Below are 111766 nucleotides of genomic sequence, written 5' to 3'. Positions count from 1 at the left end.
CACGTGGAACTGCAGCGGAAGCTTCATCGACACGGCCGTGTGGATCCCGTGGGCCAGGAGCGTCACATCGTTGAGCTTCGGGTTGGTGCCGGCGTGCGCGTTCTCCTGCCAGCGGCCGGCCGCTTCGACAACCGCGGCCGGTGTGGGCCGGCTGAGGTCCCGGTCGAATCCTGCGCGGTAGGCCAGAACAGTCTTGACGCCCACGGCGCTGCGGGTGAGCCCGTGAAGCCGCTGGCCGAACGCTTCGACGTAATCCGCCGGGTTGGCGATCTCCTGGATCAGCGACTCTGCGACCAGTTCCAGCCGGACGATCTCGTGCGTCCGCCCGCCGGAGACCTCGGCCATGCCGGCCTTGCCGAGGTAGTCAGGGGAATCCAGGCCGGTGTCGATCAGCCAGTCGCTCACGCCGGCGGCGCGGGTCATGCGGCGGCTGACCTCGAGTTCGCCAAGCCCGGAGCGCCGGCTCCAGTAGTCCGCAGGTGAGGGGTGCATGGGCAGGTCAAGAATGCCGCTGCACCAGCGCCGGATCGCAAGCCCGATTTGGGTGTTGTAGGCGTCCCCGGGGTGGGCCAGTGGGCCGGTGTTTCCCTCGTTGAGCGAGTTCTGGAAGCGGGCCTCATCGCCGTCGGCGTGAAACGCGCCGTGCACGTGGTGATCAATCAGGCTGACTTGCTCGACGAAGTCGGGGAAGGAACCGCCCGCCATCAGATCGACCAGGCGAGCCGGAAGCGTCCGGCAAGCTCGTCCGGCGGGAGTCCCGCGGAGATCCGCTGTTCCCAGCGCCGGACGGCCACGGTGGCATCGACGATGGCGTCGCCGAGAAGCCCGCGGGCAAGGCGTGACCTGTCCAGCGTGTCGATGATGGCGGTGGGGGAGTCCGGGAGCAGCCGGATGTTGGCCGATTGCCGTCCGCGTTCGGAAAGCCGTCCGGGGTCACCGGGAATCTCTGCCGGCAGGCTGCGCCCGCCGCCAATGCCGTCAAGGGCGAGTGCGAGGATGGCTGCGGACGCCAGATACACGTTCGACGACGGGTCGATGATTTTCACCTCGACGTTGGCTCCGTGCGGGTTGCTCTGGCCCTCGTTCAGGAAGCGCACTGAGGCCTCCCGGTTTTCCAGGCCCCAGCACAGGTAGGCGCCGGACCACGTGCCGGGCGCCAGACGGCGTCCGGACAAGACTGATCCCGTGAGGAAACCTTGGATCTCGGGGAGTCCTGCGATGATTCCTCCGATGGCCGCGCCTCCCTCGTCGCGGATGCCATGCGGTCCGCCGCCGCCGGAGAACAGCGGCAAGCCGTTTTTGTGGAGCGAAAAGTGCTGGTGGGCGCCGTTTCCGACGGTGCCGGTAAACGGCAGCGGGGAGAACGAGGCCTGCATGCCGTGGGCCCGGGCGCTGATGCCAACCATGATCTTGGAAAGGACCACCGTGTCCGCGGCCTGAACCGGCGGAACAGGGGGAAGGGAAAACTCGAACTGGTTTCTGCCGTACTCGGCGTGGATCTGCTCCACCGGAAGGCCGGCGTCGTTCAGCGCTGACAGCAGGCCCTCGAGGAATTCCGACCGGTCCAGAAGACCGGTTGCCCCGTATGGGACCCAGGGGGCGTTCTCCAGCGCCGAACCGTCCGGGGCGACGAGGAAGAATTCAAGTTCGTGGCCCACGAGTGCCTGGTATCCGGCCCCGTCGAGGCGGTCGCCGACGTCGGCCAGCAGTCCGCGGGCACAGGCCGGAGACGCGGCTCCGTCTTGTTCGAAAAGGCTGCCCGGTGCCCAGGCCCTGCCGCCCGGCAGGACACGGAGTCCCGAGATGTCGATCTTCAGGCGCATATCGCCAACGGTGGTGATGGTGTCCGTGAACGCTATCCCGCCGTCGATGGTGAAGACATGCCAGACGGGGGCGGCGCCCATCCCGGACTGGTGGAAGGCCGTGAGCCGGGCCAGCGGAACGCTCTTGGCCAGCGTGATGCCCGAAGCATTCACCACCGTGCCGATGACGGTGCGGACGCCGGCCTCCTGGAGCTCGTGCTGAGCCGTGGCAACAGCGGATTCGTCGGCCGATGCGATGTTCGCCATGCGCCCATCATGCGACGCCTCCCGGCCCAATGAAAGGGTCGAAAGATGCGCCGCATTGGCTTGCCTAGGGTTCGACGAGCGTCAGGATTGTTTCGGGCCGGACGCCGTCGAATTTCATCGCTTCGGCTGTCTCGTCGGACTCCATAATCCGCTGGAAAGTTTCCATGTCGGGGACTTGGACGATCAGCCCAACGCGGTTGCTCTTGGCCGGGTCGATGAACGTTCGGACCGTGATGCCCAGCGGCCCGAATACCTCTTCCCTCTTGGGCGAGCTGAGCCAGTGCGCAACGTCGTCGACTTCGTGGAAAATCATGAGTGTTGGCATGATTGCCTCTGCTTTCTGGGGTTGCGCCAGGAGCCGGGCTGGATAGGAGCCGCGTGGGACATCCTGATCACGCTGAACGTACCACGGCCCCGCATGCGGCGGTAGCAGTGAAAATTGACCGGCCTGCCCCCACCGCGTCTGCCTTCGCTGTCTCAGGCGGACGTGGGCACGATGTTGTGGTTGAGGCGGAAAAGGTTGTCCGGGTCGAAACGGTTCTTTAGCGCCACCAGCCGGTCATAAGTCTCCGGCCCGTAGGCCTGACGGGCGGCCTCGATCGCGTCTTGTCCGGTTTCCGCGCCGAGGAAGTTGACGTATTCGCCGTGCTCGCTGAACGGCTGCATCAGGGTGTGGGCCTTCCGGGCGAAGGCGCTCAGCCGCTCGTCGTCCGCGGGGTCATGCCAGAAGCCGTAGATGTTCAGCAAGTACTTCGCCGAGCGGTTGGGAAATGCTGTGGCCTCCTCCGGCACACGCCCGAAGGCCCCCTCCATGTGGTGGACATCGATCCCGGTCCCCATCCAGGTGACCTCGGAGGCGAAGCCGACCAGAACGTCGACGGCGGCGTCGTCCAGCCGGGAGAACGACAAGTTCTTCCAGTACCCCCGGGAGCCTTTGGGGAAGACGCTGTCCATGGCGGACTGCCACTCCAGCCAGGCGGTCGGCGCGACTTCCTCCTCGTCCGGCGGCGCGGCGGCGCGTAGCTGCTCGATCAGCTCAATCCCGGGCTGGTGGTCCTCCGACGCCCAGGCAAAGCCGACGACCATCCACGGTTCATCCCCCATCTCGAACTCGGGCGGGAACACCAGGAAGGAGATGATCGGGTTCATCTCCTCGGGAAGATCCTGCGTCCACCGGCCGAACGCGCCCAGCGCGTCCTTCCAGCGGGGCGGGCGGTAGAAGTAGTTTCCACCCAGTACTGCAGCCGGCAGCGGCCGGGCGCGGAACGTGAACGACGAGACCACCCCGAAGTTCCCGCCCCCGCCGCGCAACCCCCAGAACAGCTCGGGGTTCTCCTGTTCGCTGGCGTGCAGGTGCTCTCCGGTGGCGGTGACGACGTCGGCGGAGGACAGGTTGTCCAGGCTCAGCCCGTTGGACCGGGTCAACCAGCCCACTCCTCCGCCGAGGGTCAGTCCCGCGACCCCGGTGGCACTGATCACCCCAAGCGGCACGGCCAGGCCGTGGACGGTGGTGGCCCGGTCCACGTCTGCCAGGGTCGCCCCGGGTTCGACTGTCACGAGCCGGTTTTCCGCATCGACCTCCACACCGCGGAGCTGGCCGAGATCCAGCACGAGGCCGCCTTCGACAGTGCCGTGGCCGGCAATGTTGTGCCCGCCCCCGCGGACGGCCAGCGGCAGGCCGGTGCGCCGGGCCGTGTGCAGGACGTGGTCAATGTCCCCGACGGCTCCGGCCCGGATGACCGCCCGCGGACGCACGTCGATCATGCCGTTCCATACCGCCCGGGCCTCCTCGTAGCCAGGATCCTGCGGTTCAATCAGCGACCCGGCCAAGCGCCCGCGCAATTCATCCAGGGCGCGGTCCTCCTCGCCGCCCGGCTCTCCCTGATGCAATGTGCTCATCGGTCTGCTTCTTCCGTGCCATGGGGTTGGCGCCCCTGGTCCAATAGTGGAATTGATCTCGCCGGATTCGGCGCTGCAGGGTGATACTTCCAGCCGCCAAGGCACTGGAACGGTTCGCGGTGACCACAGTATAGATTCGCCCACGACGCCGGACAACGGACTGCGCGCGTGCGCCGGCGACACAAGGAGGGCCAGGATACCGACGCCGTATCCGCGTCAGCCGTCAGCCCATCAAACTGGCGTCTCTGGGGGTCCCGGCCCAGTCCACCTAGATGTCCGCAAGCGTCAGGGCCGGCGGCGAACTTCCGTCGATGTCCAGTACGCCGAACTCCTTCGCAACCGCGGCGGCGACGAGCACTTGTCCGGTCCGGGCCATCAGGTTCGGATCGTGGAATAGCGTGCTGATCACGCGGCCGATGAACTCGGGGCTCTCGCTGGTCGAGAGATCGAACGCGCCGCCCTCAGCCGCGGCCATGACCGCCTCGGTCCGCACCAGGCCGGGGTAGAGCGAGATAACCGCAACGTCGAACGGTTTCAGCTCGACGGCCATGTCGGACGTCATCTTGTCCGTCGCTGCTTTGGCGATGCCGTAGATCGTGTTGCCGAGGTGACGCTGAGCGGCCCAGAAGCTGATGTTGACGATCAGCCCGCTGTGCTGCGGCGTCATGAGGCGCGCCGCGTGCGCCGAACAAACAAAGGCCGCGCGCACGCCGGCGTCGATCATGCCGGTCCAGCGGTGCATCGGCTGCTCCCAAAACGGCGCAGGCCACGTGAACGCGCCGCCTTCGACCATCTTCTCGTAGCCGCCCCAGGCGCAATTGACGAGGAGATCCAGCCGGCCCTTCTCGGACCGGATCACTTCAAACACATGCGCCGTCTCGTCGTCGTTGAGATGGTCGCAGCGAAGGCGCCGGATCTCCCGCGGCAGATCCGCCTGGTCGATTGAGCGGCCCGTGCCGTACACCTGAAACCCCGCGGCCAGGAGGCCAATCGCGATGCCCCGGCCTACCCCTCGGCTCGCGCCGGTCACGAGCGCAACGGTTTCCGTTGGCGCCCCGTCGTGTCCGCCCACCGGGTTCATTCCTGGGCGCTGGGGTTCCAGCGGACCTGGATGGCCCCGGTAATTGGGCCAGCGGCGACGTTGGCGGTTTCAGAGTCCATGATGACCTCCCCGGTGATGGAAGAGACGTTCCCCATCAGCTTAGGCCTGCTGATCCGTGCCGTCGCCCGCTCACGTTGGCTGCAAAGTTTTGAAAGCGTCGGGGCCGCGGCAGAGCACTGCAGACGCCGACGTCGACTGACAAGTTGAAACCGCGGGACAGTTCTTCCATACTGCAGTCATGCGTCTTACTGAGCGAGACACCCAATCGTCGATGATTGCCAGAATTTCAGCGGTCGTCGGCGCCTTTCGGCCTGAAGAGCCCGAGCTATCCGCCTCCGAAATAGCCCGGCGCGTGGGCCTGCCGAAAGCGTCCATCGCACGCATCGTCCGGGATCTGGTGGACTTCGATTTTCTCGAGCGGACCCCGGGCGGGTACCGGGTCGGCATCAAGTGCTTCGAGCTGGGCCAGTTGGCGCAAAAGCCCAAGGATCTTCGGCGGATGGCGCTGGCCACTATGGCCGATCTGCGCCAGGCCACGGGGCTAACCGTACAACTGGGGGTGCTCGACGGGTCGGACGTCGTGTACATCGAAATCCTCCGCGGGAAGCATGCCGATCTGGTCATTCCCTCGAGGGTCGGCGGCAGGGTGGCTTCATACGCCACGGCTGGAGGCAAGGCTCTCCTGGCTTTCTCCGGCGAAGCCGTGCTTGAGCGGGCCCTCGCGGGCGGCATGCGGAAAATCGGCCCCAACACACTGGCTACCGAAGATGCGCTCCGCGCCGAACTCGCAACAGTGCGCGACCAGGGAATCGCTTACGAGCAGGAAGAATCCAGCCCGGGCCTGGCCTGCGCCGCGAGCCCGCTGCTCCGCGGCGACTCCTCGCCGATCGCCGCAATTTCCATCACAGCACCCGTGGGGACGATCGACATGAGGCTGGTTGGCCCGGCCGTCCAGGCGGCCACGCTGGGACTGAACCGGCAGCTGCGCGCCAGCACGTTCCTCGGCCAGCTCTGACGGCCGGTAACCCGTTCCGCGCAGCGGGGGCCAGATTGGGCGTCTCGGTGAGCGAGACGGTGTTTTGACGCCTCATGGTCTGCCCGCCCATAGTTTCGGGGACAGCCCCGAATGACGCGGATCACAACCGCTGTCCTGACGGGTTCCGACTATGAAGGAGTCACGGTGAAAGCTGCGGTAATGCATGCCCCCAATGAGCCGCTGAGCGTGGTGGAACTTGCTCTTGCCGCCCCAGGCCCGGGCGAGGTGCGGGTGAGGATCGAGGCGGCCGGCGTGTGCCACAGCGATCTGCATTACACGAACGGCGACCTCGCATGCCGGACCCCGATCGTGCTTGGCCATGAAGGCGCCGGCATCGTCGAAGAAGTCGGTCCGGGAGTCAGCTCCGTCCAACCAGGGGACAAGGTCGTGCTGACGTGGCGTCCGCGTTGCGGGCAGTGTGAGTTTTGTTCGAGTGGCAAACCGGCGCTCTGCGTTCAAGGGCGAGTGCATGGGGAGTCCAACGGCCTCCTTCGAGGAGGCACCCGCCTATCGCTCGACGATGAGCCGGTGCACCACCTGATGGGCGTCTCCTGTTTCGCCGAGGCATGCGTGGTGTCGCAGGAATCAATCATCAAGATCCCCAATGACATCCCCTCGGAGATCGCGGCCATCGTCGGCTGCGCGGTCATCACCGGCATGGGTGTTGTCCTGAACCGGATGACGGGCGCCGCCGGCCAGGCAGTGCTGATCATCGGCGCTGGCGGGGTCGGGCTTTCGGCCGTGATCGGCGCGGAACTCGTGGGCGCCTCACCTATCATCGTGGCCGACATCGCGGACGACAAGCTCGATAAGGCCCTCGAACTCGGCGCCACCCACGCGATCAATTCCAGCGCAGAAGATCTGGTCGCAGCGGTGAAGGCCATTACGGGCGACGGCGTCCAGTGGGTCATCGAAGCCATCGGGAAACAGGCCACCATCGAGCAGGCCATGGCCAGCCTGCGCACCGGAGGAACCACGTTCGCCGTGGGGCTCGGTAATCCCAACGATGTGGTCAATGTGCCGCTGAACAACCTGGTGCAGTCCGAAAAGTCATTGCAGGGCAGCCTGTACGGCTCTTCCAACACTGGGGTGCAGGTTCCGCAAATTCTGGAGCTGTACCGCTCCGGCAGGCTCCCGCTGGACAAGCTTCTCGGCGATACGTACCGGCTGGACCAGGTCCAGGAAGCGCTCGTTGACCTCACTGCGGGGTCCGTCGGCCGCTCGGTCATCGTTCCGAACTAGCCGTCGTCTTCAACTCGCGGCTCTCTTTTTGATATTCAACAGTGGCGTTGGAATAGGAAAATCATCTTGGAAACTCAAACTCAACTCGCACAGGCCCTTACCGTAACGAAGAAGGACAGGAGCAGGGCCCTGTGGGGCAGTGCGGTCGGCAGCACGATCGAATGGTACGACTATTTCCTGTACGGGACTATGTCCGGCATCGTCTTCGGCCCCCTTTTCTTTCCCTCCGCAGACGGCACAGTCAGCCAGCTTCTCTCGCTCGCAACTTTCGCCCTCGCCTTCCTGGTCCGCCCAATTGGCGGGGTGATCTTCAGCCACATTGGTGACCGCATCGGGCGCAAGCAGACCCTCGTCGTCACGCTGACCCTCATGGGCGTGGCCACGGTGGCCATGGGTCTGCTGCCGACGTACGCTGCCATCGGCGTGTGGGCTCCCATCCTCTTGACCGTCCTGCGCCTGATGCAAGGACTCGCACTGGGCGGCGAATGGGGTGGTGGCCTGCTCCTTGCGGTTGAATACTCGCCCAAGGAAAAGCGCGGGTTCTACGGCGCCGTTCCCCAGACCGGCGCCCTCCTGGGCCTAGCCTTGGGCAACATCGCAACCGTCTTTGCAGACAGCATCTTCCCGAAAGAGCAGTTCCTGACTTTCGGCTGGCGCATCCCGTTCCTTCTGTCTGCTGTCCTGCTCGGTGTCGGCCTGTGGATCCGCCACCGTGTCGACGAGACGCCGTCGTTCCGCAAGGTCAAGGCAGAGGGCAACGAAAAGCGCGTCCCCCTCGTCGAGACGCTCCGGCACCACTGGCGGGCGGTCCTGATTGCCATGGGGGCGAAGGTTATCGAGACCTCCACGTTCTTCATCTTCGCCACGTTCACGGTTTCCTACGCCGTGTCGCTCGGCTATGAGCGCAGCCAAGTCCTTACCACGCTCCTCATCACGGCGGTTCTCGGAGTTCCGTCGATGCTGGCCGCTGGGGCGCTGTCCGACCGGATAGGGCGCAAGAAGGTGTTCCTGGCAGGCACAGTGGCCGTAATGGTGTTCATCCTGCCGTACCTCTGGCTGATCAATCAGCAGTCCGTCCTGCACCTTGCCATCGCATGCTTCTTCGGGTTCACGATCATTTGGCCCACCTACGGGTCCATTCTCGGGACGCTGATCGCCGAGAGCTTCACTCCGGACGTGCGGTACACCGGGGCCTCCCTGGGCTACCAGTTCGGCGCAGCCATCGCCGGAGGCCCGGCACCTCTGATCGCCACTGCCCTTATGGCCGCCTACAGCGGGAGCTTTGTTCCGGTGGGAATCTTCGTGATCGTCTGCGGCTGCATCTCGCTTGTGGCAGTCTCGTTCTCGAAGGACCGGCACAACCAGGAACTGGACTAGCCCCCTCCGGGGCGGAGCCGTCGACGGCTCCGCCCCGGAGTGACGCTTCCAAAACCGCACAGCCAGGACCCACCCGATCGGTCACCGGACGACACCAGCACCGGCGCCTCCCAGAGAAGAGTAGATCCCGTGACAGCAACCACCCACCCCGCAGCCGAGGCAATCAGGCGTGCCAAGGACAAACAGCCGACCTTCGGATTCTGGTCCGTCCTGGATGCGCCGGCATCCAACGAACGGATCGCCCGGCTCGGATATGACTACGTATGCCTGGACGCCCAGCACGGCCTGATGGGATATGCAGGCATCCTGCAGAATCTGATGGCCATCGACGCCGGCCATGGGGCGGCCGGAGTCGTTCGTGTGGGGGCGAATGACTCCGCCGCCATTGGCAGGGCCCTGGATTCCGGCGCCCGCGGAATTATCGTCCCGCTGGTCAACAATGCCGAGGAGGCCAGAGCCGCCGTCGCGGCAACCCGCTATCCCCGCGCGGCCGGAACCGGGCAGCGCTCCTACGGCCCGATGCGCTCCGGGCTTCGGATTGGTCCGACGCCGGCCGAGGCGGACGACGCCGTGCTGGTGCTGGTCATGGTGGAGACGGCAGAGGCGCTCGCCAACCTAGACGCCATCTGCGCTGTGGAGGACCTTGACGGCATCTACGTGGGACCCTACGATCTTTCGCTGGCTCTCGGCGGAAGGTACCCACTGGACCCCGACATCCTGGACTCACTGGAGGACGGGCTGAAGCGCGCGCTCGCAGCCGCCGAGGCCGCCGGGAAAATCGCCGGCATCCACACCCTGGACGCGGCAACGGCCCGGCGTCGTGCGCAGCAGGGCTTCACCTTCGTCACCGTCGCCACCGACCTCGTGGAACTGGAAAACGCCGCCGCCAGCCAGCTGGCTGAGGCAAAGGCCTAGCCGCTCGCGCGAAGAGCGCCACCAAGCACGAACCAGGCCATGCGTCGCCACACAACCAGACGGCCTGCTTAATCAAGACCCTGAATTGGAGCAATACCCATGGCCTTCCCGCAAACTACAGCAGTAGAACTCGAAAAGATCCTGGCCTCATCGGCTGCCGCCTCGGATGCATGGGGCGCGACGTCGCCCTCCGCCCGCGCCAAGGCCCTGACGGCAATCGCCGACGCGCTGGACGAGGCAGCCCCGGACCTGATCCCGACCGCCCAGCGCGAAACTCACCTCGCGGAAGCACGGCTCCAGTCCGAGCTCAAGCGGACGACGTTCCAGTTGAGGCTCTTCGCAGAAGTCCTCGACGAGGGTTCCTACCTCGACTCGCGGATCGATCCGGCCGACGCGCAGTGGCCCATGGGCGCCCTGCGCCCCGATCTGCGGCGCGTCCTCATACCGCTGGGCCCGGTGGTTGTCTTCGCGGCGAGCAATTTTCCCTTCGCTTTCAGCACCGCGGGCGGAGACACCGCATCGGCCCTGGCAGCCGGGTGCTCAGTGGTCCTCAAGGTTCATTCCGGCCACCCCGACCTGTCGGAAGCCACGGGCCGTGTCATCACCGGCGCCCTAGCGGCGGCCGGCGCACCCTCCGGCCTCTTTTCCCTGGTTTTCGGGACCGATGCCGGCAGGATCGCCCTCACTGATGCGCGCGTGAAGGCAGGGTCATTCACCGGGTCGATTTCGGCCGGCCGGACGCTGCTGGACCTGGCAAACTCCCGTCCGGAGCCCATCCCGTTTTTCGCCGAGATGGGCAGCGTCAACCCCGTCTTCGTCACGCGCTCCGCTGCGGCGAACCGAGGGGAGGAGATAGCCCAGGGGTTCATCGGCTCGGTCGCCTCCAGCGCCGGCCAGCTCTGCACGAAGCCAGGCGTGCTGCTGGTGCCCGAGGAGTCCGACATCTTGGCCCACCTCAGCTCGCAGTCCTTGCCGGCTCCGGGCCCGCTCCTCAATGAACGTATCTTGACAGGCTTCATGGAGTCCCTAAAGCAAATGACGGCCCACCCAGGCGTGAAAGTCCTCGCTGAAACGGCCGGTACAGCCGACCAACTGCCGACGTCGGCAATTCTCGTTACAACTGTCGAGGACCTCCTCCAGGACCCTGACACGCTGCTAGCCGAGTGCTTTGGCCCCGCATCCCTCGTGGTCACCTACCAGGATGAGGCTCAGCTCACCGCTGTGGCCCGTGTCCTGGAAGGGCAGCTGACGGCGACTGTTCACGGCGAGGCCGACGACGATGTGCAGGACCTCGTGCAGCTGCTGGCCAAACGGGCTGGACGCCTGCTGTGGAACCAGTGGCCCACCGGAGTATCCGTCACCTACGCCCAGCAGCACGGCGGCCCGTACCCGGCGACCTCGGCTTCCCACAGCACGTCCGTAGGGACCGCCGCCATTACCCGATTCCTACGCCCGGTGGCATACCAGGGGTTCCCCCAGAACCTGCTGCCGGACGCCATCCGGGACGAGAACCCGCTGGGCGTCCCCCATCGAATCAACGGCAGACTCGGCGGCGAATAGTCCTCCATCGGGCCCGTGGCGGAGCGATGCGTACGACGGCGGGACCTCCTGCCGTCGTACGGCCGCCCTCCGGCCCCTCCTGCCGTCATCCCAACAGGTCGTCCTGATAGCACCAACGCCAGTCTTCGCCCGGCTCGATGCTCCGCATGACCGGGTGCCCGGTCGCCTCGAAGTGCCTGGAGGCGTGGCTTCCGGGTGAGGAATCACAGCACCCCACTTTTCCGCACGCCAGGCACATCCGCAGGTGCACCGTCGTCGTGCCTTCCCTCCGGCAGTTCGCGCAGAAGGGATCCGCGGGTATCTCCGGAGACCGCGCCGACTCAAGGTGGGCGCATACTCCGCCCGGCCTCGCGATCCCTTCTCCGCCGCCCTCGCCGGACGTGTCCACCTCGTCCAGGGCCAAGTCCAACATGGATTCCTCAACATCCAGCCGGTCCAGCACATCACTGAGGACCTCCTGCGCGTACTCGCCGCCTCGCCTCAGTTCCAGTACCTTGGCCCGCTCCGCGTCCAGCATGGCCAGCCGCAGCCAGGCATACCGCGCGCTGGGGGTCGCCGTTTCCGCCGACGGGCGGCCGAGCCGTTCCCAAGCAGCCAACCCGCGCTCCTGGGTGCGCCGTTTCAGCATGGCCACCACCTCTGGCGGATCATTCTCCGTGCGCAGTTCCTGCAGGCGTGCCACGCCCGCAGCGGTGGCCAGCTGCATCAGCGAAGCCTGGTTCAGCGCGTCTTCGCGCTGGTCTGGGCCCTGGACCCCCAGGAGACGGACCAGCCCCGGAAGAGTGAACCCCTGCAGCGTCAGCGTGCCGCCCACCACCACCAGGGCGGCCAGAATCAGCACCGAGCGGTGCTCCAGATCTGCGGGCAGCACCAGCACCGCGGCCAGGGTGACCACTCCCCGCATCCCGGCCCAGGAGACAATCGCCGCGAACTGCCACGGCGGCGCCGGGTCATTCCGCCGCACGGCCGGAATCAGGCGGGGCAGGTACGTGGCCGGGAAAACCCACACGGGACGGAGCACCAGCACCGCCAGCAGGATCAAGGCGCAGCCGGCCCAAATCCGCCCGGCGCCCAGGGAGTCGTCCTGAACGCCGTCGATGATGGTCCGCACTTGCAGCCCGATCAGCAGGAAGACCGCGTTTTCCAGCAGAAACTGCACAGTGTTCCAATTGCTGCGCTGGCTCAGCCGGGCGGCGCCGTTGGGCATGGACGGCGCCTTGGTGCCCATCACCAGCCCGGTTACGACGACGGCGAGGACGCCGGACGCGTGAATCGCTTCCGCGGGAAGGTACGCGACGAGCGGGGCAATCAACGACGTCGACGTGTTAATGGCGACGTTCCGGGTCCGCTTACGGAGCTCGGTCAGCACGTAGGCGGCTGCCATGCCCACCACCACCCCGCCCCCGGCCGCGAGCAGGAAGTCCCCGGCGATCCCCGTCAAGGACACCGACCCCGAGATGGCGGCGATGGCGGCGCGAAGGCAGATCAGGGCGGTGGCGTCGTTGACCAAGGATTCACCCTCCAGGATGGTGACGATCCTGCGCGGCATCCTCACCTTCCTCGCGATGGCGGTCGCCGCCACAGCATCCGGTGGCGCCACGACCGCGCCGAGAGCGATAGCGGCAGCCAGGGGGATCTCCGGGAACAACCACCAGACCACAAAGCCCACGGCGAAGGTTCCGAAGATGACATAGCCCACCGAGAGGAGTCCGATGGCGCGGCGGTTGGAGCTGAAATCGAAGAGCGAAGTCCGCAGCGCCGCGGCGTACAGCAGCGGCGGCAACAGCCCCACAAGAACCACTTCAGGGTTCAGCTCAATGTGCGGAACGAAGGGGAGGAAGGAGCCTGCCACGCCGGTCGCCACCAGCAGCAGTGGCACCGAAATGTTGAGCTTACGGCCCAGCGCGCTGCCGGCACAGACCACCGCGACGAGAACCAGGAGTCCCAGCGCGATATCCATTGGGACATTCTCTCAGGTGGACGAAAGGTGTCTGGTCCGCGAGGGCCAGGGCGCCAGCTGAACGCTGAGAATCCGGCTGTCCTCGTCAACGCAGGTGTTAGTCGGCCAGAATCTGGTAAAGCGCGCGGCGGGTTTCGTCGATTTTTTCCATCGCTGCCTTGCGCTGCTCCTCGGTAGCCGAGAAGCGGAACTGGTGGATAACGCCCATGAGCTTCCCCACGCTCTGATGAAACGCCGGGCCCGATCCTTGAGGGTCGGTTTTCCAGGCGTTCGCGAGCTCTTCTGCGTGATCGGCCACATAGGCCCTGCCCGCGTCGGTGAGGGTGAACTCGGTGCGCCGGCCGTCACTTGCGGGCGCGATGAGTTCCTCATCCACGAGCTGCTGCAGCGTCGGGTACACAGAGCCCGGACTCGGACGCCAGGCGCCGGAAGTCCTCTCGGCTATGGCCTTGATCAGGCCGTAGCCGTTGGACGGTGATTCGTCCAAAAGGGAGAGGATCGCCGATCGAACATCGCCCCTGTTGGCCCGGCGCGAACCGCCCGGACCAAACCCGGGACCGAAGCCCGGGCCGAACCCTGGCCCAAACCCGCGGCCGGGCCCGAATCCGCCGTGTCCGTGGGGTCCGCGGCGTCCTCTGCCGCGACCGAAGCGTCCCGGGGCGGAGCCGCTTTCCGGGAATTTGTCGTCATATATGCCTTTCATAGCGGCATCGTCCTTCCTCGGGGGTGATTCTTGTTCAAGTCGCCGAACCTATCGGCGATAGTTAACGATATATCGGTAAACATCGGTATTCAATAGTCAATGCTGCGTGTTTGCCAGCAGGTCCGGGACTAATTCGGCGGATGGTGCAGTTATGCAGTCGGAACAGGAGCCGGCTTTGCCGGCAACGCGCTTTGGACGCCGAAGGGAATGGGATCACGTGTCGACAACGCATGCTGACGGAGTGGGCTTCCGGTCCAAACGCGGACCGGTCCTCATTGCCCTGATGCTCTCCACGGGGCTGGTGGCGATCGATGCCACGGTCGTGGCCACAGCGGTGCCGTCGATCGTGGACGACATCGGCGGGTTTACGTCGTTCCCGTGGCTGTTCTCCGCCTACCTGCTGGCGCAGGCCGTGTCGGTCCCGGTCTACGCGAAGCTGTCCGACACCATCGGCCGCAAACCCATCATGCTCATCGGAATCGGCCTGTTCCTGCTCGGCTCCATCCTCTGCGGAGTTGCCTGGAGCATGCCGGCGCTCATCGCATTCCGGGTGGTGCAGGGCCTTGGCGCCGGAGCTGTCCAGCCGATGGCCATCACCATCGCCGGCGACATCTACACGCTGGCAGAGCGGTCAAAAGTGCAGGGCTACCTTGCGAGCGTCTGGGCGGTCTCCTCGGTCGTCGGTCCAACGCTCGGGGGAGTGTTTGCCTCACTCGGCATCTGGCGCGGCATCTTCCTCGTGAACATCCCGCTGTGCCTCGTGGCCGGGTGGATGCTGGTCCGGTCGTTCCACGAGAACATCGAGCGGGTAAAACACCGGGTCGACTATCTGGGGGCGGGGCTGCTCACGGTCTCCCTCACATTGCTCATCCTCGGGGCCCTTGAGGGCGGCCAGGCGTGGGCGTGGAACTCCACCGCCAGCTATGCAGTGTTCGCAGCCGGTGCGGTCTTGTTCGCCGCGTTCATCTTCGTCGAGCGGAGGGCAGCGGAACCGGTCCTGCCGCCGTGGGTTGCGTCCCGCCGGCTGCTGGCGACGACGGCGATGATTTCCTTCGGCGTCGGAGCCGTCATGCTTGGCCTCACTTCCTACGTTCCCACGTTCCTCGAAGGTGCGCTCTCCACCTCCCCGATCCTGGCCGGGCTCGCCCTGGCGGCGCTCACAATCGGCTGGCCGATCAGTGCATCCCAGTCGGGCCGCTTGTACCTTCGAATCGGGTTCCGCAGGACCGCCCTGATCGGCGTCACGGTCACGGTCATCGGTACGGCACTCCTTGCCCTGACTGCCTTTTCGCCGAACATAGCGATGGTCGCGGCCAGTTGCTTCATCGTTGGGCTGGGACTGGGGCTCGTGGCGACCCCGACCCTCATTGCCGCCCAGTCGAGCGTCGAATGGAACGAGCGCGGCGTGGTCACCGGCACCAACCTTTTCGCCCGGTCGATCGGCAGTGCCATCGGCGTCGCCGTCTTTGGGGCGATAGCCAACGCCGTCTACGCCGGCACGCCGCACGGCGATTCGGACCCCCACACGATCGTGGCGGCCTCCGCCGCAGTATTCCTGGCCGTCATGATCGGTGCCGTCCTCACGGTCGCCGCCGTTATCGCGATGCCCGGCACAAAAAGCGTCCAACAGGTCCGCGCGGCCACGCGGGCGTAATCACCAAAATCCTGCCAGGGCTGCGCGAAAAAAGGTGTCGGCACGCAGCTTCCTGCGTGCCAGAATCCTCACATGACCAAGGAACGCAGTGAACTGAAGAGCATCGGCTATGAGATCTTCATCGGTATCCTCTCGATTTTGTCGATCGTCAATCTGGGGCTCTTGTATGCCGCGCAGGAGAAGTCGCTCGATACGGTGCTGACGGTGATGAACGCCCTCTTCAGCGTCATCTTCGTCGTCGACTTCCTCTACCGGATTGTCACCGCGCCATCGGCGGGCGCCTATTTCTTCAGGCATTTCGGCTGGGCGGACCTGTTGGCCAGCGTGCCGTTGGCGCAGTTCAAGGTCCTGCGCGTCTTCCGCCTGATCCGGGTGTACCGGTTGCTCCGCGATGTCGGCATCCGCACGGTCGGCCGGGCCCTGGTCAAGGACCGGGCCGGCAGCTCCCTGTACATACTGCTGATCATGGGCATCCTCGTGCTGGAATTCGGAAGCCTCTCGATGCTCACCGTCGAGGAAGGCGCCCCGGGGAGCAACATCGAGACCGCCTCGGACGCCATCTGGTTCACGATCGTCACGATCTCGACCGTCGGATACGGTGACCAATATCCGGTCACCGATGCGGGCCGCATGATCGGGGCGGGCATCATCGTCGTCGGTGTCGGCATCTTCGGCACCTTCACCGGCTACCTGGCCAATTTCTTCCTCTCTCCCAAGAAGAAGGACTCCGCACCGCCCGTCGATGCGACGGACACGAGTGCCTCAACGGTCGAAAAGCTACGCCTGAGCCTCGAAGAGTCCGAAACAAAGCTCGCTGAGATCAGAAAGCTGCTTGCCGGGCCAACCCAGTGAAGATTGCGGGCTCGCTGCGGCTCCCGGCCCCGCGACGTTCTTGCTCTGTGACGACGGCGCCGACTTCAGTGGTGGCCACCCACACGTCCGACGGCGGCTGGTTCAGTCCTGGGCGCTGAGGTTCCAGTGGACGCGGATGGCCTCGGCAATCGGGCCGGCGGCGACGTCGACCCGGAACGCAACGGGGGCGGTTCCGGTCTCCTCGATGACCGAGTCACGGTACACGCGGCCGCAGGAGGGGCACAGGGTGTAGAGATCCTCATCCACGGGCCATTCCGCCAGCCCGGCAGGGACCGGGGTGTTGTCGACGTTGTAGACGGGGACGCCTTGTGAGTTGGCCTGGATCAACCCGTCCTTGCTGACGGTGTTGCCGCATACGCAGGTGATGGTGGTGACGTCGTGACCGATGACATCGGCGGATTCAGTGTCCATGGTGACCTCCCCGGTGATGGAAGCGACGTACTGGTATCAGCTTATGCCTGCTGGTCCGTCCCGTCGCCCGTCGCGGCAGAAGCCGGCGCCGACGCCGGCGGCTGTAAATCCTCATTGTGGCGGCCGCCTGACTGGGCCACCATGATCGTATGAACGCTGAAACACCGAAGGCGGCGGGGCTCAACCTGCCCCAGGCCTTCCTCCTTCTCGCAACGAACGACCAGGACGGCAAACCCAAGGTGCCGATGTACGCACTCAGGACCACTTTGGCCGGGGCGATCCTGGCCGAGCTGGAGTTGATCGGTGCCATCGGGCTGGAGGGGAAGCATGTCAGGGCCACCGGCACCGCCCCGCAAACGGACCTCCAGCACGAGCTGGAGCTCATCCGCGGCAAATCCCGGCCCCACACTCCCAAGCGGTGGGTCTCGATGTTGGAGGGCCGGGCCGAAGTGCAGCGTGTCTACGAAGGGATGGCGGCGCTGGGCATCGTGGAACATGTGGGCGAGAAACACCTGGGCGTGTTCAAGTCGACGCGGTACCCGGAGAAGGACCACACCCCGGAGGCGGCGCTCCTGGAAACGATCCAGACGGCACTCGGCGGTGCGCCGTCGGAACCCGGGGCGGCTCCCGCCGCTGCACCTGATGCCGGCACGCCCGCTACCAAGAGCGCCGATGCGGGGACGCCCGCTGCCGCCAAGCCTGAGGCCGAGGCACCCGATGCCAGGACCACGGCGCTGATCGCCCTGCTTCAGGCTGCCGGGCTGCTGGGCAAGCTCGTACCGTCAGCAGACAAAGTCCGGGCAAGCGAGCTGGCGAAGGAGTATTGGCCCTCCCACGCGGTGGAAGACGAACTGCGCATGATCAGGCTTGCGGAGGAAGAAGAGCCGGGCATATAGGCCGGTGTCATTGGGGTGACTGACGCTTGATGGAAGCTGAAATTCGATCCTCCATCGCCCGAACGCCGCCTACCGCCGCCGGACCCATCTGCTGTCTTGCACGGTTCACGGCGTCGCGGACTTCGCGACGCACCACACGTTCATTCTGACTCGACGACTTTTCTCTGGTTTCTCGTGCCAAATCGAGCAGGGCCTGCGGCGCGTAGTGATTGACGCTCATGTCTGTGAGCAGGGGCAACTGCACTCGCAGATCCTGCTCGATGGCAGTGCGGAGGGGGCCCAACCGGAGCAATTGAGTGAGGAAATCCGGGCTCAGGACGGGCGACGGCGGCGCATGAGGGCCGAGGCGTTCCCGGAGGTGGTCCTTCATTTTCATTGCGGTCCCATCGAACGTCAGCCACCATGCCAGGTAGCCCATGGGGGATGGTCCAATCGTGCGCCGGTACTCGATGACGCCGACTGAATTTTCAACGTCGTGGGCAACCAGGCGGGACCGCGTTCCTTGGTCGGCTCCGTAGTCGCCTCTTTGGCGCCTTCGCTCGTGAGTCTGATTCCATAGTTCCTGAACGGCGCCCCGGAGTTCGATCGATGCGGCATCGGAGTACTCCAGGAGGTTCCTGGTCTGGATCGAGAATTCGTCGGCGAGGTAGTCGCTGACGTCCTGCAACGGCTGTTCGCGTCCGCAGATGTCCCTTTGCCAGTCCAAGAATTCAGTCTCTGGCCGACCCGAGAGCACGAAGGCCGAGTAGAGGAACGGGACCCTTCCCGTCCACGTCGACGTCCTGTTGTGACCATAGGCAACGGCCAGGTTCAGGTGTCTTTCAACTTCTTCCACGACCCCTTCCGTTACGAACAGAAGCAACCCGGCGTCGACCGCTGCCCGCATCAGGATCGTAAAGTGGCGCTCTTCCGGATCGTCCACCAGGCTCTCCCCGATAAGCGGCAGGATCGCGGTGGTGTCCATCCATATGTCGCCCTCACTGAAGACGTTGAGCATGACTTTCTGGACGTCCGGGGTCTGTTTCAGGAAAGCGAAAAGCGTGTAGGCGTCAGCCAGCCGCCGAAGGTGGGACTGTGTTTGGGGCGAAGGCTGCTCCAGTACATGCATTATGGCCGCGGCCGCGGCATCAGAACCGAGCTCATTGATGCCCCCACCTGCGGTGATTTTGTCCGCTATGGCTACGGGGCTGAGCTGGAACGGCTCTCCTGTTTCCACGGCTTCGGCAAAAGACTCACCTCGTTCGAGGAGTGTTTCGTCCAAGGCAGTTCGCAACTCGCGGGAGATCTCCGTCAACTGGGCCTCGCTCAGTTCCTTCGGCACTTCGACGGCGCGAACGGCCGCAACGAGTTCTGCATCCAAAACAGCTTCGTCAAGGAGGAATTTGGCTGTCTGATCATTGATCTTTTTGGCCTCATCGAAACTGAGATGGAAGGTGTCCCCGGACCCTGAAGCTGATTTGTGCTGTTTAATGGGCCCCTTCCGGGACAGGCGGTTCAAAGCGCTCAGGGTCAGGGCATCGATTTGCCCTCGCTTCCCCACGGGCATGCGGAGGGCGACGCCGTCTTGGATCTCGCTCAGGCTGAGCCTGTTGTCTCCGCTCGAATCGTGAAGTGCCGCCAATACCAATGAATCGAAGCAGCTCTTGGTAAGACTCTCATCCGTCGCCTGATCTTCGTCGTCGAGTGCCAAGTGCAGCACCGCGACCTTGCTTTCGTCCGCCGTCAACGTCGATATTCTGTCGATGACCCCTCGTTTGGACAGGAGCGGGTCGACGAATCTCTTTGCCAGCTCTTCACTTGCCACTCGTCGTTGAGGATAGGACACCTCACGGTCCACAAACCACGACCGGTCTCGGATATCTACGGTTATATTCCGATCACGTCGGGACTCTTCCCTTAGTTCATCGGCAGCCGGCCCAATCATCTGGTTGGTCAGGTAGACCATGGTGCTGACCGAAGGAAAATTCTCCCTGAGGGTGCCCAGCGTGCTCGTAATTTTCGTCTTCCAGCTCGGCGTGACCGAATACTGAAATGCGACCTTTGGCACGCCGTCAATCGTGAATATCTCCGCGTCCCTGCCCTTGTCTCCGTTCGGAGCTGCCATCGTCCGCAGGGCCGGATATTCGACGGCTAAGAACTCCGACGCGAACTTCTCGAATATCTCCCAGTCTCCAGGGCCAATACGTTCCAGGGCGAGGGACAATCGCGGGTTCGGCATGACCGCATCATAACCACCACAATCCTTCTTTGAACATCGCTTCAGGAATCTGTAATCGACCCGTGTTTGGGGAGCTGCGGCCCGGTTTCAGCGCTGAGGCCCGCGATAGTCCGCCGGCAATCTTTACTTATACAAGGCGCTGCAAATCGATAACGAGCGCTTTCGCTCTCGCGGCTGAAAGCTGGCCGCGTGGTCAAGACTCCCGCGCTGAATCAACCGTCAGCAGTCGCCGTTGACTTTCGGGTCTCCTGCGAGGACGATGACGAGTTAAGTCGATGATTGGGGGGATAAATCAGAGTCTGACTTGCCAAAAACTTATGCATGTGTGCCGATTATTCCCGCGCTGAATCTTGACGCTGCAGGGGGACATCGCCGATTGTGAAGCTCATGCTTCCTCATTTGTTAAACAACTCCGAAGCTTGGGGATCAACGGAGAGAAAATGACTAAGATTTCGTTTAAGCCGGTTGCACACGCGCCCGGTGTGTTTGCTGCAATACCTGTAAAATCCCGCCAGGGAGACCGAACTCGTGCGATGACGCACAGTCGAAAAGCACTAATAACAGCCGAAGGCAATACGCCAGCTCTCGTGGTTTCCACGACAGCGAACCCTGGGTTGGACGTAACGGCGTTCAGTCAGTCGAGTATATGGGACGCGGCCAACGACCTAGCCGGTCGCGCTTGGGACGCAAGAAACGCAGTTCTGACTGATGAGGGCGGTGGTGGTGGCAGCGGCGGCGGTGCTCGCAGGCAGCGGGCGCGGACGAAGCCGAAATCGTCATCACGACTCCGGTGCCGGCACTGTTGAGACCGCGATTCTAAACACCCGGTTCGGTTGCGTTTGAACGTAGGGAAATGGGACCAAGTGCAGACCATTAGCTATGGCCTGCACTTGGCCAACCTGGGACGACCCCGACTCCAACCCAGTTGTGCTGGCGTAGTTCTAAACGGCGTGGTCAAGTCCTCCTGCCATACGCCGCTCTTATTGGATGCGCGCCCAGTCAGACTGCCGTGGCCCATGACGTGCCATACGTTCGCGTCAGTTCACGTATCTCCGGGTCGGTCAGCAAACGGGTGGGTCGATCCTGCAGCAGGAGGACGAGTTTGGCGGCCTCCTCAATTTCGATAATCGCATCCACGGCCTGCTGAACCGACGTTCCCGCAGTGAGCGGGCCGTGGTTTTGAAGCAAGATCGCCCTGAAGTCCAAGTCGAGCCCATCGATATGCTCGCCTTGGGAGACGTTGCCCGGTGCAGCGTAGGGAATGAGCGGGACCTGTCCGACGCGCATGACCAGATACGGGGTGATCGGCGGCAGCGCGCTGTGCGCCGCCCAAGGTTCCGTGCAGGAGAGGGCGGCGGCGTGGGGCGAATGCAGATGCACCACGGAAACCGCGGAAGGATCCCGGGCGTACATCGCCTGATGGAGCGGGAATTCCTTGGAAGCCTTGGGCCCATCCAGGAATTCCCCGGCAAGGGTGAGCCGGGAGAGCTTGTCGGCCTCAAGCGACGCCAGGTCCGCTCCTGTGGGCGACATGACAATGGTGTCCCCGATGCGCACACTAAGGTTGCCGCTGGAACCCGGGCTCAATCCCAAAGCGGCCAGATGCGCCCCTGCCTGGACGAGTTCAATGCAGAGCGGGTGAACGAGGTCTAGCTCCGTGGTGCTCATGTTAGTTTCTCCCAGCCGGCTGTAAACATGTCTTCTTCCGCGAAGTTTCCGGATTTCAGTGCGAGAAGGAGCCCGGTTCCGTCGGCGGTTGTGCCAGCGCCCCAAGCAACGCCGGCGGCGATTGCCGGGCCGATCGTCAGGCTGGGAATTTGAAGGGTCGTAACAACCTGTCCCGAGGTTTCCCCGCCGGCAACGATCAGCTGCCTGGCGCCGAGCTGGACCAGCTTTCGAGCTATTTCCGCCAACGCGCCTTCGACGACTTCGCTGGCCGGCTGTTCGTCCGAACCAGTGTCAGAAGGGTGGATATCCTCCAGCGAATCCACCGAGTAGATCAGGACTGGACGAATCGGGTCCTCAGCCCACATGCCGCTCGCCCACGCCGCGATCTGACTGGTCGCTTCCTCAAATCGTTCCCTTAGCTCCGACAGATCGAGCTTGACGGACGGAAGCTTCGCCCGCCCGTGGGCTACTTGAGCCCGGGTTGTTGCCGAGGCACTCCCGCTGAGAACGGCGCGGAACCCGTCGGCCGACGGAAGTGCACGAACGTCTGCGGACGCCAGCGTGTCCTTGCCGTTGGTTAGACCCAATGCCAGCCCCGAGCCGCCCGTGATGACCTTGAGGTCGGCTGAGGCGGCTGCGATGATCTCCAGATCGGATTCGTCCACGGCGTCAATCACCACGAGCGTGGCGGCCTTGTCTGATTCCTTCATCCGCTTTGCCTTGATCGTGCGGGCGAGCTCCTCCGCCCCTTGGCGCACCTTGTCCAGGGGCACGTGCGCCACAGTGTTTGAGCTTTGCGGCCGCAGCAGCCGCTCGACGCTGGCGTCAAGCATTGGCGTGAGCGGATGATGCCGCATGGAGCTTTCGTGCAGCAGTTGGCCGTTGACGTAAAGGTTCCCGTCGCGCACCGTCCGTCCCCCGGCAGGAAATGACGGAACGACGATCGTGGTATCTTCTCCGAGTTGCCCAAGAACGGCATCGATGACGGGGCCGATGTTGCCTTCAGCTGTGGAATCAAAGGTCGAACAATATTTCACATAGATCTTCTCGGCGCCGAGCTCCTCGAGGAAGTCCAAAGCCTTCAGGCTGCTGCTCGTGGCGGCCTCGACGGGAGCCGTGCGCGTCTTCAGTGCCACCACCACCGCATCGGCGTTGCGCATCTCCTCGGTAGCGGCCTGGTGGCCGAAAACGACAATGGTCCGCAGCCCGCGCGAGACGAGGTTGGTCGCGAGGTCAGTGGCCCCAGTGAAATCGTCGGCGATGCACCCTAATAGAGGCATTTCTTCTCCATCCCGCGTGGAACATCTCCGTCCCACCTCGACAGTTGTGAATAATTGTTCTGTTGGTTGACTCAGGTGTGAATCGAGTATAGCTTATGTGAGGCGGGGCACATCGTCAGTTGTTCGCCCGCTCCCGCATCAACCCCGAGTCCCATGAACACCCCAAAGGAGCGGTGACGATTTGTCGAACACCACTGAAGAACTGCGGCCGCTTCCGGCCCCAACCGCGCATGTCCTAAGACAACGACGCCGGGCCCAACTCGGCTCGCTGATCGGTACCACCATCGAGTGGTACGAGTACTACATCTACGGGGCCACTGCCGCCCTCGTCTTCCCGGCCCTTTTCTTTCCTTCTGACAACCAACTGGTGTCCGTAATCTCTTCTTTTGCCTCGTTCGGCTTGGCCTTCGTGATCCGTCCCGTGGGTGCGGCCGTCTTCGGCCACTTCGGAGACCGTATCGGACGCAAGACCACTTTGATTGTCAGCCTGATCATGACCGGTTTGGCGACGTTTGCCATGGGTTTCCTGCCCACCTACCAGCAGATCGGGATGGCGGCTCCGCTGTTGCTGCTGTTCCTCCGCCTCGTTCAGGGCTTTGGTGTTGGCGGGGAATGGGGAGGTGCCGTGCTTGTATCGCTCGAATGGGGCGATCAGAAAAAGCGTGGAGCCTCGGGCTCCTGGCCGCAGATGGGGACATCAATTGGCCTCATCCTGTCGACGAGCGCGGTGCTTTTGGCCACCGCCCTGACAGGCGATCAGTTCCTGGTCTGGGGATGGCGCATTCCGTTCATTTTCGCCGGCCTGCTCGTGATCGTCGGACTGCTGGTCCGGCTCTCCTTGGAGGAGACTCCTTCGTTCGCTGCCACGAAGGCAGCCGGGGAAATTGAACCGAACCCGGTGGGAACCGTCCTGCGACGCTTCCCGAAAGAACTTATGCTCTCCGCCCTGATCCGGCTCTCAGAGCAGATGCCGTTCTACATTTTCACGGCGTTCATCCTGGACTACGCAACAAAGCACGCTGGCTACGACCGCACGTTCGTCCTGATGGGCACCCTCGTCGCGGCCTGCGTCGATCTAGCCCTGCTGCCGTACTTTGCCCGACTGGGTGACCGCATTGGCCGCAGGAAGATCTACTACATCGGATGTGCCGTCCTCATCCTGATGGCTTTCCCGTATTTCTGGATGCTCGATTCCGGGTTGCCGGCGGTTGCCTTTATCGCCATCTCGTTGTCCTTGCTGCCGCACGCACTGCAGTACGGTGCCCAGGCCTCGCTCATCTCGGAGCAGTTCCCGGTCAACATCCGGTATGCCGGTGCGGGTATCGGGTACCAGCTCGCATCGCTGGTCGCAGGCGGCCCTGCCCCGCTCCTGGCGGCTCTGCTGCTGGCCAGCTTCGGAACAGGATATGCGGTTGCCGGCTACCTCGTGCTCGGCGGCGTCGTGGCGGCAATCGCGCTGCGTTTCATGCCGAACCGAAGCGACAACGCGCTCTAGCTCAATCACGGGGCCCGCGAACCGTCGCGGGCCCCGTGGCATTTTCCCCCCCAATCTCCCGCTTGACTACGGTGGCCCCACAGCACCACGGCACCACGACTTAAGGACACGTAATGCACACCGACCCGAACAACACCCTGAACATCAAGAAGGCCGCAGTCATCGGCTCCGGATACATGGGCGGCGGAATCGCCCAAGTGCTGGCCCTTGGTGGCATGGACGTCGTCCTCGGTGACGTGGACGCCGAAACGGCGCACAACGCGCGGCTGCGGCTGATCAACCAGGCCAAGACCTTTGAGGCTGAAGGGCTCTTCGATGCGGGGTCCGCTGACCTCATCGAAGCGCGCCTTACGGCCGCCGGCTCTGTTGAGGACGCCGTGGCAGACGCGGACTACATTACCGAAGCCGTCTTCGAGACGCTCGAGGTCAAACTTGCCGCGCTGGCTCGGATCTCGGCGGCGGCCAAGCCCGGAGCGATCATCGGATCCAACACCTCGGCGATCCCCATCACTGAACTAGCCGCCGTCGTGGTTCATCCGGAGCGTTTTCTTGGCGTCCACTGGATGAACCCCGCTCCCTTCATCCCGGGGGTGGAACTGATCGCCAGTGACACCACCGACCCCAACGTCCTTGACCATGCAGAAGCGATCATCACGGCGGTCGGAAAGACCCCCGCCCGGGTGGCCGACACTCCCGGATTCGTGGCAAACCGCCTGCAGTTCGCGCTCTACAAGGAAGCCGTCAAAGTCGTCGAAGAAGGACTCGCGACGCCGGCCCAGGTGGACCTGGTGGTCAGCAATGCGTTCGGTTTCCGATTGGCACTTTTCGGTCCCTTTGCTATCGGCGACATGGCCGGACTCGATGTCTACGCCTCGTCCTACGCCACCCTGGCGAAAACCTATGGCGAGCGGTTCGCTGCACCTGAATCCCTTACGGCGAGCGTGGAAGCGGGGAACCTCGGCGTCAAGTCCGGCACTGGATTCCTCGACATCGACCCGGCTCATACTGCGGCTCTGCTCTCCTACCGGGATCAGGCCTACCGTCGCCTGAGCCAGCTGCGCGCCGAACTGGGACAAGCGCCCGGTCTCTAGAACCCGTGGCGTCCGCCCTTGCGCGATAGCATCGAAGACAGCGGGTCATTACCGCTTCCACCAAATAGAAAGTTGCTGTGAAGATGTCGGAGTCGGAGGCACCGCTCATACCTGACCAGCGGCGCGAGGCTTTGATGCGCCTGCTGCATCAGCAGCCAGTGCTCAGTGTCCTGCAGCTGACGGATCTGCTGGCCGTCTCACACATGACAGTGCGACGCGATATTGCAGCGCTTGAGCGAGAGGGTAGAGCTATTTCCGTGCCGGGAGGCGTCCGGCTGGCCAGTGGGCTGCGGCACGAGCCAAGCTTCCAGGACAAAACTACGTCGGAGACTGCCCAAAAACGGGCCATTGCGGCGCACGCCCGCACGCTGCTCCGCAACGATATGTCCGTCTATCTGGATGCCGGAACCACCACCGGCTCGCTCGTGTCGGAACTGCAGGCCTTCACCGGACTCAGCATTATCACCAACGATTTCGCCATCGTGGACGACCTATACGGCGCCACCAACATCGAAGTCATCCACGTAGGCGGGCGGCTCGATCATTCAAACCGCTCCAGCGTTGGCCGGCTGGCAGCAGAGACCATCTCCAAGCTGAACGTGGATCTCGCTTTCATCAGCACCAGCTCGTGGGATCTTCAGCGCGGAGTGACCACGCCAAGCGATCTCAAGGTTGACGTCAAACGGGCCGCCATAGGTGCAGCGTCAACGGCGGTCCTATTGGCGTCCAGCTCCAAATTTGGCACATTCGGCATGTACGATGTCGTGCCGCTGAACAGGTTCGATCGCATCGTCACGGACTCCGGGCTAGCGGAAGCGGCCGCCGATGGAATCCGGGATCTCGGGCTCACCCTGGATCTCGTGCCCGTGCAGGAATTGGAGACGGGCTACGCCGCAAGGGCCTAAAACGCCCGGCTGGCAGCAGCATGTTCAGTAACAGCGAGGCAGGAGGACGACGGCGGGATTCCGCCGTCGTCCTCCTGCCTTTCCTGCGCACGCTAGGGCAGCCCGGTTCTGCTTCCGCCAAACGCGGGCTTTTGGAAAATGCTCTAAGAAGGTACCGCTCAAGCCGGTTCTGCGGGCCAGCGACGCTCAACCTTGACTACATGTCGGGCTCCGGGGCCATAATCGGGGCTGGGCACCAGAGCGGTGCCGCAGAGAGAAACCGACGGATGGCGCCGCCGGAGCAGAGGAGTCCTCGAATGACGAAGTATCTGATCTCGTTCCCCGGTGAGGCGATGGTGTTCCCCGAGGAGGACTTCGAGGCGGTGGTCAAGGCCTCGCATGCCGTTATCGACGAGGCCAAGGCGGCGGGCGTGTACGTCTTCGGCGGCGGGATCGACGAGGACGTGGCCCCGGTGCTCGTTGCCGGTGACGGCACCGTCACCGAGGGCACGTACCCGGGCCACAAGGTGCCCAATGGCGGCTATACGGTTCTTGAGCTGCCCTCGCGGGAGTCGGCACTCGAGTGGGCCGCGAAGATCGCCGTCGCCTGCCGCTGCTCGCAGGAGGTCCGGCAGTTCCAGTACGACCCGGCCAGCTGACGGGGACTTTCAGCCATGGAGCCAATGGATTGTCTGGTCATCTACGTGCCCACCGACGCTTCGCACGTTGTCCGGCAGGCCATTGGCGATGCCGGGGCGGGCAGGCTGGGCAACTACTCGCACTGTTCGTTCAGCGTCGAAGGCACCGGGCGCTTTACGCCGCTGCCGGGCGCGAACCCGGCCATCGGCGTCGTCAATTCCCCCGAGGAAGTCCCGGAAATCCGGATCGAGGCAATCTACCCGCGCTCGAAGCGCAACGCCGTCGTCAACGCCGCACTGTCCGCGCACCCTTATGAGACACCGGCGTTCATGACCTTCCCCGTCGATACCGGCGCTTGACCGGTAGCCAGGAGCGCGACGGCGGGCAGAACCACCTCTCCGCCGCGGATGAACGGCGCTACGAGCCGTTCGTACTCCCTGCGCATGACGGACTGGGTCGCTGGCGTCTGGCCGGTCACGATCTTGCCGATCCCGCCAACCCCGCCTGCCGGGCCGGCCCACAGGTCGTTGGAGTCGATGCGGAACTCCCAGGTGAGGGTGGTGGCTTCGACGACGCTCAAGCCCGCCCCGGCCAGAAGCTCCGCGAGCCCACGCTCCGTGCGGTCGAAATCCATGTCGGCGGCCAGATGCTGCGGAGGCAGGGTCACGGCGCCGCTGGCCCTGACGACTTCTGCCCACAAGGCATTGATGGCCGAGAGGGCCGACGGCCAGACGGTCACGCCAACAACCCCGCCGGGCGCACAAACCCGCATCAGATCAGCGACTGCGGCCCGCGGATCGCCCACATGGTTCACGACGAAATTGGCCACGACGGCGACGAACGTATCCGGCTCAAATGGAAGGGTCGGGACAGCCCCAATGCACAGGTCTGCTTCCGGCGCTCCTGCACGGGCAAGCGAAAGCATCTCGGCGTCGGGGTCGACGGCAGTCACGCGCGCGCCGCGGCCGGTCGCGAGGGCAGCGAGCGTTCCGGTGCCGCATCCCACATCCGCCAGGTGTTTTCCTGCCAGCGGGCCTGCGCCGTCTTCGACAGCGTCCAGCAGCGGCGCGATGGCGCCGGCGCACAAGTGCGCAAAGCTCTGGGCATACGCCGGGCCCGTGCCCGCCCAGTTGCTCGTGCCCCGTACATCTGAACTGGCAGGCATTAGATCCATCCCTTGGGTTGCTGTGTCGGACTGCCTTGGCAGTCTGGGGGTCGTTCCCGGTGGAGCCGTGAAGCCTAGCGGCTGCTCACCTGGCCGAACAGCTTCGCGATGGGTGCCAGCACTAGCGGGCGGGCCGCGTACCACGCGGCCGCCGTGACGGCGATGGCGGCCGCGAAGAGCCAGAACCCCACCCAGTTCACCACGTCGGTGCCGCCGTACATGTGGTTCAGGTTGCGCAGCGCACCGGTCGCGAACACCAGGAACACGTGGATGAGAATGAACAGCACAAAGAACAGCATCGTCGGGAAGTGGACCGCGCGCGCAGCCTCCACCGGATAGATCTTGTTCAGCGTCTTCGCGTCCTTCGGCCAGACCTCGCTCATGCGCACACCGGTGATCGCCGCGAGCGGGGCAGCGATGAACACGACCAGGAAGTACATGAGCTGCTGCAGGCTGTTGTAGTTCACCCAGCCGTTCTCCACGGGCCAGTCGAGGGTCATGTACTGCAGGAGCGCGGAGAGCGCGTTCGGGAACACCTCCCAGCTGGTCGGCACGATCCGCATCCAGTGGCCGGAGGCGAACAGCAGCACCACAAAGATAAGGCCGTTGGCCAGCCACAAGATGTCGAGCGACTGGTGCAGCCACAGGTTGATGCTGATCTTCTTGCCGCCGCGCTTCGGCGTCCAGAACGCCGGCGGCTTCTGCTGGGTGCGCACCTGGTAGCCGGAGCGGATGATGAGCACCATCAGGAAGAAGTTCAGGAAGTGGGTCCACTGCGCCCACCACGGGAAGCCGGGCTCGGCGGCCTCGGGCAGGTGGTACTCGCCGGGGTACTTTTCGAGGAACTCCGGCACGCCCGGCAGCGTCGTCAGACCACGCGCGGCCAGCACGAGGATCCCCGCGGCAGCCACGGCGCCGACGACGAGCAGCGCCACGCGCTTGATCCACTGGGCCAGGGTCCGCGAACCATAAAGCTTTGCCTCGGCCTTTGGCTTCGCGGGCTTTTCGACGGCGGGCTTTGCCACCGGCGTGGGGGCGACGGCGACGGGTGCGGCGGGCGGCGCCGGCGGCTCTGCCTCGGCAGCGGCTTCAACCACGCTGGCAGCCGGGGCAGACGCCGGCGCCGGGGTCTCGACGACGGGTTCGGGAGCTGGCTGCACTGCGGGAGCGGCGGCAACCGCCGGGGCAACAGCGGCGGCCGGGGCAAGTCCGGCCGGCGGCCACGGTTCGCCGCCGGGAACGCGGGGGAGCCCACGACGAAGCGCGGTGGTCCCCGTCGCGAGGGCGGCAGGTGCGGCCGGGGTGGCGCGTTCGGCGGCCGGAGCAATCGCAGCCGATGCCGCTGCCGGCACTTCCGCTTTCTCAGCAGTATCTGCGGCAGCTGCGACCGGCGTCGGGGTTGTGTCTGCGTCGGGAGCCCCGGACAGGGCCGCAACTGAGACTGGAGCCTCGCCCGCGGGCGGCCAAGGCTCGCCGCCCGGCACGCGCGGCAGGCCGCGGCGAAGTTGCCGCGTCCCCGCGGCGCCGGAGTCCGCGACTGGGACCGGAGCGGACGCCGTCGTCGTAACCTGGACCGCTTCCGGGGCGGCGGCTGGAGCATCAGGAACAGGGGCGGAGGGCACATCGGGAACAGGGGCCGCTGGCGCGGCGGTGACCGGTCCCGCGCCGGAAACAGGCGCCGGAGGGGCTCCCGCCGTGACAATGCGTGCGGGTGCCTCGCCTGCTGGAGGCCAGGGGGCGCCGCCTTCGACGCGCGGCAGGCCCCGCCGGATGGACCGAGACAGAGTTGCCATCGCTACTTCTTCCGGGCCTCGAGGGCGCTGATCAGCTGGGGTACAACCTTGAAGACGTCGCCCACCACACCAAAGTCGGCGATCTCGAAGATCGGCGCGTCCCCGTCCTTGTTGATGGCGACGATGGTCTTTGCGGTCTGCATGCCCGCCCGGTGCTGGATTGCGCCGGAAATGCCCAGTGCGATGTACAGCTGTGATGACACAGAAACCCCGGTCTGGCCGACTTGATGCGACTGCGGGATGTAGCCCGCATCCACGGCGGCACGCGAGGCGCCAACGGCAGCGCCGAGGGTGTCGGCGAGCTGTCCCACGAGGGCGAACTGTTCCTCCGACCCGAGGCCGCGGCCGCCCGCGACAACCTTCGCGGCACCGCGCAGCTCGGGCCGCGAGGTGGAGGCAACTACCTCCTCGAACGAATCAATGCGCGCGGCCGGCTTCCCGGAGGACGTCGCGGCCAGGGTCTCCGACGCTTCCGGCTGGGCCGCAGCGCGTGCCTCGATGGAGCCCTGGCGGACCGTGATGACGGGCGCCCCGAACGTGGCCGTGGACGTCACGTTGTAGGCGCCGCCATAGACGGAGTGGTGGGCCACGACGCCCTCGTCATCACGTGAGACACCGATCGCATCGACGGAAACCGCTGACCGCGAGCGGGCAGCGTACCGGCCGGCAAGGTCGCGCCCATTCAGGGAGTGCGAAATCAGGATCGCGTCCGGCTGCACGTGCTCGGCAGCGGCGGCCAGCGCGTCAACGCCCGGCACTCCAAGCGCGGAAGGCTCCGGAGTCTCGGCGATGAGTACGCGCGCGGCACCAAGGGCTGCGGCCTCCGCGGCGGCGGCGCCCCCGGTGCCGGGGGCTGCGAGGACCAATGCAACAGGCGTGCCGGCGGCAGCGGCCGCGCCGAAGAGTCCGGCTGCAGCCTTCTCGAGTTCACCGGAAGCCTGGGCTTCCACAACGACGAGGATTGCGTCACGCGGGAAATCAGTCATGTCCGTTGTTCCTTACGCCAGTCGGTTTTCGATAAGGAAGTCAGCGAGCTTCTCGCCGGCATCACCCTCGTCAGTGATCTTTACGCCCGCCGCGCGCGGAGGCTTCTCTGCGACGGTCAGCATGATCGAACGCGCCGCGTCCGGGTTGTCGGCGGTGACCCCGAGGTCCGCGAGGGTGAGCACCTCAACGGGCTTCTTTTTCGCGGCCATGATGCCTTTGAAGTTGGGGAAGCGCGGCCCGGGAAGCGCCTCGGTAATGGAAACCACCGCGGGCAGGTCCGCCGATACCTGCTGCACGCCGGATTCAACGGGCCTGGCGCCGGACACGACGCCGTCGCCGATTTCCACGGAGCTGAGGCCTGTAGCCAGCGGCACCTCGAGCAGTTCCGCGAGCATCGCGGGAATCATGCCGCCGGATCCGTCGGTGGAGACGTTGCCCGTGATCACAAGGTCAAATTCCATGCGGCGGATCGCTGCTGCGAGGGTTTCAGCGGTCAGTCCAAGATCCGCACCCCGGAGCGCCTCGTCAGAGATGTGGGTGGCGCTCCCTGCGCCCATCGCGAGTCCCTTGCGGATCGTTGCCGTCGCGCCCTCGGGAGCGAGGGAGAGGACTGCGACCTCGGTACCTTCGTTCGCGTCGGCGTACGTGAGCGCCAGTTCCAGGGCCCGCTCGCCGATCTCATCTATGACCGTCTCGCTGGCGTCGCGATCGGCGAGGCCTGTCTCAAGGTTCAGTTTTCGGTCCCCGTAGGTGTCGGGGACCTCCTTTACAAGGACGATAATCTTCATCGATGGCTCTTCCTGTGGCGGGCGTGCCTCCAGAGGGAGTCACGTCGGATCTCCATAGAGTCTACGAAAGTCCGGCCCTTCTTGCGCCGGCAGGGCCCGTGTCGGGGAGTGCCGTACGTGGTTCGAGCTGCACGAAGACCTCATCGATACCCTCGGTATCCGGACCGGGAGAGGCCTGTTTCGACGGCGCCTGGCGCCGTAGGCTATGGGCATCCACCACACCGAGGAGGCACTCATGCGCACGGCACCACCCACAAGTGCAGGCCGATCAGGTCCGGCACCCGCCGGAGCTAAGTCGGGGCGGACGGCTTCAGGGAAAGCCTGGCTGATTGCCGGTGCGGTAGCCGTCGCGGTGACCGCGGCATTCGCGGCCTGGCACCTTTTTCGGCCTGCCGATGAGGAGCCGATGTTGTCCGTGAACCAGCGCTAGTCCAAGGGCAGTGCTACCGTCACACACGTTCCTGCGGCGGCGGACGAATCGATGGTCACCTCTCCACCAGCAAGGCCTACGGTCATGCGCATGAGCCGCAGTCCCATGCCGCTGTGCCGGCCAACCATGGCTGCCGGCACGTCGAAACCACCGCCGTCATCGGTCACTTTGAGCTGAACGCCGTGGCTCATGCCGTGGGTGACACAACCGAGCCGGACCGTCACGGCTGACGCCTGAGCGAATTTATAGACATTGCTCAGGAGCTCCTGCGCCGCCCGGTAGAGAAGGGTTGCGGAGTGTCGATCCACTTCCATGCCGTGGTGCGGAGCCTCCAGATGTACCACGGTGCCGCGTTTTCGGAGGGGAAGGGCCAGACGGTCAATTGCGCCGGCCAGCCCAAGAGCATGGAGATCAACCGGGTGTGTATCGGTGAGGACGCCACGGACGGCGACGACATCATCGCTGAGTAGCGATTTCATGTTCATACTGTGCGCTTTTGACGTTGGATTTTCCTGTGACGCGCCGAGGGGGACCAGCCGGAAGGTCCGGCGCAACTTAAGATTCGACGTCGGCCGCGGAAATCGCCTTGTCCGTGAGGATGGGCATCAGCCCGAGCAGCGCGAGGGTCAGCAGTCCCATGATGCCGAACATGACCTGCAGTCCCAGCCATTGGGCGAGCAGGCCGCCCGCTGCCGCACCGAGCGGCATGGTGCCCCAGGCCAGCAGGCGGTAGGCGCTGTTGACCCGGCCCAGCAGGCGGTTGGGGGCAATGCGCTGGCGCAGGGACACGGTGATGACGTTCCAAAGGACAATCAGCAGGCCGCCCACAAAGAAGAGCGGGCCAAGGACGTAGGGGTTGTTCGTCAGGGCCGGCGCACCTACGAACAGTGCGCCCCCGCAGATCGTGAGGGCCAGGGACTTGGACCGGCCCAGCCTGGCTTCCACCCGCTCCGCGAGGAATGAGCCAATGAAGGCGCCGAGCGCGGAGGTCGTCAGGAGCAGGCCGAACCCCACTTCGGACAGTTTCATCTCCGAGGCCGGGCCCACGGCAAACAGCACGAAGACCGCGAATGCCGCGTTGGATGCGAAATTGAACACCCCGGTCATCACGGCGAGCGTGCGGAGGATCTTCTGGTTCCAGAGGAACCGCAGACCCTCACCTATGTCGAACCGCAGGGTCGTCTTCACCTCCCGCTCTGTGCGAAAAGTCCCGGGGACCAGGAACAGCGCACCGACGGCCGCCAGCCACAGTGCCGCCGGCGCGGCAAAGCCTGCGACGACGCCGAGTGCCACCAGCAGCCCGCCCAGCGGGGGCCCAACGAACTGGTTTGCGGTGAGCTCGACGGCATAGAGCCGGCCGTTGGCGCGCGACAGCTGATCCCTGTGCACCATCTGGGGCAGGATCGACTGGGCGGAGGTGTCGTAGAGCGTTTCAGCCACACCCACCATCAATGCGACAACGTACAAGGCCCAGATGGAGCCTAGGTCCAGCAGGATCCCGGCTACCAGCAGCGCGGGCAACATCGCGCGGCCGAGGTTGGCCCAGAGCATAAGCTTGCGCCGGTCCAGCCGGTCGGCCAGCGCCCCGGCGGTGAGGGCGAAGAGAAGCCACGGAAGGGTCGCTGCGACACTCAGCCCGGCGATCAGCGTGGGTGACTGCGTGAACTGGATGGCCAGCAGCGGCAGCGCGATCTTGAAGACGCCGTCCGCAAGGTTGGACAGCCCGGACGAGGTCCACAGCTTCCAGTAGGACGCACCCAGGGGCGCACCACTCTGTTCTTTCACCTGCGCGGTGGAACTAGTCATAGGTGAACCATTCCCTACTGATTGAGAAAATTCAAGGTGGTTGAAGTTTCTACATCAGATCGTAGAATGGATACATGACGGACGCAGGGGCGACGGGCGCGAACGAGAAAAAACCCGCCGCCAGCGCCAGGGAGATCAAGGCGCTGGCCCATCCGCTGCGCCTGAGGATCCTCCGCCTGTGCGGGCTCCATGAACTGACCAACAAACAACTCGCCGACCGGCTGGGCCAGGACCCGGGGACGGTGCTCTATCACGTGCGGCAATTGCTCTCGGCCGGATTCCTTGAACCCGCCGACGTCCGCACCGGAGAGAGCGGCGCACTGGAGAAGCCGTACCGTTCCACTGGGCGGTCCTGGAACCTGGACACGGCACTGCGCGACGCTGGTCCCGGCGGCCCGCTGGCGCCGATCGAGGCCTTCCGGGAAGAGCTCGCGGAAGCCGGGCCGGACGCGCTCACCAGCCTCTCCCGCTTCGTCCTGCATCTCTCCGGGCAGGACACCGAAGACCTCATCCGGCGCATCGGCGCCGTTCTGGACGATTACACCGGCAGCGACCGGCAGCGGTCGGACCAGCCCGCGTACGGCGGCATCTTTGTCCTTCACCGGTCGCCGGACTAGGACGTCATAGGGCCTGGATCAGTGTCAGGCCGCATGCCAGTGTGACCCAGGCCAGATAGGCCAGCATGTTGAAGCGATTGGGCCAGCCGATGCGTACTTCAGGCTTCCCGACCGAGTCCGATTGGCCGAACCGGAACGTCGCGCCCAGGAACCAGGCCAGGCCCGCCCACGGGATGATCGCCGCCCACGCGAGAATTTGCCCGGCCGGCGAATGCGTGGCCGCACCGATTCCCGCGCAGGTCGCGGCAAAGGGAAACCCCAGGATGAAGAGCGAGCCGAGGCCGGCATGGACCTTGCTGCGGCCCGTGATCTCCGGCCGCGGCGTAGTGATCGGGTCCGTGTCGACGAAGACCGCCCCGATCGGCCCAAGAGCAACCACGGGAAGTCCGACGGCCAGAAAACCGGCGGGCGGCCACAGGGCAACGCCGGAAGCTGCGACGGCGGTTCCGCCGAGGATGAATGCCATCCGCATCAGCACGCCGTACTTGCCCAGCGAATATTCACTGAGCATCCGCCAGGAGGGGTCGAATTCCGGCTCGAGTTTGTGCAGCGCGACAACGAGGAGAATGGAAACCGCGACAGCCCCCAACGAGTAACAGGCGGCAAGCGCCGCAAGGGTCTGCGAATCTGCCGTCATGCCTCGATTATCGGCCCCGACGCCGGAAATTGCCGCAGGTCGCGCGCGTCCACCGCGTCTGACACCACTATGCCTTGACGTGACACCACTGTGGTGTCACTATGGTGGCATGGAACTCGGACAGTACGTCACCGACCTGCAACGCCAGCTAGTGGATGCCGCGGAGAACGGCTCGGAGGAAACCCGTGCCGCCGCCGAGCGGCTCGCCGCGGGACTGGACGCCGCCACGCGGCTCGTTTTGCTCGATGTCCTGTCGGCCGCGGCCGGCGAGATCACCCGGGACCTCGCGCCCGGCTCGGTGGACCTGCGGCTGCGAGGACGCGACGTCGAGTTCGTCGTCACCCAGCCGAACACCGATCCTGACAACGACGATCGTCCCGCCGCACCCCTCGACCTCGACGACGCGAGCACCTCCCGCACCACACTCCGCCTGCCCGACGCCCTCAAGGCACGGGTGGACGAGGCTGCCGCGGCAGACGGACTGTCCGTCAACACCTGGCTGGTCCGCGCGGTTGCCACCGCCCTCCAACCCAAGCAGCGACGGTCCGCGCAGCGCACTCTGCGCACCGGCGACAACTTCGCGGGCTGGGCGCGCTAACCCGCCCGCCCCAAGCACCACCAAACCAACCACAAACCCCGCCGTCCCGCGGGGCCGGACAAACACACCCACAGAAAGGCAGACTTCGGCATGCCCACTTTCAACACCCCCGCCCCCATCGACCTGGCCATCAACCTGCAGGTCGGCGCGATCGACGTCTTCGCCGGTGACCGCGCCGACACGGTCGTGACCGTCTCTCCCACCAACCCCGCCAAGGCTGTGGACCGCCGGGGCGCGGAGGAGACCACGGTCGACTTCGACGGCCAGCGGGTCACCATCAAGGGCCCGCGGCCCCGGATCAGCTGGATCGGCCCCACCGAGTCGGTCGACGTCAAGATCGAGCTGCCGGCCGGGTCAAGGCTCACCGCCGAGATCGCGGTGGGCGGCGTCCGCACCGTCGGACGCCTCGGCGCGACCCGCATTAAAAGCTCGATGGGCCGCGTGGATCTCGATACCACCGGCGACCTGTGGCTGCGTGCCTCGCACGGCAACGCGACCGTTGGTACTGCCGAGGGCGGAACCGAGATCACGGCCGACCATGGTCAGATCCGGATCGGGACGGTCACCGGCGACGCTCTCCTCAAGGCATCGCATGGCAGCGTCCTGATCGGGGAGTCCGGCGGCGACGTCGACGCGAAGCTCTCCTACGGCGACCTCGAGATCACGAAGGCGCTCGCCTCCGTCGCGGCGAAGACCGCGTACGGCAGCATCCACCTGGGTGAAGTCTCGCGCGGTTCCATCCAGGTGGAGAGCGGCTTTGGCCAGGTCACCATCGGCGTGCGGCCCGGCGTTCCCGCCTGGCTCGACCTGTCCTCGAAGGACGGGCACGTGCGCAACGAACTCGAAGGTGACCACGCGCCCGGCGCGTCGGAACAGGCCGTCGCCGTGCGTGCCCGGACCCGGGCCAGCGACATCAGCATCCAACGCGCCCGGTGACCCGGGGCATCCAGCAGAGGGGAACGAATCACATGAACACGCCAGCGATCCAAGTCCGCGGGCTGCGCAAGTCCTACGGCAAGAAAGTAGTGCTCGACGACGTCCACCTCACCGTGGACGCCGGCACCGTCACCGCGCTGCTCGGCCCGAACGGCGCCGGCAAGACGACCGCCGTGCACATCCTGTCCACGCTTGTCCGGCCAGGCGGCGGCACGGCGTTCGTGAACGGCTGCGACGTCGTCCGCGATCCGGGCGGCGTGCGCGCCGCGATCGGCCTTACGGGCCAGTTCTCCGCGGTGGACAACCTCCTCACCGGTGAGGAGAACCTCCTGCTGATGGCCCGGCTGCGACACCTCGGGGCGAAGCGCTCAAAGGCCCGGGTGGCCGAGCTGCTGGAGCAGTTCGACCTCACCGACGCCGCCCGCAAGCCGCTCGCCACCTACTCGGGCGGGATGCGGCGCCGCCTCGACCTCGCGATGACCCTCGTCTCGGCGCCCAGTGTCATCTTCCTCGACGAGCCCACCACGGGCCTGGACCCGCGCGGCCGCCACACCATGTGGGACATCGTGCGCAGCCTCGTCGCGGACGGCACCACCGTGCTGCTCACCACCCAGTACCTCGACGAAGCCGACGAGCTCGCGGACCGCATCGCCGTGCTCGATGGCGGCCGCATCGTCGCCGAGGGGACGCCGGACGAACTCAAGCGCCTGGTGCCCGGAGGCCACATCCGGCTCCGGTTCGCGGATGCCGCGGCGCTCGACACAGCCTCCCGCCTGCTTGAGGAGTCTTCCCGCGACGACGCCGGGCTCTCACTCACCGTGCCGAGCCAGGGCGGGGTGGGTGCGCTGCGCACTGTCCTGGACCGCCTCGATACGGCCGACCTCGAGGTGGACGACCTCAGCATCCACACCCCGGACCTCGATGACGTGTTCTTCGCGCTCACCGGCCGGACCGACACGAAGGGAACCGAGTCATGACCACCATCACCGCCCAGCGCCGGACGGCCGCGGGCGCCGGCCGACAGTCGCACGTCCTCGCCGACTCGATCACCATGCTGAGCCGCAACCTGCTGCACATGGTCCGCTATCCGGGCCTGTCAGTGTTCACCATCGTGGGCCCGGTGGTGCTCCTATTGTTCTTCGTGTTCGTGTTCGGCGGCACGCTCGGGGCCGGCCTGCCCGGCGCGGATCCGGCCGGCGGGCGGGAGGCGTACGTCGCCTACGTGATGCCGGGCATCCTGCTGCTGACCATCGCCGGCAGCGCAGGAGGCACCTCGACGACGGTCGCGATGGACATGGCCGAAGGCATCACGGCGCGGTTCCGCACCATGGCGATCTCGCGGGCGGCGGTGCTCGCCGGGCACGTGCTCGGCAACACCATCCAGGCGATGATCGCCGTCGTGCTGGTGCTCGGCGTCGGAATGCTGATCGGTTTCCGCCCGACGGCCGGACCGGTCGACTGGATTGCGGCAGCCGGTCTGCTTGTCCTCATCGCGTTCGCGATCAGCTGGCTGGGGGTGGCCATGGGCATGCAGGCGAGGTCGGTGGAGACCGCGAGCAATCTGCCCCTCCTGCTGACCTTCCTGCCCTTCCTCAGCAGCGGCTTCGTGCCCACCGGGTCGATGCCGGAGTGGATGCAGTGGTTCGCGCAGTACCAGCCGTTCACACCATTCATCGAGGCCATCCGCGGGCTGCTGCTCGGCACCCCGCTCGGCTGGAGCCCGGTGCTCGCGGTTGGGTGGTGCGTGGTGATTGCGGCCGCCGGGTACGCCTGGTCGATGGCGCTCTACGAGCGGAAGTCAGTGCGCTGAGTACGGTGCCATAGGCTGTCTACAGTGCCGGGCCGGAGGTCCAACACGTGAATGACCGGAAGGATCCCATGTCCCAGACGACAGTCTCCGAGCTGATGGCCGAGCTGGCCGCCCTTGAGAACCCGAAGATGCGCGCGGTCAACGAGAAGCACGGCGATGACCACGGCGTGAATCTCTCCAAGCTGCGCGCCATCGCCAAACGCCTGAAGACGCAGCAGGACCTCGCCCGCGTTCTCTGGGCGACGGATGACACCCCCGCACGCCTCCTCGCGCTGCTGATCTGCCGGCCCAAGGAGTTCGGACGCGACGAGCTGGATGCCATGCTGCGCGAGTCACGGGCGCCCAAGGTGCACGACTGGCTGGTGGGCTATGTGGTCAAGAAGAGCCCGCACGCGGAGGAGTTGCGGGTGGCCTGGACCGCGGATCCCGGCCCCGTGGTGGCCAGCGCCGGATGGGCGCTGACCAGTGAACGGGTGGTGAAGCAGCCCGAGGGGCTTGACCTGCCGGGGCTGCTCGACACCATCGAGGCGCAGATGAAGGACGCTCCGGACCGGCTGCAATGGGCGATGAACACGTGCCTGGCCCAGATCGGAATCCAGCACCCCGGGCACCGTGCCCGGGCGATCGACATCGGCGAACGGCTCGAGGTCCTCAAGGACTACCCAACCCCGCCGAACTGCACCTCCCCGTTCGCGCCGGCCTGGATCAGCGAAATGGTGCGACGGCAGGGCGCCTGACGCAGGCTCGACGTGGAAGCGGACGACGGCGGGAGGTCCCGCCGTCGTCCGCTCTGCTTGAGACTGCGTGCTATCCGCCGGCGGGCTGGAACAACTCGACAACGTTTCCGGACGGGTCTTCCAGCAGAATCTGCTGCCCGCCGGGACCGGTGACAATGTCGTTCCGGAAGGTGACGCCGGCGGCCCGCAGCCGCTCCACCTCGGCGGCGATGTCGCTCACGATGAGGTGGATCCGGTTCCAACCTCCGGGCGCCGGCACCGTGCCGTCCGGCATGGGCCGGCCTGCGGAGCTGCCCGGCCCGCTCAGGAGGAGCCGCAGCCGGCCGCGCGTGACGTCTGCAAACGCCGGAGCCGCGCCCATCCTGAGGGTGAAACCGAGGTGTTTTGTATAGAAGTCGACCGCCGCCTCGACGTCGTCCACCATGTAGCGGACGCTGACCAACTACGTAAGGTCGTTGGGCATTTTCTGGCTCCTTTCCAACCGTTTGGGGGAGTGCTCGGTGGCTTCACTGGATCCGCGTGTGCAGTTCGTCTGCTGTTGAACCACATGCCGCGCAGCCGTTTTGATTGTCTACCGCTGCGGCCTCCGGATCCAGCCCTTTTGGTGGGCCGCGGCCGGCGTTAGGATGCCGTTTTACCTTCCCCCCACGGCTACGCGGAAGACCACGCCTTCGTCCGCGGCTGTCCTAGGCGGATGCCGTCCGTTCCGGCAGGAGGACGATCTTGCCGAAGGGCGCGCCGGCTTCGAGGTGCCGGAGCGCGTCCTGCACCTGGCCGGTGGCGTACGTGGAGTCGATCACCGGGGCAATCCGGTGCTGTGCGATGAAGCGGGTCATTTCCTCGAACATCTCGCGGGAGCCGGTTTCAATGCCGTGGATGGTGACGTTTTTGGCGACGAACTCGTAGGTGTTGATGCGTGCGGCGGTCCCGGCGAGGAGGCCGATGAAGCTGATGGTTCCACCGATCCTGACCGCTTTGAGGGAGTGGTTGAGGTTCTCGCCGCCGATCGTCTCGATGACGTGGTCAACACCGTCTCCGGACGTGAATGCCAGTACCTGGGCGGCGAGGTCCGGCGAGTCGGCGTAGTTGACGGTGTGGCGGGCGCCGAGTGCCCGTGCCTTGGCGAGTTTCTCCTCGCTGCTGGACGTGATGATGGGGATTCCGCCGATCGCGACGGTGAACTGCAAGGCAAACAGGGCCACGCTGCCGGTGCCGTGGATCAGGACGGTGTCGCCAGGTTGCACGCGGCTTCGCCTCGCGACGGCGTGCCAGGCGGTGGTCGCCGCGACGGGCAGGGTGGCCGCGTGGATATCGCTGATCTCCGGGGGGATTTCCACGGCCTCATCCTGATGGACCGTGATGTATTCCGCGAGCATGCCGCGGTTGCGCGGTCCGCCCGTCGGGTCCACGTAGGTCTCCCGGTTCAGCTGCCCGGTGTGCCACTTGGGCAGGAAGATTGGGGCGACGCGGCTGCCCACGCCGAACCGGGTGACGCCGTCCCCGGTTTCCACGGCGGTGCCGGCAGCGTCGGAGAGCGGCACGACGGCGGCCGGGGGCTTCCAGCCGTCCCTGCCGTTGATGACCATCAGGTCCCGGTAGTTCAGGGAGAGCGCATTGATCCGGACCAGAATTTCCTCGGGGCCCGGGGTGGGCCGCGGCACCCGGACGGGCGACAGCTTGGCGATTCCGTCGCCGCCGGTGGTCCAGGCGGTCATGAGTTCCACGGTGGGTCCTTTCTGGTTTGTCCGCGGGAGAGCGGCTGCCAGTACGGTATCCGCCGGCCCGGCGCCGGCGATAGTCCCTGCTCGGGTTGCTCATGAGTACTATGCCGGGGTTTGCTTCAGAACGTTCAGCGGTTCGGGGGATCCGCTTGTGATCTGAACGATGACGTTCCCCTTCTTGCGGCCGGTGTCGACAAAGCGGTGGGCCTGCACTATCTCGGTAAGCGGGTAGGTCCGGTCGATGACGGCCTTGTAGTGGCCGCTTTCCGCGAGGCGGACGAGGGCGGCCAGGTCTTCCGCAGTGTAGTTAAGCCTGAGATCGCCGGCGGTAACGAGCGTTCCGCTTCTGCGGCCGTTGCCGGGTGCCTGCAGCATCCCTTTGAGGTCGGCGACGACCAGAAGCAGGGCCCCGCCCGGTTTCAGGGAGCCGGCGACCCGGCTGAAGGGGGCATTGCCCACGCAGTCCATGATCACGTCGTAGCGCTGTCCCCGTGCGGTGAAGTCCTCGGCGGTGTAGTCGATCACATGGTCCGCGCCGAGGGAGGCCACCAGCCCGCTGTTTCCGCCGCTGCAGACGGCCGTCACCTGGGCGCCGAGGTGTTTGGCGAGCTGCACCGCTGCCGTGCCCACTGCGCCGGAGGCTCCGTTGATCAGGACAGTGTCGCCTGGCTCGACGTCGGCCAGCGCCAGGAAGCGCTGGGCCGGAAGCCCGCCGAAAACAAGCGTGACGGCCTCCGCGAAATTCATGGTGCGCGGTTTGGCTGTGATGGGCCCGTCCTGCCGGACCGCCACATACTCCGCATGGCCGCCGAAGTTTGACCCCAGCATGGCCACCACCTCGTCCCCGACCTTGAACTTGCTCACGTCCGAACCCGTGGCCTCCACCACGCCGGCAACGTCCATCCCCAGAATCCTGCGCCGCGGCCTGAAGACGCCGAGCGCCAGGGCGGTAGGGACCTGCAGTCCGGCCGGAACGGTGCGGCTGCGGGCCCGGCGGTCGGCCGCGCTGAGCGTGCTGGCGTGAACCCTGATGAGGACCTCGTCCGGACGCGGCGAGGGCCGGGGGACCTCCTCGAGCCGGACCACCTCGGGACCGCCAAACCGCCGGTAGGCGGCTGCCCTCATCGTGGCGCCCGGGTGCGTGCCGGCGTCGTCGGTGCCGCGCGGCTTGTGGTCGCTGCCTGTCTGGATCACATTCATGTGGGGCTCCTCCACCTTCTAGGTGTACGGCGTACACCTGTTTGAATAAGACTAGAGTGTACGGCGTACACCCGTCAATGGGCGGGGCGGAATCAATCGGGGCGGGCACGGAAAAGCCCGCGTCCCCGGAGGGAGGCGGGCTTTCGGGTGTCCTGGGCCGGGCGGACTTTCGGGCCGTGCCGGCCGGCAGTCAGGAATAGCGCTCGATGTGCTCCATCACCAGTTCCGCCGCCGCGTCCGGTGCGTGTTCGGGAATCCAGTGGCTGATCCCGCGGAGCACCTCGAACCGGTAGGGGCCGCTGACGAAGCGTTCCGTCGCGCGGGCGCCGTACTCGCCAAGCGCCCAATCGGCGTCGGACCAGATGTGCAGGGTGGGCACCTGGGTGGGCGGGGTCCTGGCGGCGCCCTGCAGCGACTGCGCCGAGTACCAGTTCAGTGCACGCCGGAGTTCCGGGCCGGTGCCGACCCGGCTGAGGACATGGTCGACGTCGACGCCCGTGCCGTCGCCAAACAGTGCCCTGAGGTTCGACGCGCCATTCGCCAGCAGGATGTCTTCGTGGCCGGGGCGGGCGAAGTCGGCCATGTAGGCGGACCTGGCCTGCTGGTCGGCGTCGGTGGTGAGCGCCTCCGCGAACGCGGCGGGGTGCGGCACCGAGAGTGCGCTCAGCGTGCGGACCCGCTGCGGGTAGTGGCTGGCAATCTGCCAGGCCACGGCCGCTCCCCAGTCATGGCCCACCAGGTGCGCCGAGGCAATGCCGAGGGCGTCGAGCAGGCCGGTCACGTCCTTGACCAGGTGGTGTCCCGCATACTCGTCGACCGGCGCCGGACTGGCCTGCGCCGAGTAGCCCCGCTGGTCAACGGCAATCGTCCGGTAGCCCGCATGTGCCAGAACCCGGATGACATGGCGCCAGGACCACGACGTCTGCGGGAAACCGTGCAGCAGGAGGACGGGCGGTCCGTCCGGAGGCCCTGCGGTGGTGACGTCGAAAACAAGGCTCCCCACTGGGACTTTCGCTACTTCGGGCTGCGTGCCGGCATCCTGGTCAGCGGCCGGCATGCGTTGGCTCCTCCGTCTCGCTCCTGCGATGGGCGTTGAGGGAGTGCGTGACTGCCAGCCGTACGACGACGTACAGCAACAAGAGAACCAGCCCTATCTGTCCAAGAGTCCAGACAATACCCACCAGTAGGCCAACGTCCACAGTTATTTCCCCCAATTTGCCGGCTGCCACGTATTCCACGTGACGCTAACACAGTGCTCCCGCAAGTAGGTGTGACTTGGCGCAAGACCATCCCGCAGCGCCAGCCGGAACCCGGCACCAGCGTAGGACGGCCGATTCTCACCACATCGCCACGGTGAGATGCCGCACCCGCCCTGCGGTGGAGGAATAGTGGCCGGAAAGCGGCTGTTCAGCCCGGTATGAAGGCAATAACTTACAGCGCATACGGAAACCCCGACGTCCTTGAACTGACAGAGCAGCCGATGCCGAAGGTCGGGCCGGGGATGGTCCTGGTCAAAGTCAAAGCGGCAGCGGTGAACCCGGTCGACTGGAAGATCATGGCCGGCTATTTGGACCCGGCCATGGACCTGCAGTTCCCCGCGATTCCCGGGTGGGATGTGGCCGGCGTCGTCGAATCGGTTGGAATTGACGCGCCGCACTTCCAGCCCGGCGACGAGGTCATTTCCTACGGCCGCAAAGACTATGTCCACGGCGGCAGCTTCGCCGAGTACATTGCCCTGCCGGAGCGGCTGCTTGCCCGCAAGCCGGCATCCCTGGGGTGGAACGAGTCCGCCGGTCTTCCCCTGGTGGGCCTGACGGCTTATCAAGTCCTTAACCGTTTGGGCCTCAAGGCGGGCGAAACCGTGCTGATCCATGGCGGCGCCGGCGGCGTGGGGTCCCTGGGCATCCAGATCGCCGCGACCCGGGGCGCCAAGGTCATCGCGACCGCCTCAGAAAAGAACCACGACTTCCTGCGGTCGCTCGGTGCCGAGCCCGTCAGCTACGGCGAAGGACTTGCCGGCCAGGTGCGCGCCCTGCGGCCCGACGGCGTCGACGTGGTGGCGGACTTCGTGGGCGGGAATCTTGAGTCCACGCTGGCTGTCCTGGCCGACGGCGGCCGCCACGCCTCCATCGCGGACAGCGACGTGGAAGAGCATGGCGGCACCTGGATGTGGGTGAACCCTGTCGGTGCCGAGCTGCAGGAGCTCGCCGATCTGGTCGACGAGCACAAAATCCGGGTTGAAATTGCCCGGACTTTCCCGTTGCGGGAAGCAGCAGACGCCTTCCGGCTCAACATGGAAGGGCACACACGCGGGAAGATTGCCGTCACGGTCGACGACGTCGAGTGATGCAGCGCGGCGGAAAGAAGCCTTAGGCAGGAAGGCCGGCGACGACCCGCTCGCCGTTGAAGTATTCGAGCTGCCAGCCGTCGACGGGATGGTGGTGGGCCAGGTTGAGTGCGGCGTTGTCGATGCTTTGCAGGGGCCGGCCGATGGCGCGGCTGAGGCTCACGCGGATCAGGGAACCGTGGGCGACCACCAGGACACGGCGGCCACCGAACTCCCCGGCGAGGGCTTCCAGCGCAGCCACCCCGCGGCTGGCGGCATCCTGCTCGCTTTCCGCGCCACGGAATCCGTCAGGTGTGCGCAGCGCGTCCAATTCGGGGCTGGCCTGCAGGCCCTCGGCGGGGCCGAAGCCTCGTTCGGTGAGTTCTGGGACTCGGCGGGCGGCGCCGAGTCCCAGCCCTGCGGCGATCAAGTCGGCGGTCTCCGCGGCGCGGCTCAGCGGCGAGGACACGATGGTGTCCCACTCGTAGCCGGACAGGACGGCGACGGCGTCACGCGCCTGGCCGCGGCCGACGTCGTTCAGTGGGATGTCGGTGGACCCCTGCAGCCGGCGCTGAGCGTTCCAGTCCGTCTGGCCATGGCGGACAAGGGCAAACGTCGTAAGGGTCATGCGTTCCATTCTGCCCTGAATCGTGGAGTGGAGGCCGGGCGCCAGTACATCGCGATACCGGCCTACCCTTAATCTCAGGGTCCCGGCCGGGCATGCGGAAGATCCCGGCCAGTCGCCTTTTACTTGCGCATGGCGGCCGGAGGCGTTGCACCCTGGATGACCCAGCGGTTGCCGTCCGGGTCAGCGAAGTAGGCAAACTTCACCCCGCCCATGTCCTGGACCTCACTGATATCGGCGCCCCGGGCCAGGAGTTCGGCTCGAGTCGCACCGATGTCGGGCACAACGAGCTGCAGCCCTTCGAGGCTGCCCGGTGCCATGCTTGTCATTCCGGTTCCTATGACGACCGAAGCGGCCGAACCCGGCGGGGTCAGCTGCACCACCCTCATTCCGGGGATGTACTCAACATCGTGGTCAAGGACAAAGCCCAGCTTCTCGGTATAGAACGACTTGGACCGGTCGACATCCGCGACGGGTACCTGCACAACTTCGAGGCGCATCTCCATGCGCCTCACAGTACCGCTGCACGGCCAGGATTGCTGCTGGATGGCCCCGGCACTTCTTAAGCCGTTCTTAAAGCCCGCACTGGAGAGTGGAAGCAGGCGCCCGACAGCGCCCCTGCCCCGATCCATAGGACTCCATGCCTGGACCAGCCCCTGCTGACCGCACGACAGCACCCCGGAATCCCGCCACACATCTGGCCGCCAGCCCGCAGCTCTGGGCTCTCCCGCAGGTCCGCCATTGGCCGCTGTGGGGCACGCTGCTGGCTGCGGCCGTCCTCGCGCTCGGCCTGACGGCGCAGCTGTTGCCCGGCGGCAGCGCGGCCGAGCTGGTTGTCGACCAGGATCTCAGCCAGCACCACGCCGCATTGCTGACCGGCGTGGCAATGGTCCTGAACGTGGTGTTCGGCCCGGCGGCCGGCGTTGTCCTGGTGGCCGCCGTCGCGCTTTATCTCTGGGTGGTCCGGCGCTCCCCGGTGAAGGCCGTCGCATTCGGCCTCGTCGCCTGCTCCGGCTGGGTGGCCAGTGAGTTCTTCAAACTCATCATCGCGCGCCAGCGGCCCGACCCCGCTCTACTGTTCGATCCGCTGGCGCCCGAAACCGGCTCCAACAGCTTCCCCAGTGGTCACGTATCCTTTGCGGTCGCGCTGGGATTTGCGCTGTACTTCCTGGCCCGCGGCACGCGCTGGGCCAAGGCCACTGCAACTGCCGCCGTGGTGGTGGCCCTGGTGGTGGCATGGTCGCGGCTGTATATCGGAGTCCACTACCCCACCGATGTGGCAGCCTCCTTCCTCGCGGCGAGTGCGGCAGTGCTGCTGCTCGGAGGCCTGTGGAACCGGTTCGCTCCGCGCATCATGGACCGACTCCCGGCTGCAGCCTCGCCCCGAACAACCGGTTCAACCGGTTCCACCCGATCTTAAGGACGTGACCATGCACGGCATTTACGCTGCAGGACTCGCCCCGGCACTATCGGCCGCGGCCGGAACCCCGTCCCTCCTTGACCCTGCGGGCCTGCTCGAGGGCCTGGGCCCGGCGGCGCTCGGCGTCATTTCCCTGATGGTGTTTATCGAATCCGGCGTGCTGTTCCCCTTCCTGCCCGGGGATTCGCTGCTCTTCACTGCAGGCCTCCTGCATGAGCAACTGCACCTGACGCTGCCGGTGCTCATCGGCGTCGTCACCGCCGCTGCGGTGGCCGGCGACCAGGTCGGTTACATGATCGGCCGCAGGTTCGGCCGCCGGTGGTTCAAGGACGACGCGCGGGTCCTCAAGACAGCCCACCTGACCACCACGGAGGATTTCTTCCGCCGCCACGGCGGTGCCGCCGTCGTACTGGCCCGCTTTGTGCCCATGGTCCGGACATTTGCCCCCCTCAGCGCGGGCATCGCCCGTTATGAGTACAAATCCTTCACGCTCTGGAACATCGCCGGGGCGCTGGCCTGGGGCTCGTCCGTGACGCTGCTGGGGACATGGCTGGGGCACTATGAGATCGTCGCTAAAAACATCGACGTCATTGCCGTTGTTATGGTCCTCGTCTCTGTCCTGCCGTGGGTTATCCAGTTCCTGAAACGCCGCCGCCGGAACCGCGGAGCAGCTGCCGAACCCGCGGCTGACTTCGGCGACGACGCCGCGGGCGAACTGCCGGCGGAAGGCATGGCACGGGAGAATAGCTGACATGACAACCGCTGACGGCCGGCCGTCGCTGCTCCTGCTGGAGGACGACGCGGCCCTGGGACCGCTGATCGCCGAACTGTTGGAACCGGACTACCGGATCCGGCTGGCCACCAATGGCCAGGACGGCCTGCATCTGGCCCTGACCCAGGCCTGGGACGCTATGGTGATCGACCGGGGCCTGCCCCTCATGGACGGCATCGCGCTGATCACCGCGCTGAGGTCCAAGGGGGTTTCGGCGCCGATCCTGATCCTCACGGCCCTCGGGGCCACGGATGAAAAGGTCAGGGGCCTGGATGCTGGCGCCAATGACTACATGACCAAACCGTTCGACGCCGGTGAACTCGCGGCCCGTCTGCGCGCCCTGACGCGCACCTACACGCCGGCGCCGGCACCCGTGAGCATCGGAGACTGGGAACTCGATCCGGCGTCGCGTTCCGTGCGCTCGATCTACGGGCAATTGGTTTCCCTTACAGCAAAGGAAGCCGAGCTGCTGGCCGCCCTGGCCGCCGAACCGGGCAGGGTATTCACGCGCGAGGAACTGCTCGTCGAGCATTTCCGGGCCGCCGACCAGCCCGGCCTGATCGACACGTACGTCCACCACCTCCGAAGGAAGATTTCCAAGGCCGTGGTCCGAACTGTCCACGGCGTCGGCTACCAGATCGGTGATGCCCCATGAATCGGATGCCCCCCGCTGCCGGCGAACAGGACCGTGACACCCTACGGCGGGCCTCGCTTAAAGTCGCTTTACGGACCAGCGCCGCCTGCGCGGTGCTTGTACTTTGCCTCCTCGCCGCCGCGACCGCCTACCTGATGAACAAGCTGGCGCACCCCGACCTGCCCGGCTCCGTTGCGCACGGGGAGGCCTACACCTATCTCGATTCCAAGGACCTGATCGAAGCGATGATCATTGCAGGAGCGGCGGGAATCGTCCTGGCCGGCGTCGTGGGGTGGCTCAGCGCCCGCAGCGCCATCCGGCCGTTAGGGGAAGCGCTTGCCTTGCAGCGGCGGTTCGTCCAGGATGCCAGCCACGAACTGCGCACGCCCCTGGCCATCCTGGACGCGCGCATCCAGCTGGCCCAGCGCGACGCCAGCCCTGACTCCACACCGGGCCGGGCCTTGGGGAAGATCCGGGAAGATGCGGCCACCCTGACCGGGATCGTCAACGAACTCCTGCTGGCGGCCACCGGAACCGCGCCGGATCCCGCCGCGGAACCGGTGGAGCTCGCCGACGTCGCGGGGGCCGTCACTGAAAGCCTGCAGGAACTTGCGGCGCGGCAGGACGTCCGGCTGTCCTTTTCCGACGACGGCGGCCAGCCGCTGGCCCGCATCGACCGGAGCTCCCTGCGGCGGGCCGTGCTCGCCCTGGCGGACAACGCCCTGGCCCACACGGGGTCCGGCGGGAGCATCACCATCACGACAGGAACCGAGGGCAACCAGGCGGTTGTCTGCGTGGCGGACACCGGGTCCGGAATCACGGACGTCGACCAGACCCGGATCTTTGACCGTTTCGTCAGGACTTCCGGCCCGGACGGATCCGGGGGCCGGCGCAGCTTCGGCATCGGCCTGGCACTGGTCCGTGAGATCGCCACGGCCGCCGGCGGCACCGTCGACGTCGACCGGACCGGACCGGGCGGTACGACGATGAAGCTCAGGCTTCCGCTGGCCCGCCGCTGAGAGCGGGCCGCGGTTCCTCAAGTCGCTTGCGAAGCTGGAATTTGGCCCGTAACGCACTTGTGGCCCGGGCGGGTGCCTGGGCCACAAACGTTGGGTTTTAAGGGGTATTACTTGCCGGCGGCGACGAGCTGGTCGACTTCCTGCCGTTGGCGGGGTCCCCAGGTTTCCCGGGTTGCGAGGGCCGCGATGAGGCCGATGGCACCGCAGGCGATGTAGACGAGGGACACTTCACTCCATCCGAACGCTGCCGCGGTGGCCGCGGCGATGAGCGGGATGAAGCCGGAAGGGCGGCTGAGAACTGGACCAGCACGTCTGATCCGGGTAGGTGCCGGCGTAAACGCCGGTAAATCTTCGTTGTGGTGGCGGGCCAGCTGCGCCACCATGATCGTATGGATGCTGAAAAACCTAAAACGGCGGAACTGAGCCTTCCCCAGGCTTTCCTGTTATTGGCGACGAATGACAAAGACGGCAAGCCTGAGGTGCCGGTGTTCGCACTCAGGACCACTTTGGCAGGGGCAATACTGGCCGAGTTGGACCTGCTTGGTGCCATCGGGTTGGACGGGAAGCACGTCAAGGCTACGGGTGCCGCCCCGCAAACGGACTTCCAGCACGAACTGGAGCTCATCCGTGGCAAATCCCGGCCCCACACGCCCAAGCAGTGGGTCTCCATGCTGGAAGGCCGGGCCCAAGTGCAGCGTGTCTACGAAGGGATGGCGTCGCGGGGAATCGTGGAACATGTCGGCGAAAAACACTTGGGCGTCTTCAAGTCCATGCGGTACCCGGAGAAGGACCACAGCCCGGAAGCTGCGCTCCTGAACAGGATCCAGGCGGCACTGGGCGGTGCCCCGGCCGAACCGGCGAAGCCTGGGGCCGCGCCCGATGCCAGTGCACCTGGGGCCGCGACTGAAGCCACGGCGCCCGACATCGAACCTGGTACTCCGCTTGCTTCCACGGCCTCCGACGCCGCGCCCGGCACCGCGCCCGGTACGACGCCTGCTTCCCCGGAAACCGCCACCGCACCCGGTACCAAGCCGGATGCCAAGGAAACGGACGCCAGGACCATGGCGCTGATCGCCCTGCTCCATTCGGCCGGGCTGTTCGGCAAGCTCTTCCCGGCCGCAGACAGGGGCCGGGCAAGTGAGCTGGCGAAGGACTACTGGCCCTCCCGGGCGGTGGAGGACGAACTGCTGCTGGTCAGGCTGGCGGAGGAAGAAGCCGCAACCTTGTGATGCTGCCCGCTAAGGAGCGGTCTTCGTTAGCCATGCGCGCTACGTGGAGGATGAGGTACACGAGCAGCTTGTCCCTTCAACGGCACAGATCAACACGGGCCGGATCAGAGCAGGCCTAGTTCGGCGAAGGCGGCGACCAGCCCCTCCTGCCGCGGGGGTGCAGCTGTGCGGTCCGCGATCGCCACCAGCCCGGAGTGGGACCCTTCGATGGCGATGCCGATGCCGGCGAACGCGACCATCTCGAGGTCGTTGGCGCCGTCGCCGATCGCGATCGTGTCCTCGCGGGCGATGCCCAGGTGGGCGATGACGGCCGCGACGCCGTCAGCCTTGCTGATGCCGCGCTGGAACAGTTCCCCGGCGTGCCGGCCCTCGTCCGCCACGGAATTGGCGACGACGGCAATCGCCCCGCCGATCTCCGTGACGAGGCGTTCCATGGCCACGGGGGAGTCGAAGACGGAGACCTTGGCGAACCGCACGGACGTGCGCTCCTCCGTGGCCCGCACTGCGTCGAGGATGGCGGACGAACCCACCGGGCCTTCCGGCGCCTGCCGGAAATGGTTGTCGAGGATTTCCCTCAAACGCTGCGCCGCCGCCGGCGGAACGTGCAGCGCCTCCGGCGCCTCAAGGATGTACACGGAATCGTGCGCGTCCAGGGCTTGGACCGTCCTGGCAGCCAGGTCTGCCGGGAAGCGCCGGTCCAAGAGCACCGTCCCGGCCACTTCCACGTAGGCGCCGGCACTGGCCACGAGGCCGTCGAACCCGGCGGCGAGGATGCTCTCGGGCAGCATCGCGACGGGGCGGCCGGTGCAGAGCAGGACCCGGTGACCGGCTCTCCGCGCCGCGCGCACAGCCCGCACGTGGCCCTCGGGAACGACCCCATAGTCCGCGTACGTGCCGTCCACATCGAGGAAGACAGCCCGGACATTTCCTGTGGTGCCTGGCTTTGCGCTCATGGTTCGGGATCTTACCGGGCGGGCTGAAGGCGTGGCGTCTCCCTTAGCCGTTGGAGTCGTCGGCTTGCGTCGACTCCAGCAGCCCGCCGCTGGCCCAGCGCTTCAGCGCAAGCTTCTCGGCGTCGTCGAACTCCATCAGGGCGACCCGGCAGAGCTCCTCAACATTTCTGGTCCATGCGGCGGCGAGCTCGACGGCGGTCACCGCGCCCGTGAGTGAGGCGCCGGCGTAGACCACGCCCTGAATCACGAAGTTCACTGCGGAGCGGGACACCGGTTGCCCGGCCGTGACGCAGTCGTCGCGGACAGTGCGGGACAGCTCATTTCGAGCGACCGGCTGCTCACGGAGCCTGGTTGCCAGGGCCTCGAACACCTGGCGGAACTGGGCGGCGGAGAGAGCGGGCACGTCTGTGACCCGAGCGACACGTTCCGCGATGCCGGGCTCGGCTTCAGTTTCGGCGGGCAGGTCGCCGTCGGAAAACCTCTCCGCGTCCCAGACCCAGCCACCTCGGGTGGCCGAGTATTCAACGCCGTGGCCGATCTGGGCCACCCACGTTCCGAACTTGCCGCAGCCGCCCCAGTCTGTCTTCAGGGAGGGATCCGTCGCGAGTGCCCGGTGAGCCACCATGGCCCCGACGACCGGGCCCGGGGCAGACCGGACAAAGTCCCAGACCTCTTTGGCAGCGCCGGAAAGGGCTGTGGCCCGGGATGTCGCCTCCGCTGTCCCTTCTGCCCGCTGCGGATGGACGGAGGCCACCGCATGGATCGACTCGGCCGCGGTCCCGTTGAGGATTGCCACGAAGTCGTGGGACTCCACCACGCTGTCGGCCATCTCCCGGTACGCGAACGCCACCGCGCCGGCGGCGATCACTGTCGTCATGCGGTCGGCTGCCCGGAACCGCTGGACCAGGGACGTGAAATCCGCGTCCGCGGACGCCACGAAGAATTCCTCGATATGGGCGGCCCCGGACAGGGTGTCCACCGCATCCAGGACCAGGTTGATGTCGGTGCTGGACTTGCCCCGCTGGGTGAGGGAGGGGCAGTCGATCACGCGGAAGCCCGCCCGGGTCCAGTACGGCCGGTACTTGGAGTAGATCACCGGGTTCAGGTAGCAGTTGCGGATGAGGAAGCGCCGGGATTCCTCGCCCGCGCCGCCGTCGGCCAGCGCCTCCGTCCAGTGCTTCGGATCCTCGGCGAATCGTTTGGCGGCGGCCGGGTCCAGGGCCATCAGGCCGGTGTAGACGTTGTCGAAATCAACGAACATCGCGGCGCGGATGCCGGGCCGCCTGGATCGGGGGAAAGGTTCGGTCATCGGCCCAGTGTGCCAGCAGGATGGCGGGGCGGGCCAGATATTGCCTCCCGGCGTTGCCTTTTGAAACGCCACGACGACGGCGGGAGGCTCCCGCCGTCGTCGTGGTGTTACGTGGTGTTAGAGGTTGACCGTCTCGAGGTTGGCTTCGCCGTGGTTCAGGCTGAGCGTGAACGTGCTGGGGCCGCTGGCGTGGACCGCGATGTTGCTCTTCGGGGTGTTGTGCCGGACCGAGAGGTCGTGGATCAGGGCGTCGAGCTCGTGGTGCATCGTGGAGCGGTCCCAGAGCTTGTGGGTGACAGAGGTGGCAGTTTCAAACGTCATTGTTCAGTGCTTCCATTCGTGAATCCGGGTGTCCGGCGCCGCACCGATGCGGAGCCGCCGTGGGGCCAAACCGGGAACGCTCCGGGACCGCGGGCAGCTCTGTGAGCTCACCGGTTTGGCCTCGTTGCGTCCACCAGGATGGGTAAAACTGTTGCCGCCGGTCCTCTGGTCCGCTGCTTGCGCGAAGCGTCGGAGGGGCCGGGGGCGGCTGCGGCGGGACTTTGAGTTCCCTGCCGTGCCTTTCTATAGTGCACAGCGCGGCGCAATTGGCTCAAGCTGATTTAGCATTTATGGCCCGTGAGACTCATCACAGGGCCGGGCCCAGAAGGCGGCAGCTGCGCACTGTCGGACTTAGTAGACGGAGCCTTCCAGCAGCTCCGAGAGCCTGCCTGCAGCGCGCCGCAGTTCTGGAACGTTGGCTTTGAGGGCCGGTTCAGTTGCGGTCTCCACGGGACTGGTCAGGGCGATCGATTCACTCGGCCGGCCGGACCTGTTGGGGACCGCGACGGCGACGGACAGCACGCCCGTGGCGCGTTCGTCCGCAGAATATGCGAAGTCGACTCCGGCTTCGGGCAGCCTGAGGCGGAGCTCCCCGACGGTAAAAGCGGAGCTTTCGTGGCCCGCCGCAATGGCCGCGGCAACAACCTGCTGCAGCTCTTCCTCTGACGCTGAGGCCAACAGTATTTTTCCTGCAGCCCCTACCGTGAGGGGCAGCCGCTTACCCAGGGGCAGGTCGTAGCGAAGGGGTGATTCGCCATCGACGCGTGCCACCAGGATCCGCTCAAGGCCAAGGCGTGTGTAGAGGGACGCGGTCTGCCCGGTCTGCGAAGCCACCTGCTGAAGGACCGGACGGGCGGCAACAACGAGCGGATCATTCTCCAGGTAGCTGCGCGCGGCAGGCAGGACGGCGGGGCCGATCCGATACGACTTGTCTGTCTGGCTGACCATGCCAAAGTCCTGGAGGACCCTCAGGATCCGCAGGGTCGTCGGGAGGCTCATGCCGCAGGTCCTGGCCAGATCGCTGAGCCGCTGGGGCCGCTCCGCCCGCTGCAGTTCGGCGAAGACCTCCATTGCCCTGGACAGGGATCTCATGTTGGACGCCTTCGGGCCGTCATCGGCTGAGCTGGCTGAGTGCGTGGAAGGCGCGGTCATCCTTTCATTGTATGTAATTTTCTAACGCTTGACAGCTGATGTGTCTCCTGTCACTATTTCTCTAGGCGCAACACTATTCCACTGTATGAAATGAATTCAGAGCCGTAAGAAGGAACCGATGACAACGAAGTCAGCTATAGCCAGGCCGGACGGCGCCACACGCGTCGTCCCGTCTGTACTCGTGGGTATTGGCGCGTTCGTCGCCGTTGGTGTCTATGTCCTGGTCAGCTCAATCGAGCTTGGCCTGTGGACGTCGCTGGGGCCGGGGCCGGGATTGTTTCCATTCGCCATGGGCGGCGTGCTGGTTTCGATGTCCATCGTCTGGCTGTTTCAGGAACTGCGCCGCCCCACCGAGACGCCGGAAGGCGTTGACCGCGGGCTGGTGATCGCCGTAGTAGTCAGCCTGGCCGTTCTCGCGGCAGTCATGGACCTGCTCGGCTTTCAGCTGAGCATGTTCCTGTTCCTCATGTACCACCTGAAACTGCGCGGCGGCAGAACCTGGTCTTCCTCGCTGATCATCGCCCTCGCCGGAAGCGTCGGAGCGTTCTATGCCTTCAACTACGGACTGAACGTAGCCCTTCCCGTTTCGGCTTTCCCTCCGCTGAACCTGATCGGACTCTAGACGTGGAAACACTCAACGAACTGCTGGGCGGCTTCGCTGCCGCCATGACCTGGCAGAACCTGATATTCGCCTTCATCGGCTGCCTCCTGGGCACTGTCATCGGCGTGCTGCCCGGCATCGGCCCTGTTGCCGGCGTCGCCCTGCTCATCCCGCTCACACTCAACCTCGATGCCACCGGCTCGATCATCATGCTGTGCGCCATCTTCTACGGCACACAGTATGGCGGCACGATCACGAGCGTTTTGCTGAACACTCCAGGAGAGGCTGCCTCGGCGATCACCACAATTGATGGCTACGCCATGACCAAGATGGGCAAGGCAGGGGCGGCGCTCACCATCGCCGCCGTCGGCTCCTTTGTCGGTGGAACCATCGCGACACTGGGCCTGGTCGCCGCGGCGAAGCCCCTCGGCGAACTGGGACTCCTCGTCGGACCGCCGGAGTTCTTCGCGCTGATGGTCGTGGGTATCTCCCTGCTGGTCGCCCTGGCCGGCAAGTCGATGGTCAAGGCCCTCATCTCCGGAGCCCTGGGCCTGCTGATTTCGATGGTAGGCATTGACCCCGTGGCCGGCGCCCCACGGTTCACCTTCGGGATGGACAGGCTCCTGGACGGTGTCAGCTTCGTTGCGGTCATCGTCGGTGTCTTCGGGCTCTCTGAAATCCTTTCCCACCGCAAAGACTCCCAGACTCCCGCGGTGCACGCCCCGGGCCTTCGTTCCCTCCTCCCGTCCAGGGCGGACATGCGGCGCAGCACCCCCGCCATGGCCCGCGGTACCGGGATTGGCTTTGGGCTCGGGCTGATCCCGGGCATGACCGGTTCGGTCGCCTCCCTGCTCTCCTATGGTGCCGAGAAGAAGTTTTCCCGCCACCGCCACGAGCTGGGCAAAGGCGCGGTGGAAGGCGTGGCCGGTCCCGAAACAGCGAACAACGCTCACGCGAATGCTGCACTCATTCCTCTCTTCACGCTGGGAATCCCGGCGTCCCCGACCATCGCCGTGCTGATGGGCGCCTTCCTCCAGCAGGGACTGACACCTGGGCCGACCCTCTTCACCGAACACTCCGAGATCGCTTGGGCCATCATCGCCAGCCTGTTCATCGGCAACCTGTTGCTGCTGCTGCTGAACGTTCCGCTGGTCGGTCTGTGGACCTCCATCCTCCGCGTGCCGCCGTCGATCCTGACCGCCCTGATTCTGCTGTTCATGGTCATCGGTGCCTACACCATCAACTTCAGCGTCTTCGACGTGTTCGTCATGATCGGATTCGGTCTTCTGGGCCTCGCCCTGAGACACCTGGACATCCCGCTGGCGCCGATGGTCCTCACCCTCGTTCTCGGACCGCTGATGGAACGCTCACTGCGCGAATCCCTGGAAATCTCCCAGGGCGATTTCGGCATCTTCGTCAACCGCCCCATTTCCATGGTGCTGATCACCATCGGCGTCCTGATCATCTGCAGCCCGCTGCTCAAGCTCCGCAAGCCCAAGGCGCTCATGGAAGACCCCGAAACGTAACCAACCTGTTCAACCCGTCATTCACTACACATCAACAGTTTCACCCTTCAAAGGAGAAGAACCTTGACCCGTACACGAATCGCTGCAGCGCTCGCCGCAGCAAGCCTCATCGCACTCACCGGTTGCGGCGCCAACGCCGGCGCCGCAACCACCGCAGCGAATGACTTCCCCAAGAAGGGCAAGTCCATCGAGATCGTTGTGGCCTTCGCCCCGGGTGGCGCCGTGGACACCGCCGCCCGGCTCGTCCAGCCCATCCTGGAGAAAGAGCTTGGCACCAACGTTGAGGTGGTCAACAAGCCCGGCGCCGGCGGACAGATCGGCTACACCCAGCTGACCAGCGCCAAGCCCGACGGCTACACCATCGGCGCCACCGGTTCCCCGTCGGTGGTCGTCTCGCCACTGGATCCCAGCCGCGGCGCCAAATACACCCGCAGCAGCTTCCAGCCCCTGGGCCGACAGGTCATCGACCCGGCCGTCATCGCCGTCCAGCCCGACAGCCCCTACCAGACGCTCAAGGACCTCCTCGACGCAGCCAAGGCCAACCCGAAGTCCTTGACAGCCAGCACCACAGGGCTTCAGACCGGAGAACACTTTGCAATGGCCCAGATCCAGCAAACCACCGGCGCCGAGTTTGCCCCGGTGCACTTCTCCGAAGGTGCATCCCAAGCGACCACGGCGTTCCTCGGCAAACACGTCGACGTCCTCGTCGCCAACGTCAGCGACGTGAACGATCTGACGAAACAGGGCAAAGCGCGCGTCCTGGGTGTCATGACCGCTGAACGTTCGCCCGCCCTTCCAGACGTCCCCACATTCAAGGAATCAGGTTACGACGTGGAAGCCGGAACGGTCCGCGGGTACTCCGCACCGGCCGGACTGCCCGACGCCGTCGCCAAGAAGCTGGAAGCGGCCCTCCAGAAGGCCATTGAGGACCCCGCGGTCGCACAGAAGATGAAAGACCTCGGCCTGCAGACCAGTTACCTCTCCGGCAAGGACTACGAACAGTTCTGGGCCGGACAGGAAGAGGACTTCAAGAAGGTCCTCCCCCTGGTTCAGAAAAAAGACTAACCATCCCGCAAGACCGTTCAGAGGATCCACCATGGCAACTCCAGCATTAGACACCCCCGGCACCGAGTTTCTCCGGCCCGACCAGCACGTGATTGACCGCCTCGCCAAACTGCCGGCCGCCAATATCGGCGACGCCATGGACCGTCTCGGTGTCGCGGACTCGGCGATCCAGGCGATCTGGCCGGGCGCCCGCCTCGCCGGACCTGCCTTCACCGTCTGGACCCGTCCCGGCGACAACCAGGGCATCCACCGCGCACTTGAGCTTGCCCGCCCCGGGGACGTAGTGGTCGTCTGCGGCGGCGGGGATGAATCCCGGGCCCTGTTGGGTGAACTCATTGGGGAGCGCGCCATCAACCTCGGCCTTGCCGGGTTCGCCCTGGACGGAGCGGCCCGCGACGCCGAAGCTCTCGGCGAGATCGGAATGCCTGTCTTCGCCCGCGCCATCACCCCTGCCGGGCCGTACAAGAACGGCCCTTCGCGCCTTGGAACGCCGATCTCCTTCGGTGGGGTTCCTGTTCTGCCCGGTGACATCATCATCGGCGATTCCGATGGCATCGTCGTCATTCCCCGGGAGCAGGCAGCCAGCGTGGCCGACGCCGCGGAAGCTGTCTTTGACGATGAAACTAACCGCCGGCGTGCCATCGTCGCGGCCCGCCACCAAAACTAGAAGGACAGAATACTCATGACAGCGTGCACCGTCATCGGCCTCGGCGAAGCGGGGGCCACCTATGCGGCGGCCCTCGTCGCCGCAGGCCACAGCGTCAGGGGATTTGATCCCGTCGCCCCGTCCACCCCTGCCGGAGTGTCCCGAATCGCAACCGCAGCCCAGGCCTGCGTGGGCGCGGAGGTTGTTCTGGTTCTCACCGGAGCAGCCGCGGCCCCCAACGTGGCGCAGGAATGCCTGCCCGTTATGCCGGCAGGCAGCTGTTACGCGGACTTCACGTCCTCCTCGCCGGACGTCATGCGGGAACTCGGGCGGCGTCCAAGCAACGCGGCGTTTGTGGATGTCGCCATCCTCGGTCCCGTTCCCACCCAGGGAGTGCGGACACCGTTGATGGTCAGCGGACCCGGATCCAAGGCGATCGCCGACCTCCTGGCCCCGTTGGGCGCCGACGTCGAAATCGCTGCAGGGGAGCCCGGGGCCGCCATGGCTCACAAGCTCCTCCGCAGCGTCCTGATGAAAGGCCTGGCTTCGGTGGTGGTCGAAGCCGTCACCGCCGGCCGCGCCGCCGGTCTGGAGGACTGGATCCGCGGGCAGATCGCCCGTCAGTTGGCCGGAGACGGGCAGGCGGTCATCGACCGGTTCCTCACCGGAACGGCAAAGCACGCCGTGCGACGTTCCAAGGAAATGCACGACACTGCCACCTATCTTTCCTCGGACCTCGCAGTCCCGGCCGAAATGACAACAGCCGCCGCAACGGCACTGGAACGCATCGCCGCGGAAGCCGCACGGACGTCTCCAGCCTTGCGCTGACCCCGGCGTCAGGGAGAATCGTGGACAGGAATCAATGAGGAACCTCCCCAACGAACGGGTCTTTCAGTCAGGAGCAGCAACATGATCGGCATCTGGGCCCTGGGTGCCTATCTGGCCGTCATCCTGCTGTGGACGACCCTCATGAGACGCAGCGTCGGGGAGGCAATGATCCTCGGATTCTTGGTGGTGCTCCCCTTCACGGGGGCCGCGGCCCAAGTCGGATGGACTGCGTTCTACTCCGCGGTGACCGACGAAATCGTCTACGCCACGATGGCGTTCGTCTTTATGGGATACCTGCTCGACAAGACGGGCGTCCTGGACAGGCTCATTGATTTGCTGAACTCCCTGCTCGGCGGCATGAGGGGAGGCCCCGCCTGGGTGTCCACCGTGGCCTCGGCCGGGCTGGGCGGCGTCGTCCACAACCAAGCGGCCATCGCCGCCACAGTGGGATCCGTGACAATCCCCTGGATGGAAAAGTCCAAGCTGGATAAGCCTTCGGCGGCGACGCTTGTCGCTGGAAATGCCGGGATGGGTATCACCTTCCCGTTCAGTGCCTCGATGTTCGTGCTCGTTGGGTCAGCCACAGTCGGGCCGTTGCTTGACGTGGATGACCTCGTCCTCCCCTTGCTCGTCGGCGGGTTGTGGTGTTTCTTGCATCGTCTGGTTGTTACCTGGTTGCTGGTGCGCAAAAGCGGAATGACCGTCCTGGATCCCTCCCACCGCCTGGCGGTGGGAGTTGCATTCAAACAGGGGGCCGCGACACTGCTGCTGTTCGCCGTGGTGGCAATTCCGTTGATCATCACCTCCGGCGGCATCGCAACGGCGCTCTCGGACTGGACCGGAGGGGACGTCGCCAAGTCCGTCAGCGTGATCATCTGGATACCGGTGGTCTTGATCATCACCGGTGCCCTTCTGGGCAGGAGACGGCTGCCCGGCAGCGTCCGTGCCTGGTGGGCGCTGCTGCAGCAGTCCGCCCCGAGGTTTGGCGTCGTCGGCGTCACCGTCGTTTTCGCGTTCGCCGGGGCCAACGCCCTTGCCGCTACCGGCTTGCCCCAGCAGATGACGGCATTGCTCAACGACCTGAAGCTGCCGTTGTGGCTTCTCGCGATCCTGATCGGGCTGATCGTTATCGCGGTCGCAGCACCGCTGTCTGCCACGGCCACCATGGCCGCCGTCGGAACGGTCGGCGTCGCCACACTCGTTGCCGCAGGCGTACCGGCAACGACCGCAGCTGTCGCCGTGCTGGTGTTCTCGTCTTGCGAAGCCGCGGTCCCACCGGGAGGTGCGCCGTTGTATGTCGCCTGTGGCATCGCGGATGTGGATCCGACCAAGACCTTCGCCCGCCTGCTCACCCATTACGCCCTGCCGTTGCTGGGCATCGGTGTGCTGATCACTGTCGGCGTCCTGCCGATCTAAGGAATCATGACTATGCAGCAGATCAGAAGAGCCATCGACGTAATATTCGTTCTGTCGCTCGTAGCGTTCCTCGGCGGAGGTGTGTTGTTCGTGGCAGGCCAGGCCCTCGCACTGATCATGGGCCAGGGAGATTGGCTGGGATTCTTCAACGAGGCCATCAAGACCCCGATGTGCGTTGCGGCGTCCGTGTGCGCAATGGCGGGGTTCATCCTCAGCTATCAGCGCAAGCAGAACCAAAGCCGGACTGCCCAGGAGGCAACCACGCGATGACAATACCGACGGAACCCGGACAGTACCCGTCCTACGCCGGCCTCCTGGGGCGGGCGGGCAAACTCTCCGGCACTTCATGGGGGCTCTTTCCTGAACCGGGCCGCGGGACGCCATCCTTCATAAGCCAGCATGCCGTCCGCCAGGCACGGGACTGCATCAGGAGCGGTGCCGTGTTTGGCCTGGACTACTCAGCGGACGCTTTCGACCCTGGAATGTCGCTCAAGCGCACCGCTCCACGCCACATCATCTATTCCTCGCATCCGGCGCACCGCGACGACTACGTGGACGGCTACTACCTCCAGGGATCTTCACAGATCGACGGTCTCCGCCATCGGAGGGCCGACGACGTGGGTTTCTACAACGGCACGCCGGATGACCAGATCCGAGAAGGAACCGCCGAGCTCGGCATCCAGGAATGGGCGGAGCGCCCCATTGCCGGCAGGGGAGTGCTGGTTGACCTCGACGGATTCCGCAGGGAACAAGGGAACCCGATAGATCACCCGGGCGGCGAACCACTCACCCTCGCACTGATACAGGCTGCGATGGCCGCGCAATCCCTCCGGCTGCGTCCCGGCGACATCCTTATGCTCCACACTGGTTGGTGTGAATGGTTCCTGACCCTGACTCTGGAGGAAAAGATGCGCGCCCGCGACACACGCAGGGCAACCGGCGTAGCCCAGTCGGAGGAATTTGTTGCCTGGGTTTGGGACAACCAGCTGGCACTTATCGCCGCCGATAATTTTGCCTTCGAGTGCCTTCCCGTCGTGCCGACCAGTCCGTTCCTTCGCTCTGCGCCGAACGACCACGGGATGATGCACCAGCAACTACTGGCCAAACTTGGCATGGCCATCGGTGAACTGTGGCGGCTCGGACCCCTCAGCCGGCAGATGAAAGCCACGGGGGACTGGGACGCTTTCGTCAGCATCAAACCCCTGAATATCACCGGTGGAACCGGATCACCCGCCAATGCCACGGCAGTGGTCTGAAATGGAAGCGCTCAGTATCCCCTTCCGTGACGAAGCCTTCCCGCGCAGCCATTGAGCGGGATCCCGTGGCGGCTGATCCTGAGCAGCCAGGCTGCCCTGGCGCAGGCTTCCTGGACGGGCATCCGCCTCATCATTGGATACCGGGCGCTGGCGGCGGGCGCCGATCCGGTCTTCCTTGGAGCGTTGGCATCGAGTTTCGCCCTGCCTGCCCTTCTAGCGGCGATACCTGCCGGGCGGGTGGCGGACAGGGTCGGCGGAACGGGCATGGCGGTGATCGGGCTGCTGATAGCAGCGGCAGGCACCGCAGCCCTGCTCGTGATCCCGGGCCTCCCCGCACTATTGATCGCAAGTGCGATTGTGGGCCTCGGGCATCTCCTGGTGATGGTGGGCCACCAGAGCTTCGTGGCCCATTTCAGCACAGCCGATTCGAGGGACGGCGCCTTCGGTGCGCTGACAGCGGCGGCGTCCGTAGGCCAGCTTATTGGGCCGCCGGTGGTGACGATCGCGGCGTCGTTCGGCGCCGGAAGTAACGGAAGTCTTCCCGATACCGACGTTGGACTGCTGGTTTGTCTGACCTTTACGCTTCTGGCGGCGCCGGGATATTTCACTCTTCGGCGTCCGGATGCAAAACTCCGGGTGCATCGGCGGAGTCAAACGAGCGTTTCGTCCCGGGCAGGAAGGCTTATCGCCATACCTGGGGTGTGGAGGTCACTCGCGGTCAGCGCTGCGGTGCTCACCACGGTCGACCTGATGTACGCCTTCGTTCCCGTCTGGGCGACGGAAAACGGCATCACTGCGCCCACTGTTGGTTTTCTTCTCGCGCTGAGAGCCGCGGTGTCAGTGCTGAGCCGACTCGGGCTGACCCGGCTCATCGGCAAATTCGGTCGCAAATCCCTCCTGGTCACCTCCATCGCGGTCGCAGCTTTGGCACTCACGGCGCTTCCGCTCGTCGGCTCGTACGGTGCCGTAGGCGTGATGATCGGTCTCGGAATTGGGCTGGGCATACCCCAGCCCCTGACGATGTCGTGGGTCATAGGGCTCGCCGACCCCTCCCACCACGGCGCGGTACTGGGACTTCGTCTCACAGCGAACCGGTTAGCCCAGATCTCCCTTCCCCTCGCCGTGGGAGCCCTGGCTGCGCCGCTCGGGGTTCTGGGCATCTTCTGGGCCAACGCCGCGGTGTTGCTCGGCGCCCTCGCCGTCGTAGCGGGATCCGACGCCGGCAATCGACCAAGCAGTAATGGTCAGAAGGAATGACACATGGCAAGCACGGAAGCCGATCCCGCCGTAGCGAACGGGGACTTCGGTGTGCCGTCATGAGCGCCATGACTGAGTGCCGCCACCGCCCGGTATGGTGATGGAGCTGCGCAAGAGTCAAGGGAACCTGAAGGAGCCAGTTGTCCGACGAAGTGTCCGCTGCCCTCGCCGGGCTGGTCCTGATCGCCGTCGAGCTCGTCCGGTCAGTCCCCGCCCTCCGGCGCGTGCAACGCACGGGGACCAGCGACGGCGTCAGCGGCATGAGCCTCGGCGTGCTTGCCGGCACGGGGCTCGGCTGGCTGGCGCTGGCGGTGATGGTCCAGAGCTGGTGGGTGCTCGCGGCCAACATCCTGTGGATCGTCATCCACGCCTTCCTGTGCCGGGAGGTGGCCAGGACTGACGCCCGGAAGAAGCGCGAAATCGTCCTGGCCATCACCGGCTCGGCGGTGGCCCTTGCCCTCGCAACGATCGGAGCCCGGTTCTTTCTGCCGGTTGAAGACGCCCTGGGGATCATGCTGGGCGTATCGACGCTCTTCTATGCCATCCCGGCGGCCTACGAAGGCCTGGCCAGCGCGTCAACCCGCGGACTGAGCCTGCTCTCCCTCGGGGTGAACACCGTGGAAGGGACCATCTATCTCCTGGCCGGACTCGCCGTACTCAGGATCGCCGAGGCGGGGGACCCGGTGTTCGGCTTCGCCTTCTTCGGGGTGGTCAGCATCGCCTCCAACGGCGTGCGGTTCGTGCGCGTCGCCTACCGGCGGATCAAGGGTCTCGATATGACTTTGCCACCGGCGGCTTTGCCACCGGAGGCCGCGCCGGTCGCCGAGGCCCGGCCGTAGCCTCGCTGCGGACGCCTCACAGCGAACGCAGGTCATCGAGGAGCAGCTGCACCTGGTCCGGCTGCTCGATGTTCGCGAAGTGGCCGCATTGGCGGATCGTCACCATCCGGACGTGCGGGACCACATCGGCCAGCCGGGCCAGATCGGACGGAGGCGTGAACACGTCGCTGTCCCCGCGGGTCGCCAGCACCGGACAGATGATCCCGCGCCACGGACCAAAATCGTAGTGCGCCGCTGCCTCGGCAGCAGCGCAGAAGCCTGCGGGCCGAGCATTGCGGCCAAGGCCGCGGATCACGCTCTTGGAAATGGCTGCGGGGTTCGCGAAGAACGGGGACAACAGTAGTCCCGTCACAGGTGTGGCACGGACTGCGCGGACCAGCGCCGACCCTGCCGGGCCGAGGGCCGCCACGGAGCGCATGAGCAGCAGCATGCCGGCGAACGCCGGGAATCCGGACAGCCCGCGCAGTGGCCGACGGGCTGCTTCGGCCACGCCGAAGGTCGTAGCGGATATGGCGGCTACGCTGGCGGTCCGCTCCGGCGACGTCGCGGCAATATGCAGCGCCAGGAACCCTCCCATGGAGTGGCCCACCAGGTTCCATCGCAGGTAACCTAGCGAGTTCAGTACGCCGGTGACTGCGCGGGCCATCGCCTCGATGCTGAATTGTTCGAGCCGGGCGCCCTTCGTGGATTCGCCCCAGCCCGGCAGATCAATCAGCACCCGCGCCTGGGGCTGCGCGCCGGAAAGCAGCGGGACGAAGTCAGTCCAGGATCCCGCGGCGCCGTGAAGGTAAACGTCGGGTGTGCCGGATGCGGGAGGCCGGCCTCCGGTGCCCTGCTGGACACGCACTGTGCAGGGACCCAGTTCCGTGGGAAGGACATACCGCTGCAGTGCGGCCGCCACGCTCGGACCGGTGCCCGGCTGAAGACTCATCGTCACCCTCCGTTCGTGGTTTCCACAACAACTAATTCGGAGCCGCAGGCGTTCCGGACCGGTGTGCCGATGTCACTGACCCCTTCGGGCCTGTGTTCGTGCTGGATCCTGAACCTGTGGCACCGTCGGGTCCAGGGCACCCTAGGGGCGGGCGCGCTTTGGCCGAAAACGGGGAACAGGCGTGTGCCTGCGGCTCAGGCCCCGGGCGGGAGCGGGCGCCACCGGCACCGATCCGCCGGGTTCCGGGCCCGCCGCGGTTGCGGCCCGTCCGTAGCGGGCGGCCAGCGGCGCGGCACTGAAGCCGTGGGCCAGAACGCTGAGCAGGACGGTGGCTGAAATGACGGCCACTGCTTCGTCGGACACGGGCCCCAGGGCTTCCAGTGCCAGCAGCGCGAAGACGAGCGACGCCAGGCCGCGCGGGCCGAACCACCCCACGAACAGGACGGTGTTCCGGTCGAGTCCGGAACCGATCGAGGCCAGCGCCACCGGCAGCATGCGGACCACCGTGAGGCTGAGCACGGCGTAGACGAGAGTCAGCGGGACGAAGTTCGCCAGCATGGTCGGAACGGAGATGGCCCCGAAGGCCAGCCAAACGAGCAGTGAGACCAGGCCGCCCATCTGCTCGACGAAGACCAGCTCCGCCGGCCCCCGCTGGCCGGCGCACGTGCCGAAGGCCAGCCCTCCGCAGAACGCGGCGACGAAACCGTTGCCGCCCGCGGCGAGGGCGGCAGAATAGGCGAACAGGCTCAGGGCAAGGACCCCGATGCCGGCGAAATCCTCGACGGCGGTCCCGCGCCGGCGGGCCAGCCGCAGCAGCCACCCGCCCGCGGCCCCGGCCGCTGCGCCGACGCCGGCGCCGATGAGCAGCTCGACCGCCGCGCTGCCGGGACCGTGGGCGCTCTCCAGGCCGGCTGCGGCGGCCGCCCCGGCAATCGCGAGCATCACGACCGGAGTGGCGATGCCGTCGTTGAGGCCGCTCTCCACCGTGATCAGCTGGCGGATCCGCGACGGCACCGCCGGATTCGTCACCACCGGGATCCCGAGGGCAGCGTCGGTGGGAGCCAGCGCCGCGCCGACGAGGAGGGCCAGCCACAGCCCGAACTGGGGGAAGAACCAGTACGCCAGGGCCCACCCGAACACGATCGTCAGCGGCAGGCCGACCCCCAGCAGCCGCACATAGCGGCCCACGTCCCGGCGCAACTGCTGCAGCGGAAGCCGGGCGGCGTCGGAGAACAGCACCCACACCAGGGTGACCTCCACCACCGGGGTGACTGCCTCCGGGGGCGACGAGCCATCCACCAGCCCGGACCAGGCCATGGCCGCGCCGACAGCGGTGAACACCACCGGAGCCGTGAGGTCCGCCTTCTGAAGCCGCGCCGAAACCAGCGCCCAGGCGAACAGGGTGGCAGTGATGAGGACTATGGCCGTCAGCTCCATGACGGATCAGTGCCCGCTTCCGCGGTTTCCACTTCAAAAGCGCCGGAACCGGCCATACCCAAATTCTAGGCGGGGCGGGCCAGCCTGGGCCCGTGTCCAAAGTCCCGTGGGGGCGGCGGGGGCGATGCGTCCGGTGGCGCGCCGGTTTCGCCGGAAACCTGCGGGCTCGCCGGAAGCTTCGCGCGAATTGGCAGCTTTCCGGCGAAATCGACGCAGGGCCGTGCACACCGGATCGCAGGGCCGCCAACCGCTATGGCAGGCGGGTTGGCCGCAGGACTGAGGCGACGCCGGCTTGCCCGGGGTCCAGCGGCACGGGGCTGACCAGCACCGCCGGCCCGCGGTGCAAGGTGCCGTCCGAAAGCGGCTGGCAGCGCACGCCGCCCCGCCCGCGCATGGCGGCGTGCGCACCCGGGGCGAGCATCTGGTCCATCCAGGCACAGGGGGGGCGGGCCGTCCGGCCCGGAGACGCACCAGTTCCCCGCCCGATTCCAGGGCAAAATCTTGACCCACCAGAGGAGCCAGCTGGGCGCCACGGAGAACCACATTGCGCCGGGTCAGCAGCGGATCAAACGGTCCGACGCCGAGCTCCGCGGCCATCGCCTCGAGGGCTTCCGCCGCGATCAGGGTGACGGCCGCGTCCATGTGCGCCGCCTTGCCGAAAAACCGGTCGCCGACGATCCCCTTGCCGGCCACCAGCTCCGCCCGCTCCGCGTCGGTCGTGGGGACGTCGGCCGCGCCCTCGCGGGCGCGGCCAAAGTACGCGTGCGCGGGCGACACGAGAAGGTGCAGAATCTCGACGTCGTACCTGTAGCTTGCCGTCATGTCCTCAAACTATCCTCCATCCCGGGACGGTCAGGCGCCGTACCGGGCGAGGTGGCTGCCGAGACTGGCTACGTTGACTTTGGAGGAGTGGACGTCGCGCCGCTCCATGTACTTGAGAATCACAGCAGACTTTCCCTTGTGGCTAAGCACAACGGCTGCCACTGGGCCTGTCATGCTCATGGCCGCGGCCTGCGTGTAAATGGTCCGGGTCCCACCGGCCCGCCGCTGGGCATTGGTCATCATGCCCCAGAGCGTTCGCGCCAGTTGGAGGTAGGACCCGTAGGCCACCTCCAACAGCTCGGTGATGCCTTCCTCTGAGTAGTACTTCACCCCCTCGATGGCGAGGCTCGACCCGGGGACGACACGAATCGCGGAGTGGACACTGCGCAGCACGGCTGCGGCCGCCCGGGCCGTGGTTCCACTCGCAGCGTCCAGCCGCTCGGCGTCGAAGACGTTCCTGAAGGTCAGGAAGTCGAGTTTGATGCTGCTGGGGACAGCAGCCCATGAATGGAGGAAGAATGCCAGGTCATCTTCCGGGCGCAGATTCGCCGCCAGCGCCTCGAGGACTGCGAGCGGCTCCCGCTCAAGGACGGCATCAAGCTCGTCGGCGAATGTTTCCGATTGCGCTGGAGCCGACTGCGTAGTGCGTCGGAGTCGCGCCCGCAAGTCGACCAGCAGCGTTCGACGGCGCTCCTCGTCGCCGCGCGGGAGCGTGTTCCCCGCGTCCGGCACTACGCGGTAGGCGTCTGCCGGGTGTCCTCCGTGCACTGGCGGCCAGGCTGCGGGCGCGCCGCCCTGTCCAAGGAGCTGGGCGACGGGCAAAGGTGTCAGCCGCCTCTTGATGGCGGGCAGCGCCTGGAACTGCGCGAAGACAACCAGGACGGTCAAAAGCGCCGCGGCCGCCACGCTGGGAAGGATTGCCCCCGCACCCCAGTACCGCCACAGGACGCGCTCGACGAGGCGTACCCTGAGCGTATGGACTCCGAGGTCCGGAATCTGCGGCTCACCACAGGCATCACGGTGCCGTGCCTCGTCCACGGAAGCGAAGACGCACGGCCGCTGTTGCTGCTGCATGCCTGGGGTGAATCCCGCCGGAGCTTCGACCGCCTGATACCCCGGCTGACAGGCTTCAGGGTCTATGCACCGGACCTCCGGGGCCAGGGCGACGCCGACAAACCGCCGGACGGCTATTCGCTGGCGGAACAGGCCGGGGATGCCGCCGCAATTCTGGATGCCCTCGATCTGCAGAGCGCCTTCGTCCTCGGCTCCTCCAGCGGCGGCTACGTGGCCCAGCAGCTGGCCGTTGGGCACCCGGAGCGCGTCGCGGCGCTCGTGCTGGTGGGCTCGCCCTTGAGCCTGCGGGACCGGCCTGCTTTCACGGACGAGGTCGGCCGCCTCACGGACCCCATCGACGAGGACTGGGTGCGGAATTCGCTGTCCTGGTTTCCCCTGCTGCATGCAGTGCCGAGGTGGTTCATCGAGGACCGGGTGCAGGACGGCGTCAGGATGCCCGCACACGCATGGAAGCGCATTCTGGATGGCCTCTGTGCCGCCACACCGCCCACCGAGGCCGGAACAATTCATGCGCCCACGCTGATCCTGTGGGGAGCCCACGACGGCTTGCTGCCGCGGCGGCACCAGCAGGCCCTGGCGGCACGAATAGCGGGCGCCGAGTTTAAGGTCTATCCCGCCGTCGGGCATCTGGTCTTATGGGAGTGCCCCGAACAAGTGGCAGAGGACGCGACGCAGTTCTTTGGGGCCGTCGACTGACACTGGAAGCTCAAGCTCCTTTGCCTTCTATGGCGCAAACCGCGCGTCGGGGAGCAGAATGCAGACACGTACGGAGAGGAGCGCGAGGACTGTGGAATCCGCAAACGAGAATGTGGTCCAGCGGCTGATCGGGTGCATCAATGACCGCCGGGTGGAGCTCATGGATGAGCTGTTCCACGACGACGCGGTGATGCATTGGCCGCAGTCCGGAGAACTTGTCCGAGGAGCCGAGAACCGTCGGGGCATCTACAACTCCTTCCCGCAGCTGCCACCATCACGCCCCGCAGGCTGGTCAGCGGCGGGGACCTGGTGGTCCTCGAGGCGTCACTGGACTACGACGGCCCGAAGTATGAAACAGTCTTCATCTTCGAATTCCGGGACGGCAAGATCGCCACGGAGACGGCGTACTGGAGTGAGGCCTTCGAGGCGCCGGCCTGGCGCGCGCAGTGGGTTGAAAAAACCTAGCGGGGACTCCGCGGAGCGGCCTTATCCCGTCGGGACATCCCTGATGGACGGAACGCGGATGCAATGATGGTCGCCATGAACATCGTCGAGTTTCTGGAAGCACGGATCGCGGAAGAAGAAGCAGCTATCCGGGACGGCATGTTCGTTGTCGGTACGTCCGATCTGCCTGTGGACGGAACCGACGGCAAAGGTTCCCTCGGGGAGCGGATGCAGGAGGAGTGCGCACAGAAAAGGGCCATCATCGCCAGCTGGAAGGAAGCGGCCGGCGACGAGGGAATCGAAGATCCGCGGGAGGCTCAAGGGACAGTCGCCATCGCTCGCCGGGCAATGCTGACTATTCTTGCCGGGTCCTACCGGGAGCACCCGGACTACGACGATGGCTGGTCACCTGACCTGCCCAACGAAGTGCCGGCTGAGGGGCCCGCCCGATAGCTGAGCCGCGAAGCAATAGATGATTCGCCGGTCCGCGGCGCCTCCCTCGCTTGGGGCTACTCGGCGGAGGGCCGCCTGCGCTGCAGTTTCGTGGCCGCCCGGTGTCCTTTTGCCGCGAGGCGGCGCTGGTTCGAGCCCCGGGTGGGTTTGGTCGCCCGGCGATGGGCAGCTTCTGGAGCGAGGCCCTCCGCCACCAGGTTGGCAAGCTTGGCCAGTGCCATCTCGCGGTTGCGCAACTGGGAACGCCGTTCGGATGCGGTCACGGTGATCACCCCGGCGACGAGACGTCGTCCCAGCCGCTTAACCAGCAGCAGCCGCTGGCCATCCGAAAGTACGGCCGAGTCCGCGACGCTCCACGAGAGCTCAACGCGGCTGTCCGACGTGTTGACGTGTTGGCCGCCCGGCCCGGACGACCGTGAGAACCGCCAGCCGAGTTCCGACGCCGGAATCGTGAGCGCGGGCGACACCTCCAGATCCATGCCACTAGCGTCGCACGGTTTGGGCTGGATCAAAGCCCCGCCGCCGAGCGGTGCCGGCGGTCTGGCCGACCTACCCGGCCTCGGCCGTGCGGGCAGAGGCGCCACCGGGCGCCAGCCGCAACCGGCCCACCCGCTCAGCCAGGATCCGCCGCGCCTCACCGGGCAGGCCCTCGTCGCTGATGAGCTCGTCAGCCTCCTCCAGTCCGGCGATGGTGCTGATGCCGAAGGTGCCCCACTTCGTGTGGTCGGCCAGGATCACAACCCGGCGGGCCGCTGCCACGAAGGCGCGGTCCGTCTCGGCTTCCAGCACATTCGGCGTCGTGAAACCCGCGTCGGCATCCACGCCGTGGACGCCCAGGAACAGCACGTCCAGATGCAGCTGCTTGAGGGCCGACGTGGCCAGCGGCCCCACCAGGGCGTCGGAGGGTGTGCGTTCGCCGCCCGTCAGGATCACCGTGGACGGGGACGAGCTCTGGTGGAAGACGTCGGCCACGCGTACCGAGTTGGTCACCACGGTGATCCGGGGGCCTGCGGATAGCAGCTGCGCCAGCGCCCAAGTGGTGGTGCCCGCGCTGAGGCCCACCGCCATACCCTCGCGCACCTGGGCCGCGGCCTCGTGCGCGATCGCCATCTTCTCTTCCTGCAGCTGCGTCACCTTCAGCTCGAAGCCGGGCTCGTGGGTGCTCACCGCGCCGGGAAGCTTGGCCCCGCCGTGGATCTTCTCCACGGCGCCCGCCGCATCGAGTGCCTCGATGTCCCGCCGGACGGTCATGAGTGACACGCCCAGCATGCGGGCGAGGTCCGCGACGCGGACAATCCGCTCGCGCTGGACCTCCGCGATGATGGCGGAGTGGCGGGCTGCGGCGAGCATTCTGCGTCCTTCGTAGGGTGATCGCGGGGAGTCCGGCGGGAGCTGGCACCGCGACCACCGGGGCTTCCTCCAGCACAGACTACCGCCCGCACCCGTAAAACGCACACCCATTCTGCTCTATTTTGCGCTCTATTGTTTGAAAATGTTCTTTCGTGTACAACTGAAACCATGACGCGAACCACCATGACCCGCCTGGCTGACGGCCGGGAGATCCTCTATTTTGACGACGCAGGGTCCGCCGAGCGGCCCGCGGCCTCCCTCGTGGACCACCGCGAGCTGCCCGCCCGCCCCGAACCGGGCCAGTTGCGCTTCGATGCGCTCAGCGGCGAGTGGGTGGCCGTCGCCGCGCACCGGCAGTCGCGCACGCACCTGCCGCCGGCCGACCAGTGCCCCATCTGCCCGACGACGCCGGCCAACCGGACCGAGATTCCGGCGCCGGACTACGACGTCGCCGTCTTTGAGAACCGCTTCCCCTCCCTGGGCCCGGCCACGCACGACGTCCCGCCGGCGCCGGGCTGGGGGACCGCAGCGCCCGCCGTCGGCCGCTGCGAAGTGGTGGCCTTTACCCCGCAGCACACCGGCTCATTCGCGGAACTGGGCTGGCGCCGCACTCGCACGGTAATCGATGCCTGGGCCCACCGCACGGAGGCGCTTAGCGCGCTGCCCGGCATCCAGCAGGTCTTCCCGTTCGAAAACCGTGGCGCCGACATCGGCGTCACCCTGCACCACCCGCACGGTCAGATCTACGCCTACCCGTACGTCACGCCCCGCGCCGCGGTCCTGGCTGCCGCGGCCGGCGATTTCGCCGCCACGTCCGACGGCGGGGAGACGCTTACGTCCTCCCTGCTGCGCGCCGAACGCCTGGACGGCAGCCGCATGGTGCTCGAGGGTGAACACTTCAGCGCCTACGTCCCCTTCGCGGCCCGCTGGCCGCTGGAAGTCCACCTAGTCCCGCACCGCCAGGTCCCGGACCTCGCAGCGCTGGACGGCGCGGAACGCGACGAGTTGGCCGAGCTGTACCCCGAACTCCTGAGGCGCTTCGACGCCCTGTACCCGACGCCCACCCCCTACATCGCCGCCTGGCACCAGGCCCCGCTGGGGGCGGCACTGCGCCGGGACGGCCACCTGCACCTGCAGCTGACCTCGCCCCGCCGCGCCGCGGACAAGCTCAAGTACCTGGCCGGTTCCGAAGCCGCAATGGGAGCCTTCATCAACGACACCACCCCGGAATCCGTCGCCGCCCGGCTGCGAGAAGTGGCCAGTGAAGCGGCCGCCGGACCGGCAGGCGCCGCCACCCGCACCACCATGAACCCGGAAGGCGCTCCCGCATGAACACCACCGCGCGCACCGGCGCCCTGGCGGACCGATTCGAGGCCACGTTCGGCATGGAGCCGCACGGCGTCTGGGCTGCCCCGGGCCGGGTGAACCTGATCGGCGAGCACACCGACTACAACGAGGGGTTCGTCCTGCCCTTCGCCATCGACAACCGGGCAAGGACCGCCATCCGGCTCCGGGGCGGCTCCCTCCGTGAAGACAGCAGGATCCGGCTGCTGTCCACCTATGGCAACCAGGGGCTCGTCGAGGCCGACACCGCCGCCCTGGCGCCGGGCGCCGTTAAAGGCTGGGCCAAGTACCCGCTCGGAGTGGTGTGGGCCCTGCAGCAGCGCGGCATCGACGTCCCCGGTTTCGACCTCCTCCTCGATTCCGACGTCCCGCTCGGTGCAGGCCTGTCCTCCTCGCACGCGATCGAATGCGCTGTCGTCACGGCCCTTAACGAGCTCACCGGCGCCGGGCTCACCGCGGAGGAAATGGTCGAACTCACCCACAATGCCGAAAACGCCTTCGTCGGTGCGCCCACCGGCATCATGGACCAGTCCGCCTCCCTGCGCGGCGCCCGCGGGCACGCGGTGTTCCTTGACTGCCGGGACCAGTCTGTGGAGCTCGTCCCGTTCCGGGCGCAGGATGCCGGGCTCGTCCTGCTGGTGATCGACACGAAGGTGGCGCATTCCCACGCGGACGGCGGCTACGCCTCCCGGCGCGCGTCGTGCGAGCTCGGGGCCGAGGTCCTGGACGTTAAAGCCCTGCGGGACGTCGCCGTCGCCGACCTCGAGGAAGCCAGCGGCCTGCTCGATCCGATGACGTTGCGGCGGGTCCGGCACGTCGTGACCGAAAACGCCCGCGTGCTGCAGGCGGTGGACACCCTCCGGTCCCAGGGCCCGGCCCGCATCGGCCACCTCCTCGATGCCAGCCACGCCTCCATGCGGGACGACTTCGAGATCTCCTGCCCGGAACTCGACCTCGCAGTGGACGCCGCCCGCAGCCACGGGGCCATCGGGGCCCGCATGACCGGCGGCGGATTCGGCGGCTCGGCCATCGCCCTCACCCCGGTGGGGGACGAGCAGCAGGTCCGCGACGCCGTCGTCCGCGCCTTCGCGGAAGCCGGGTTCACCGCGCCGGATATTTTCACGGTCACGCCGGCCGCCGGTGCGGAGCGACTGTCCTGATGGGGCTCAGGCGGGGCAGCCGCAGGACTGCCGGATCCGCAGTTCGGTGGGGAACGTGCGGTGCTCCGCCGGTTCGCCACGGCGCGCGCCGAGGAGTGCGCTGACGGCGGCTTCCGCCATCACCCGGACCGGCTGCTCCACGGTCGTCAGGGCGGGCCAGCTGTACTCGGCCTCGGCAGAGCCGTCGAAGGAAGTCAGTGCGATATCGCCCGGGACCGTGAGCCCGGCTTCATGGATGGCGCGCAGGATGCCGATCGCCTGCATGTCCGAACTCGCGAAGATTGCCGTGGGCCGGTCCGCGGAGGCGAGCAGTCTGCGGCCGACGGCGTACCCGCCCTCCCGGCTGAACGGCCCGCGGACAATGGGACCCTCCGGCAGCCCGGCCGCCGCAAGCGCCTGCAGCCAGCCCTCTTCACGGAGGTCGTAGTCGCGGCCCGTGTTGGTGCCCATGGCCAGGGCGATGCTGGTGTGCCCGTGCCCGATCAGGTGGTCGACGGCCATCCGCGCCCCGGCCTCCAAGTCCACGCCCACGCTGTTGAATCCGGGTGACTTGCCGCCATGGTTCAGGAGCACTGCGGGAATCTCGGCCGATTCGAGGGCAGCGAGGTCGGGTTCAAACAGCACGCTGGCGAGCACCACCCCGTCCACCTGGCGCGAGGCGAGGTTGCGGATGTTCCGGCGTTCCTTGGAGAGGTTGCCGTCCGAGTTGGTCAGCAGAAGGGCGTAGCCGAGTTCGGCCGCGGCGTCCTCGACGGCATGGGCCAGCAGCGAAAAGAACGGGTTGGTGTTGTCCGGGATGACCAGGCCGATGGTCTCACTGGAGCCCAGCTTCAGCGCGCGGGCGGCCGCGTTGGGCCGGTAGCCCAGGATGCGGATGGCATCCTGGACCTTTGCCTCGGTGGCCGGGGCCACCTTCTTCGGGCCGCCGTTGACAACATAGCTCACGACGGCGGTGCTCACGCCGGCGTAGCGGGCGACGTCCTTGCGGGTCACCGGGCCGCGGGGGGTGTGCACTGCCGAAGTCGTCATGGAGTCCATGCTAACTAGCTGCGGACGGCGCATCGCCCGGGCCATGGGCAGAATGGCTGCCGAGAGGGCCGACGGACTGGCCGGCACCGACTCCGGTGGAAAACGACATGGTGGCCACTCCCGATCTGCCCGGACAGCCGGGCTCCACGCCCGCGCGGGCATCCGCCAACAGCGTCCCACGTGAATCTACTCGAGTCAATATCTACTGACCGGTACAAGAAAACCTCTGCGATTGCAGGAAATTTCTCTTGCCAGCCAAAATCTACTCGTGTAGATTCAATTCCAGCTGTTACCCACATCACACCACCAGGAAGAGTCAACGATGACTACCATCACCAAACTTCCGGATCCCGTGGCTGGCGGATCCAAACCCCCGCACCGCGGTAAAACCCTCCGGGCCGGCCGGGGACGCCGCCTGGGCGACCTCCGGATCGCCCTGCTGTTCATCCTCCCGGCCATGGTCGGCTTCGTCGCCTTCTTCCTGGTCCCCACGATCCGCGGCGTCTACCTCAGCTTCACCGAATACAGCGTCCTGGGGGATCCCACCTGGATCGGCACCAAAAACTACACCGCGATCCTCGCCGACGAGCTGTTCTGGAACGCCATGGCCGTCACCCTCCAGTACGTCGGCCTCAACATCGGTTTCCAGACCGTCATCGCCCTCGGGCTGGCGCTCCTGATGCACCGCGTGGCGAAATCCACGCTGATCCGCGGCGCGCTGCTGCTGCCGTTCCTTGTCGCCAACGTGATCGTGGCGCTCCTGTGGTTCTGGATGCTCGACTACCAGCTCGGGATCGTCAACGAGATCATCAACTGGTTCGGCCTGCCCCGCATCGCGTTCTTCGGCAGCGAACAGTGGGCCATCCCCACCATCGCCGGCGTCAACGTCTGGCGGCACATGGGCTACACGGCCCTGCTGATCTTCGCCGGGCTGCAGTCCATCCCCAGCCACGTCTACGAGGTCGCATCCCTCGACGGCGCATCGCCCACCCGGACCTTCTGGAGCATCACCATGCCGCTCCTGCGCCCCGTGCTGGTGCTGGTACTCGTGGTCACGGTGATCGGCTCCTTCCAGGTGTTCGACACCGTGGCCGTCACCACCGGCGGCGGACCCATCAACGCCTCCCGCGTCATCCAGATGTACATCTACCAGAAGGCCTTCGGTGAATCCGATTTCGGCTACGCCTCGGCCCTGTCCGTCATTCTCTTCGTCATTCTCGCCCTCGTGGCCTTCATCCAGATGAAGTTCCTCAAGGGCAACGAATCGGATCTGGACTAAGGAACCCCAGCCATGACAACCTCCGCCCTTTCCCGCAAGACGTCCGCCAAAACCGCGCACAGGAAACCCCGGAAGCCTTTCAGCTGGCGCCGCGCCGGCGCCTGGACCCTCGTCGTCGTCGCCGTCGTCGTCACGGTGGCACCGTTCCTCTGGATGCTCCGCACCGCGCTGTCGAGCAACGCCGCCCTCGCCTCCAACGCCAGCAACCTGCTGCCGGCCGACTTCAGCCTCGGCGCCTTCAAACGGGTCCTCGGCCTGCAGACCCCCGAGGAGGCCATCGCCGAAGGGGGTTCCGGCGCCGCCATCAACTTCTGGCTGTACCTGCGGAACTCCATCATCTTCGCCACCGTCACCACCGCCGGGCAGGTGTTCTTCAGCGCGATGGCCGCCTACGCCTTCTCCCGGCTCCGCTGGCCCGGCCGGAACGTGGTCTTCGGCCTGTTCCTCGCCACCATGATGGTCCCGCCGATCTTCACCGCCCTGCCCAACTTCCTCATGATCAAGAACCTGGGCCTGCTCAACAGCTTCGCCGGACTGGCCCTGCCCTTCCTGTTCATGACCCCCTTCGCCATCTTCTTCCTGCGGCAGTTCTTCCTCTCCATGTCCCGCGAGGTGGAAGAGGCCGCCATGCTCGACGGCGCCAAGCATGTCCGGATCTTCTTCCAGATCGTGCTGCCCAACGCCGCCGCCCCGCTGGCCACCCTGGCCCTGCTGACCTTCATCGGCCAATGGAACGAATACTTCTGGCCCCTGCTGGTGGGCCAGGACGAAAGTGTCCGGGTCCTCACCGTGGGCCTGGGTGTCTTCAAATCGCAGTCCCCGCAGGGCGCCCCCGACTGGTCCGGCCTCATGGCCGCCACCCTGATCGCCGCCCTGCCCGTCCTCCTGCTCTTCATCGCCTTCGGCAAGCGGGTGGTCAACTCCATCGGCTTCTCCGGCATCAAGTAACCCCTGCCCGACACACCCCACCCGCCACACTTCACATCCCTGAAAGGTCCACCATGAAAAAGACCCTCGGCGCCGTCGCTGCCGCCGCAGCCATCGCCCTCTCCCTGTCCGCCTGCGGCGGTTCCGCCCCCTCCGCCGAAGCCAAGGGTGAAATCAACTACTGGCTGTGGGATGCTAACCAGCTCCCCGCCTACCAGCAGTGCGCCGACGATTTCACCAAGGCCAACCCGGACATCAAGGTCAAGATCACCCAGCGCGGCTGGGACGACTACTGGACCACGCTGACCAACGGTTTCGTCGCCGGCACGGCCCCGGACGTCTTCACCAACCACCTGTCCAAGTACCCCGAGTACGCGGCGAAGAAGCAGCTGCTCTCCCTGGACGACGCCGTCGCGAAGGACGGCGTCAAGCTGGAGAGCTACACCAAGGGCCTGCCCGAACTGTGGGTCGGCCAGGACGGCAAGCGCTACGGCCTGCCCAAGGACTGGGACACCGTGGGCCTCTTCTACAACAAGGCCATGGCCGACTCCGCAGGCCTCACGGCGGACCAGATGGCCAACCTGGACTGGAACCCGCAGGACGGCGGCAGCTACGAGAAAGCGATCGCCCACCTCACCGTGGACAAGAACGGCGTGCGCGGCGACGAGGCAGGCTTCGACAAGAACAACGTCGCGGTCTACGGCCTCGGCCTCGCGGGCGGCGGTTCCGGCCAGGGCCAGACCGAGTGGAGCTTCCTGACAGCGACCACCGGCTGGACCCACACGGACAAGAACCCGTGGGGCACCGAGTTCAACTACGACGATCCCCGCTTCCAGGAGACCATCGCCTGGTGGGCCGGCCTGATCGGGAAGGGCTACATGCCCAAGCTGGAAACCACCGTGGGCGCCAGCCTCGCCGACAACTTCGGCGCCGGCAAGGCCGCCATCAACACCACCGGCGACTGGCTAATCGGGCAGTACCAGAGCTACAAGGGCGTGGAAACCGCGTTCGCGCCCACCCCCAAGGGCCCCGAGGGCAAGCGCGCCAGCATGTTCAACGGCCTGGCCGACTCGGTCTGGGCGGGCACCAAGAACCCTGCCGCCGCGGTCAAGTGGGTCGAATACCTCGGCTCCACCGCCTGCCAGGACGTCGTCGCCAAGAAGGCAGTTGTCTTCCCGGCCATCACCAGCTCCTCCGAGATCGCCGCCAAGGCCTTCGCGGACAAGGGCACGGACGTCTCCGCCTTCACCACCCACGTCAAGGACGGCACCACCTTCCTCTTCCCGATCGCGGACAAGGCAGCCAAGGTAGACGGCATCATGAAGCCGGCCATGGACGCGGTCCTCGCGGGCAAGAAGCCGGCCAGCTCACTCACCGAAGCCAACAACCAGGTCAACGCCCTCTTCAAGTAGGCCAAACCGCCCCGGATGCCGCCGCTACCTCCTCGCGGCGGCGGCATCCGGTATTCCCTCTGATTCACACACTGCCTGACCTGCGTTTCCGCAACCCCGGACGCGTCCCGAACCACCGAAAGAGACCTGCCATGGATCCCCTGTACCTCCGCTCCGCCAGCACCAGCCTGGTGATCAGCTTCGACAGCGGAGAGGCCGAGGTCATCCACTGGGGTGCCGATCTGGGCGCCGCCCTTCCGGATCTGGCCATCCTCGGAGCTCCCGTCCCGCACTCCGCCGTCGACGCCGCAGTCCCCGCCGGGCTGCTCCCGCAGGCCTCCTCCAGCTGGCGCGGCCGCGCCGCCCTGCGCGGCCACCGGATCGCCGACGGCGTCCCCGGCTACGACTTCTCCGTCCGGCTCCGCGTGGCGGAGGTGACGGCAGCCGCCGGGAATGCAGCGGTGATTGTCCAGACCGACGCCGACGCCGGGATCCGCGTTTCGTCGAGCCTCACCCTGCACGACGGCGGACTGCTGGAACTGCGCCACACCGTCACCAACACCGGGACCTCGCCGTACCAGCTCGACGAATTGGCCACCGTCCTCCCGGCGGCGCCGGACGCCGTCGAACTCCTGGACCTGACCGGGCGCTGGTGCCGGGAACGCCACCCGCAGCGCCGCGCCATCGAGCAGGGCACGTGGGTGCGCACCGGCCGGCACGGCCGTACCGGCCACGACTCCTCACTGCTCTTCGCCGCCGGAACCGCCGGCTTCGGCAACCGCCACGGCAAGATCTGGGCCACCCACCTGGCCTGGAGCGGCAACCACGAGCAGTTCGCGGACAGCGTGGCGGACGGCTGGACCATGATCGGCGGCTCCGAACTGCTGGGTCCGGCCGAGGTGATCCTGGCCCCCGGCGGCAGCTACACGACGCCCGCCCTGTTCGCCGCCTACTCGGACCGCGGACTGGACGGCATCAGCGAAGCCTTCTACGCCTGGTTCCGGAACCGGCCGCACCACGTGCTGCCCTCCGCGGCAGCTGCAGGACAACGCGCGGGCGCCGGGAAGCCGCGCCCGGTAGTGCTGAACACCTGGGAGGCCGTGTACTTCGACCACAACCTGACCACCTTGATCGAACTCGCGGACTCCGCCGCGGAACTGGGCGTCGAACGGTTTGTCCTCGACGACGGCTGGTTCCGCGGCCGCCGCGACGACCACGCAGGCCTGGGCGACTGGTACGTGGACGAGGCCCTCTGGCCGTCCGGGCTCACCCCACTGATCGACGCCGTGACGTCCCGCGGGATGGAGTTCGGGCTGTGGGTGGAGCCGGAGATGGTCAACCTGGACTCCGACGTCGTGCGGGCGCACCCGGAGTGGATTGTCGGGCCCTCGGTGCAGAGCTACAAGGACGGCGGTCGGCTGCCGCTGGAATGGCGCCACCAGCACATCATTGATCTCGTCAATCCGGACGCCTGGCAGTACATTTACGACCGTGTGGACGCGCTGCTGCGCGAGAATGACATCAGCTACCTCAAGTGGGACCAGAACCGGGACCTGCTGGAGCACGGCCACGCCGGCCGCGCCTCGGTGCACGAACAGACCCTCGCCGCCTACCGGCTCTTCGACGCGCTCAAGGCCGCGCATCCCGGCGTCGAGATTGAAAGCTGTTCCTCCGGCGGAGCCCGGGTGGACCTGGGCATCCTGGAACGGACGGACCGGATCTGGGCCTCGGACTGCAACGACGCCCTGGAACGGCAGAGCATCCAGCGCTGGACCGGGCTGGTGGTCCCGCCGGAACTCGTGGGCGGGCACGTCGGCCCCACCACCTCGCACACGACCGCCCGCACACACGACCTCTCCTTCCGCGCCATCACCGCCCTGTTCGGTCATTTCGGGATGGAATGGGACGTCCGGCAGGTCGAGGGCGTGCAGCGGGAGGAGCTCAAGCGGTTCATCGGCATCTACAAGGAGCACCGCGGCCTGATCCACTCGGGCCGGATGGTCCGCGCGGACCTGGCCGACCATTCCCTGATGCTGCACGGTGTGGTGGCCGGCCCGGCCGGCAAGGCCGCCGGCGGTTCCGGGGAGCCGGGCTCGACGGCGGCACTGTTCACCCTGGTCAGCACCCGCACCTCAGCCGCGGAGCAGCCCGGCCGGATCGCCATCCCCGGCCTCCACGCCGACGCGGACTACCTGGTGGAGGCGGTCTTCCCGGTTCCGGGCGACGCCGATTACGCCCGCACGTTCACGCAGGTCCAGCCCCCGGCCTGGCTCGAGTCCGGTGCCACGGCGAGCGGCCGCTTCCTGGCCGAGGTGGGACTGCCCATGCCGGTGCTCAACCCGGAGCACGCCCTGCTGCTGCAGGTCACCACCGCCTAGCCCACCATCGATTGCTCCACAACGGCCGTTTAGACCCCCCAAAACGGCTGTTGTGGAGCAGCCGATGCCTTAGGGCTGCAGCGGCAGGTGCAGCACCGTGTAGATTCCCAGTGCGGCGAGGGCCACGACGCTGCCGGCGATTGCTGCCGTCGCCCTGACGTTCGCGGTCATCGCCGCTCCGCCGATGCCGCTGGCGGCGCGGTGGTAGCGGCGTCGCTGCGTGAGGGCGATGCCCAGGGCGACCATCAGTGATGCCGCCACAAGCGTGGCCACGAACCAGCCGTGGTGGGGCATCCAGCGCAGAAAAATGCAGGCCGCCGTGACCAGCGTCAATGAGGTCCGCCGCCAGGCGAGGTCAGTCCGTTCGGGCTGGAGCCCCGGGTCGTTGTGGATCGCCGCCGGCCTGGTGCGCGCCATGGCTAGGCCGGCCGCCAGATCACAAAGACGATCAGCACGGCGGCGACGAGGGCGCCGCCGACTGCCAGGATGGGGGCGATCAGGGGCGCCGGGAGGGGAGACTGGCGCCGCATGGCACGTTCCACATTGAGCCAGCGGAAGAACGAGCCGCCGCCGGTCACCAGCCCCAGCAGGAGCAACAGCACGGCGACGGTCTTGCGGATTTCCGGAGAGAACAGTTCCGCGGTGAAGGCCTCGACGGCGATGCCGCCGGCAACCAGCGCCAGCGAGGTCCGGATCCAGGCCAGGAACGTACGCTCGTTGGCGAGCGTGAACCGCGGGTCCGGGTCGGTCCCGCCGCCCAGGGCCCAAGCCGAGAATCTGTGGCGGCTCCGGGCCGAGCCCGCATCCTCCCCGGCAGCGTTCGCCCCGGTGCCGTTCGCGGCCGGACTTGTGTCGCCGCGTGTCTCGCGGCCGGCGGGTGACGTGTCGTGTGCCTCTTCGTGTGCGGTCATGATGCTCTCAGGATGTCACTCCGCGGAATGATTCCGCACTTCGACGGGTCCATGCCACAGCCGGCGCTGCGCACCATCGCTGGCGCCGCGGGCCCGGAAGTCAGGCCCCAGGAACCCGCAGCACATCCACGGCAGCCAGCAGATAGGGCACGGGATCGGGGTCCGTGCCCGCAGCCCACTGCATCCACGCCTGAAAGGTCGCAGCCAGATACGCCGCACACAGATAGCCTGCAGCGTGCTCAGGAACCCCGCGGTCCACAAGATATTGCCGGGCCAGATCGCGCTGGGGCGCCAGGGAACCGTAGCTCCGGCTGGCCAGTTCGGGATGGTGTGCGATCAGGCGCAGCCGACCCCGCGACACCGCAAGGTCGGGAATCACCGCCACTCCGGCGATGGCTGCGGCCCGCAATCCCGCCATGATGTCGCCGTCGGACTCGCGCCGGACGCGCGCCTCCTCCAGGACCAGCCCGGAGGCCCGCACGGCAGGTTCCATGCCGCCCCAGATGAGGTCGGCCTTGCTGGAGAAATACCGGTACAGGCTCTTGCGCCCAATCCCCGCCGCGCGGGCGATGTCCTCCATCGATGTCTGTTCGTAGCCGTTCTCGGCGAAGAGCCGCAGCGCCAGGCCGGCGATGGCATCGGGATCGATGGTCGCCGGACGCCCGGAGGAACGCAGGTTGACGGGTCCAAAGTCTTGCGCAGGCATCCCACCAGTATTCACCCTTTTATTATGACACAGCGTGTCATAAGCTGGAAAGTGACAGCATCTCGAAACGTTCGGAAGGACATCATGGGCACGGAAGCTTCATGGCAGGAAACCATCACCGCGGGCCGCTTCGCCGGCAAAACGGTCATCGTCACCGGTGCCGGTTCGGGCATTGGCCTGGCCACGGCCCTGCGCGTTGCCAAGGAGGGCGGCAAGGTCGTCGCGGCCGACATCAGCTCCGAGCGGCTGGACGCCCTGGTGGCCGGGAACGGGAGCCTGGACCTGGTCCCCGTGGCCGGGGACATCTCCACCGAAGAGACCGTCGCCGCCGTCGTCGCTGCAGCGGGCGGCCGGGTGGATGCCCTCGCGAACGTCGCGGGCATCATGGACCACTTCGCCCCGATCCATGAGGTCGACGACGACACCTGGGAGCGGGTCTTCCGGATCAACGTCACCGCCCTCATGCGCCTGACCCGCGCCGTGGTGCCGCTGATGCTTGAGGCCGGTTCCGGCTCGGTGGTCAATGTCGCCTCCGAGGCCGGCCTCCGCGGTTCCGCCGCCGGCGCCGCGTACACGGCGTCCAAGCACGCCGTCGTCGGCCTGACCCGGAATTCGTCGGTGATGTACGGGCCGAAGGGCCTGCGCTTCAACGCCGTGGCGCCGGGTGCCACCATCACCAACATCGAGGCAACTTGGGGTTCCCAGCTGGCCGCCGAGCGGCTCGGCCCGCTGATGGGTGCGAACATCCCCGCCCCCGCCACCGCGGCACAACTGGCAGCCTCGATCACCTTTCTGCTCAGCGACGACGGCACCAACGTCAACGGCGCCATCCTCGCCTCCGACGGCGGCTGGTCGGCGGTCTGACGGCCAGCCAGATCGGGGGCGGACGACGGCGTGGACTCCCTGCCGCCGTCCGCTCCCGTTTTAAGTCCCGCCCTGCACCAGTCATGCTCAGGGGTGCAGGGCCACTAATGACATTGCCCGGCTCCGACTAAGTCAGTGGACTGTATTTTCATCCTGAACACCGCTTTGTATGCGTTTGACCACCGTTACCATAGCGTGATTTGAGAGCCGCCGGATTAGCTTTTAGCTGGCGAATCTTTTCCGGAAGCAAAACGGACGCTTTTCTATTTTTGGCTTCTTCTTCTGTCTTTCTTGGCGGGCAAAGAGGCGACGTGGAATCCGCAATATGCGCCAGGGATGTCGGTGCCGCTGCGCCCAGGATCCCGTTTCCCCCTGAACGTGCAGCTCCCTGGCAGCTCTGCTTTGGCTGTGGTGCGTCGGCTCTGGACGATGCCAGCGGGGCGGCGTACCGTTTCCATATCAGGACAGAAGCGCTGAAACTCAACGAATATCGGCACCATTCTTGCCTAACGAGTACACCGTTGAAGATCGAGTCGCAGTTCCCGAGTAGGCCGCCCCATAGACCCAAGTAGAGGTGTGGGAGTCGCGCGGCGAGTTGAACAAGCAACCAAGTATTAGCCACTCGTGACACAACTTTGGGTGAACTTTAGGCTCTAAGCAAGGCCGCCGCCAGTGGCAGCTGGGGTTCGGGATTGCTAATAGTTCGGCAGATGTCTTTGAGTTCGGCCGCTAGGTTCTCATTCGCAGATGGCCAAGCCGTCGACGTCCGGAAATTTCATGAAGTGGTGAGGCTTTTGTCCATTCCAAATTTGGTCTCTAATTCGCCCTCCGAGCGAATGGTCGCCTCGCCGAGGGCTTCGGTGAGTGTGGTTATTCCGACTCTTAACGAAGAAATGAATTTGCCCTGGGTTCTGCGGCGCATGCCTTCATATGTGGATGAAGTGGTCATCGTGGACGGACGCTCCCATGACCACACAATCGACGTCGCCCGGGCACTGCGGGTCGACGTCGTTGTGGTGGCTGAACCCCGCAAGGGTAAGGGCATCGCCGTCCGTGCCGGCTTCGCAGCGGCGTCGGGAGACATCATCGTGATGCTCGACGCGGACGGGAGTATGGATCCGCAGGAAATCGGCTGGTTCGTTTCTCCACTCCAGCATGACTACGACTTCGTCAAGGGCTCGCGCTACGTGACCGGGGGCGGGTCGGAGGACCTGACCTGGCTGCGGAACACCGGGAACCGGGTCCTGACGGGGTTGGCGAATACCGTTCTGAGGAGCAATTACTCCGACCTCTGCTACGGCTATATCGCGCTCCGCCGGGAATGCCTTGAGTTCCTCGAACTGGAGTCGGACGGCTTCGAGATCGAGACGGAGCTGATCGTCAGGGCAGCCCGCGCCGGCCTCCGCATCGCGGAAGTGCCGAGCTTCGAACTCGACCGCATCTCCGGCGTTTCGAACCTGCAGACCTTCCGCGATGGGTGGCGGGTCCTCCGCACCCTGGCACGGGAGTGCACGCAGTGGGAAGCGCCGACCGCGGGGGCACGGCCCGAAGCCCTCCGACGGGTGAAGTACACCTATCCGAATGTCCGGTTTGCCCGCACGCCCACGGATCCGCACAGCCTGCTCACCTTGGCGGAAGGAGCATAAGATGCTTGACTTCAATTTCCGGCCCACGGCCTCCGTTGTCATCTGCTCCTACACGGAGCAGCGCTGGGAACTACTGATGGACGTCATTGACTCCGTCCACGCCCAGACGCTTCAGCCCGATCAGGTGATCGTAGTGGTGGACCACAACGAGGACCTCTACAAGCGGCTGGTGGCGGCCGTTCAGGACGTCACCCTGGTGGAGAGCACCGGGTTGCAGGGGCTTTCCGGGGCGCGGAACACGGGCGTTGGCCTGGCCACCTCGGAGATTGTGGCGTTCCTGGACGACGACGCCGTGGCAGCCCCCGACTGGCTCGAAAAGCTGACGGCGCTCTACGACGACTCCGACGTCCTGGCAGTTGGTGGGAAGGTCGAGCCGGCGTGGGAAGGCGGCCGGCCCGGTTACTTCGCCTCTGAACTGGACTGGATCGTCGGATGCAGCCACCGCGGCATGCCCAAGGTGGCCTCTGAGGTGCGCAATGTCATCGGCGCCAACATGTCCTTCCGCCTCCAGGTGCTTCAGCAGGTTGGCGGCTTCAACCTTTCCCTTGGACGCCAGGGAACGAAACCGCTGGGATGCGAAGAGACCGAAATGTGCATCCGGGCGGCTGTTGGCTCCCCGGGCTCCCGCATAGTGTACGAACCGGCAGCGCTTGTGCATCACCATGTTCCGGTCCAGCGCGGAACCTTTCGGTACATGCTGGAGCGTTCCTGGTCGGAGGGTATGTCCAAAGCCCAAGTCAGCCACATCGTGGGACACAAAAGGGCGCTGGGTCCCGAGCGGCGCTACGTGCGCAGGGTCCTGCCCCGAGCAGTCTTTTCCGCACTGTCGGCTTGGGCCCGCGGTGCCGACTCCGACGGTCTGCGCCGGGCAGGCGCCACCGTGGCCGTCCTTGCAGCCACGGTCGCAGGATATCTCCGCGGACGCCGGGTCGCCCAAGGCTCAGGATCGCTGCTGTCCGGTTCGGGCTCAACGCCGGTACCCCTTAGCGGCCCTCCCTGGCGGGAAGCCTCGTAATCGGAGGAGGCCTCGAAGCTGGGCCTGTGGCGGCGGCACGTCGTGACCGCCGGGCTGAACTGAGCCGGCACCGACGGAGGAAACGGAAATTGGCTCAGGGCAGATGGTTCACGGCAAGATGTGACCATGGAGAACACGGACCAGCAGCCCTGGGTGAAGAACTACCAGCCGGGCGTCCCCGCCCGGATTGAACTGCCCACGGAGTCGCTCGTGGACATGCTGGACCGCTCCGTGGCCGAGGCCGGCACGGCCCCTGCCCTGGAGTTTTTCGGGCGCCGCACCAGCTACGCCGAGCTCGGCGAACAGGTGGACCGCGCCGCCGAGGGCCTGCGCCGCCTGGGCGTCCGCGCCGGCGACCGGGTTGCGCTGATCCTGCCAAACTGCCCGCAGCACGTCGTCGCCTTCTACGCGGTACTGCGCCTCGGCGCCGTCGTCGTCGAACACAACCCGCTGTACACGGCCCGGGAACTCCGCCACCAGTTCGAGGACCATCAGGCCCGTGTGGTCATCGTCTGGGACAAGGCAGCGGCGGCCATCCGGGACTTCCCGTCCGACGTCGAGATCGACCACATTGTCTCGGTCAACCTTCTGGAGGCGTTCCCCGCCGTCAAACGCCTTGCCCTGCGCCTGCCGGTCAAGAAACTGCGGGCGTCCCGCGAAGCACTGACCGGACCCGCCCCGGGAACGATCGGGTGGAAAGCACTCCTGGGCCACGGACGGATCGATCCGGAACACCCCCGCCCCTCGGTGGACGACCTCGCCGCGATCCAGTACACCTCGGGAACCACCGGCCGCCCCAAGGGCGCCATGCTCACGCACTTCAACCTGTACTCGAACGCACTGCAGGGCGAGGCCTGGATGCAGGGGGCGGAGTACCGCAAGGAAATCTTCTACGCGATCCTGCCGATGTTCCACGCCTTCGGCATGACGCTCTACCTCACCTACGGAATCCGCAAGCAGGGCCTGCTGGTTCTCTTCCCCAAGTTCGACCCGGACCTGGTGCTGGACGCCATGAAGAAATCGCCCGCCACGGTCTACTGCGCGGTCCCTCCGATCTACGAGCGGACTGCCATGGCCGCGAAGGAGAAAGGCATCTCGCTCCGGTCCTGCAAGTTCTGCATCTCCGGCGCCATGAACCTGCCGGACCACGTGGTGGAACTGTGGGAGTCGGTCTCCGGCGGGCTCCTCGTGGAGGGCTACGGTATGACCGAGTCCTCGCCGGTCGCGCTGGGAAATCCTTTCCACCCCACCCGCCGCAACGGCACCATCGGAGTGCCGTTCCCCTCGACCCTGATGAAGGTCGCCGACCTGGACGATCCCGCCCTGGAGGTGGCACCCGGCCAGCCCGGGGAGCTGCTGCTGAAAGGCCCGCAGGTGTTTCAGGGCTACTGGAACAACCCGGAGGAAACGGCGAAGACCCTCACTGCCGACGGCTGGCTGCGGACCGGCGACGTGGTGACCGTGGACGGCGACGGTTTCACCACGATCGTGGACCGGGCGAAGGAACTCATCATCACCGGCGGCTTCAACGTCTCGCCCACCGATGTGGAGACGGTGCTGCGGCTGCACAAGGACGTCAAGGACGCTGCCGTCGTCGGAAAGCCACTCGAACGGGGCGGCGAGATGGTGATTGCCGCCGTCGAACTCGAACCGGGCAGCATGCTGGATGAGGACGTCCTCCGCGAACACTGCCGCGAGCACCTGGCCGGCTATAAGGTCCCCAAACGGATCGTCACCATCCCTGACATGCCGCGTTCGATGCTGGGCAAAATCCTCCGCAAACAGGTCCGCGAGCAGGTTCTGCCGACGCTCTGACCCTCCCTTGGCTGCTTGGAGTTTGGTTCGCATACTGGAAGGGTGCTGTGCGGCCTAAGACGGGAGGGGTGCGATGAGTGGCGAATCGAACGGGGCGTTCCGGCGCCGGGTGGAGCGCGCGGCGGAACTCCGCGCACTCCGGATCAGCGGAATGACGGTCCAGGAAGAGGAAGAGCTGGCCGCCGCCGAAGCGAAGGAACGGGACCTGCGCGCGAAGTTCGACGACGCCGCCAGGGCCGAATACCTGATCCGCGATGCCATGGCGCAGGGAAAGTTCGATCACTTAAAGTACGCCGGCAAACCCATCCCGGGCTTGGGGGACACGTACGACCCGGACTGGTGGGTCAAAGGCTTGATCGAGCGCGAAAACCTCGGCGGAATAGGTCCCCAGGCCATCCTGCTCCGCACCGAGGACGCAGGGCTCGACGCCCGCATCGACGAGTTGCATTCCGAAAAGCAGGTCCGCGAGCTCCTGGACGACTTCAACGCACGGATTGTTAATGCCCGGCGGCAGCTGCAGGGCGGACCGCCCGTTGTCACCAAGACCCGCGACGTCGAGGCAGAGCTACGGCGCTGGAGGGAACGCCGCGCGGCGCTCGCAGCCGCCGTCGCTGATCGGGAAGCGGTGCAGGAACCGGAGGTCAGCCGCCGCTGGTGGCGGCGGATCCGGTCCGGTTCCTAGCAGGCCGACCCGCGTCACTACCAAGACGTCAATACCAAGAGTCAGTAGTCAGCGATCTGGGCCAGGTATCCGTAGTACTGCCCCTTGATCGGTCGGAACGGGTCACCTTCGAAGCCGAAGCCGCGGTGCTCCTTGTTGTAGGCGGCTGTCAGCTCCAGGAACTGGGACATCACGTCCTTCCCCGAGCCCTCGCACGCTCCGTCGCTGATGCACAGAGCCAGCGAACCGGCCACTGCGGGGCTGGCGAAGCTGGTTCCGTGGGCCACCCCATAGCCGCCCGGCGCCGTTGAGGTCATGCAGACTCCGGGGGCGGCGACGGTATGGGCCTTGTCCTTGGGCTGGCTGGCGAAGTTGGAGAAGAACGCCGGCTGGTCGTCCACCTGCCCGGCCGTACCCCAGTCCTCGTTCCCGCAGATCGGGTCCGCGAGGCCATCCGGCTTGCCGTCGAAATCCGCTATCGCCGTGGCGGTCAGCACTTCGTCGTAGGTGGCAGGGACTGTGCGGGCGATGTCGAGACCGTCGTTACCGGCCGCGACGGCGTAGGCGACCCCGGCGTTGACTGAGCGGCAGATGGCGTAGTGCATCGGATCCGTGCCCTTGCCACAGTTGGCGGTTTCGACGCCCGGGCCGCCGATGCTGATGTTGGCCACCGCGATGTCGTTGTCGGGGTTCTTGTCCTTGCGCGTCGCTGTCACCCAGTCGATGGCGCAGATGAGCATTTCCTCCGTGATCAGACCGGCGTCATCAACTACCCGCACGGACCACAGCGGGGTTCCCGGCGCCGCACCGATCACGCCCAGATTGTTGTCCTTTGCGCCGATCACGCCGGCCACGAAAGTCCCGTGACCGACGTCGTCCGTGGAGGTCACCTTGACCGGGGAGCCCGTGGAGCAGTCGATGCCGCCGCGAACATTGAGGTCCGGATGGCCGGCGTCGATGCCGCTGTCGATCACAGCCACGTTGACGTCGATGGGGCCATGGCCCCACTGCTGACCGTTGTCAGGGAGGGCCCCGCCGATCCTCAGCCACCACAGCGGAGCCAGCTGGGTGCTCGGCCCGGCGTCCTCGGGCCTCTCGAACTCCCTCGCCACGGTGATGAAATCAACACCCGGATCCGCAGCCAGGCGGGCGGCGGCGGATGCCGTCATCGTGGCGGCGTATCCGTTCAGGGCGTCGCGGTACACCGTGGAAACGGTGAGGCCATAGGTGCCTTGCTGGGCCGCGGCAGCGGTACCAGCATCAGCCAACCCGTCCTTCAGCACCACAATGTATTTTTGTTCCTGCTCGGCGCCGGTGGCGGGGAGGGCCGCGACGAGCCCTCCGGCCACGGCCAGTCCCAGTGCCGCCAGGGCGCCGACGGTCCTCCGGAACCGTTTCCTGGCTTTGGGCGTGGGAGCGGTGCTCCCGGGAAACTGGTGTGGCTCGGGGGCTGTGGGCGCTGGCTGTCGTGATGATCGGGGACGGCGGACGTAGCTGAACATAATGGCCTCCACTAGGCGTCTTCGCTAATGAGCGCCCCCCGCTCTTTAGCTTAGGCCAGCGATTGGATATTGCACACGGACCTTTGGAATTTCTTGGAAGGAACAGCGCACTTAGGCGCGGAGCCAGTCCTGGTCGAAGTCCGGGTGGTCATAGTAGGGCAAGGCTAGGGAGTTCAGCGACTGCTCCATCCATTCAAGCGATTGAGGGATCCAGCTCACGTCCTGGTCTGTATCGCTGACCATCGCCGCGAGAGCCGCCTGACGCGCGGATTCCACGATGAGGATCAGGCGTCGCTTGGCCTCGCATTCGAGCAGCAGCCGCTGTTCGTACCAGGCGCCGGATTTCGAGACAGTCCGGTCGCTGAGGAGGGTCCGCGCCACGGCCTCGTCCTCGCTGATCCGTTCGGACAGGAATTCCACGATGTCCACACCGCGAGCGTACGCGCGGCCCATGCCCTCTAACCAGTTCCGGATGCCGGAACGGCCCGGGCGCCTAGCGCGCGGCCAGGTTTTCCGCGTCCTCCGGACCCACGAAGTGGCAGGATCCCTCATGCCGTTCGGGCAGGTCGCAGGTCCGGCCCGTTGGCAGATGAACGTTGCCGCAGAGCCCGGTGACCGCGACGTCCTCGCGGACGTGCAGGCTGCTCAGATCGGGCCGGAACAGGCTTTGCTCGTGGATCTTGGGGTCGCTGTGAGGATTCTGCTCTGGACTGGTCATGTCTGCTGCTCCTTGAAGGGTTGCCGTGCAGTGTCAGTCTCGGTCTGGGTCCGTAATCCAGTTTCACACCACCGCGTTAACTGCGGGTTACCGCCGCGTTAGATCCTTGTCTCAGCCCCGATGCCGGGACGGGTTCACGAGCGTATATTTCGAAGAAGAACAGATTCAGGAACGGATCGGCAAGAGGTGCCACCATGGAGTTGAACCCAGCAGACGCACGTGACACGGCACTCGGCCCGCGGGACGCACTCCCCATCACGCCGGCCGAACTGGCTCAGCGACTGGGAAACCTGGCGCGTGAACTGCAGCACGAGGAGGACACCGAGTCCATGCTGGCAGGGATCGTGCACGCCGCCCTGGAGTTGGTCCCGCATGCGGCAGACGCCTCGGTCAGCCTGATCACCGGCCGCCGGACGATTGACTCACGGGCGGCATCCAGCGACCTTCCGCGCCTGGTGGACGCCCTCCAAAGCGAAACAGGGCAGGGACCCTGCCTGGACGCCTCCTATGAAGAACGCGTCGTCAGCGTTCCGGACCTCAGCACGGACCAGCGGTGGCCGGACTTCTCCCGGGCCGCTTTTGATCTCGGAGCGCGAAGTATGCTCTCCTTCCAGCTCTTTGTGGACGGAGACCACCTCGGAGCTTTGAACCTTTTCGGTCGGGATGTGGGCGTCTTCGACGCCGAATCCGAGCGGATCGGGGCGCTGGTGGCTGCCCACGCCGCCGTAGCCGTCGCCGGAAACCAGCAAGTCAGCCAGCTCACCCAGGCCCTGGACACCCGCGACCTGATCGGGCAGGCGAAGGGAATACTCATGGAACGCTACAAGATCACCGCCCAGCAGGCATTCATGCTCCTCTCGCGGGCCAGTTCGGAGTTGAACATCAAGCTTCACGACGTGGCGGAACAGCTGACCATCAGCGGGGAAATGACGAAGAAGCGCTGAAGCGGGACCCGCCGCTCCGGGACTCCGCCGGCGGCCTTCACGCGCGGCCGTCGACGAGATCGGAACACACCCGCGACAGCGGGGCCCCGCTGGTCCTGGCCCGACGCAACAGCTCATGGAAAGCCTGCTCTGCCGTCAGCCCGTCGCGTTCCATCAGCATCCCGCACGCCCGGTTGGTGGTGTCCCGGCCGGCAAGCGCGCCCTTGAGCGGACCGCTGAGGTGCCGGGGGGTTCCTGGGCCCTGGATGTGGGCCAACAGGGTTGCCGCCGGAACGGCGAATTTCTCCAGCAGTTGCCCGGTCGCCGAGGTGTAGGCAGCCGGCAGGGATGCGTAGACCTTCAGCGTTCCAATGGGTCCGCCGGCCGCGGCCAGCGGTGTGCTGACGAGGGACCTGACGGGCAGCGACGCGACGGCCTCGCTCCAGAGCGGCCAACGGGCATCCGTGGCGGCGTCGTGGATCAGCACCGTTGTTCCTGCCGTCCACGCAGCGAGGCAAGGACCTTGGCCCAGGTCGTGCTGGGCGGCGTCCGCCTGCTCCACCACCAGCGCCGTCGCCGCAATGCTGCTCCCGCGGCCGTGCGCATCAAAGAGTGAGATCCCCGCCCCGGCCGATCCCGGAATGGCATCCCCGACCGCCTGGACCAGCACCTCCAGGGCGCGGTCCACCTTGTCCTGGGTCAGGAGCAGGTCCTTGATGCGTGCAAAGACTGCGGTCAGTTCATCGAGGGGGAGGGGGTTGAATGGTTGGCTGAGCACTTGGGGCCTTATGGCGTGAGGGTGGAGTTACCCCGTGGATGCCCCCTGCTGAGCCGGGACGCCTCGAGCGGCTGTCCACTCCAAGCATAGCCCGCCTCCGGGGGCGGCGGAATGAAATCCAAAGCTTGAATGTTCAATAAAACATGGACTTTGGTATCTTCACCTTCGGCGAGCTCTCCCGCAACCTCAGCACCGGAAAAGCGCTGTCCCCGCAGCAGCGACTGAAGGAGATCATTGAGCTCGCCAAGCTGGCGGACCAGGCGGGTCTGGCATTCCTGGGACTCGGGGAGCATCACCGGCGCGATTTCGCCCTGTCCGCCCCGGAAATAGTACTGGCCGCCGTCGCCAGGGAAACCACGAAGCTTCGGCTCAGCACGGCCGTCACGGTGCTCTCCACCCAGGACCCGGTGAGGCTCTTCGAACAGTTCGCCACCTTGGACCTGATCTCCGACGGGCGTGCTGAGATCATCGCCGGGCGGGGCGCCTTCATCGAGTCGTACCCGTTGTTCGGCCACGAGCTCGAAGACTATGACGCTCTGTTCGAGGAGAAGCTGCAGCTGCTGCTGGAGCTGCGGGACAATGCCGCCGTGACCTGGCAGGGGACGCTGACCCAGAGCATTCCCGGGATGGACATCGCCCCGCGCCCGGTCCAGCACAGGCTTCCCGTGTGGGTCGGCGTCGGGGGAACCCCCGCCAGTTTCGCGCGGGCAGGACGGCTGGGGCTTCCCCTGTTCGTTGCCCTGCTGTCCGGACCCGCCCGGTTCCGCCGGCTGGTGGAGCTCTACCACCAGTCGGCCGCCGACGCCGGCCACGACGCCGGTGCGCTGCAGGTGGGTGCCGGCGGCCACTTCTACGTGGCGCCGACCTCGCAGCGGGCGCGCGACACTTTCTACCCTTACTACCGGGCCTATTTTGAGCAGAACATGCCGCGTCCGGTGGAACATTTTCCGCGTTCCACCTTCGATGACTGGGCCGAACCCGGCGGCGGCCTCCTGGTGGGCAGCCCGCAGCAGGTCATCGAGAAACTGCTGGAAATTCATGACACGCTCGGCACCCGCCGTTACATGGCCCAGATCGGCCTCGGCGGCCTGCCGTTTGCCGAGACCGCCCGGTCCATCGAGCTGCTCGCCACGGAGATCATGCCGGCCGTGAAACGGGCGATCGGAACTCCCGCGCCGGTGCAGACAGGAACGTCAATCGCCGGCAGCGAGCGGGATCTCCAGGAACCCGCCCGCGGCGTCCCAGCTGCTCGCGGTCCCGAGATGCCGGCTTAGCCGCTGCATCCGTTCCGCTATCTGCCGGGAACCTGCCCCCGCCAGCCGGACCTGGAATTCGGTGATCAGCGTCGGGAACAGCCGGAGGCTCAGCGGTGTGCCCGGGTCCGCAGAGAGCAGGAAGATGAACGACTGGTCGTTGCGCTCCAGCGGGTCCACCGCGTAGTCGTCCACGAAATCCCCGGCGCTGTAGATGATGGGCCGGTTCCGGAACAGCTCGACGCCGCGGAAGACGTGCGGCGAGTGCCCGTAGACGACGTCGGCCCCCGCCTCGATCAGCGCCCGCGCGAGCTCGCGGTGTTCCGGCGGCGCCCCCGAGCCCCAGTTCGGCCCCCAATGCGCGGAAACGATGAGGAGCTCGACGCGCGTTTTTGTCCGCCGGACCAGGTCCAGCAGCTCCGTCACTCTGCGGTCGCTGCCTGCCGCCGGCACGTAGAAGACACCCGGACCGCGGTCCGCCTCCCAGTCCGGCTGGTTGTCCGTGAAGGCGATGAGGCCGACGGCGGTCCCTGTCACCCGCCGCACCGCGGGCCTGCGTGCGGCGTCCCGGTCCAGGCCGGCCCCGGCGTGCAGGATACCGGCCGCGTCGAGCGCAGGCAGCATTTCCCGGAAGGCCCCGGCCCCGTAATCCAGCACGTGGTTGTTGGCCAGTGACACCATCCCGATCCCCGCGCTGCGGAGACTGGCCACATTCTTCCGGTCCGACCGGAAATGGAACACCTTCCCGGCTTCCGGCTCCCCGCCGGCCGCCAGGACGCATTCGAGATTGGCGATCGTGAGGTCCGCCCTGCCCAGCACGGCGTCCGTATCGCCCCACGGGTAATCGGCGCCGGCCCGCCGCAACCGCTCGTTGACCAGCCGGCCCAGCATGACGTCGCCCAACAACGCAATCAACATGGGAAACCCGCCGGGAGTTCAGGACTCGTAGTTTTCCACCTGCTCGACAGGCCGGGGCTCCGCGTCATCCGGGTTTTCGCCGTACTGCAGCTTGGCCCGGCGTTGCCGCAGGAGGTCCCAGCACTGGTCCAGGTCCTCTTCGATCCGCTTCAACCGGGCGTGCTCCGGACTGTGCTCATAGTCCGGCGAGGACGACGGCGCCTTTTCACGGAGCGTCTGCTCCTCTTCTACTAGCGCTGAGATTCGATCCAGGATGTGTTGTTCGTCCATGACGGCCTTCTTTTCGGGTAGCAGTCCTCCCGCCAGAGTACCGAGGCGGCGATGCGCTGGCCAGAGGACGAATAGCCGTCGCAGCCGGTTCAGGCGATGCGCAGCGAAGCGGCGGCCGGAACGCCGGGCGGGAACCCCGGGATGGCGTTGTTGGGCGTTTGGAAGATCCACAATGACAGGGCGCGGTACGTGTTCCAGTCGCCATCCGCGGCCCGAAGAGACGATGTTTCCGAGCCGTCGGCGCCATCCCAAACCCGAACGACGTCCAGAGCGACTGGCGCCGCGCCGGGAAGCGCCAGCTGGACGCGCTGCCCTTCCCGCAGCACTCCCCGATCGAAGCTCACGGCCGCTCCTCCCATGGAGATGTCCAGGAGCCTCCCCTCGATTCCGTCAATCGCTACTGGCGCTTGGAGGGCTATGCGGTGGCCGTTTCTGCGCGAGGTAGCGTATTCGGATGCCCGGATCCGGCGTGTTCCCAGCACCAGTACGACGCCGGCCAGCAGCAGCCAGGCGCCGGCCGCCGCGGTGGACCCCGGGCTGGTCGCCCACGGCACCCACCCCGCTACGCCGGCCGCGGCGTACAGGATGACTGCGGCCACAACGACAACCAGGACGTTCAGCACCTGGGGTGTGCGGCCGCGCAGCCGGGCGTCTGTTGCGCCCTTGGGCGTGACCTGGAACTCCAGGGATTGGCGGGATATCAGCCACCAGAGGCACGCGAGCCCCACCGGCACACGAAAAATCCGCAGGGCGAACGCCGTCGGCCAGTGGATCTGGTGCCGCATCAGCCGTTTTGAGCCCCAAAGGCGCGTGCAGAACATGGCGACGAAGGCCGCCAGGAACTCCACCGGGCCGGCCGTGGAGGTCTGCGCTCCAGAGACCATGACCAGCATCGGGATCAGGAACGCCACCAGCGTGGCGATGCCCTCGAGCCACCACAGAGTCCCATTCAGGTATTCATGGAAGTTCCGCCAGGACATCCAGCTTTTCGCTGCCCAGAGCCTCTCGTGGGTCAGGATCTGCATGGCACCCATGCCCCAGCGCCGCCGCTGAAGCAGGTACTGGTCCGCCGTCGCCGGCGCCAGGCCCACCGCGAGGGTTTGGTGGTGGTACACGGTTTTCCAGCCGATCCGGATGAGCTTGAGTGTGGTGTGCATGTCCTCCGTGATGGTCTCCGTGGCCACGCCGCCCACCTCGCGCAGCGCCTTCACCCGCAGCAGGGAGGTGGAACCGCACCAGAACGGACCGGCTCCTGCCGAGTTGCGGGCCGTCATCAGCACGTTGAAGAACATTCCCTGTTCCCCGGAAATGCCGTCGTCGTCGAAGGCCCCGGAGTTGTAGAACGCTTGCGGCCCCTGGACCAGTGCGATCTCCTCATCGGCGAACCAGCCCAGGGTGGCGGTGAGGAACGTCGGGAGGGGCACGTGGTCGCAGTCCAGTACGGCGATGATGTCGATCCGCGCTTGGCCGGCCTCCGCCTCAGCCGCCATGAGGTCCAGGGCGTGGTTCATGTTGCCGGCTTTGGCGTGGTCGTGCTGCGGACGGCTGACATACCTGGCCCCGAAAGCCGCGCACATGTCCGCCACCCACGGCCGGTCGCCGTCGTCCAGCACCCAGGTTTCGTGGGCAGGCTCGAGCGCGCATGCCGCGGCGACGGTCGGGGCGAGGACTTCGACGGGCTCGTTGTAGGTCGGGATGAGCACCGCGACCTTCTGGCCCAGGGGAGCCTCGTCCACGGGTGGCGGCGCGTGACTATCGATGTTCCACAGGGTGATGGCCTTCAGGATCAATCCGCCGAGGGGGAGTGCCTCAAAAGCCACCAGGACAAGGGCGACGGCCAGGTTCCACCCTCCCGCGGGCAGGGTGAACGCCAGGCGCCAGGTCAGGTAGATGGCCAGCGACCCGATCGCTGCGATGCCGCCGATGTGGGCCATCCGGCGGGAGCGCGGAGACTCGGGACCCGGGGTCCCCAGCTGGCCAGCCCACGATGCCAACCCCGCGCGGGATTGCACCCTGGCCTCACGCTGAAGATCATGGCTCCGCGGGTGTTCGGTCGGGCCGGAGGAGTACTTCTGGAGCGTTGACATGCCATCCAATCAGCCGGGCAGGGGATCCCTCGCGGAAAAATCATCCCATCGGCCGGCGTGCCGCTGGCGCTGCCTGAGCGCACGATATCCCAAGGATTTGCCCATGCCCCGAACGGCGGTGCCCTGGCGGAAAGGGGCCGGGATAGGGGAGGCGCCGGCGTCGGCTGCGGCCCGGGCGCAGGCAGCATAATCAGCTTGCTTATTATTTCGTGGCTTTCTAGAGTTGAAGTTGTCAGGCATCAACTCGCCGCGTGGAGGATCCCCGGACGGTCACGGGCGCCGCGGGCCTCCCCGGGCACCAGAGGAGGACACATGTCACAACACAATATTGCCGGTAAGAAAGTCGCCTTCCTGCTCACGGACGGCGTGGAGCAAGTGGAACTGACCAGCCCCTGGAACGCCGTGAAGGAAGCCGGCGGCGAGCCCTTCCTGGTAGCGCCCAAGAGCGGGAAGCTCCAGGGATTCGACGGCACCGAAAAGGGGCAGAAGTTCAATGTCGATCTCACCGCCGCCGAAGCCAGCGCCGCCGATTTCGACGCCCTGGTGATCCCCGGGGGCGTCGTCAACGCGGACCACCTCCGCGCCAACAAGGACGCCCAGGCCTTCACCCGGGCCTTCTTCGAGCAGCACAAGCCGGTGGCCTCGATCTGCCACGGCCCGTGGGTCCTGATCGACGCCGGCGTCATCAACGGCCGGAATGTCACGTCGTACCACACGCTCCAGACCGATCTGAGGAACGCCGGAGCCAACTGGAGCGACCAGGAAGTGGTGGTGGACCGGGGCCTGGTGACCAGCCGGACCCCTCGCGATCTTCCCGCGTTCAACGGCAAGCTGCTGGAAGAGATCGCAGAGGGCGTGCACCCCGGACAGACTGCCTAGCCACAGGCGTCGCTCGAGAACGGCGCGCTCCTGCCCTATCTGCTGCCCGCACCTATCCCGGGCGGCAGATTTGGGGCAGGATGTGCCATGTAAAAGTGCACCGGCCGCGGCCGCAACATGGCAACCCGGTCGGCGCCCCAGCTGCAAGGAGTCCCGGATATGACCACGCTTAACCCGTACTTGAGCTTCCGCGACAACGCCAAGGAGGCCATGACCTTTTACCAGTCCGTATTCGGCGGTGAACTGAACATCAGCACTTTCGGCGAATACCACGCCAGCGAAGACCCCGCCGAGCAGGACAAGATCATGCACGCCATGCTGACCACTGACAAGGGCATGGTGCTGATGGGGGCGGACACTCCCAACGGCATGGACTACACGCCCGGCAGCAGCATCTCCGTGTCAGTGAGCGGCTCCGACGAGGCCGAACTGCGCGGTTACTTCGACAACCTCGCCGACGGCGGAAGGGTGACGGTGCCGATGGAGAAGGCGCCATGGGGAGACGTCTTCGGCATGTGCACGGACAAGTTCGGCACTGACTGGCTGGTCAACGTCGGCGCCGAGCCGGGCCAGGCCTAGGGCTTACAGGGATCGACCGGCCGGCCCGGGCCAGGAAGCCAGCCTGGCCCGGGCCCGGCCGACGGTTGGCTGGCACGGCGTATTCCGCTCCTCCCGGGGCGCCGTTATCCTGAAGGCGGCCGGACGCCGCATTTTCTTCGAGTCCACCTTCCGGCCCGGAGAGGCATGCCATGAACGACAAGCTCCACCTCACGCCCGAGGACAAGTTCCCCGAGGACCTGAGCAAGGTGGAAGACACGGAGCTGCAGGTCCTCGACAGCCAGGTTCAGCGCCAGCTGGACTACGAGTACGTGGTGGAGGGCGAACCGCACCCGGAGACCGAGTTCAGGCACTACGACCTGGACGAGGAGTTCAGCGAACGCGACAAGCGCGGAGACTGAGCGGGGAAACTGTCAGTATGCTTACTGAACGCTGACCGGCGGCGTCCAGAAGGCGCTGAACAGAAATGAGCCCACCATGAGCAGGCCCGACCGCTTCGAGATTGAGGCCGCAGGCCAGCTCGGCCATGTTTTTGTCTCGAAGGTCCAGAGCGGCCCCTTGCCCGCGCGCCCCGCCGTCGTACTCATCCACGGAATCGGCGTCTCGCACCGTTACCTCCGCCGGCTGCACGGGCTGCTGGCTGAAACCGGCGACACCTACTCGATCGACCTGCCCGGTTTCGGCGGGACCCCAAGGCCCCGCCGCGCCCTCTCGGTCGCTGACCACGCCACCTACATTCTCGGCGCCCTGGAGCAGCTTGGGGTCCTGGAGTCCGTGATCGTTGGTCATTCGATGGGAAGCCAGTTCGCGCTCGAGGCCGCACTGCAGCAGCCGGGCAGGATTTCCCAATTGGTCATGATGGGTCCGGTGGTCGATTCGAAGCGCCGCTCCGTCCTGCAGCAGGCACTCGCACTGGGCCGTGACAGCCTCCTCTTCGAAAGCCCCTCCTCGAACGCCCTCGTCTTCACGGACTACCTCCGCTGCGGGCCCACGTGGTACCTGAAAAACCTGCGCGTCATGATGGACTACCGCACCGAGGAGCGGATCTCCGGGGTTGCGGTGCCGGTCCTCGTGATGCGCGGCGCTAACGACCCGGTCGCGTCCGCGGACTGGTGCCGCCGGTTGGCCGGGCGGGCTGCGCGGGCCCTGCTGCTTGAAATCGAGGGCGCCGGCCACGTGGTGCAGCACAACCGCGCGGCTGACGTGGCCGAGGCGATCCTGGACTTCGCCGGGACCCACGCAACGGCCAGGGAAGCGTCCCGGGAGAATCCGGCATGAGCGGCGTCCTGCAAACCTCCCGCTGGTGGGTCCAGGACTACCTCTATGCCGCGCGGCGGCAGATCCTCAGCGCCGTCTCACGGAGCAGGCCGGAGGAGTTCCTCAGCGGCACGGGCCGGCCCGTCGTCGTGATTCCCGGGGTCTACGAGGATTGGCGCTTTATGCTGCCGCTGGTCCAGCGGCTGCATGAAGCGGGCCACCCGGTGCATGTGCTGGCATTGCTGCATCGGAACCGGCTCGCAGTGCCCAAGGCCGCGGATCTGATCGCCGGCTACATCCGGGATCGTGACCTGACCAACGCGATGATCGTGGCCCACAGCAAGGGCGGGCTGATCGGCAAGTTCGTGATGATGCAGCTGGACCCGGAACGCCGGATCGCCGGCATGGTGGCGGTCTGCTCACCGTTCTCAGGCTCGCGCTATGCCTCGTTCATGCTGCTGCCGAGCCTGCGTGCCTTCTCCCCACGGAATGCCGTGACCATGCAGCTTTCCCGCGAGGAACGCATCAACAAACGCATCATCTCGGTGTACGGCGGCTTCGACCCGCATATTCCCGAGGGCAGTGTCCTGCCGGGCGCACGGAATATCCACCTGGACACTGCCGGGCACTTCCGGATCCTGGCCCACGAGGACACAGTCCGCACCGTCCTGGACGCGGCCGCAGAAGAGCCCTACGCCGATCCTGCCGAGCCTCTGGAGACCTCGACCTAGACCTCGAAGTGCGTGCGGATGGGGCCTTGGCCAAGCGACTCCACGAGCCCGGCGGCCACCATGTGCAGCTTCACGTTGCGGGCACTTGAGGCTGACTTGAGCAGTTCGAACGCCTCGGCCTGGCTGCAGCGGTTCTGCGCCATGATGATGCCCACAGCAACGTCGATGCTGGTCCGGCTCTCCAGTGTGGCCTTGAGGTCCGCTGCCGTGTCGATGTAGTGGGCAAAACGCACCGCCAGCCGCAACGCCAAAGACGTCTGGCCCACGAAGTCCCGGGCGAGTTCCAGAGCCCGGCCGTCGAAACGGCCAGGCCGTCGCGAGTAGAGGTTCAGGGCGGCGCGGGTGTCTCCGTCAAGCAGGAAGGGCACGGCCAGGATGGAACGCACGCCGTGGCCCCGGACCGTGGCGGCGTACTGCGGCCACCGGTCGCAGTCCTCCAGTTCCGGGATGTGTACGGTCTCCTGTTCCCGGGACGCCGTCACGCATGGGCCGTCGCCGAAGGCGTACTGGATTTCATCCATGGCCTGGGCTGCCGCGCTGCTGCTCGCAACTGTTGCCGCTTTCCGGTGCCGGAAAAGCGTGATGCCGCACAGGATCTCGTCGCCGGGTTCCGAGAGGCTGCGCGCGGAAACGCGCGCCAACTCGCGCAGGAACTCCTCGACGTCGGAGCTGTTGAGCACCAGTTCATGCAGGTCTTGGTTGGTTGAAGTTGCGGTTGATTCGCTAACCACTGTCTCGTCGTGCCGTTTCACTCAGGTCAACACGATCCGGAAGGGCGCGCCACCTGCCGCAGAGCGCGGCGGGGGACGGCCGAGGGCCGGACCGAAGAACAATCCAACGGCCCGCTGCAAAACCGTACCGGGAAATTATATACAGCCCTTTCCCGCCTGTTTTCCCGGAACTGCGACAGGCCTCGGCACGGGCGCCGGCCCCTGAGAGGCCCCTGCTGACGCCCTCAAAGAAACGGAGTGAGGGCGCTGGCCAAACCGGGCATAAAGGCCCTCACGTCCGCAGGGTTCCTGACAGATAGTGGGAGGGAGCGGCCAAGTGGCCAATTTTCCCAGCCCGCGGACCGCGCGCCTGGATGGAGGCCACTGCCGACATCTCGATTGGAAAGCCAAGCCGATGAGCATCTTCGAAGACAGGGTCGACGCCGGGCGGCAACTGGGACGGCGGCTCGCGGAACTGCGTGGCCAGGACATCGTGGTCCTGGGCCTGCCCCGCGGCGGCGTCCCGGTCGCATTCGAAGTCGCCGCCGCCCTTGACGCGCCGCTGGACGTGATCGTTGTCCGGAAACTGGGACTTCCCTACCAGCCCGAGCTCGCCATGGGCGCCATCGGGGAGGGCGGCGCCCGGGTGCTGGAAGAACGCGTATTGGCCCATGCCCGGGTCAGCGAGACGGAGTTACAGGCTGTCGAGGACCACGAACGCGCCGTGCTGGAGAACCGCGTGCTCCGGTTCCGGAAAGGCAGGACCCGCGAGGACCTCACCGGCCGTATCGCCGTGATCGTCGACGACGGAATCGCCACTGGATCCACGGCCAGGGTCGCCTGCCGGGTCGCCCGGCAGCTTGGCGCCGCGAGGGTCATCCTGGCGGTACCGGTGGCCCCCGCCGACACCCTCGGCAGCCTGACCGAGCCCGACGAGGTGGTCTGCCTCGCCACACCGCGCCAGTTCTCCGCGGTCGGCTACCACTACAGGGATTTTTCGCCCACCGAGGACGACGAGGTGGTGAAGTTGCTCGACGCCGCCGCCAAGCGACTGCGGAACTCGCCGCCGGCGTCCCGCAAGGCCGTTCCGGCCACGGCCGGAACGGCGGCCCCCGCAGAGATCGACGAGGAAGTCGAGATCCCGTCGCGAGGGGTGCGGCTCCAGGGCCAGCTGCACTTGCCGGTCCCTGCCAAGGGCATCGTGTTGTTCGCGCACGGCAGCGGCAGCAGCCGCCACAGCCCCCGGAACAGGTACGTGGCAGGGATGCTCCAACAGGCCGGGCTCGGAACGCTGCTGCTGGATCTGCTGACGCCGGCGGAGGAACGGAACCGTGCCAACGTTTTCGACATCGAACTGTTGGCCCGCCGGCTGTCCTCGGCCACGGACTGGCTGGCCACCCGGCGGGATACGGCCTCCTGCACAATTGGCTATTTCGGCGCCAGCACGGGTGCCGGGGCCGCGCTCTGGGCCGCCTCTGAACCAACCGCCCGGATCGACGCCGTCGTCTCCCGAGGCGGACGCCCCGATCTTGCCGGGCCGCGGCTTTCCGCCGTCAGGGCGCCGACGCTGCTCATCGTGGGCAGCTTCGACCACGAGGTCCTGGAACTCAACCGCAAGGCGAAGTCCATGATGCGGTGCCCCAACCAGCTGGCCGTCGTTCAGGGCGCCACGCATCTGTTTGAGGAGCCCGGCACGCTGGCGGCGGCCGCCATCCTCGCCCGGGACTGGTTCGTCGACTACCTGTTGCAGGCCGAAGCCGGTCCCCTGACGTAGCCCGTCAGACCCCGTGCACCTTGCGGTGGCCGCCGGCGCGATGGCGATAGGCGTAGACCAACAGGGCCACTCCGGCGAGCAGCAGGAGCACCGGGACGAAGAATTCGCTGGCCGTGAGCAGCACCGTGGCCTGCAAGGCGAAGATCACTCCCATCACGGCCAGGACCGCGGCCGGTATCAGCGGCCACTTCATCCTTGACGGTTCCCCTGCCCCGGGCTGGCCAGGGCGGTGTTCAGGATGGACGGGCACCAGGGACAACGCCGCGAACGTGGCAGCCAGTCCCAGGAACAGGACGGCCGCCACCGGCATGCCTTCCCACGCCGGCGGGAGGGCCACCACGAGCGACAGCGTCAGCATCACCCCGCAGGGAATCAGCGCCCACCAGTTGGCGGGTTCGCGCACGTACACCGCGCCGAAGCCTGCGCCCATAAACAAGAACAAAAAGGCGCCCGCCCAGTACCCTGCCGGACCGGGCCAGAGCTGGGTGATCAGGTCGACCGCTGCCAGACCCAGGAATACCGAGCCGGGAATGGCGGCCCACCAGTTGTCGCGGCTGCGGAAGAACAGGGTCAGGAAAGCGGCTGCGGCCGCAGCGAAAATCAGCGGCCACACGAGGGCAGCGCTGTCGAGGATCCCGAGCAGATCCAGCAGCAAGAGGACGCCGGCCGCCATCAACGCGATGCCGGCGATGATGCTGGTCTTTGCCGATTTCACCGCTTGCCTCCCGGAACCCGGCGGACGGCCGCACACGGGCCCTGACGATTAAGGCTAGTCCCGCGGCGGCCTCCGGCGTAGGGCACAAGGTCACGGACGCTGCCGTTCGCCCGGTTATCGGCCCCGCGCCTCGGCCCTGGATTTGATGCCCAGCAGCATGCGCCGTTCCATGATGAACTGCAGGGGCTCCAGAACCGGGCGGAGGACCAGGCCTACGGCCAAGGGCGAATAGTCGTAGCGCGTACGGGACAACAGCCGCGTGGTGCCCGGGTCGACGGGTTGCAGGATGAACGTCCAGCCGAGTTCCAGCCGCGGGCCTGCGGGTGCGGCGACGGCTGAGGTGATTTTTCCGGTGCGCGGATCCACGGTGCCGCCGAGAGCCAGCACGGAGCCCGTCTCCAGGCGCCGGACCGGAATCCCGACGTCGGGGCCCAGCGGGATGACGTCGCCGACGTCGAGCCTCTGGTGTTCGGGCAGGATCCGGTCCGCGCTGCGGATGCCAGGGCCAGCCGCGTTCTCGAGCAGGTCGTAGCTGTACATTCCTCCGCGGCCGGCGCCCAGCTGGACGAGCCAGGGCCAGATGCCCGCGGCCGGCGCGCTGATGGTGACCGCGCGTGTGCTCTGCATCCGGGGCGCGCGAACGAGCTCGTCGCCCGGAAGCGGCCCGGCAGCCTCCTGGGTGCTGGCACCCCAGTTCAGCATCCGGGGCCGGACGGCCAGGACGTAGCAGGCCGCGGCGGCCGCCGCGGCAAGGGCAGCCACCGGCCCGCGGAGCCGGAGGGATGCAGGGGACCGGCTCATGGGGTGAGCCCTTTCTCTAGCGCCTGCCGCCGGCGCCCGTGCGCGGCCGCCGGCTGCGGTTCATCAGCTCGGTTGTTGTTTGCCCGCGCCCTCACCGACGACGAGCACCGGGCAGTGGGCATGGGCCACGCAGGCGCCGCTGACCGATCCCATGACCTGTTCGAGGAAGCCGCCACGGCCGCGCCGGCCGACTACCAGGAGCTGGGCGTCCCTGCTGTCCTCAACCAGGACCTTGGCCGGGGATCCGAACTTTACGGTCCGGGTCAGGCGCTCCGGAACGGCGCCGCCGAAGGCACGGTCCAGAGCCTCGTCGACGAGGCGTTTGGCCGTCTCTTCAAGCTGGGTGGTGGTGGGGGAGCTTTCCTCGGGCAGGTGCGAGGCCAGGAAGAGGTCCGAGGTGCCGAGGCACGTGACGACGTCCAGCGGCGCGTTCAGGGCACCGGCCATGCGCCCGGCGAGCCGGAGCGCCGTCGTCGAAAAGTCCGAACCGTCCACACCCACGACTATCCGCTGATCAGCGTTCATGGGCCCCAGCCTGCCCGCTCCGCCCGGCAGCGCCTAGGGCCAAAAGTCACCGGGCGGGCGCATCGCCCTGCCCGGGCACCGATCCCGGGTCGGGACCGGGGCTGTGCACCGTCCGCGGTCCCCTCTAGGGTGGAACAGACCCACCAAGCCATCACCGACCCCACCGTTCATAGGAGTGCTGATGAGAGTTGCTGTTACCGGAGGAAGCGGAAAACTCGGCCGGAGCGTCGTCCGGCGGCTGAGCGAGGACGGCCACGAGGTCACGAACCTGGACCGCACCGGCACGCGCGGACGCGGTTTCACCGAGGTGGACCTGCGCGACTACGGCCAGGTGGTGGATGTGTTCCTTGGCCTGGAGGACCGGCACGCGGGGTTCGACGCGGTGGTGCACCTGGCCGCGATCCCGGCTCCCGGCCATGCCCCGGACGCGGCGACATTCGAGAACAACATGCTGTCCACGTACAACGTGTTCCAGGCGGCCCGCCGGGCCGGGATCAAGAGGATTGTCTACGCCTCCAGTGAGACGGTGCTGGGACTGCCGTTCGACGTCGACCCTCCCTATGTCCCGGTGGATGAGGAATACCCGGCCCGACCGGAGAGCACCTACTCCCTCGTCAAGCACCTCGAGGAGCAGATGGCGATCCAGCTCACCCGCTGGGATACGGAGTTGAGCATCACCGGCTTGCGCTTCTCGAACGTGATGGACCCGGAGGACTATGAGGAGTTCCCTGGCTTCGACGCCGACGCGCGGCTGCGCAAGTGGAACCTCTGGGGCTATATCGACGGCCGGGACGGCGCCCAGGCGGTGGCCCGTGCCCTGGAACACGGCACGCCGGGGTTCGAGGCGTTCATCATCGCCAACGCGGACACCGTGATGAGCCGTTCCAGCGCCAGCCTCGCCGCGGAGGTGTTCCCGGACGTGCCCGTGGCCAAGGAGCTCGGCGAGCACGAAACCCTGCTCTCGATCGACAAGGCAAAGCGCCTGCTCGGCTACGCGCCGGAGCACAGCTGGCGGAACTACCACCCGCTGCGCACCACACCGACCGAAGACTGAACGCAGAAGCAACGCGGGGTCACTTCGAGCCCATCCCGGGGGTCAACATGGGCCGTAAGTGACCCCGCGTTGTGGTGGGTGGGGGTTAGGCGGCGGGGCCGCCCTGGTGGCTGGACCAGATGTCGCCCATTTCCTCGGTGGACTGCTCCACGATCCGGCTCATCGCGGCGTGGGCAGCGTTCGCCTCGCCGCGCTGGATGGCGCTGGCCACATCCACGTGCAGCTGAAGCGCTTCATGGTGCGGCAGGTGCGGCATCAGGCCGTGCTCGGTGCGCCCCGTCAGGACCTCGGTGACGAGGTTGTGCAGCTGGGAAAACATGGCGTTGCCGGAGGCCTTGAGCACTGCGGCGTGGAATTCAATGTCCAGCCGGAGGAACTCGTCGTGGTCCCCGCGCTGGCCCGCCGCCCAGAGCCGCGCCGCCTGCGCGACGAGGTCGCTGCCGGCGTCCAGGGAGGCCCGGCCGGCGGCGAGTCGCGCAGCCTGGGGCTCGATGGCGCCGCGGAGTTCATTGAGCGCCTGCAGCTGCTCCAGCCGCCTGCCGGAGGCCAGCCGCCAGCGGATCACCTGCGGATCGTAGGCGTTCCAGGACTCTTCCGGCTGCACCACAGTGCCCAGCCGCCGTCGTGATTCCAGCATGCCCTTGGAGGAGAGTACCCGTGTGGCCTCGCGGACCACAGAGCGGGAGACGCTGTGCTGCGCCTCGAGCTCGTCCAGGCGCAGGATCGAGTGCGGCGCCAGGGTCCCCTCGGCAATAGCGAGCCCCAGGTTTTGGACCAGCACGGAATGCAGGTCAGCCGAGGACTCCGCCTTTGGGGTTTTCATAAATAAATCATACGGGTGGGCGCAAGGGGTTGTTTAAGTCTGCTTTATTTATCTAAGATCGCTTCCAGAGCAGATGTAAAGATGCATCTGCAGCCGGCTGGACCGTGACGCCCAGCCCTGAAGAACCAAGGGAGTCGTAATGAAGCGACGTTCGATCGTGCAGTACGCGGCTGTCGCCGCGGCCCTGTCTCTGGGCCTCACCGCCTGCGGCGGCGCCAGCGGCAGCAGCGATGCCAAAGCCGCCGGCACCGTCCGGGTCACCCTCGCGAACCACGTCTGGACCGAGGGCATCAAGGCAGCCATTCCGGAATTCGAAAAGTCCAGCGGCCTCAAGGTCGAGCTGACCCAGCTCGGCGAGGACCAGCTCTCGGACCAGTACAACGTCAAGCTCAACGCCGGCAGCGACGAGATCGACGTCATGATGTACCGCCCCCTGCAGGAGGGCAAGGCGTTCGCCAAGAACGGCTACCTGGCCGACCTCACGTCCAAGGTGTCCTCGGACTCCGGCTGGGACTGGAAGGACTACCAGGAGGGCCCGGTCAAGGCCACCACGGCTGACGGCAAGGTGGTCGGCGTCCCGATCATCACCGAACGCGAAGTGCTCTACTACCGCAAGGACCTGCTGAAGGCGGCCGGCCTTGAGGTTCCCAAGACCATGGAAGAACTCGAAGCGGCGGCCAAGGCCATCAAGGCTTCCTCGCCGGACACCGCAGGCTTCGTGGCCCGCACCGGCAAGTCCGCCGCCGTCACCCAGTTCTCCAGCTTCCTGTACAGCTTCGGCGGCGACTTCACCGATGCCAGCGGCAAGTCCGCCGTCAACTCCGAGGAAGCCAAGAAGGCCTACGCCTTCTACGGCGGCCTGATCAAGAACTACGGCCCGGCCAACGTCAGCACCGACATGAGCTGGCCCGAGGCGATGGCCATCTTCACGCAGGGCAAGGCCGCCTTCTACACCGAGGCCGACTCGCTCTACAAGAACGCCACGGACCCCGCCAAGTCCAAGGTGGCCGACACGGTCGGCTTCGCCGCGCTGCCCGCCGGACCGGCAGGTTCCAAGCCGTACAACATCCCGTCGTGGGGCCTCGCCGTCAACGAAGCCTCGGGCAACCAGGACAACGCCTGGAAGTTCATCCAGTGGGCCACGAGCAAGGAACGCACCCTGGCAGCGCAGAAGGCCGGTGTCCCCGGACCCCGCAGCTCCGTCTGGGCCGATCCCGCCGGCACCTCCACCTACCCGAAGGACCTGGCCGAGGCCATCTCCACCAGCGCCAAAAACGGCGTCGGCCACGACCGTCCCGAGGTTGTCACCGTCGGAAAGGCCCGCGAAATCGTGGGCGGCCCGATCGTAGCGACCATCACCGGTGAGGACGCCTCCGCTGCCGCCGACACGGCTCACGACGCCTTCCAGAAGTTCCTGGACAGCGAAAAGAAGTAGCACCGGCGTACTTCACGCCTGATGCATCACCAGCCCGGCGGGGCGGCAGCCCAGCAGCCGCCCCGCCGCGGCCAGCTCTTCACTTCACCCCCGACTCCTTAGGTGAACCATGTCTGTACTGACTCCTCCGCGCAGCGCGCAGTCCCAGCCGCCGTCCGGCCGCAACGCCCGCAGTGCCTCCGGCGCCCGTGAGAACTTCTCCGCCTGGGCCAACCGGCACCGCAAGTGGCTCTTCGCCGCCCCCGCGATGATCTTCGTCGGCGTCCTGATCATCTTCCCGCTGGCCTGGACCCTTTACCTCAGCCTCACCGATTCGCAGGGCTCGGTCCGCGCCGCGTCCGAGTTCGTCGGCCTGGAGAACTACCTCACGGTCCTGTCCGACGTCGAACGCTTCTGGCCCGCCGTCGGCCGCACGCTGAGCTTCACCGGCGTCGCCCTGGTCTGCGAAGTGGTGCTGGGCATGTGCATCGCGCTGCTGCTGTGGCGCCCGTTCCGCGGCGAAAAGTGGGTCCGTGTGGCCATCCTGCTGCCGCTGGTAGCCACCCCCGTGGCCGTCGGCATGATGTGGCGGCTGATCTTCGACCCCAACATCGGCTTCGTCAACCAGCTGCTCGGCATGGTCGGCATCCCGCCGCAGCCGTGGCTCTCCGGCCAGGACACCGCGCTGGGCACCACCATCTTCATGGACGTGTGGCAGTGGACTCCCATGGTGGTGCTGATCCTGCTCGCCGGCCTGACCTCGCTGTCCGAGGAGCCCGACGAGGCGGCCCGGATGGACGGCGCCAACGCGTTCCAGCGCTTCTTCTTCATCACGCTGCCCCTCATGATGCCGACCGTGATCGTGGCCATCCTGCTCCGGGGCATCGATGCCCTGAAGACCTTCGACATCCTCTATGCCACCAAGGGCAAGGGCGGCGGGTCCTTCCACGAGGTGGAGACCCTCAACGTTTACGCCTATGGCCTGAGCTTCGACTACAACCAGTACGGGCTGTCCTCCGCGGTGCTGATCCTGTTCTTCATGATCATCATCGGCTCCATGTGGCTGCTGACCATGCGCAAGAAAGCGGTAAGCAAATGACCGTCCTGTCCAACACAGAAGAAAACATCGAAACCCGGACCGCCAACACCGTCCGGTCCGCGCCGGCCCCGCGCCGCCGCAAGCCCCTGGGCACCCGCGCCTACAAGACCTTCCGCGTCGCCGCCTTGGTCGCCGTCGTGCTGTTCCTGGTGGCCCCGCTGTTCTGGATGCTGCTGGCGTCCTTCAAGACGAATGTGGACATCTACGACACCGGCAAGTCGTTCTTCTTCACGCCCACGGGCGAGAACTACGCGAACGTGCTGCAGCGCAACAACTACTTCGTCTTCATCTTCAACAGCTTCTGGGTGGCCTTCGTCTCCACGGTCCTCTCCCTGGTTCTCGGTGTCCCGGCGGCGTACGCGATGAGCCGCTTCACCATGCACCGCTCGGCCCTCGTGGTCCTGATGGCCCGCGTCATCCCGGGCGTCTCGCTGCTGGTGCCCTGGTACTACGTCTTCTCCAACCTGAAAATGGTGGGCGGCTTCGAAGTCCTGATCCTCAGCCACATGTTCGTGTCGCTGCCGCTGATCGTTTACATCATGATGAGCTACTTCGACTCGCTGCCGCTTGAGCTGGAGGAATCCGCGCAGGTGGACGGTCTCACGCCGATCGGCGCCTTCCGCCGCATCACCCTGCCGCTCTCCGTGGCCGGCATGGCCACCGCGGGCATCCTGTCCTTCATCTTCTCGTGGAACAACTTCATGTTCGCCCTGGTGCTCTCCGGCTCCAAGACCAAGACCCTCCCGGTGGCGATCTTCGACTTCGTCTCCTACGCGAGCATCGACTGGGGCGGGCTCATGGCGGCCGCCACGGTGGTCACTGTTCCGATCATGATCATTGCGCTCTTCACGCAGAAGTACATCGTCTCCGGCATGACCGCCGGCGCCACCAAGGGCTAGGCCAAAATGACACTGATCAGCAGGATTGAAACCTTCCTCGTCGCCCCCCGCTGGCTCTTCGTCCGGATCGAGACCGACAGCGGGATCGTCGGCTGGGGCGAGGCCACCTGCGAGGGCCGCAGCGAAACGGTCCGCACCGCCGTCGACCAGCTCTCCGAGCTGCTGATCGGCAACGACGCCCTCCGCATCGAGGACCACTGGCAGGTCATGACCAAGGGCTCCTTCTACCGCGGCGGGCCCATCCTGGCCAGCGCGGTCTCCGGGCTGGACCAGGCCCTGTGGGACATCGCCGGCAAGCACTTCAACACCCCCGTCCACCAGCTCCTGGGCGGCCACGTCCGCGACCGGATCCGGATGTACGGCTGGGTGGGCGGGGACGAGCCCAACGAGGTGGCCGACCAGATCAGCGCCCAGCTGGAGGTCGGGCTCACCGCCGTCAAGATGAACGCCAGCGGCCGGATGAGCCCCGTCGCCTCCGTCGCGGAGCTCGACGGCGTCGTCCGCCGTGTCGCCGCCGCCCGCGAGGTCCTCGGCGACCACCGCGACGTTGCCGTCGACTTCCACGGCCGCTTCAGCCTGGCCAACGCCCGGCGCGTTGCGCCGCTGCTGGAACCGTACCGGCCGTTCTTCCTCGAAGAGCCGGTGGTCCCGGAGAACACTCACCTGCTGCGCGAATTTACCTCGTCCACCACGACGCCGGTCTCCACCGGTGAGCGGCTCTACAGCCGGCAGGAATTCCTGCCCGCGCTGCAGGCCGGCATCGCGGTGGCCCAGCCGGACCTCTCCCACGCCGGCGGCATCACCGAGGTCCGCAAGATCGCCTCACTCGCGGAGATCTACGAGGTCCAGCTGGCCCCGCACTGCCCGCTGGGTCCGCTGGCGCTGGCAGCCTGCCTGCAGGTGGGCTTCGCCACCCCGAACTTCCTGATCCAGGAGCAAAGCATCGGAATCCACTACAACCAGGGCGCAGAAGTCCTGGACTACGTGGTGGACAAGTCACCGCTGAAGTTCGTGGACGGGCACATCGAACGCCTGACCGGCCCGGGTCTGGGCATCGAAATCGACGAGGCCGTCGTCCGCGCCGCGGACAAGCGCGGCCACGCCTGGCGCGGGCCCGTCTGGCGCCACCCCGACGGAGCCTTCGCAGAATGGTGAACGACATGACTTCAGAGCTGACCACGGAACTACTCCTGGCGGGAATCCGGCAGACCCGGCTGGTGGCCATTGTCCGCGGCACCGACGGCGGCGCGGCCGCGAAGGCTGCCCTCAGCGCGATGGAGGAGGGTTTCCGCTTCGTCGAGATCGCCCTCACCACGCCCGATGCACTCGCGGCGATCCGCGAGGTCCGCGCCGCGGCCCCGGCCGGCTGCTTCGTCGGCGCCGGCACAGTGCTGACAGCGCAGGATGTGGAGCACGTGGCCGAGGCCGGCGGCCAGTTCATGGTGACCCCGGCACTGGCCGAGTCGATCGACGCCTCCGCAGCCCGCGGAATCCCAGTGCTGGCCGGGGCCCTGACACCCACCGAGGCGTACGAGGCGATGACCCGCGGCGCCACCGCGGTGAAGCTCTTCCCCGCCTCCATCGGCGGACCGGGCTACCTCAAGGCCCTGCGCGACCCGTTCCCCGGGATCCCCTTCATCGCCGTCGGCGGCGTCGGGCTCGGGGAGGCGGCCAGCTACTGGCAGGCGGGTGCCGTGGCCGTCGGCCTGGGCGGGCCGCTGTTCGGGGACGCCGGATCCGGCGGGGACCTTGCCCCGGTGCGTGAGCGGGCCCGCGCCTTTGTGGCGCTTGCCGCCGAATTCGATGGCCGGACCGCCGCGGAGCGCCCGCTGTGAATCCCGATCCTGTGCTTCCCGTCCTGGGGACCACTGAACTCCTGACCCTCGGAGAATCGATGGTCTCGTTGCGCTCCGCCGGGCCGCTGTCCGCCGGCGGCGCCCTGGGCATGCATGTGGCGGGGGCGGAGTCCAACGTCGCCGTGGGCGTCGCCCGGCTGGGCCACCGGGTCGGCTGGGCCGGAGTGGTCGGTGCCGACCCGCACGGAGAGTTCATCCTGCGGCAGCTGCGGAGCGAGGGCATAGCGGTGCAGCACCGGAAGGACGCGAGCCGCAGCACCGGCGTGATGTTCCTTGAACAGCGCACCGCCGACGTCACCCGGGCCTTCTACTACCGCGCCGGTTCCGCCGGATCCACACTCGGCCGCGACGACGTCGACGCCGCCTTCCGGAGCGGCGCCCGGGTCCTGCACCTCACGGGGATCACCGCAGCCCTCAGCCAGGAGGCGAGGCGGGCCGTGGAGTACGCCGCCGCACGCGCTGCCGGCGAAGGGCTGGACGTTTCCCTCGACGTCAACT

General features: G+C 66.5%; 114 protein-coding genes and 1 pseudogene (2 of these 115 running past the window's edge). 64 read left to right on the top strand and 51 right to left on the bottom strand.

All coding sequences use genetic code 11. From position 1 onward, the window contains the following. The 5 genes from LDO13_RS16020 to LDO13_RS16000 form a co-directional block, all read right to left on the bottom strand. A protein-coding gene (locus LDO13_RS16020; RefSeq protein ID WP_224047663.1) for an amidohydrolase family protein crosses the window boundary here: on the bottom strand, positions 1 to 705 show its 5' portion. It extends 438 nt beyond the left edge of the window; only the first 705 of its 1143 coding nucleotides appear in the window; it begins with the start codon at positions 703 to 705; the stop codon falls past the left edge of the window. Then, entirely contained in the window at positions 705 to 2069 is a 1365-nt protein-coding gene (locus tag LDO13_RS16015) for a glutamine synthetase family protein (protein ID WP_224047662.1), read from the bottom strand. The genes LDO13_RS16020 and LDO13_RS16015 overlap by 1 nt, the downstream gene beginning before the upstream one ends. A 64-nt stretch (positions 2070 to 2133) precedes the next feature. Continuing rightward, complete coding sequence (locus LDO13_RS16010) at positions 2134 to 2394, bottom strand: hypothetical protein (RefSeq protein ID WP_224047661.1); 261 nt, start codon at positions 2392 to 2394, stop codon at positions 2134 to 2136. A gap of 152 nt (positions 2395 to 2546) precedes the next feature. Next, positions 2547 to 3968 carry an FAD-binding oxidoreductase gene (locus LDO13_RS16005; RefSeq protein ID WP_224047660.1) on the bottom strand — a complete coding sequence of 474 codons (1422 nt, stop codon included), beginning with the start codon at positions 3966 to 3968 and terminating at the stop codon, positions 2547 to 2549. 268 nt (positions 3969 to 4236) lie between these two features. After that, positions 4237 to 4998 carry an SDR family NAD(P)-dependent oxidoreductase gene (locus LDO13_RS16000; RefSeq protein ID WP_263422136.1) on the bottom strand — a complete coding sequence of 254 codons (762 nt, stop codon included), beginning with the start codon at positions 4996 to 4998 and terminating at the stop codon, positions 4237 to 4239. Between the two features lie 310 nt (positions 4999 to 5308). On the opposite strand from LDO13_RS16000, the gene LDO13_RS15995 reads away from it, so the two are divergent. The 5 genes from LDO13_RS15995 to LDO13_RS15975 all read left to right on the top strand — a co-directional run bounded on the left by LDO13_RS15995 (position 5309) and on the right by LDO13_RS15975 (position 11200). Next, entirely contained in the window at positions 5309 to 6085 is a 777-nt protein-coding gene (locus LDO13_RS15995; protein WP_224047658.1) for an IclR family transcriptional regulator, read from the top strand. 165 nt (positions 6086 to 6250) lie between these two features. Beyond that, a complete protein-coding gene (locus tag LDO13_RS15990; RefSeq protein WP_224047657.1) occupies positions 6251 to 7348 on the top strand; it encodes a Zn-dependent alcohol dehydrogenase in 1098 nt (365 codons plus the stop codon). Positions 7349 to 7414: 66 nt separating this feature from the next. After that, complete coding sequence (locus tag LDO13_RS15985; RefSeq protein ID WP_224047656.1) at positions 7415 to 8725, top strand: MFS transporter; 1311 nt, start codon at positions 7415 to 7417, stop codon at positions 8723 to 8725. A gap of 129 nt (positions 8726 to 8854) precedes the next feature. Then, positions 8855 to 9640, top strand: a complete 786-nt coding sequence (locus LDO13_RS15980) for an aldolase/citrate lyase family protein (protein ID WP_224047655.1) — start codon at positions 8855 to 8857, stop codon at positions 9638 to 9640. 99 nt (positions 9641 to 9739) lie between these two features. After that, positions 9740 to 11200: an aldehyde dehydrogenase (NADP(+)) gene (locus LDO13_RS15975; protein ID WP_224047654.1), complete on the top strand. Its 1461-nt coding sequence runs from the start codon at positions 9740 to 9742 to the stop codon at positions 11198 to 11200. An 85-nt stretch (positions 11201 to 11285) separates the two neighbouring features. Here LDO13_RS15975 and LDO13_RS15970 read toward each other — a convergent pair whose 3' ends face one another. Both LDO13_RS15970 and LDO13_RS15965 read right to left on the bottom strand, forming a co-directional pair. Continuing rightward, positions 11286 to 13160: a Na+/H+ antiporter gene (locus LDO13_RS15970; protein WP_224047653.1), complete on the bottom strand. Its 1875-nt coding sequence runs from the start codon at positions 13158 to 13160 to the stop codon at positions 11286 to 11288. A gap of 97 nt (positions 13161 to 13257) precedes the next feature. Next, entirely contained in the window at positions 13258 to 13863 is a 606-nt protein-coding gene (locus LDO13_RS15965; protein WP_224047652.1) for a PadR family transcriptional regulator, read from the bottom strand. A gap of 217 nt (positions 13864 to 14080) precedes the next feature. Here LDO13_RS15965 and LDO13_RS15960 point away from each other — a divergent pair, with 217 nt between their 5' ends. Both LDO13_RS15960 and LDO13_RS15955 read left to right on the top strand, forming a co-directional pair. Then, positions 14081 to 15517 (top strand): MFS transporter, encoded by a 1437-nt coding sequence (locus LDO13_RS15960; RefSeq protein ID WP_224047651.1) that lies wholly within the window; start codon positions 14081 to 14083, stop codon positions 15515 to 15517. Positions 15518 to 15589: 72 nt separating this feature from the next. Continuing rightward, on the top strand, positions 15590 to 16369 hold the full coding sequence (locus LDO13_RS15955; protein WP_224047650.1) for an ion transporter: 780 nt from the start codon (positions 15590 to 15592) through the stop codon (positions 16367 to 16369). A 102-nt stretch (positions 16370 to 16471) separates the two neighbouring features. On the opposite strand, the gene LDO13_RS15950 is transcribed toward LDO13_RS15955, so the two are convergent. Further along, a complete protein-coding gene (locus LDO13_RS15950; protein WP_224047649.1) occupies positions 16472 to 16801 on the bottom strand; it encodes a hypothetical protein in 330 nt (109 codons plus the stop codon). 149 nt (positions 16802 to 16950) lie between these two features. On the opposite strand from LDO13_RS15950, the gene LDO13_RS15945 reads away from it, so the two are divergent. Next, positions 16951 to 17697 carry a GPP34 family phosphoprotein gene (locus LDO13_RS15945; protein ID WP_224047648.1) on the top strand — a complete coding sequence of 249 codons (747 nt, stop codon included), beginning with the start codon at positions 16951 to 16953 and terminating at the stop codon, positions 17695 to 17697. 7 nt (positions 17698 to 17704) lie between these two features. Here the strand turns inward: LDO13_RS15945 and LDO13_RS15940 are convergent, their stop codons facing one another. The 3 genes from LDO13_RS15940 to otnK all read right to left on the bottom strand — a co-directional run bounded on the left by LDO13_RS15940 (position 17705) and on the right by otnK (position 22863). Continuing rightward, positions 17705 to 19915 carry a hypothetical protein gene (locus LDO13_RS15940; RefSeq protein WP_224047647.1) on the bottom strand — a complete coding sequence of 737 codons (2211 nt, stop codon included), beginning with the start codon at positions 19913 to 19915 and terminating at the stop codon, positions 17705 to 17707. 999 nt (positions 19916 to 20914) lie between these two features. After that, positions 20915 to 21583: a class II aldolase/adducin family protein gene (locus LDO13_RS15935; protein WP_224047646.1), complete on the bottom strand. Its 669-nt coding sequence runs from the start codon at positions 21581 to 21583 to the stop codon at positions 20915 to 20917. Beyond that, a complete protein-coding gene (gene otnK / locus LDO13_RS15930) occupies positions 21580 to 22863 on the bottom strand; it encodes a 3-oxo-tetronate kinase (protein ID WP_224049815.1) in 1284 nt (427 codons plus the stop codon). The genes LDO13_RS15935 and otnK overlap by 4 nt, the downstream gene beginning before the upstream one ends. A 181-nt stretch (positions 22864 to 23044) precedes the next feature. Between otnK and LDO13_RS15925 the strand changes: the two genes are divergently transcribed. From LDO13_RS15925 to LDO13_RS15905, 5 genes are all read left to right on the top strand, one after another. After that, on the top strand, positions 23045 to 24358 hold the full coding sequence (locus tag LDO13_RS15925; protein ID WP_224047645.1) for an MFS transporter: 1314 nt from the start codon (positions 23045 to 23047) through the stop codon (positions 24356 to 24358). A 113-nt stretch (positions 24359 to 24471) separates the two neighbouring features. Continuing rightward, complete coding sequence (locus LDO13_RS15920; RefSeq protein ID WP_224047644.1) at positions 24472 to 25449, top strand: 3-hydroxyacyl-CoA dehydrogenase family protein; 978 nt, start codon at positions 24472 to 24474, stop codon at positions 25447 to 25449. An 83-nt stretch (positions 25450 to 25532) separates the two neighbouring features. Then, positions 25533 to 26354 (top strand): DeoR/GlpR family DNA-binding transcription regulator, encoded by an 822-nt coding sequence (locus tag LDO13_RS15915; RefSeq protein ID WP_224049814.1) that lies wholly within the window; start codon positions 25533 to 25535, stop codon positions 26352 to 26354. Between the two features lie 296 nt (positions 26355 to 26650). Continuing rightward, entirely contained in the window at positions 26651 to 26992 is a 342-nt protein-coding gene (locus LDO13_RS15910) for a YciI family protein (RefSeq protein ID WP_224047643.1), read from the top strand. Between the two features lie 24 nt (positions 26993 to 27016). After that, complete coding sequence (locus tag LDO13_RS15905) at positions 27017 to 27331, top strand: hypothetical protein (protein WP_224049813.1); 315 nt, start codon at positions 27017 to 27019, stop codon at positions 27329 to 27331. Here the strand turns inward: LDO13_RS15905 and LDO13_RS15900 are convergent. The 6 genes from LDO13_RS15900 to LDO13_RS15875 form a co-directional block, all read right to left on the bottom strand. Continuing rightward, positions 27283 to 28137: a class I SAM-dependent methyltransferase gene (locus LDO13_RS15900; protein WP_224047642.1), complete on the bottom strand. Its 855-nt coding sequence runs from the start codon at positions 28135 to 28137 to the stop codon at positions 27283 to 27285. The two genes, LDO13_RS15905 and LDO13_RS15900, sit on opposite strands and share 49 nt — an antisense overlap. 74 nt (positions 28138 to 28211) lie before the next feature. Continuing rightward, positions 28212 to 29489: a cytochrome b/b6 domain-containing protein gene (locus LDO13_RS15895; RefSeq protein WP_224047641.1), complete on the bottom strand. Its 1278-nt coding sequence runs from the start codon at positions 29487 to 29489 to the stop codon at positions 28212 to 28214. 443 nt (positions 29490 to 29932) lie between these two features. Continuing rightward, complete coding sequence (locus tag LDO13_RS15890; protein ID WP_224047640.1) at positions 29933 to 30916, bottom strand: electron transfer flavoprotein subunit alpha/FixB family protein; 984 nt, start codon at positions 30914 to 30916, stop codon at positions 29933 to 29935. Between the two features lie 12 nt (positions 30917 to 30928). Then, positions 30929 to 31705 carry an electron transfer flavoprotein subunit beta/FixA family protein gene (locus LDO13_RS15885; RefSeq protein WP_224047639.1) on the bottom strand — a complete coding sequence of 259 codons (777 nt, stop codon included), beginning with the start codon at positions 31703 to 31705 and terminating at the stop codon, positions 30929 to 30931. 426 nt (positions 31706 to 32131) lie between these two features. After that, the gene (locus tag LDO13_RS15880; RefSeq protein WP_224047638.1) at positions 32132 to 32620 is read right to left on the bottom strand and encodes an ATP-binding protein; all 489 of its coding nucleotides are present in this window, start codon (positions 32618 to 32620) and stop codon (positions 32132 to 32134) included. A gap of 70 nt (positions 32621 to 32690) precedes the next feature. Then, positions 32691 to 33941 (bottom strand): MFS transporter, encoded by a 1251-nt coding sequence (locus tag LDO13_RS15875; protein WP_224047637.1) that lies wholly within the window; start codon positions 33939 to 33941, stop codon positions 32691 to 32693. 74 nt (positions 33942 to 34015) lie between these two features. Here LDO13_RS15875 and LDO13_RS15870 point away from each other — a divergent pair, with 74 nt between their 5' ends. Then, positions 34016 to 34558, top strand: coding sequence for a winged helix-turn-helix domain-containing protein (locus tag LDO13_RS15870; protein WP_224047636.1), 543 nt, complete (start codon positions 34016 to 34018; stop codon positions 34556 to 34558). A gap of 4 nt (positions 34559 to 34562) precedes the next feature. Here the strand turns inward: LDO13_RS15870 and LDO13_RS15865 are convergent, their stop codons facing one another. Continuing rightward, positions 34563 to 35195, bottom strand: coding sequence for a DUF998 domain-containing protein (locus tag LDO13_RS15865; protein WP_224047635.1), 633 nt, complete (start codon positions 35193 to 35195; stop codon positions 34563 to 34565). 109 nt (positions 35196 to 35304) lie between these two features. Here LDO13_RS15865 and LDO13_RS15860 point away from each other — a divergent pair, with 109 nt between their 5' ends. The 5 genes from LDO13_RS15860 (at position 35305) to LDO13_RS15840 (ending at position 39276) form a co-directional block, all read left to right on the top strand. Continuing rightward, the gene (locus LDO13_RS15860; RefSeq protein ID WP_224047634.1) at positions 35305 to 35793 is read left to right on the top strand and encodes a toxin-antitoxin system HicB family antitoxin; all 489 of its coding nucleotides are present in this window, start codon (positions 35305 to 35307) and stop codon (positions 35791 to 35793) included. Between the two features lie 90 nt (positions 35794 to 35883). Next, a complete protein-coding gene (locus tag LDO13_RS15855; protein ID WP_224047633.1) occupies positions 35884 to 36729 on the top strand; it encodes a DUF4097 family beta strand repeat-containing protein in 846 nt (281 codons plus the stop codon). A gap of 32 nt (positions 36730 to 36761) precedes the next feature. Continuing rightward, on the top strand, positions 36762 to 37706 hold the full coding sequence (locus LDO13_RS15850) for an ATP-binding cassette domain-containing protein (protein ID WP_224047632.1): 945 nt from the start codon (positions 36762 to 36764) through the stop codon (positions 37704 to 37706). After that, a complete protein-coding gene (locus LDO13_RS15845; RefSeq protein WP_224047631.1) occupies positions 37703 to 38539 on the top strand; it encodes an ABC transporter permease in 837 nt (278 codons plus the stop codon). Before LDO13_RS15850 ends, LDO13_RS15845 begins: the two co-directional genes overlap by 4 nt. A 68-nt stretch (positions 38540 to 38607) precedes the next feature. Further along, the gene (locus LDO13_RS15840) at positions 38608 to 39276 is read left to right on the top strand and encodes a DNA alkylation repair protein (protein ID WP_224047630.1); all 669 of its coding nucleotides are present in this window, start codon (positions 38608 to 38610) and stop codon (positions 39274 to 39276) included. Positions 39277 to 39346: 70 nt separating this feature from the next. On the opposite strand, the gene LDO13_RS15835 is transcribed toward LDO13_RS15840, so the two are convergent. The 4 genes from LDO13_RS15835 to LDO13_RS15820 all read right to left on the bottom strand — a co-directional run bounded on the left by LDO13_RS15835 (position 39347) and on the right by LDO13_RS15820 (position 43254). Continuing rightward, the gene (locus tag LDO13_RS15835) at positions 39347 to 39718 is read right to left on the bottom strand and encodes a VOC family protein (protein ID WP_224047629.1); all 372 of its coding nucleotides are present in this window, start codon (positions 39716 to 39718) and stop codon (positions 39347 to 39349) included. Between the two features lie 244 nt (positions 39719 to 39962). Beyond that, positions 39963 to 40991, bottom strand: a complete 1029-nt coding sequence (locus LDO13_RS15830; protein ID WP_224049812.1) for an NAD(P)-dependent alcohol dehydrogenase — start codon at positions 40989 to 40991, stop codon at positions 39963 to 39965. 108 nt (positions 40992 to 41099) lie between these two features. Continuing rightward, positions 41100 to 42197 carry an NAD(P)-dependent alcohol dehydrogenase gene (locus LDO13_RS15825; protein WP_224047628.1) on the bottom strand — a complete coding sequence of 366 codons (1098 nt, stop codon included), beginning with the start codon at positions 42195 to 42197 and terminating at the stop codon, positions 41100 to 41102. 190 nt (positions 42198 to 42387) lie between these two features. After that, a complete protein-coding gene (locus tag LDO13_RS15820) occupies positions 42388 to 43254 on the bottom strand; it encodes an alpha/beta hydrolase (RefSeq protein ID WP_224047627.1) in 867 nt (288 codons plus the stop codon). Between the two features lie 360 nt (positions 43255 to 43614). Here LDO13_RS15820 and LDO13_RS15815 point away from each other — a divergent pair, with 360 nt between their 5' ends. Then, a complete protein-coding gene (locus LDO13_RS15815; protein WP_224047626.1) occupies positions 43615 to 44544 on the top strand; it encodes an NADP-dependent oxidoreductase in 930 nt (309 codons plus the stop codon). A 22-nt stretch (positions 44545 to 44566) separates the two neighbouring features. Here the strand turns inward: LDO13_RS15815 and LDO13_RS15810 are convergent, their stop codons facing one another. Beyond that, positions 44567 to 45151, bottom strand: a complete 585-nt coding sequence (locus LDO13_RS15810) for a histidine phosphatase family protein (protein WP_224047625.1) — start codon at positions 45149 to 45151, stop codon at positions 44567 to 44569. Positions 45152 to 45270: 119 nt separating this feature from the next. Further along, positions 45271 to 45654 (bottom strand): VOC family protein, encoded by a 384-nt coding sequence (locus LDO13_RS15805; RefSeq protein ID WP_224047624.1) that lies wholly within the window; start codon positions 45652 to 45654, stop codon positions 45271 to 45273. 134 nt (positions 45655 to 45788) lie between these two features. Here LDO13_RS15805 and LDO13_RS15800 point away from each other — a divergent pair, with 134 nt between their 5' ends. From LDO13_RS15800 to LDO13_RS15785, 4 genes are read left to right on the top strand one after another with little or no spacing between them, the layout of a single operon-like run. Then, a complete protein-coding gene (locus tag LDO13_RS15800) occupies positions 45789 to 46568 on the top strand; it encodes a phosphatase PAP2 family protein (RefSeq protein ID WP_224047623.1) in 780 nt (259 codons plus the stop codon). A gap of 10 nt (positions 46569 to 46578) precedes the next feature. Further along, a complete protein-coding gene (locus tag LDO13_RS15795) occupies positions 46579 to 47319 on the top strand; it encodes a VTT domain-containing protein (RefSeq protein ID WP_224047622.1) in 741 nt (246 codons plus the stop codon). 1 nt (position 47320) lies between these two features. Further along, complete coding sequence (locus LDO13_RS15790; RefSeq protein WP_224047621.1) at positions 47321 to 47995, top strand: response regulator transcription factor; 675 nt, start codon at positions 47321 to 47323, stop codon at positions 47993 to 47995. Continuing rightward, positions 47992 to 48993, top strand: coding sequence for a HAMP domain-containing sensor histidine kinase (locus LDO13_RS15785; protein WP_224047620.1), 1002 nt, complete (start codon positions 47992 to 47994; stop codon positions 48991 to 48993). Before LDO13_RS15790 ends, LDO13_RS15785 begins: the two co-directional genes overlap by 4 nt. A 107-nt stretch (positions 48994 to 49100) precedes the next feature. Here the strand turns inward: LDO13_RS15785 and LDO13_RS15780 are convergent, their stop codons facing one another. Then, positions 49101 to 49376 carry a hypothetical protein gene (locus LDO13_RS15780; protein WP_224047619.1) on the bottom strand — a complete coding sequence of 92 codons (276 nt, stop codon included), beginning with the start codon at positions 49374 to 49376 and terminating at the stop codon, positions 49101 to 49103. A gap of 6 nt (positions 49377 to 49382) precedes the next feature. Here LDO13_RS15780 and LDO13_RS15775 point away from each other — a divergent pair, with 6 nt between their 5' ends. Then, complete coding sequence (locus LDO13_RS15775) at positions 49383 to 50222, top strand: GPP34 family phosphoprotein (RefSeq protein ID WP_224047618.1); 840 nt, start codon at positions 49383 to 49385, stop codon at positions 50220 to 50222. Positions 50223 to 50326: 104 nt separating this feature from the next. On the opposite strand, the gene LDO13_RS15770 is transcribed toward LDO13_RS15775, so the two are convergent. From LDO13_RS15770 to LDO13_RS15755, 4 genes are all read right to left on the bottom strand, one after another. Then, positions 50327 to 51175 carry an HAD-IIB family hydrolase gene (locus LDO13_RS15770; RefSeq protein ID WP_224047617.1) on the bottom strand — a complete coding sequence of 283 codons (849 nt, stop codon included), beginning with the start codon at positions 51173 to 51175 and terminating at the stop codon, positions 50327 to 50329. A gap of 43 nt (positions 51176 to 51218) precedes the next feature. Next, positions 51219 to 52484, bottom strand: coding sequence for an NYN domain-containing protein (locus LDO13_RS15765; protein WP_224047616.1), 1266 nt, complete (start codon positions 52482 to 52484; stop codon positions 51219 to 51221). 117 nt (positions 52485 to 52601) lie between these two features. Beyond that, entirely contained in the window at positions 52602 to 52805 is a 204-nt protein-coding gene (locus tag LDO13_RS15760; RefSeq protein ID WP_224047615.1) for a hypothetical protein, read from the bottom strand. A 351-nt stretch (positions 52806 to 53156) separates the two neighbouring features. Continuing rightward, the gene (locus LDO13_RS15755) at positions 53157 to 53957 is read right to left on the bottom strand and encodes an IclR family transcriptional regulator (RefSeq protein ID WP_224047614.1); all 801 of its coding nucleotides are present in this window, start codon (positions 53955 to 53957) and stop codon (positions 53157 to 53159) included. Between the two features lie 118 nt (positions 53958 to 54075). Here LDO13_RS15755 and LDO13_RS15750 point away from each other — a divergent pair, with 118 nt between their 5' ends. The 10 genes from LDO13_RS15750 to LDO13_RS15705 all read left to right on the top strand — a co-directional run bounded on the left by LDO13_RS15750 (position 54076) and on the right by LDO13_RS15705 (position 63391). Beyond that, positions 54076 to 54579: a tripartite tricarboxylate transporter TctB family protein gene (locus tag LDO13_RS15750; protein ID WP_224047613.1), complete on the top strand. Its 504-nt coding sequence runs from the start codon at positions 54076 to 54078 to the stop codon at positions 54577 to 54579. A 2-nt stretch (positions 54580 to 54581) separates the two neighbouring features. After that, on the top strand, positions 54582 to 56084 hold the full coding sequence (locus LDO13_RS15745) for a tripartite tricarboxylate transporter permease (RefSeq protein WP_224047612.1): 1503 nt from the start codon (positions 54582 to 54584) through the stop codon (positions 56082 to 56084). A 63-nt stretch (positions 56085 to 56147) separates the two neighbouring features. Beyond that, positions 56148 to 57149, top strand: a complete 1002-nt coding sequence (locus LDO13_RS15740) for a tripartite tricarboxylate transporter substrate binding protein (RefSeq protein WP_224047611.1) — start codon at positions 56148 to 56150, stop codon at positions 57147 to 57149. Between the two features lie 31 nt (positions 57150 to 57180). Then, on the top strand, positions 57181 to 57816 hold the full coding sequence (locus LDO13_RS15735; RefSeq protein WP_224047610.1) for a methyltransferase: 636 nt from the start codon (positions 57181 to 57183) through the stop codon (positions 57814 to 57816). Positions 57817 to 57831: 15 nt separating this feature from the next. Further along, positions 57832 to 58623, top strand: a complete 792-nt coding sequence (locus LDO13_RS15730; protein WP_224047609.1) for an NAD(P)-dependent oxidoreductase — start codon at positions 57832 to 57834, stop codon at positions 58621 to 58623. An 81-nt stretch (positions 58624 to 58704) separates the two neighbouring features. After that, positions 58705 to 60039, top strand: a complete 1335-nt coding sequence (locus LDO13_RS15725; protein WP_224047608.1) for a TRAP transporter large permease subunit — start codon at positions 58705 to 58707, stop codon at positions 60037 to 60039. 6 nt (positions 60040 to 60045) lie between these two features. Then, positions 60046 to 60309, top strand: coding sequence for a hypothetical protein (locus LDO13_RS15720; protein WP_346347023.1), 264 nt, complete (start codon positions 60046 to 60048; stop codon positions 60307 to 60309). Continuing rightward, on the top strand, positions 60306 to 61295 hold the full coding sequence (locus LDO13_RS15715; RefSeq protein WP_224047607.1) for a cyclase family protein: 990 nt from the start codon (positions 60306 to 60308) through the stop codon (positions 61293 to 61295). The genes LDO13_RS15720 and LDO13_RS15715 overlap by 4 nt, the downstream gene beginning before the upstream one ends. Positions 61296 to 61346: 51 nt before the next feature. Next, on the top strand, positions 61347 to 62552 hold the full coding sequence (locus LDO13_RS15710) for an MFS transporter (protein WP_224047606.1): 1206 nt from the start codon (positions 61347 to 61349) through the stop codon (positions 62550 to 62552). A gap of 140 nt (positions 62553 to 62692) precedes the next feature. After that, positions 62693 to 63391, top strand: coding sequence for a hypothetical protein (locus LDO13_RS15705; protein WP_224047605.1), 699 nt, complete (start codon positions 62693 to 62695; stop codon positions 63389 to 63391). A 16-nt stretch (positions 63392 to 63407) separates the two neighbouring features. On the opposite strand, the gene LDO13_RS15700 is transcribed toward LDO13_RS15705, so the two are convergent. The 4 genes and pseudogenes from LDO13_RS15700 to LDO13_RS15685 form a co-directional block, all read right to left on the bottom strand. Then, positions 63408 to 64322 carry an alpha/beta hydrolase gene (locus tag LDO13_RS15700; protein WP_224047604.1) on the bottom strand — a complete coding sequence of 305 codons (915 nt, stop codon included), beginning with the start codon at positions 64320 to 64322 and terminating at the stop codon, positions 63408 to 63410. A gap of 141 nt (positions 64323 to 64463) precedes the next feature. Then, complete coding sequence (locus LDO13_RS15695; protein WP_224047603.1) at positions 64464 to 65759, bottom strand: cation:proton antiporter; 1296 nt, start codon at positions 65757 to 65759, stop codon at positions 64464 to 64466. A gap of 250 nt (positions 65760 to 66009) precedes the next feature. Continuing rightward, positions 66010 to 66581: pseudogene (locus LDO13_RS15690) on the bottom strand (MOSC domain-containing protein). Between the two features lie 30 nt (positions 66582 to 66611). Beyond that, on the bottom strand, positions 66612 to 67487 hold the full coding sequence (locus LDO13_RS15685) for a hypothetical protein (protein ID WP_224047602.1): 876 nt from the start codon (positions 67485 to 67487) through the stop codon (positions 66612 to 66614). Between the two features lie 69 nt (positions 67488 to 67556). Between LDO13_RS15685 and LDO13_RS15680 the strand changes: the two genes are divergently transcribed. The 3 genes from LDO13_RS15680 to LDO13_RS15670 all read left to right on the top strand — a co-directional run bounded on the left by LDO13_RS15680 (position 67557) and on the right by LDO13_RS15670 (position 69248). After that, a complete protein-coding gene (locus LDO13_RS15680) occupies positions 67557 to 68351 on the top strand; it encodes an alpha/beta hydrolase (protein WP_224047601.1) in 795 nt (264 codons plus the stop codon). Between the two features lie 309 nt (positions 68352 to 68660). Beyond that, on the top strand, positions 68661 to 68816 hold the full coding sequence (locus LDO13_RS15675) for a hypothetical protein (RefSeq protein ID WP_224047600.1): 156 nt from the start codon (positions 68661 to 68663) through the stop codon (positions 68814 to 68816). Positions 68817 to 68891: 75 nt separating this feature from the next. Further along, positions 68892 to 69248, top strand: a complete 357-nt coding sequence (locus LDO13_RS15670) for a DUF6221 family protein (protein WP_224047599.1) — start codon at positions 68892 to 68894, stop codon at positions 69246 to 69248. A gap of 56 nt (positions 69249 to 69304) precedes the next feature. Here the strand turns inward: LDO13_RS15670 and arfB are convergent, their stop codons facing one another. Further along, entirely contained in the window at positions 69305 to 69727 is a 423-nt protein-coding gene (gene arfB / locus LDO13_RS15665) for an alternative ribosome rescue aminoacyl-tRNA hydrolase ArfB (protein ID WP_224047598.1), read from the bottom strand. 70 nt (positions 69728 to 69797) lie between these two features. Next, the gene (locus tag LDO13_RS15660; RefSeq protein ID WP_224047597.1) at positions 69798 to 70598 is read right to left on the bottom strand and encodes a DeoR/GlpR family DNA-binding transcription regulator; all 801 of its coding nucleotides are present in this window, start codon (positions 70596 to 70598) and stop codon (positions 69798 to 69800) included. Between the two features lie 168 nt (positions 70599 to 70766). Here LDO13_RS15660 and galT point away from each other — a divergent pair, with 168 nt between their 5' ends. Next, the gene (galT, locus tag LDO13_RS15655; RefSeq protein WP_224047596.1) at positions 70767 to 71930 is read left to right on the top strand and encodes a galactose-1-phosphate uridylyltransferase; all 1164 of its coding nucleotides are present in this window, start codon (positions 70767 to 70769) and stop codon (positions 71928 to 71930) included. Next, complete coding sequence (gene galK / locus LDO13_RS15650; RefSeq protein ID WP_224047595.1) at positions 71927 to 73102, top strand: galactokinase; 1176 nt, start codon at positions 71927 to 71929, stop codon at positions 73100 to 73102. Before galT ends, galK begins: the two co-directional genes overlap by 4 nt. A 6-nt stretch (positions 73103 to 73108) precedes the next feature. Here galK and LDO13_RS15645 read toward each other — a convergent pair whose 3' ends face one another. Then, entirely contained in the window at positions 73109 to 74131 is a 1023-nt protein-coding gene (locus tag LDO13_RS15645) for a LacI family DNA-binding transcriptional regulator (RefSeq protein WP_224047594.1), read from the bottom strand. Positions 74132 to 74588: 457 nt separating this feature from the next. On the opposite strand from LDO13_RS15645, the gene LDO13_RS15640 reads away from it, so the two are divergent. The 4 genes from LDO13_RS15640 (at position 74589) to LDO13_RS15625 (ending at position 80106) form a co-directional block, all read left to right on the top strand. After that, positions 74589 to 75410: a sugar ABC transporter permease gene (locus tag LDO13_RS15640; protein WP_224049810.1), complete on the top strand. Its 822-nt coding sequence runs from the start codon at positions 74589 to 74591 to the stop codon at positions 75408 to 75410. A 12-nt stretch (positions 75411 to 75422) separates the two neighbouring features. Continuing rightward, positions 75423 to 76358 carry a carbohydrate ABC transporter permease gene (locus LDO13_RS15635; protein WP_224047593.1) on the top strand — a complete coding sequence of 312 codons (936 nt, stop codon included), beginning with the start codon at positions 75423 to 75425 and terminating at the stop codon, positions 76356 to 76358. A 53-nt stretch (positions 76359 to 76411) separates the two neighbouring features. Continuing rightward, entirely contained in the window at positions 76412 to 77749 is a 1338-nt protein-coding gene (locus LDO13_RS15630; RefSeq protein WP_224047592.1) for a sugar ABC transporter substrate-binding protein, read from the top strand. Between the two features lie 131 nt (positions 77750 to 77880). Next, entirely contained in the window at positions 77881 to 80106 is a 2226-nt protein-coding gene (locus LDO13_RS15625; protein WP_224047591.1) for an alpha-galactosidase, read from the top strand. A 69-nt stretch (positions 80107 to 80175) separates the two neighbouring features. Here LDO13_RS15625 and LDO13_RS15620 read toward each other — a convergent pair whose 3' ends face one another. The 3 genes from LDO13_RS15620 to LDO13_RS15610 form a co-directional block, all read right to left on the bottom strand. Then, a complete protein-coding gene (locus LDO13_RS15620; protein WP_224047590.1) occupies positions 80176 to 80523 on the bottom strand; it encodes a DUF202 domain-containing protein in 348 nt (115 codons plus the stop codon). Between the two features lie 2 nt (positions 80524 to 80525). After that, a complete protein-coding gene (locus tag LDO13_RS15615) occupies positions 80526 to 81017 on the bottom strand; it encodes a DUF202 domain-containing protein (protein WP_346347022.1) in 492 nt (163 codons plus the stop codon). A gap of 100 nt (positions 81018 to 81117) precedes the next feature. Next, positions 81118 to 81723 (bottom strand): TetR/AcrR family transcriptional regulator, encoded by a 606-nt coding sequence (locus tag LDO13_RS15610; protein ID WP_224047589.1) that lies wholly within the window; start codon positions 81721 to 81723, stop codon positions 81118 to 81120. 84 nt (positions 81724 to 81807) lie between these two features. Between LDO13_RS15610 and LDO13_RS15605 the strand changes: the two genes are divergently transcribed. The 5 genes from LDO13_RS15605 to LDO13_RS15585 all read left to right on the top strand — a co-directional run bounded on the left by LDO13_RS15605 (position 81808) and on the right by LDO13_RS15585 (position 87745). Further along, complete coding sequence (locus LDO13_RS15605; protein ID WP_224047588.1) at positions 81808 to 82587, top strand: SDR family NAD(P)-dependent oxidoreductase; 780 nt, start codon at positions 81808 to 81810, stop codon at positions 82585 to 82587. An 836-nt stretch (positions 82588 to 83423) separates the two neighbouring features. Beyond that, the gene (locus tag LDO13_RS15600) at positions 83424 to 84233 is read left to right on the top strand and encodes a glycosyltransferase family 2 protein (RefSeq protein WP_224047587.1); all 810 of its coding nucleotides are present in this window, start codon (positions 83424 to 83426) and stop codon (positions 84231 to 84233) included. Position 84234: 1 nt separating this feature from the next. Continuing rightward, on the top strand, positions 84235 to 85248 hold the full coding sequence (locus LDO13_RS15595; protein ID WP_224047586.1) for a glycosyltransferase: 1014 nt from the start codon (positions 84235 to 84237) through the stop codon (positions 85246 to 85248). 126 nt (positions 85249 to 85374) lie between these two features. After that, positions 85375 to 87063, top strand: coding sequence for a long-chain-fatty-acid--CoA ligase (locus tag LDO13_RS15590; protein ID WP_224047585.1), 1689 nt, complete (start codon positions 85375 to 85377; stop codon positions 87061 to 87063). A 73-nt stretch (positions 87064 to 87136) separates the two neighbouring features. Further along, complete coding sequence (locus tag LDO13_RS15585; RefSeq protein WP_224047584.1) at positions 87137 to 87745, top strand: DUF1992 domain-containing protein; 609 nt, start codon at positions 87137 to 87139, stop codon at positions 87743 to 87745. 41 nt (positions 87746 to 87786) lie between these two features. Here the strand turns inward: LDO13_RS15585 and LDO13_RS15580 are convergent, their stop codons facing one another. The 3 genes from LDO13_RS15580 to LDO13_RS15570 form a co-directional block, all read right to left on the bottom strand. Continuing rightward, entirely contained in the window at positions 87787 to 89073 is a 1287-nt protein-coding gene (locus LDO13_RS15580) for a S8 family serine peptidase (protein WP_224047583.1), read from the bottom strand. Positions 89074 to 89337: 264 nt separating this feature from the next. Continuing rightward, entirely contained in the window at positions 89338 to 89655 is a 318-nt protein-coding gene (locus LDO13_RS15575) for a DUF6221 family protein (protein WP_224047582.1), read from the bottom strand. A gap of 64 nt (positions 89656 to 89719) precedes the next feature. Further along, positions 89720 to 89944 (bottom strand): hypothetical protein, encoded by a 225-nt coding sequence (locus LDO13_RS15570; protein ID WP_224047581.1) that lies wholly within the window; start codon positions 89942 to 89944, stop codon positions 89720 to 89722. Between the two features lie 194 nt (positions 89945 to 90138). Between LDO13_RS15570 and LDO13_RS15565 the strand changes: the two genes are divergently transcribed. Further along, complete coding sequence (locus tag LDO13_RS15565; RefSeq protein WP_224047580.1) at positions 90139 to 90888, top strand: GAF and ANTAR domain-containing protein; 750 nt, start codon at positions 90139 to 90141, stop codon at positions 90886 to 90888. A gap of 37 nt (positions 90889 to 90925) precedes the next feature. Here LDO13_RS15565 and LDO13_RS15560 read toward each other — a convergent pair whose 3' ends face one another. Beyond that, positions 90926 to 91645 carry a GAF and ANTAR domain-containing protein gene (locus LDO13_RS15560; protein WP_224047579.1) on the bottom strand — a complete coding sequence of 240 codons (720 nt, stop codon included), beginning with the start codon at positions 91643 to 91645 and terminating at the stop codon, positions 90926 to 90928. A gap of 143 nt (positions 91646 to 91788) precedes the next feature. On the opposite strand from LDO13_RS15560, the gene LDO13_RS15555 reads away from it, so the two are divergent. After that, complete coding sequence (locus tag LDO13_RS15555; protein WP_224047578.1) at positions 91789 to 92919, top strand: LLM class flavin-dependent oxidoreductase; 1131 nt, start codon at positions 91789 to 91791, stop codon at positions 92917 to 92919. Here the strand turns inward: LDO13_RS15555 and LDO13_RS15550 are convergent. The 3 genes from LDO13_RS15550 to LDO13_RS15540 form a co-directional block, all read right to left on the bottom strand. Next, entirely contained in the window at positions 92839 to 93816 is a 978-nt protein-coding gene (locus tag LDO13_RS15550) for a CapA family protein (protein ID WP_224047577.1), read from the bottom strand. The two genes, LDO13_RS15555 and LDO13_RS15550, sit on opposite strands and share 81 nt — an antisense overlap. Positions 93817 to 93834: 18 nt before the next feature. Beyond that, on the bottom strand, positions 93835 to 94086 hold the full coding sequence (locus LDO13_RS15545; protein WP_224047576.1) for a DUF2630 family protein: 252 nt from the start codon (positions 94084 to 94086) through the stop codon (positions 93835 to 93837). Positions 94087 to 94175: 89 nt separating this feature from the next. Further along, entirely contained in the window at positions 94176 to 96173 is a 1998-nt protein-coding gene (locus tag LDO13_RS15540; protein ID WP_224047575.1) for a glycosyltransferase, read from the bottom strand. Positions 96174 to 96485: 312 nt separating this feature from the next. On the opposite strand from LDO13_RS15540, the gene LDO13_RS15535 reads away from it, so the two are divergent. The 5 genes from LDO13_RS15535 to LDO13_RS15515 all read left to right on the top strand — a co-directional run bounded on the left by LDO13_RS15535 (position 96486) and on the right by LDO13_RS15515 (position 99598). After that, entirely contained in the window at positions 96486 to 97052 is a 567-nt protein-coding gene (locus LDO13_RS15535; RefSeq protein WP_224047574.1) for a type 1 glutamine amidotransferase domain-containing protein, read from the top strand. 159 nt (positions 97053 to 97211) lie between these two features. Then, positions 97212 to 97631 (top strand): VOC family protein, encoded by a 420-nt coding sequence (locus LDO13_RS15530; RefSeq protein ID WP_224047573.1) that lies wholly within the window; start codon positions 97212 to 97214, stop codon positions 97629 to 97631. 170 nt (positions 97632 to 97801) lie between these two features. Further along, positions 97802 to 98011: a hypothetical protein gene (locus tag LDO13_RS15525; protein ID WP_224047572.1), complete on the top strand. Its 210-nt coding sequence runs from the start codon at positions 97802 to 97804 to the stop codon at positions 98009 to 98011. Between the two features lie 76 nt (positions 98012 to 98087). Continuing rightward, positions 98088 to 98888 (top strand): alpha/beta hydrolase, encoded by an 801-nt coding sequence (locus LDO13_RS15520; RefSeq protein ID WP_224047571.1) that lies wholly within the window; start codon positions 98088 to 98090, stop codon positions 98886 to 98888. Beyond that, positions 98885 to 99598 (top strand): alpha/beta hydrolase, encoded by a 714-nt coding sequence (locus tag LDO13_RS15515; protein WP_224047570.1) that lies wholly within the window; start codon positions 98885 to 98887, stop codon positions 99596 to 99598. The genes LDO13_RS15520 and LDO13_RS15515 overlap by 4 nt, the downstream gene beginning before the upstream one ends. Here LDO13_RS15515 and LDO13_RS15510 read toward each other — a convergent pair. Further along, positions 99595 to 100329, bottom strand: coding sequence for a GAF and ANTAR domain-containing protein (locus LDO13_RS15510; protein ID WP_224047569.1), 735 nt, complete (start codon positions 100327 to 100329; stop codon positions 99595 to 99597). The two genes, LDO13_RS15515 and LDO13_RS15510, sit on opposite strands and share 4 nt — an antisense overlap. Positions 100330 to 100723: 394 nt before the next feature. Here LDO13_RS15510 and LDO13_RS15505 point away from each other — a divergent pair, with 394 nt between their 5' ends. Then, positions 100724 to 102082 (top strand): phosphoribosyltransferase, encoded by a 1359-nt coding sequence (locus tag LDO13_RS15505; protein ID WP_224047568.1) that lies wholly within the window; start codon positions 100724 to 100726, stop codon positions 102080 to 102082. 4 nt (positions 102083 to 102086) lie between these two features. On the opposite strand, the gene LDO13_RS15500 is transcribed toward LDO13_RS15505, so the two are convergent. The 3 genes from LDO13_RS15500 to LDO13_RS15490 all read right to left on the bottom strand — a co-directional run bounded on the left by LDO13_RS15500 (position 102087) and on the right by LDO13_RS15490 (position 104123). Then, the gene (locus tag LDO13_RS15500) at positions 102087 to 102797 is read right to left on the bottom strand and encodes a hypothetical protein (RefSeq protein ID WP_224047567.1); all 711 of its coding nucleotides are present in this window, start codon (positions 102795 to 102797) and stop codon (positions 102087 to 102089) included. 114 nt (positions 102798 to 102911) lie between these two features. Next, on the bottom strand, positions 102912 to 103598 hold the full coding sequence (locus tag LDO13_RS15495) for an SRPBCC family protein (RefSeq protein ID WP_224047566.1): 687 nt from the start codon (positions 103596 to 103598) through the stop codon (positions 102912 to 102914). A 63-nt stretch (positions 103599 to 103661) separates the two neighbouring features. Next, positions 103662 to 104123, bottom strand: a complete 462-nt coding sequence (locus LDO13_RS15490; RefSeq protein ID WP_224047565.1) for a universal stress protein — start codon at positions 104121 to 104123, stop codon at positions 103662 to 103664. A 181-nt stretch (positions 104124 to 104304) separates the two neighbouring features. Between LDO13_RS15490 and LDO13_RS15485 the strand changes: the two genes are divergently transcribed. Further along, positions 104305 to 105177: an NAD(P)-dependent oxidoreductase gene (locus tag LDO13_RS15485; RefSeq protein WP_224047564.1), complete on the top strand. Its 873-nt coding sequence runs from the start codon at positions 104305 to 104307 to the stop codon at positions 105175 to 105177. 85 nt (positions 105178 to 105262) lie between these two features. Here the strand turns inward: LDO13_RS15485 and LDO13_RS15480 are convergent, their stop codons facing one another. Continuing rightward, entirely contained in the window at positions 105263 to 106000 is a 738-nt protein-coding gene (locus tag LDO13_RS15480) for an FCD domain-containing protein (protein WP_224047563.1), read from the bottom strand. 139 nt (positions 106001 to 106139) lie between these two features. On the opposite strand from LDO13_RS15480, the gene LDO13_RS15475 reads away from it, so the two are divergent. The 6 genes from LDO13_RS15475 to LDO13_RS15450 all read left to right on the top strand — a co-directional run. Beyond that, positions 106140 to 107435, top strand: coding sequence for a sugar ABC transporter substrate-binding protein (locus tag LDO13_RS15475; protein ID WP_224047562.1), 1296 nt, complete (start codon positions 106140 to 106142; stop codon positions 107433 to 107435). A 109-nt stretch (positions 107436 to 107544) separates the two neighbouring features. Next, positions 107545 to 108513, top strand: coding sequence for a sugar ABC transporter permease (locus LDO13_RS15470; protein ID WP_224047561.1), 969 nt, complete (start codon positions 107545 to 107547; stop codon positions 108511 to 108513). Further along, entirely contained in the window at positions 108510 to 109412 is a 903-nt protein-coding gene (locus tag LDO13_RS15465; protein WP_224047560.1) for a carbohydrate ABC transporter permease, read from the top strand. Before LDO13_RS15470 ends, LDO13_RS15465 begins: the two co-directional genes overlap by 4 nt. 6 nt (positions 109413 to 109418) lie before the next feature. Then, positions 109419 to 110567, top strand: a complete 1149-nt coding sequence (gene dgoD / locus LDO13_RS15460; RefSeq protein ID WP_224047559.1) for a galactonate dehydratase — start codon at positions 109419 to 109421, stop codon at positions 110565 to 110567. Positions 110568 to 110572: 5 nt separating this feature from the next. Further along, on the top strand, positions 110573 to 111247 hold the full coding sequence (locus tag LDO13_RS15455) for a bifunctional 4-hydroxy-2-oxoglutarate aldolase/2-dehydro-3-deoxy-phosphogluconate aldolase (RefSeq protein ID WP_224047558.1): 675 nt from the start codon (positions 110573 to 110575) through the stop codon (positions 111245 to 111247). Further along, positions 111244 to 111766, top strand: partial view of a sugar kinase gene (locus LDO13_RS15450; RefSeq protein ID WP_224047557.1) — the 5' portion only. The gene runs 488 nt beyond the window's last position; the window shows 523 of its 1011 coding nt (coding positions 1-523); its start codon is at positions 111244 to 111246; its stop codon lies beyond the right edge, outside the window. Before LDO13_RS15455 ends, LDO13_RS15450 begins: the two co-directional genes overlap by 4 nt.

The sequence above is a fragment of the Arthrobacter sp. NicSoilB4 genome (assembly GCF_019977335.1).
Classification (GTDB): domain Bacteria; phylum Actinomycetota; class Actinomycetes; order Actinomycetales; family Micrococcaceae; genus Arthrobacter.
This window is presented reverse-complemented; position numbering and strand designations above follow the sequence as displayed.

Coding starts and splice junctions, on each gene's coding strand:
- LDO13_RS16015 (WP_224047662.1), bottom strand. CDS start 2,069: ATGGCGAACATCGCATCGGCCGACGAATCCGCTGTTGCCACGGCTCAG.
- LDO13_RS16010 (WP_224047661.1), bottom strand. CDS start 2,394: ATGCCAACACTCATGATTTTCCACGAAGTCGACGACGTTGCGCACTGG.
- LDO13_RS16005 (WP_224047660.1), bottom strand. CDS start 3,968: ATGAGCACATTGCATCAGGGAGAGCCGGGCGGCGAGGAGGACCGCGCC.
- LDO13_RS15995 (WP_224047658.1), top strand. CDS start 5,309: ATGCGTCTTACTGAGCGAGACACCCAATCGTCGATGATTGCCAGAATT.
- LDO13_RS15975 (WP_224047654.1), top strand. CDS start 9,740: ATGGCCTTCCCGCAAACTACAGCAGTAGAACTCGAAAAGATCCTGGCC.
- LDO13_RS15970 (WP_224047653.1), bottom strand. CDS start 13,160: ATGGATATCGCGCTGGGACTCCTGGTTCTCGTCGCGGTGGTCTGTGCC.
- LDO13_RS15965 (WP_224047652.1), bottom strand. CDS start 13,863: ATGAAAGGCATATATGACGACAAATTCCCGGAAAGCGGCTCCGCCCCG.
- LDO13_RS15955 (WP_224047650.1), top strand. CDS start 15,590: ATGACCAAGGAACGCAGTGAACTGAAGAGCATCGGCTATGAGATCTTC.
- LDO13_RS15950 (WP_224047649.1), bottom strand. CDS start 16,801: ATGGACACTGAATCCGCCGATGTCATCGGTCACGACGTCACCACCATC.
- LDO13_RS15945 (WP_224047648.1), top strand. CDS start 16,951: ATGAACGCTGAAACACCGAAGGCGGCGGGGCTCAACCTGCCCCAGGCC.
- LDO13_RS15940 (WP_224047647.1), bottom strand. CDS start 19,915: ATGCCGAACCCGCGATTGTCCCTCGCCCTGGAACGTATTGGCCCTGGA.
- LDO13_RS15935 (WP_224047646.1), bottom strand. CDS start 21,583: ATGAGCACCACGGAGCTAGACCTCGTTCACCCGCTCTGCATTGAACTC.
- otnK (WP_224049815.1), bottom strand. CDS start 22,863: ATGCCTCTATTAGGGTGCATCGCCGACGATTTCACTGGGGCCACTGAC.
- LDO13_RS15920 (WP_224047644.1), top strand. CDS start 24,472: ATGCACACCGACCCGAACAACACCCTGAACATCAAGAAGGCCGCAGTC.
- LDO13_RS15915 (WP_224049814.1), top strand. CDS start 25,533: ATGTCGGAGTCGGAGGCACCGCTCATACCTGACCAGCGGCGCGAGGCT.
- LDO13_RS15910 (WP_224047643.1), top strand. CDS start 26,651: ATGACGAAGTATCTGATCTCGTTCCCCGGTGAGGCGATGGTGTTCCCC.
- LDO13_RS15905 (WP_224049813.1), top strand. CDS start 27,017: ATGGATTGTCTGGTCATCTACGTGCCCACCGACGCTTCGCACGTTGTC.
- LDO13_RS15900 (WP_224047642.1), bottom strand. CDS start 28,137: ATGCCTGCCAGTTCAGATGTACGGGGCACGAGCAACTGGGCGGGCACG.
- LDO13_RS15890 (WP_224047640.1), bottom strand. CDS start 30,916: ATGACTGATTTCCCGCGTGACGCAATCCTCGTCGTTGTGGAAGCCCAG.
- LDO13_RS15885 (WP_224047639.1), bottom strand. CDS start 31,705: ATGAAGATTATCGTCCTTGTAAAGGAGGTCCCCGACACCTACGGGGAC.
- LDO13_RS15880 (WP_224047638.1), bottom strand. CDS start 32,620: ATGAACATGAAATCGCTACTCAGCGATGATGTCGTCGCCGTCCGTGGC.
- LDO13_RS15875 (WP_224047637.1), bottom strand. CDS start 33,941: ATGACTAGTTCCACCGCGCAGGTGAAAGAACAGAGTGGTGCGCCCCTG.
- LDO13_RS15870 (WP_224047636.1), top strand. CDS start 34,016: ATGACGGACGCAGGGGCGACGGGCGCGAACGAGAAAAAACCCGCCGCC.
- LDO13_RS15865 (WP_224047635.1), bottom strand. CDS start 35,195: ATGACGGCAGATTCGCAGACCCTTGCGGCGCTTGCCGCCTGTTACTCG.
- LDO13_RS15860 (WP_224047634.1), top strand. CDS start 35,305: ATGGAACTCGGACAGTACGTCACCGACCTGCAACGCCAGCTAGTGGAT.
- LDO13_RS15855 (WP_224047633.1), top strand. CDS start 35,884: ATGCCCACTTTCAACACCCCCGCCCCCATCGACCTGGCCATCAACCTG.
- LDO13_RS15850 (WP_224047632.1), top strand. CDS start 36,762: ATGAACACGCCAGCGATCCAAGTCCGCGGGCTGCGCAAGTCCTACGGC.
- LDO13_RS15845 (WP_224047631.1), top strand. CDS start 37,703: ATGACCACCATCACCGCCCAGCGCCGGACGGCCGCGGGCGCCGGCCGA.
- LDO13_RS15840 (WP_224047630.1), top strand. CDS start 38,608: ATGTCCCAGACGACAGTCTCCGAGCTGATGGCCGAGCTGGCCGCCCTT.
- LDO13_RS15830 (WP_224049812.1), bottom strand. CDS start 40,991: ATGACCGCCTGGACCACCGGCGGCGACGGAATCGCCAAGCTGTCGCCC.
- LDO13_RS15825 (WP_224047628.1), bottom strand. CDS start 42,197: ATGAATGTGATCCAGACAGGCAGCGACCACAAGCCGCGCGGCACCGAC.
- LDO13_RS15820 (WP_224047627.1), bottom strand. CDS start 43,254: ATGCCGGCCGCTGACCAGGATGCCGGCACGCAGCCCGAAGTAGCGAAA.
- LDO13_RS15815 (WP_224047626.1), top strand. CDS start 43,615: ATGAAGGCAATAACTTACAGCGCATACGGAAACCCCGACGTCCTTGAA.
- LDO13_RS15810 (WP_224047625.1), bottom strand. CDS start 45,151: ATGACCCTTACGACGTTTGCCCTTGTCCGCCATGGCCAGACGGACTGG.
- LDO13_RS15805 (WP_224047624.1), bottom strand. CDS start 45,654: ATGGAGATGCGCCTCGAAGTTGTGCAGGTACCCGTCGCGGATGTCGAC.
- LDO13_RS15800 (WP_224047623.1), top strand. CDS start 45,789: ATGCCTGGACCAGCCCCTGCTGACCGCACGACAGCACCCCGGAATCCC.
- LDO13_RS15795 (WP_224047622.1), top strand. CDS start 46,579: ATGCACGGCATTTACGCTGCAGGACTCGCCCCGGCACTATCGGCCGCG.
- LDO13_RS15790 (WP_224047621.1), top strand. CDS start 47,321: ATGACAACCGCTGACGGCCGGCCGTCGCTGCTCCTGCTGGAGGACGAC.
- LDO13_RS15785 (WP_224047620.1), top strand. CDS start 47,992: ATGAATCGGATGCCCCCCGCTGCCGGCGAACAGGACCGTGACACCCTA.
- LDO13_RS15780 (WP_224047619.1), bottom strand. CDS start 49,376: ATGGTGGCGCAGCTGGCCCGCCACCACAACGAAGATTTACCGGCGTTT.
- LDO13_RS15775 (WP_224047618.1), top strand. CDS start 49,383: ATGGATGCTGAAAAACCTAAAACGGCGGAACTGAGCCTTCCCCAGGCT.
- LDO13_RS15770 (WP_224047617.1), bottom strand. CDS start 51,175: ATGAGCGCAAAGCCAGGCACCACAGGAAATGTCCGGGCTGTCTTCCTC.
- LDO13_RS15765 (WP_224047616.1), bottom strand. CDS start 52,484: ATGACCGAACCTTTCCCCCGATCCAGGCGGCCCGGCATCCGCGCCGCG.
- LDO13_RS15760 (WP_224047615.1), bottom strand. CDS start 52,805: ATGACGTTTGAAACTGCCACCTCTGTCACCCACAAGCTCTGGGACCGC.
- LDO13_RS15755 (WP_224047614.1), bottom strand. CDS start 53,957: ATGACCGCGCCTTCCACGCACTCAGCCAGCTCAGCCGATGACGGCCCG.
- LDO13_RS15750 (WP_224047613.1), top strand. CDS start 54,076: ATGACAACGAAGTCAGCTATAGCCAGGCCGGACGGCGCCACACGCGTC.
- LDO13_RS15735 (WP_224047610.1), top strand. CDS start 57,181: ATGGCAACTCCAGCATTAGACACCCCCGGCACCGAGTTTCTCCGGCCC.
- LDO13_RS15730 (WP_224047609.1), top strand. CDS start 57,832: ATGACAGCGTGCACCGTCATCGGCCTCGGCGAAGCGGGGGCCACCTAT.
- LDO13_RS15725 (WP_224047608.1), top strand. CDS start 58,705: ATGATCGGCATCTGGGCCCTGGGTGCCTATCTGGCCGTCATCCTGCTG.
- LDO13_RS15720 (WP_346347023.1), top strand. CDS start 60,046: ATGACTATGCAGCAGATCAGAAGAGCCATCGACGTAATATTCGTTCTG.
- LDO13_RS15715 (WP_224047607.1), top strand. CDS start 60,306: ATGACAATACCGACGGAACCCGGACAGTACCCGTCCTACGCCGGCCTC.
- LDO13_RS15700 (WP_224047604.1), bottom strand. CDS start 64,322: ATGAGTCTTCAGCCGGGCACCGGTCCGAGCGTGGCGGCCGCACTGCAG.
- LDO13_RS15695 (WP_224047603.1), bottom strand. CDS start 65,759: ATGGAGCTGACGGCCATAGTCCTCATCACTGCCACCCTGTTCGCCTGG.
- LDO13_RS15680 (WP_224047601.1), top strand. CDS start 67,557: ATGGACTCCGAGGTCCGGAATCTGCGGCTCACCACAGGCATCACGGTG.
- LDO13_RS15670 (WP_224047599.1), top strand. CDS start 68,892: ATGAACATCGTCGAGTTTCTGGAAGCACGGATCGCGGAAGAAGAAGCA.
- arfB (WP_224047598.1), bottom strand. CDS start 69,727: ATGGATCTGGAGGTGTCGCCCGCGCTCACGATTCCGGCGTCGGAACTC.
- LDO13_RS15660 (WP_224047597.1), bottom strand. CDS start 70,598: ATGCTCGCCGCAGCCCGCCACTCCGCCATCATCGCGGAGGTCCAGCGC.
- galT (WP_224047596.1), top strand. CDS start 70,767: ATGACGCGAACCACCATGACCCGCCTGGCTGACGGCCGGGAGATCCTC.
- galK (WP_224047595.1), top strand. CDS start 71,927: ATGAACACCACCGCGCGCACCGGCGCCCTGGCGGACCGATTCGAGGCC.
- LDO13_RS15645 (WP_224047594.1), bottom strand. CDS start 74,131: ATGACGACTTCGGCAGTGCACACCCCCCGCGGCCCGGTGACCCGCAAG.
- LDO13_RS15640 (WP_224049810.1), top strand. CDS start 74,589: ATGGTCGGCTTCGTCGCCTTCTTCCTGGTCCCCACGATCCGCGGCGTC.
- LDO13_RS15635 (WP_224047593.1), top strand. CDS start 75,423: ATGACAACCTCCGCCCTTTCCCGCAAGACGTCCGCCAAAACCGCGCAC.
- LDO13_RS15630 (WP_224047592.1), top strand. CDS start 76,412: ATGAAAAAGACCCTCGGCGCCGTCGCTGCCGCCGCAGCCATCGCCCTC.
- LDO13_RS15625 (WP_224047591.1), top strand. CDS start 77,881: ATGGATCCCCTGTACCTCCGCTCCGCCAGCACCAGCCTGGTGATCAGC.
- LDO13_RS15620 (WP_224047590.1), bottom strand. CDS start 80,523: ATGGCGCGCACCAGGCCGGCGGCGATCCACAACGACCCGGGGCTCCAG.
- LDO13_RS15615 (WP_346347022.1), bottom strand. CDS start 81,017: ATGACCGCACACGAAGAGGCACACGACACGTCACCCGCCGGCCGCGAG.
- LDO13_RS15610 (WP_224047589.1), bottom strand. CDS start 81,723: ATGCCTGCGCAAGACTTTGGACCCGTCAACCTGCGTTCCTCCGGGCGT.
- LDO13_RS15605 (WP_224047588.1), top strand. CDS start 81,808: ATGGGCACGGAAGCTTCATGGCAGGAAACCATCACCGCGGGCCGCTTC.
- LDO13_RS15600 (WP_224047587.1), top strand. CDS start 83,424: ATGGTCGCCTCGCCGAGGGCTTCGGTGAGTGTGGTTATTCCGACTCTT.
- LDO13_RS15595 (WP_224047586.1), top strand. CDS start 84,235: ATGCTTGACTTCAATTTCCGGCCCACGGCCTCCGTTGTCATCTGCTCC.
- LDO13_RS15590 (WP_224047585.1), top strand. CDS start 85,375: ATGGAGAACACGGACCAGCAGCCCTGGGTGAAGAACTACCAGCCGGGC.
- LDO13_RS15585 (WP_224047584.1), top strand. CDS start 87,137: ATGAGTGGCGAATCGAACGGGGCGTTCCGGCGCCGGGTGGAGCGCGCG.
- LDO13_RS15570 (WP_224047581.1), bottom strand. CDS start 89,944: ATGACCAGTCCAGAGCAGAATCCTCACAGCGACCCCAAGATCCACGAG.
- LDO13_RS15565 (WP_224047580.1), top strand. CDS start 90,139: ATGGAGTTGAACCCAGCAGACGCACGTGACACGGCACTCGGCCCGCGG.
- LDO13_RS15555 (WP_224047578.1), top strand. CDS start 91,789: ATGGACTTTGGTATCTTCACCTTCGGCGAGCTCTCCCGCAACCTCAGC.
- LDO13_RS15550 (WP_224047577.1), bottom strand. CDS start 93,816: ATGTTGATTGCGTTGTTGGGCGACGTCATGCTGGGCCGGCTGGTCAAC.
- LDO13_RS15545 (WP_224047576.1), bottom strand. CDS start 94,086: ATGGACGAACAACACATCCTGGATCGAATCTCAGCGCTAGTAGAAGAG.
- LDO13_RS15540 (WP_224047575.1), bottom strand. CDS start 96,173: ATGTCAACGCTCCAGAAGTACTCCTCCGGCCCGACCGAACACCCGCGG.
- LDO13_RS15535 (WP_224047574.1), top strand. CDS start 96,486: ATGTCACAACACAATATTGCCGGTAAGAAAGTCGCCTTCCTGCTCACG.
- LDO13_RS15530 (WP_224047573.1), top strand. CDS start 97,212: ATGACCACGCTTAACCCGTACTTGAGCTTCCGCGACAACGCCAAGGAG.
- LDO13_RS15525 (WP_224047572.1), top strand. CDS start 97,802: ATGAACGACAAGCTCCACCTCACGCCCGAGGACAAGTTCCCCGAGGAC.
- LDO13_RS15520 (WP_224047571.1), top strand. CDS start 98,088: ATGAGCAGGCCCGACCGCTTCGAGATTGAGGCCGCAGGCCAGCTCGGC.
- LDO13_RS15515 (WP_224047570.1), top strand. CDS start 98,885: ATGAGCGGCGTCCTGCAAACCTCCCGCTGGTGGGTCCAGGACTACCTC.
- LDO13_RS15505 (WP_224047568.1), top strand. CDS start 100,724: ATGAGCATCTTCGAAGACAGGGTCGACGCCGGGCGGCAACTGGGACGG.
- LDO13_RS15495 (WP_224047566.1), bottom strand. CDS start 103,598: ATGAGCCGGTCCCCTGCATCCCTCCGGCTCCGCGGGCCGGTGGCTGCC.
- LDO13_RS15490 (WP_224047565.1), bottom strand. CDS start 104,123: ATGAACGCTGATCAGCGGATAGTCGTGGGTGTGGACGGTTCGGACTTT.
- LDO13_RS15485 (WP_224047564.1), top strand. CDS start 104,305: ATGAGAGTTGCTGTTACCGGAGGAAGCGGAAAACTCGGCCGGAGCGTC.
- LDO13_RS15480 (WP_224047563.1), bottom strand. CDS start 106,000: ATGAAAACCCCAAAGGCGGAGTCCTCGGCTGACCTGCATTCCGTGCTG.
- LDO13_RS15475 (WP_224047562.1), top strand. CDS start 106,140: ATGAAGCGACGTTCGATCGTGCAGTACGCGGCTGTCGCCGCGGCCCTG.
- LDO13_RS15470 (WP_224047561.1), top strand. CDS start 107,545: ATGTCTGTACTGACTCCTCCGCGCAGCGCGCAGTCCCAGCCGCCGTCC.
- LDO13_RS15465 (WP_224047560.1), top strand. CDS start 108,510: ATGACCGTCCTGTCCAACACAGAAGAAAACATCGAAACCCGGACCGCC.
- dgoD (WP_224047559.1), top strand. CDS start 109,419: ATGACACTGATCAGCAGGATTGAAACCTTCCTCGTCGCCCCCCGCTGG.
- LDO13_RS15455 (WP_224047558.1), top strand. CDS start 110,573: ATGACTTCAGAGCTGACCACGGAACTACTCCTGGCGGGAATCCGGCAG.